69 protein-coding genes, 30 tRNA genes, 1 other RNA gene and 11 pseudogenes are annotated in these 95,439 nt (G+C 66.6%); 41 read left to right on the top strand and 70 right to left on the bottom strand.

Annotation, left to right across the window (positions count from 1 at the left end):
- Positions 1-195 precede the first annotated feature (195 nt).
- The 5 genes from AC0NH5_RS30960 to AC0NH5_RS30940 form a co-directional block, all read right to left on the bottom strand.
- A complete protein-coding gene (locus tag AC0NH5_RS30960; protein WP_474410327.1) occupies positions 196-624 on the bottom strand; it encodes a hypothetical protein in 429 nt (142 codons plus the stop codon).
- Between the two features lie 65 nt (positions 625-689).
- Positions 690-1,130, bottom strand: a complete 441-nt coding sequence (locus tag AC0NH5_RS30955) for a hypothetical protein (RefSeq protein ID WP_474410326.1) — start codon at positions 1,128-1,130, stop codon at positions 690-692.
- A 34-nt stretch (positions 1,131-1,164) separates the two neighbouring features.
- Positions 1,165-2,115, bottom strand: coding sequence for a hypothetical protein (locus AC0NH5_RS30950; protein WP_474410324.1), 951 nt, complete (start codon positions 2,113-2,115; stop codon positions 1,165-1,167).
- A gap of 157 nt (positions 2,116-2,272) precedes the next feature.
- Positions 2,273-2,626: a hypothetical protein gene (locus tag AC0NH5_RS30945; RefSeq protein ID WP_474410323.1), complete on the bottom strand. Its 354-nt coding sequence runs from the start codon at positions 2,624-2,626 to the stop codon at positions 2,273-2,275.
- Positions 2,627-3,087: 461 nt separating this feature from the next.
- Positions 3,088-4,161: an IS110 family RNA-guided transposase gene (locus AC0NH5_RS30940; protein ID WP_474410321.1), complete on the bottom strand. Its 1,074-nt coding sequence runs from the start codon at positions 4,159-4,161 to the stop codon at positions 3,088-3,090.
- Positions 4,162-5,908: 1,747 nt separating this feature from the next.
- Between AC0NH5_RS30940 and AC0NH5_RS30935 the strand changes: the two genes are divergently transcribed.
- From AC0NH5_RS30935 to AC0NH5_RS30925, 3 genes and pseudogenes are all read left to right on the top strand, one after another.
- Positions 5,909-6,409, top strand: a complete 501-nt coding sequence (locus AC0NH5_RS30935) for a transposase (RefSeq protein WP_474410320.1) — start codon at positions 5,909-5,911, stop codon at positions 6,407-6,409.
- 345 nt (positions 6,410-6,754) lie between these two features.
- Positions 6,755-7,536, top strand: a pseudogene (locus AC0NH5_RS30930) (transposase family protein).
- A gap of 288 nt (positions 7,537-7,824) precedes the next feature.
- Positions 7,825-8,886: pseudogene (locus tag AC0NH5_RS30925) on the top strand (IS110 family RNA-guided transposase).
- 397 nt (positions 8,887-9,283) lie between these two features.
- Here AC0NH5_RS30925 and AC0NH5_RS30920 read toward each other — a convergent pair.
- Both AC0NH5_RS30920 and AC0NH5_RS30915 read right to left on the bottom strand, forming a co-directional pair.
- Positions 9,284-9,721, bottom strand: a complete 438-nt coding sequence (locus AC0NH5_RS30920) for a hypothetical protein (protein ID WP_474410319.1) — start codon at positions 9,719-9,721, stop codon at positions 9,284-9,286.
- Positions 9,721-20,526, bottom strand: a complete 10,806-nt coding sequence (locus AC0NH5_RS30915; protein ID WP_474410318.1) for a LamG-like jellyroll fold domain-containing protein — start codon at positions 20,524-20,526, stop codon at positions 9,721-9,723. Before AC0NH5_RS30915 ends, AC0NH5_RS30920 begins: the two co-directional genes overlap by 1 nt.
- Positions 20,527-21,454: 928 nt before the next feature.
- On the opposite strand from AC0NH5_RS30915, the gene AC0NH5_RS30910 reads away from it, so the two are divergent.
- On the top strand, positions 21,455-21,997 hold the full coding sequence (locus tag AC0NH5_RS30910) for a hypothetical protein (RefSeq protein ID WP_474410317.1): 543 nt from the start codon (positions 21,455-21,457) through the stop codon (positions 21,995-21,997).
- A 528-nt stretch (positions 21,998-22,525) separates the two neighbouring features.
- Here the strand turns inward: AC0NH5_RS30910 and AC0NH5_RS30905 are convergent.
- Positions 22,526-23,176, bottom strand: a complete 651-nt coding sequence (locus AC0NH5_RS30905; protein WP_474410316.1) for a hypothetical protein — start codon at positions 23,174-23,176, stop codon at positions 22,526-22,528.
- A 365-nt stretch (positions 23,177-23,541) separates the two neighbouring features.
- Between AC0NH5_RS30905 and AC0NH5_RS30900 the strand changes: the two genes are divergently transcribed.
- Together AC0NH5_RS30900 and AC0NH5_RS30895 are read left to right on the top strand one after the other, a co-directional pair.
- Positions 23,542-24,093 (top strand): fasciclin domain-containing protein, encoded by a 552-nt coding sequence (locus AC0NH5_RS30900; protein ID WP_474410315.1) that lies wholly within the window; start codon positions 23,542-23,544, stop codon positions 24,091-24,093.
- 294 nt (positions 24,094-24,387) lie between these two features.
- Positions 24,388-24,825 (top strand): DUF7674 family protein, encoded by a 438-nt coding sequence (locus tag AC0NH5_RS30895; RefSeq protein WP_474410313.1) that lies wholly within the window; start codon positions 24,388-24,390, stop codon positions 24,823-24,825.
- A gap of 63 nt (positions 24,826-24,888) precedes the next feature.
- Here AC0NH5_RS30895 and AC0NH5_RS30890 read toward each other — a convergent pair whose 3' ends face one another.
- Positions 24,889-25,245, bottom strand: a complete 357-nt coding sequence (locus AC0NH5_RS30890; protein ID WP_474410312.1) for a hypothetical protein — start codon at positions 25,243-25,245, stop codon at positions 24,889-24,891.
- 119 nt (positions 25,246-25,364) lie between these two features.
- Between AC0NH5_RS30890 and AC0NH5_RS30885 the strand changes: the two genes are divergently transcribed.
- From AC0NH5_RS30885 to AC0NH5_RS30875, 3 genes are all read left to right on the top strand, one after another.
- Positions 25,365-25,640: a hypothetical protein gene (locus AC0NH5_RS30885; protein ID WP_474410310.1), complete on the top strand. Its 276-nt coding sequence runs from the start codon at positions 25,365-25,367 to the stop codon at positions 25,638-25,640.
- Positions 25,641-25,721: 81 nt separating this feature from the next.
- Positions 25,722-26,264, top strand: a complete 543-nt coding sequence (locus AC0NH5_RS30880) for a class I tRNA ligase family protein (protein ID WP_474410308.1) — start codon at positions 25,722-25,724, stop codon at positions 26,262-26,264.
- A 6-nt stretch (positions 26,265-26,270) separates the two neighbouring features.
- Positions 26,271-27,236 carry a methionine--tRNA ligase gene (locus tag AC0NH5_RS30875; RefSeq protein WP_474410335.1) on the top strand — a complete coding sequence of 322 codons (966 nt, stop codon included), beginning with the start codon at positions 26,271-26,273 and terminating at the stop codon, positions 27,234-27,236.
- A gap of 331 nt (positions 27,237-27,567) precedes the next feature.
- Here the strand turns inward: AC0NH5_RS30875 and AC0NH5_RS30870 are convergent.
- From AC0NH5_RS30870 to AC0NH5_RS30715, 32 genes are all read right to left on the bottom strand, one after another.
- Positions 27,568-27,646, bottom strand: a tRNA-Cys gene (locus AC0NH5_RS30870).
- Between the two features lie 81 nt (positions 27,647-27,727).
- Positions 27,728-27,814 (bottom strand) — tRNA-Tyr (locus tag AC0NH5_RS30865).
- Between the two features lies 1 nt (position 27,815).
- A tRNA-His gene (locus AC0NH5_RS30860) sits at positions 27,816-27,889 on the bottom strand.
- A gap of 2 nt (positions 27,890-27,891) precedes the next feature.
- Positions 27,892-27,963: transfer RNA gene (locus AC0NH5_RS30855), tRNA-Val, on the bottom strand.
- 1 nt (position 27,964) lies between these two features.
- Positions 27,965-28,041: transfer RNA gene (locus tag AC0NH5_RS30850), tRNA-Asn, on the bottom strand.
- A gap of 5 nt (positions 28,042-28,046) precedes the next feature.
- Positions 28,047-28,119 (bottom strand) — tRNA-Glu (locus AC0NH5_RS30845).
- A gap of 1 nt (position 28,120) precedes the next feature.
- A tRNA-Val gene (locus AC0NH5_RS30840) sits at positions 28,121-28,192 on the bottom strand.
- Position 28,193: 1 nt separating this feature from the next.
- A tRNA-Met gene (locus AC0NH5_RS30835) sits at positions 28,194-28,272 on the bottom strand.
- Between the two features lies 1 nt (position 28,273).
- Positions 28,274-28,346: transfer RNA gene (locus tag AC0NH5_RS30830), tRNA-Glu, on the bottom strand.
- A gap of 21 nt (positions 28,347-28,367) precedes the next feature.
- Positions 28,368-28,440 (bottom strand) — tRNA-Lys (locus tag AC0NH5_RS30825).
- Between the two features lie 5 nt (positions 28,441-28,445).
- Positions 28,446-28,533, bottom strand: a tRNA-Ser gene (locus AC0NH5_RS30820).
- 4 nt (positions 28,534-28,537) lie between these two features.
- Positions 28,538-28,611, bottom strand: a tRNA-Pro gene (locus AC0NH5_RS30815).
- Positions 28,612-28,659: 48 nt separating this feature from the next.
- A tRNA-Arg gene (locus tag AC0NH5_RS30810) sits at positions 28,660-28,732 on the bottom strand.
- Positions 28,733-28,738: 6 nt separating this feature from the next.
- An RNA gene (gene rnpB, locus AC0NH5_RS30805) (RNase P RNA component class A) lies at positions 28,739-29,105 on the bottom strand.
- A gap of 6 nt (positions 29,106-29,111) precedes the next feature.
- Positions 29,112-29,185 (bottom strand) — tRNA-Ile (locus AC0NH5_RS30800).
- Position 29,186: 1 nt separating this feature from the next.
- Positions 29,187-29,273 (bottom strand) — tRNA-Ser (locus AC0NH5_RS30795).
- 4 nt (positions 29,274-29,277) lie between these two features.
- Positions 29,278-29,349: transfer RNA gene (locus tag AC0NH5_RS30790), tRNA-Asp, on the bottom strand.
- Position 29,350: 1 nt separating this feature from the next.
- Positions 29,351-29,426, bottom strand: a tRNA-Ala gene (locus AC0NH5_RS30785).
- 5 nt (positions 29,427-29,431) lie between these two features.
- Positions 29,432-29,505: transfer RNA gene (locus tag AC0NH5_RS30780), tRNA-Leu, on the bottom strand.
- A 5-nt stretch (positions 29,506-29,510) separates the two neighbouring features.
- Positions 29,511-29,582: transfer RNA gene (locus tag AC0NH5_RS30775), tRNA-Thr, on the bottom strand.
- 6 nt (positions 29,583-29,588) lie between these two features.
- Positions 29,589-29,664: transfer RNA gene (locus AC0NH5_RS30770), tRNA-Thr, on the bottom strand.
- Positions 29,665-29,669: 5 nt separating this feature from the next.
- Positions 29,670-29,743: transfer RNA gene (locus AC0NH5_RS30765), tRNA-Leu, on the bottom strand.
- A gap of 185 nt (positions 29,744-29,928) precedes the next feature.
- Positions 29,929-30,372: an HNH endonuclease gene (locus AC0NH5_RS30760; protein WP_474410307.1), complete on the bottom strand. Its 444-nt coding sequence runs from the start codon at positions 30,370-30,372 to the stop codon at positions 29,929-29,931.
- A gap of 34 nt (positions 30,373-30,406) precedes the next feature.
- Positions 30,407-30,479: transfer RNA gene (locus AC0NH5_RS30755), tRNA-Gly, on the bottom strand.
- Positions 30,480-30,484: 5 nt separating this feature from the next.
- Positions 30,485-30,557, bottom strand: a tRNA-Thr gene (locus tag AC0NH5_RS30750).
- Between the two features lies 1 nt (position 30,558).
- Positions 30,559-30,633 (bottom strand) — tRNA-Leu (locus tag AC0NH5_RS30745).
- 141 nt (positions 30,634-30,774) lie between these two features.
- Positions 30,775-30,851, bottom strand: a tRNA-Gln gene (locus tag AC0NH5_RS30740).
- A 141-nt stretch (positions 30,852-30,992) separates the two neighbouring features.
- Positions 30,993-31,065 (bottom strand) — tRNA-Gly (locus AC0NH5_RS30735).
- A 139-nt stretch (positions 31,066-31,204) separates the two neighbouring features.
- Positions 31,205-31,279: transfer RNA gene (locus AC0NH5_RS30730), tRNA-Glu, on the bottom strand.
- A gap of 107 nt (positions 31,280-31,386) precedes the next feature.
- Positions 31,387-31,460, bottom strand: a tRNA-Phe gene (locus AC0NH5_RS30725).
- Positions 31,461-31,788: 328 nt separating this feature from the next.
- Positions 31,789-31,861, bottom strand: a tRNA-Ala gene (locus tag AC0NH5_RS30720).
- A gap of 186 nt (positions 31,862-32,047) precedes the next feature.
- Positions 32,048-32,120 (bottom strand) — tRNA-Trp (locus AC0NH5_RS30715).
- Between the two features lie 496 nt (positions 32,121-32,616).
- Between AC0NH5_RS30715 and AC0NH5_RS30710 the strand changes: the two genes are divergently transcribed.
- Positions 32,617-32,940 carry a tetratricopeptide repeat protein gene (locus tag AC0NH5_RS30710; RefSeq protein WP_474410305.1) on the top strand — a complete coding sequence of 108 codons (324 nt, stop codon included), beginning with the start codon at positions 32,617-32,619 and terminating at the stop codon, positions 32,938-32,940.
- A 235-nt stretch (positions 32,941-33,175) separates the two neighbouring features.
- Here AC0NH5_RS30710 and AC0NH5_RS30705 read toward each other — a convergent pair whose 3' ends face one another.
- On the bottom strand, positions 33,176-33,928 hold the full coding sequence (locus tag AC0NH5_RS30705) for a 2-phosphosulfolactate phosphatase (RefSeq protein WP_474410303.1): 753 nt from the start codon (positions 33,926-33,928) through the stop codon (positions 33,176-33,178).
- A gap of 260 nt (positions 33,929-34,188) precedes the next feature.
- On the opposite strand from AC0NH5_RS30705, the pseudogene AC0NH5_RS30700 reads away from it, so the two are divergent.
- Together AC0NH5_RS30700 and AC0NH5_RS30695 are read left to right on the top strand one after the other, a co-directional pair.
- A pseudogene (locus AC0NH5_RS30700) lies at positions 34,189-34,329 on the top strand (recombinase family protein); the annotation flags it as partial.
- An 88-nt stretch (positions 34,330-34,417) separates the two neighbouring features.
- Complete coding sequence (locus AC0NH5_RS30695) at positions 34,418-34,675, top strand: hypothetical protein (RefSeq protein WP_474410343.1); 258 nt, start codon at positions 34,418-34,420, stop codon at positions 34,673-34,675.
- 172 nt (positions 34,676-34,847) lie between these two features.
- On the opposite strand, the gene AC0NH5_RS30690 is transcribed toward AC0NH5_RS30695, so the two are convergent.
- Both AC0NH5_RS30690 and AC0NH5_RS30685 read right to left on the bottom strand, forming a co-directional pair.
- A complete protein-coding gene (locus tag AC0NH5_RS30690) occupies positions 34,848-35,405 on the bottom strand; it encodes a phosphoesterase PA-phosphatase (RefSeq protein WP_474410301.1) in 558 nt (185 codons plus the stop codon).
- Positions 35,406-36,389: 984 nt separating this feature from the next.
- Positions 36,390-37,148 (bottom strand): AraC family transcriptional regulator, encoded by a 759-nt coding sequence (locus tag AC0NH5_RS30685; protein WP_474410299.1) that lies wholly within the window; start codon positions 37,146-37,148, stop codon positions 36,390-36,392.
- Between the two features lie 53 nt (positions 37,149-37,201).
- Here AC0NH5_RS30685 and AC0NH5_RS30680 point away from each other — a divergent pair.
- Positions 37,202-38,167: pseudogene (locus AC0NH5_RS30680) on the top strand (MFS transporter); the annotation flags it as partial.
- A gap of 275 nt (positions 38,168-38,442) precedes the next feature.
- On the opposite strand, the gene AC0NH5_RS30675 reads toward AC0NH5_RS30680, so the two are convergent.
- From AC0NH5_RS30675 to AC0NH5_RS30655, 5 genes are all read right to left on the bottom strand, one after another.
- Positions 38,443-41,547, bottom strand: coding sequence for a tetratricopeptide repeat protein (locus tag AC0NH5_RS30675; protein ID WP_474410298.1), 3,105 nt, complete (start codon positions 41,545-41,547; stop codon positions 38,443-38,445).
- The gene (locus AC0NH5_RS30670) at positions 41,544-43,034 is read right to left on the bottom strand and encodes a hypothetical protein (protein ID WP_474410297.1); all 1,491 of its coding nucleotides are present in this window, start codon (positions 43,032-43,034) and stop codon (positions 41,544-41,546) included. Before AC0NH5_RS30670 ends, AC0NH5_RS30675 begins: the two co-directional genes overlap by 4 nt.
- Complete coding sequence (locus tag AC0NH5_RS30665; protein ID WP_474410295.1) at positions 43,034-44,197, bottom strand: hypothetical protein; 1,164 nt, start codon at positions 44,195-44,197, stop codon at positions 43,034-43,036. Before AC0NH5_RS30665 ends, AC0NH5_RS30670 begins: the two co-directional genes overlap by 1 nt.
- Positions 44,194-45,300 carry a hypothetical protein gene (locus AC0NH5_RS30660; RefSeq protein WP_474410293.1) on the bottom strand — a complete coding sequence of 369 codons (1,107 nt, stop codon included), beginning with the start codon at positions 45,298-45,300 and terminating at the stop codon, positions 44,194-44,196. Before AC0NH5_RS30660 ends, AC0NH5_RS30665 begins: the two co-directional genes overlap by 4 nt.
- A gap of 790 nt (positions 45,301-46,090) precedes the next feature.
- A complete protein-coding gene (locus tag AC0NH5_RS30655) occupies positions 46,091-46,294 on the bottom strand; it encodes a hypothetical protein (protein WP_474410341.1) in 204 nt (67 codons plus the stop codon).
- Here AC0NH5_RS30655 and AC0NH5_RS30650 point away from each other — a divergent pair.
- From AC0NH5_RS30650 to AC0NH5_RS30640, 3 genes are all read left to right on the top strand, one after another.
- A complete protein-coding gene (locus AC0NH5_RS30650; protein WP_474410333.1) occupies positions 46,242-46,781 on the top strand; it encodes a TraM recognition domain-containing protein in 540 nt (179 codons plus the stop codon). The two genes, AC0NH5_RS30655 and AC0NH5_RS30650, sit on opposite strands and share 53 nt — an antisense overlap.
- A 211-nt stretch (positions 46,782-46,992) precedes the next feature.
- On the top strand, positions 46,993-48,270 hold the full coding sequence (locus AC0NH5_RS30645) for a chymotrypsin family serine protease (RefSeq protein WP_474410291.1): 1,278 nt from the start codon (positions 46,993-46,995) through the stop codon (positions 48,268-48,270).
- Between the two features lie 55 nt (positions 48,271-48,325).
- Positions 48,326-48,541 (top strand): hypothetical protein, encoded by a 216-nt coding sequence (locus AC0NH5_RS30640; RefSeq protein ID WP_474410289.1) that lies wholly within the window; start codon positions 48,326-48,328, stop codon positions 48,539-48,541.
- Between the two features lie 198 nt (positions 48,542-48,739).
- On the opposite strand, the pseudogene AC0NH5_RS30635 reads toward AC0NH5_RS30640, so the two are convergent.
- Positions 48,740-49,017: pseudogene (locus AC0NH5_RS30635) on the bottom strand (IS110 family transposase); the annotation flags it as partial.
- Between the two features lie 332 nt (positions 49,018-49,349).
- Between AC0NH5_RS30635 and AC0NH5_RS30630 the strand changes: the two are divergent.
- Together AC0NH5_RS30630 and AC0NH5_RS30625 are read left to right on the top strand one after the other, a co-directional pair.
- Positions 49,350-49,757 (top strand): NADAR family protein, encoded by a 408-nt coding sequence (locus AC0NH5_RS30630; RefSeq protein WP_474410287.1) that lies wholly within the window; start codon positions 49,350-49,352, stop codon positions 49,755-49,757.
- A 203-nt stretch (positions 49,758-49,960) separates the two neighbouring features.
- The gene (locus AC0NH5_RS30625) at positions 49,961-50,389 is read left to right on the top strand and encodes a DUF6086 family protein (RefSeq protein WP_474410286.1); all 429 of its coding nucleotides are present in this window, start codon (positions 49,961-49,963) and stop codon (positions 50,387-50,389) included.
- A 53-nt stretch (positions 50,390-50,442) separates the two neighbouring features.
- On the opposite strand, the gene AC0NH5_RS30620 is transcribed toward AC0NH5_RS30625, so the two are convergent.
- Both AC0NH5_RS30620 and AC0NH5_RS30615 read right to left on the bottom strand, forming a co-directional pair.
- Entirely contained in the window at positions 50,443-50,910 is a 468-nt protein-coding gene (locus AC0NH5_RS30620) for a nuclear transport factor 2 family protein (RefSeq protein WP_474410284.1), read from the bottom strand.
- Positions 50,911-51,136: 226 nt separating this feature from the next.
- Positions 51,137-51,547 (bottom strand): YybH family protein, encoded by a 411-nt coding sequence (locus AC0NH5_RS30615; protein WP_474410282.1) that lies wholly within the window; start codon positions 51,545-51,547, stop codon positions 51,137-51,139.
- Between the two features lie 174 nt (positions 51,548-51,721).
- On the opposite strand from AC0NH5_RS30615, the pseudogene AC0NH5_RS30610 reads away from it, so the two are divergent.
- Positions 51,722-52,541 (top strand): annotated as a pseudogene (locus tag AC0NH5_RS30610) (transposase family protein).
- A 7-nt stretch (positions 52,542-52,548) separates the two neighbouring features.
- Here AC0NH5_RS30610 and AC0NH5_RS30605 read toward each other — a convergent pair.
- The 3 genes and pseudogenes from AC0NH5_RS30605 to AC0NH5_RS30595 all read right to left on the bottom strand — a co-directional run bounded on the left by AC0NH5_RS30605 (position 52,549) and on the right by AC0NH5_RS30595 (position 54,320).
- On the bottom strand, positions 52,549-53,100 hold the full coding sequence (locus tag AC0NH5_RS30605; protein WP_474410281.1) for a hypothetical protein: 552 nt from the start codon (positions 53,098-53,100) through the stop codon (positions 52,549-52,551).
- 165 nt (positions 53,101-53,265) lie between these two features.
- Positions 53,266-53,507 (bottom strand): annotated as a pseudogene (locus AC0NH5_RS30600) (transposase family protein); the annotation flags it as partial.
- Between the two features lie 480 nt (positions 53,508-53,987).
- Entirely contained in the window at positions 53,988-54,320 is a 333-nt protein-coding gene (locus AC0NH5_RS30595; RefSeq protein ID WP_474410339.1) for a hypothetical protein, read from the bottom strand.
- Between AC0NH5_RS30595 and AC0NH5_RS30590 the strand changes: the two are divergent.
- The 5 genes and pseudogenes from AC0NH5_RS30590 to AC0NH5_RS30570 form a co-directional block, all read left to right on the top strand.
- A pseudogene (locus AC0NH5_RS30590) lies at positions 54,207-54,626 on the top strand (replication-relaxation family protein); the annotation flags it as partial. The gene AC0NH5_RS30595 and the pseudogene AC0NH5_RS30590 overlap by 114 nt on opposite strands.
- A gap of 107 nt (positions 54,627-54,733) precedes the next feature.
- Positions 54,734-55,051, top strand: a complete 318-nt coding sequence (locus tag AC0NH5_RS30585; protein ID WP_474410338.1) for a hypothetical protein — start codon at positions 54,734-54,736, stop codon at positions 55,049-55,051.
- Between the two features lie 742 nt (positions 55,052-55,793).
- Positions 55,794-56,675, top strand: a complete 882-nt coding sequence (locus AC0NH5_RS30580; RefSeq protein WP_474410280.1) for a DNA-processing protein DprA — start codon at positions 55,794-55,796, stop codon at positions 56,673-56,675.
- A gap of 71 nt (positions 56,676-56,746) precedes the next feature.
- Positions 56,747-57,766 carry a M23 family metallopeptidase gene (locus tag AC0NH5_RS30575; RefSeq protein ID WP_474410279.1) on the top strand — a complete coding sequence of 340 codons (1,020 nt, stop codon included), beginning with the start codon at positions 56,747-56,749 and terminating at the stop codon, positions 57,764-57,766.
- Positions 57,767-57,980: 214 nt separating this feature from the next.
- Positions 57,981-58,202 carry a hypothetical protein gene (locus AC0NH5_RS30570; protein ID WP_474410278.1) on the top strand — a complete coding sequence of 74 codons (222 nt, stop codon included), beginning with the start codon at positions 57,981-57,983 and terminating at the stop codon, positions 58,200-58,202.
- 19 nt (positions 58,203-58,221) lie between these two features.
- Here the strand turns inward: AC0NH5_RS30570 and AC0NH5_RS30565 are convergent, their stop codons facing one another.
- On the bottom strand, positions 58,222-58,455 hold the full coding sequence (locus tag AC0NH5_RS30565) for a hypothetical protein (RefSeq protein ID WP_474410277.1): 234 nt from the start codon (positions 58,453-58,455) through the stop codon (positions 58,222-58,224).
- 257 nt (positions 58,456-58,712) lie between these two features.
- On the opposite strand from AC0NH5_RS30565, the gene AC0NH5_RS30560 reads away from it, so the two are divergent.
- Positions 58,713-61,637 carry an NACHT domain-containing protein gene (locus AC0NH5_RS30560; protein ID WP_474410275.1) on the top strand — a complete coding sequence of 975 codons (2,925 nt, stop codon included), beginning with the start codon at positions 58,713-58,715 and terminating at the stop codon, positions 61,635-61,637.
- 228 nt (positions 61,638-61,865) lie between these two features.
- Here the strand turns inward: AC0NH5_RS30560 and AC0NH5_RS30555 are convergent, their stop codons facing one another.
- The gene (locus AC0NH5_RS30555; protein WP_474410274.1) at positions 61,866-64,481 is read right to left on the bottom strand and encodes a tetratricopeptide repeat protein; all 2,616 of its coding nucleotides are present in this window, start codon (positions 64,479-64,481) and stop codon (positions 61,866-61,868) included.
- 228 nt (positions 64,482-64,709) lie between these two features.
- Here AC0NH5_RS30555 and AC0NH5_RS30550 point away from each other — a divergent pair, with 228 nt between their 5' ends.
- Entirely contained in the window at positions 64,710-65,213 is a 504-nt protein-coding gene (locus tag AC0NH5_RS30550; RefSeq protein ID WP_474410272.1) for an RICIN domain-containing protein, read from the top strand.
- Positions 65,214-65,866: 653 nt separating this feature from the next.
- Positions 65,867-66,337 (top strand): HD domain-containing protein, encoded by a 471-nt coding sequence (locus tag AC0NH5_RS30545; RefSeq protein WP_474410332.1) that lies wholly within the window; start codon positions 65,867-65,869, stop codon positions 66,335-66,337.
- On the opposite strand, the gene AC0NH5_RS30540 is transcribed toward AC0NH5_RS30545, so the two are convergent.
- Together AC0NH5_RS30540 and AC0NH5_RS30535 are read right to left on the bottom strand one after the other, a co-directional pair.
- Entirely contained in the window at positions 66,334-66,462 is a 129-nt protein-coding gene (locus AC0NH5_RS30540; RefSeq protein ID WP_474410270.1) for a hypothetical protein, read from the bottom strand. The two genes, AC0NH5_RS30545 and AC0NH5_RS30540, sit on opposite strands and share 4 nt — an antisense overlap.
- 96 nt (positions 66,463-66,558) lie before the next feature.
- Positions 66,559-67,302 (bottom strand): HD domain-containing protein, encoded by a 744-nt coding sequence (locus AC0NH5_RS30535; protein ID WP_474410268.1) that lies wholly within the window; start codon positions 67,300-67,302, stop codon positions 66,559-66,561.
- Between the two features lie 70 nt (positions 67,303-67,372).
- Between AC0NH5_RS30535 and AC0NH5_RS30530 the strand changes: the two genes are divergently transcribed.
- A complete protein-coding gene (locus AC0NH5_RS30530; RefSeq protein WP_474410267.1) occupies positions 67,373-68,302 on the top strand; it encodes a LysR family transcriptional regulator in 930 nt (309 codons plus the stop codon).
- 559 nt (positions 68,303-68,861) lie between these two features.
- Here the strand turns inward: AC0NH5_RS30530 and AC0NH5_RS30525 are convergent.
- Positions 68,862-69,503 carry a hypothetical protein gene (locus AC0NH5_RS30525; RefSeq protein ID WP_474410265.1) on the bottom strand — a complete coding sequence of 214 codons (642 nt, stop codon included), beginning with the start codon at positions 69,501-69,503 and terminating at the stop codon, positions 68,862-68,864.
- 238 nt (positions 69,504-69,741) lie between these two features.
- Between AC0NH5_RS30525 and fxsT the strand changes: the two genes are divergently transcribed.
- Positions 69,742-72,105 carry an FxSxx-COOH system tetratricopeptide repeat protein gene (fxsT, locus tag AC0NH5_RS30520; protein ID WP_474410263.1) on the top strand — a complete coding sequence of 788 codons (2,364 nt, stop codon included), beginning with the start codon at positions 69,742-69,744 and terminating at the stop codon, positions 72,103-72,105.
- A 400-nt stretch (positions 72,106-72,505) separates the two neighbouring features.
- Here the strand turns inward: fxsT and AC0NH5_RS30515 are convergent, their stop codons facing one another.
- The gene (locus tag AC0NH5_RS30515) at positions 72,506-74,263 is read right to left on the bottom strand and encodes a hypothetical protein (RefSeq protein WP_474410261.1); all 1,758 of its coding nucleotides are present in this window, start codon (positions 74,261-74,263) and stop codon (positions 72,506-72,508) included.
- 848 nt (positions 74,264-75,111) lie between these two features.
- Here AC0NH5_RS30515 and AC0NH5_RS30510 point away from each other — a divergent pair.
- Positions 75,112-75,432, top strand: coding sequence for a hypothetical protein (locus AC0NH5_RS30510; RefSeq protein WP_474410259.1), 321 nt, complete (start codon positions 75,112-75,114; stop codon positions 75,430-75,432).
- A gap of 53 nt (positions 75,433-75,485) precedes the next feature.
- Entirely contained in the window at positions 75,486-75,650 is a 165-nt protein-coding gene (locus AC0NH5_RS30505; RefSeq protein ID WP_474410257.1) for a hypothetical protein, read from the top strand.
- A 146-nt stretch (positions 75,651-75,796) separates the two neighbouring features.
- On the opposite strand, the gene AC0NH5_RS30500 is transcribed toward AC0NH5_RS30505, so the two are convergent.
- Positions 75,797-78,076, bottom strand: a complete 2,280-nt coding sequence (locus AC0NH5_RS30500) for a tetratricopeptide repeat protein (RefSeq protein WP_474410255.1) — start codon at positions 78,074-78,076, stop codon at positions 75,797-75,799.
- Positions 78,073-78,687 carry a DUF4407 domain-containing protein gene (locus tag AC0NH5_RS30495; RefSeq protein WP_474410254.1) on the bottom strand — a complete coding sequence of 205 codons (615 nt, stop codon included), beginning with the start codon at positions 78,685-78,687 and terminating at the stop codon, positions 78,073-78,075. Before AC0NH5_RS30495 ends, AC0NH5_RS30500 begins: the two co-directional genes overlap by 4 nt.
- Before the next feature lie 297 nt (positions 78,688-78,984).
- Here AC0NH5_RS30495 and AC0NH5_RS30490 point away from each other — a divergent pair, with 297 nt between their 5' ends.
- Together AC0NH5_RS30490 and AC0NH5_RS30485 are read left to right on the top strand one after the other, a co-directional pair.
- Positions 78,985-79,221 carry a hypothetical protein gene (locus AC0NH5_RS30490; protein WP_474410253.1) on the top strand — a complete coding sequence of 79 codons (237 nt, stop codon included), beginning with the start codon at positions 78,985-78,987 and terminating at the stop codon, positions 79,219-79,221.
- A 545-nt stretch (positions 79,222-79,766) separates the two neighbouring features.
- Positions 79,767-82,049 (top strand): NACHT domain-containing protein, encoded by a 2,283-nt coding sequence (locus AC0NH5_RS30485; RefSeq protein ID WP_474410252.1) that lies wholly within the window; start codon positions 79,767-79,769, stop codon positions 82,047-82,049.
- A gap of 160 nt (positions 82,050-82,209) precedes the next feature.
- Here AC0NH5_RS30485 and AC0NH5_RS30480 read toward each other — a convergent pair.
- From AC0NH5_RS30480 to AC0NH5_RS30470, 3 genes and pseudogenes are all read right to left on the bottom strand, one after another.
- Positions 82,210-82,668: pseudogene (locus AC0NH5_RS30480) on the bottom strand (IS701 family transposase); the annotation flags it as partial.
- A 61-nt stretch (positions 82,669-82,729) separates the two neighbouring features.
- Complete coding sequence (locus AC0NH5_RS30475) at positions 82,730-82,930, bottom strand: helix-turn-helix domain-containing protein (RefSeq protein ID WP_474410330.1); 201 nt, start codon at positions 82,928-82,930, stop codon at positions 82,730-82,732.
- A gap of 14 nt (positions 82,931-82,944) precedes the next feature.
- Positions 82,945-83,802 (bottom strand): hypothetical protein, encoded by an 858-nt coding sequence (locus AC0NH5_RS30470; protein ID WP_474410336.1) that lies wholly within the window; start codon positions 83,800-83,802, stop codon positions 82,945-82,947.
- 777 nt (positions 83,803-84,579) lie between these two features.
- On the opposite strand from AC0NH5_RS30470, the gene AC0NH5_RS30465 reads away from it, so the two are divergent.
- The 3 genes from AC0NH5_RS30465 (at position 84,580) to AC0NH5_RS30455 (ending at position 87,716) form a co-directional block, all read left to right on the top strand.
- Complete coding sequence (locus AC0NH5_RS30465) at positions 84,580-85,080, top strand: SigE family RNA polymerase sigma factor (RefSeq protein WP_474410251.1); 501 nt, start codon at positions 84,580-84,582, stop codon at positions 85,078-85,080.
- Between the two features lie 141 nt (positions 85,081-85,221).
- Positions 85,222-86,352: a hypothetical protein gene (locus AC0NH5_RS30460; RefSeq protein WP_474410248.1), complete on the top strand. Its 1,131-nt coding sequence runs from the start codon at positions 85,222-85,224 to the stop codon at positions 86,350-86,352.
- Between the two features lie 281 nt (positions 86,353-86,633).
- Positions 86,634-87,716 (top strand): acyltransferase family protein, encoded by a 1,083-nt coding sequence (locus AC0NH5_RS30455; RefSeq protein ID WP_474410246.1) that lies wholly within the window; start codon positions 86,634-86,636, stop codon positions 87,714-87,716.
- Between the two features lie 56 nt (positions 87,717-87,772).
- Here AC0NH5_RS30455 and AC0NH5_RS30450 read toward each other — a convergent pair.
- Positions 87,773-87,928: pseudogene (locus AC0NH5_RS30450) on the bottom strand (DUF4240 domain-containing protein); the annotation flags it as partial.
- A 13-nt stretch (positions 87,929-87,941) separates the two neighbouring features.
- Between AC0NH5_RS30450 and AC0NH5_RS30445 the strand changes: the two are divergent.
- From AC0NH5_RS30445 to AC0NH5_RS30430, 4 genes are all read left to right on the top strand, one after another.
- The gene (locus AC0NH5_RS30445; protein ID WP_474410243.1) at positions 87,942-88,202 is read left to right on the top strand and encodes a CHAT domain-containing protein; all 261 of its coding nucleotides are present in this window, start codon (positions 87,942-87,944) and stop codon (positions 88,200-88,202) included.
- 27 nt (positions 88,203-88,229) lie between these two features.
- Complete coding sequence (locus AC0NH5_RS30440; RefSeq protein ID WP_474410240.1) at positions 88,230-88,547, top strand: hypothetical protein; 318 nt, start codon at positions 88,230-88,232, stop codon at positions 88,545-88,547.
- Between the two features lie 669 nt (positions 88,548-89,216).
- A complete protein-coding gene (locus AC0NH5_RS30435) occupies positions 89,217-90,041 on the top strand; it encodes a hypothetical protein (RefSeq protein WP_474410239.1) in 825 nt (274 codons plus the stop codon).
- A complete protein-coding gene (locus AC0NH5_RS30430; protein ID WP_474410329.1) occupies positions 89,996-91,564 on the top strand; it encodes a P-loop NTPase fold protein in 1,569 nt (522 codons plus the stop codon). The genes AC0NH5_RS30435 and AC0NH5_RS30430 overlap by 46 nt, the downstream gene beginning before the upstream one ends.
- Here AC0NH5_RS30430 and AC0NH5_RS30425 read toward each other — a convergent pair.
- The 3 genes and pseudogenes from AC0NH5_RS30425 to AC0NH5_RS30415 all read right to left on the bottom strand — a co-directional run.
- Positions 91,533-92,089, bottom strand: a pseudogene (locus AC0NH5_RS30425) (IS5 family transposase); the annotation flags it as partial. The gene AC0NH5_RS30430 and the pseudogene AC0NH5_RS30425 sit on opposite strands and share 32 nt — an antisense overlap.
- 781 nt (positions 92,090-92,870) lie before the next feature.
- Positions 92,871-93,425, bottom strand: a complete 555-nt coding sequence (locus tag AC0NH5_RS30420; RefSeq protein WP_474410238.1) for a hypothetical protein — start codon at positions 93,423-93,425, stop codon at positions 92,871-92,873.
- Positions 93,426-93,611: 186 nt separating this feature from the next.
- Entirely contained in the window at positions 93,612-94,187 is a 576-nt protein-coding gene (locus AC0NH5_RS30415; RefSeq protein ID WP_474410236.1) for a hypothetical protein, read from the bottom strand.
- A 672-nt stretch (positions 94,188-94,859) separates the two neighbouring features.
- Here AC0NH5_RS30415 and AC0NH5_RS30410 point away from each other — a divergent pair.
- Positions 94,860-95,300 carry a hypothetical protein gene (locus AC0NH5_RS30410; protein WP_474410234.1) on the top strand — a complete coding sequence of 147 codons (441 nt, stop codon included), beginning with the start codon at positions 94,860-94,862 and terminating at the stop codon, positions 95,298-95,300.
- The last annotated feature ends 139 nt before the right edge of the window (positions 95,301-95,439 follow it).

Genomic DNA, 95,439 nt, shown 5'->3' with positions numbered 1-95,439 from the left:
CGTCAGCCTCGCCTGCGCCATGATCTGCTGGCGCCGCTTGATCAAATGGACCACGTAGAGATCGCGTTAGGAGCTCTAACGGCCGCGCCTCGGCCGGGTTGAGGTCTAACGCATAGGACGGCAGCCGAATCACGGTTAACCACGGCCAGGCGGCTACTAGTGGTCCGCCGCTTGTCGCCGAATCCTGCATATGCGTTACGGGCTGCGCAGGACCACCACACGCACCGAGTACGACGGGCTGTCAGCTGGCTCGACGTCGTACCTCACCCGGGCGATCTGCCGATCGTCGAGATAGAGCGCTACCTCCTGAAGCGCCCCAAGGTGGGAGAGATCAAGGTTGACGGGGCTGCTCTTGTCTTGCAGGACGTCGCCGGTGCCGCCCAGATAGTTGGTCGCGTCGCCGGCAGGGCGACCAAGCGGCGCTCGAACAGTTACGTCGAGACCGACGACGTCACGGGTTACCTTCCAGCCGACCGACCTCGAGGCAGTTGCTGCCGCCTCTAGCAACATTCGAACTCGATCATGCTGTTTGTGGTTAGCCGATAACAAGGACAACGCCTCATTCTTGATCGGTGGCCATCCCGGCACGTCAAACGCGATATCCACCACATCGTTCGAGCCCATCAGCACAGTCTCGATGAATCAGTGCCCTGCGGGAAGACGACTGTTCTGCCCCTGTCCGCGCCCGGCTATCCCGCGGAGGTACGCCACCAGGTAGTCAGTTGCTCCGCTACAAAGTTCGTCTCGACCCGATCGACTGACATGCCGAAGTGATCGGCAAGCTCGTCATCCAGGAACTGCTGGATGGCGTTGACGTCCTCGCCCGCAGCGAGGCGGCGGAGCAGAGGCGAGATCATGCAGTCGTACTCATCAGTGTTTATTTCAGGATCGAAGACACCGATGAAGTCCCACTCGTTCAACAGCTGACGGAGTTCATGCCACCGGCGCTCCACCCATCCATAGTCCCAGTATCGAGCACGCGAGCGCGCATTCCAGGCCGGGCCAGCAGGCATCCGCTTCTGCCGCGACCCGAGCGGGCACGGCATGCCGACATGGTTTTGACAAGGGGTGCCGTCTGCCGACTTGCGCCCCGTCAACCCAGTCACGAGGTCGGGCACGAGGTCGCCCATAGTCGACGCCGTGCTGACCCGGTGGCCCATCGCGCTATTGCATTCCCATTCTGCTGCGGTACTCCTCCTCGTCCTTGAAGTATGCAAGCCGGTGGGTGGTGAAGTCCCACCCGACAAAACCTTCACTGTCGTACAGAGACGGGCCGGACCACCGAACCGGCTTTTCGGTCGAGCCCTCAGTGATGATCTGGTCCGCCCCATTCACCGAAGCGTCGATGACGATCTGCCCCTCGTAGAGATATCCCGCCGGGGAGTCGGCCTGAATCATGGCCTGCGTGAATTCGCCACCGCTGAGAGCCGCTGATGCGGGCGGCATCAGGCTCGTCTCGTTCGAGTCGCCCCGCTGAACGGTGGTGGTCATGGTGGCGGTATCTACGATGATGATGAATCCCTCGTATACGTTGTCCCCGCCAGCGTGAGCGCATCGGACACTGGTCGTCGCACCCGCCGGCGTCCGTTTGAATACCTTGAGACGTACGTCCTTGATGGCAACGATGTCCTGCTGACCTGCGGACATCTCGACCTTGTACTGCAGCGGGGGGTAAAAGCGCGGATCTCCCAGCATCCACTGCTCCCAGTCGTCGCAGTGGTACCAAGGGCTCGCGGGCTGCGTCCCGGCCGGGACAGCCAGCTGGTCCGCCTCGCCGGCGAAGACGGCACCCTGGGCCCAACCCGGCTGGAATCGCACCGACAGGCTGGCTCGCGACAAGGGTTTCGGCGCACAGTTGATTTGAATGTTCGTGCCCTGGCCATTGCAGTCGCCGTTGATCGCTTGCCCGGGCGCGGCGCTCGACCTGCCATCTCGTGCTTGAGTGTCCGATGCGTCTGACTGGGTCAGCAGGACCGGGACGACAAGAGCGGCCACGCCAGCGATGGCGCCGATCCCCTGCCATACGGGATTGGCGAGTCGATTGCGCCAGGCCTTCGCAGCCGGTGTTCGGGAATGCGCGTCGGGCGATCGGCCGCCAGTCGTCTCTTCGGACACTCCTTCAGTGTGCGCGCGACCGTCACGCCTATCAAACGCGTCCACGGCATCACCGTTGAGCCGGGTACGACACGCGTCGAAGGTCCTCCCGTGCCCGTCCTGAGCCGTCTCGCGTCGGCGGTCATCTGCCGGTAGACGACGTCGGAGAGCCGGCGTTTCAGGGCGCGCATGGCTTCCATGGTGGTCTTGCCGGCGGCGAGTTTGCGCCGGTAGTAGCGGCGGCCTTCGTACTGCCGGTCGAGTCGACCAGCTCGGTGAGTTCCGCGTTCGCGACCTTGATCTTCTTGTCGATCGTGACGAGCTCGTGGATCAGTTCGAAGGCCAGCCAGCGGCGGGTCTTGCCGACGACGTCACGCGGGCGGACGGTGTTGAGCAGCGCCCGAGCCTGCTGAGCGGACAGGAACTTCTTCGCCCCACCCGGCACCAGCTCGAGCAGCAGGTGATGCAGCCGGGACACGACCTCGGTGCGGGCACGGCCAAGCTGATCGCGCCGGTCGACCAGCAGCCGCAATGCCACTGTCGTGTCGTCGACGACAACCTGCCGCACTTACCTGCATGCGGAGATCCCGTCGAGGGGTGGGTTTCGCGTTTGTTGAAGTGGTTTGGGCAGCGTGCTGCTGTCTCGCCGCTCTGGGGCGAGTTACGGATCTCGAGGCGAGGTTCTGGGTAGTCGCGGCTCCTCTGAGTCGGGTGTTGGTCGCTCGCATTCGGCCGGTGCGGGTGGTTGGCGGGGGTGGCAGCCAGACTTACCTATGGCCGTCGGACCAGGGTTCGTGTCCGCGACATGATGATTGATCGGGTGGCCCCCTCGCCGGGGTGCGGCCGCTCATTCTCACTGGGCCGTCCGCGGTCACCGCTTGCGCGCAGCGGTGGTGGTGCGGTCTGACAGTGCATTGAGGGAGCTGGCCGCGTTGGTGCCCGTCATCGTGAGGTCGGGCTGGCCGGTCCTCGCCGGATCCGCCCCGGGCTGGGTTAGCGGGCGATGGTGGTGGGTGCGGCAGGCTGAGCGAGGACGGTGAACGCGTCGTCACCGAGGTCGGTCAAGATGTGGGTGGCCTGCCGCACGATGCGGCGGGCCTGAGACAGACACGCGCGGTTCGCGTCGTAGCGGTCCTTGACCTGGGAGTAATAGCCGTAGCCGGGTGCGCAGGAACGGGCCGAGGTCTTCGCGGCCTCGAACAGAAGCCAACGCAGTACTTCCGGGCCTTGCCGGGACAGCCGGCCGGGGCTGCGTTTGCCGTCGGAGGAATGCACGGTGATGTCCAAGCCGACGAACCGGACCGCCTTACGCGACGAGGAGAACCGGTCCGCGCCACCGAGCCAGGCGCACAACGCGAGCGAACTGAGCGGACCGACCCCGTAGATCTCGTGCATCAATGCCCGCGCACCCTGCAGGCCGCGGGCGGTCGACAGCAGCCGCCGGCGCAGACGGTCCAGGTGATCGGCGAGGACGTCCATGAGCGCCAAGGCGGTGTTGACCTGTAGCCGGCCCGAGATCGAGAGCTGTTCGCCGATGATCGCTGTGAGCCGGGCCCGGTCGCCGCGGACGATTCCCGCCTGGCCCGGCGCGGTGGTGCCCTGGTGGAAACAGACCGCCTGAATGCGTTGTGCCCAGCCGGTGTGCTGGGTCCGCAGATCCTGGTAGAGCTCCAGCATCGCCCGCCACTCCAGGACTTCCGGCGGCGGGATGTAACACTGCCGCAGCCGGCCCGCGGCGAGCAGCTCGCGCAGCAGTTTCGCGTCGGCCTTGTCGGTCTTGGCCCGCCGTTTCGGGCCGCGCAGCACGGACGTGTCAGCCGGCTCGGCCAGATGCGCGACCACGCCCGCCTTGGCCATCTCCTCGGCGATGTACCGCCAGCCGGTGCACCCTTCCAGCGCGAACGCCACCGACCCGTGCACCGTCGGATCGAAGCGGGTCAGCCAGCCAGCCAGGTGCTCCCGGTCGGCCGGGGTGATCCGGCCGCGTTCCCACTTCCCGTTCTCGTCGTCGACCCAGTCGAATGTCAGCTGCTTCCGGTGGATGTCCAAGCCGCCTACGATCGACATTCGGGACCTCCTCAAGCTCCGTGACCCTCGATGTCCAACGCAGCGAAATCTGCGTCTGAGCTGAGGAGGCCCCCGATCCCGCCGACGGTCAAGGACCCGAACGGCGTACACCTCGACTCAACCCACCGACCGCAATCGGCCGATGCATGTCATCTCACATGCCGCGATAGCGCGTTCTGAGCGCTCGTTGCGCAAAGCGACGTGCCGGGCGGCCGTCATCGCTCGGGGAGAACCTCACGAAGTTGTACCGTCGCCCGGCACGCTTCAAGGGTAGGTACTTGTTGATCAGCCGCCGACGAGCCACTCTGTGAGGCGCGGCGAATTACTCAAGCCGCCCTTCGTTACTTTCCGTAGAGCGATGGCGTGTCGTGGCCGTCGTTTCACTTCCATGGCTGCGGAACGGCCCGGTGGGCGCGGCGGCGCCGACAGCAGGGCGCGGGCGGATGACCCGGGTCTTGGGGGAGCCGATGCTGTGGCCGGCGTGGCCTCTACCTGTACGCACGGGAGCCAGCGATACTCGGCCGCTGTGACGCGTTGTCACCGGCGCCCAACGTCCGGATCTGCCGAGAACAGTGCACCCAGCGCGTCGGTTTTGTTTGCCTATATCGGCTGTATATTCCAATAGTAGAGATTGCGGGTACAGTTTTCCGGCCTGCAGAATCATCTTCAGGGGACCTCCGACGTGATCGCCCGCAGGGATCCTGCAGGTGACTTGTTTGCGCGTCCGTGCGATTATGTAGAACGTGGCGTTCATTGTTGCGAGTCCGGACTGGGGCGATGTGCCGACTACCATCGGGGTAGTGGCCTCCTTGGGTGCCCTTGCGGCCGCCACCTTTGCGGCTCGAGCTGCGTTCGGTGTTCTTAAGGTTGAGCGCCGCCGAGATGCAGATCAGGACGCAGCGCAGAGCCGGCAGCAGGCCGAGCGGTTGGTCGCCTGGCCCACGCTGCTTCCCGAGGAACCCGAATACCGGGCGTCGGACCCGGTATGGGGTGTCACCGTCCGAAACGCCAGCGACCTACCCTTCTACCAAGTATGGGTTATCCTCGAGCCGTTAAATCATGGCGCAGGCGAGAACATCACTATTCACGAGCTAGTGCCACCGGGGACCTTCGTCCAGTTTGGTAGGGAGCTGAGGTCACCCAAAGATTTTGAGGACTCAGAGCTTCTTAGCGATCCTCCTCCTAGGCCATATGTCATTGCACTTGAGTTCGACGATGCCGCAGGACGAAGATGGCGACGAGATGCCAATGGCCTCTTGGTCCGCGTCGAGCGGCGCCCGACGCCTAATCCGGCTGCCTAGTAGTGCTTTGTCACTTTCGAGTGGCTGATGGTGACTTGTTCACGGACGGACAAAACCGCACTGTCACCGTAGCTCAAACGGATCTCCTGCTGGAGTACTAGCCAAAGGCTCACTCTGCGCGGATCCTGGCTACACGTAAATGTTGTCGACTGGAGAATCCGCTTTGCCTAGAGCATGCGTCTTCTGTGGGTCTGAAGGACGCCTCACTAACGAGCACGTGTTCCCTCAGTGGATGTCGCGTGCACTGAACCTTTCCGCAGACGACGAGTTGACACACACCATCGATATGCGCGAAGAGGGTATAGTAAGCCGTCGCGTTAAGCAGCTTGACATCAAAGTAAAGGTTGTTTGCACTACCTGCAATAACGGTTGGTCTGATCCCCGGCGGCGCGGCTCTCGACCTCACCGCGGACAAAGCCGCCACGCTGCTACGCACCGTCCGACCGATGACCGTCACCGATAAATGCCGCCGCGACCTCGCGCGAGACATGATCGCTGACCTACGCCACCTCGACCGGCGATTGCAGGACAATCACACCGAGATCCGGACGGTCCTCGCCGAGACGCACTCCACCATCACCGACATGCGCGGTGTCGGACACCTCATCGCCGCCAAAGTCCTCGGCCACGTCGCAGATGTGACCCGATTTCCGACCGCCGATCATTTCGCCAGCTACGCCGGCACCGCACCGCTGGAAGCTTCCAGCGGCGAACGTCGCCGCCACCGGCTCAACCCCACCGGCAATCGACAGCTCAACAGCGCCCTGCACACCATCGCGCTCGTCCAAGCCCGCGATCCCGGCCCCGGCCGCGTCTACTACCAGCGCAAACTCGACGAAGGAAAGACCCCCGCCGAGGCCCGGCGCGCTCTCAAACGACGCCTCACCAACGTCCTCTACCGCCACCTCATCAACGATCAAACACGGTTGGCAGCCGGCATGGGTTGACACACAGAGGCGCTCTTGAGCCACTCCGCGCCGCGGTGACCGGCGGGGCGCATGCCAGATGAGAGTCACACCAAGAACTTGCGGTGGACAGCCGCGTGCGAGCGATCCCACCGGTCACCTCGACCAAGCCTGGCCGGGCTGCGGTCGTACTTCAATGAAACAAGTAGCCGCGAACAAGGCGCTACCGCTTCTGCGCTCTGTATCGGCGGAGCAAGGCAGTGAGCCTTTTCCAACCTGATCTTGCAGGTCAGAGCCCGTCGTCAGGGGTCGGTGATCGATGAGGGCCAGGCTCCAGGTAGGACAGCAAGTCGACCAAAACCCGATGCCCCGACCGGGAGCCTCGCCATGCTGTCTTACCCGTCCACGATCTCGTTGTCCAGCCGGACCCTGAGCCACCTCGCCGACCGCATCCGCGGCCACCGTCGGCAGCGCAAATCCCGATGGAGGAGGCTGAGCCCCGGCCGCCAGGCCTTGCTCGCCCTGGCACATCTGCGCAACGGCGACACCTATACCCGCCTCGCCGCCGGCTTCGAGATCGGCATCGCGACCGCCTGGCGCTACGTTCAGGAAGCGATCACCCTGCTCAGCGCAGCGGCCGAGGACCTGGACACCGCCATGCGGCGCATCCGCCATCTGGCCTACGCGATCTTGGACGACACGCTGATCCCGATCGACCGGGTCGCCGACCAGAAGCCGTACTACTCCGGCAAGCACAAGCGTCACGGCGTAAACGTGCAGCTCATCGCCGACGCGCTCGGGCGCCTGGTGTGGGCGTCGGCCGCGTTGCCCGGTGCCACTCACGACCTGACGGCCGCCCGCACCCACGGCCTTACGACGCGCTGACCAGCGCAGACGTCACGACTTTCGCCGATAAGGGCTATCAAGGCGCCCGCGGCAGTGTGCGCACTCCGTTCAAGCGGCGCCGCTTCCGGCCGAACCTGTCACGCCGGCAGAAGGCGGTCAACCGAGCTCACGCCAAGATCCGCGCACGCGGTGAAAGGGCGATCGCCACGCTCAAGACCTGGAAGATCCTGACCAAGCTGCGTTGCTGCCCAAGCCAAGCGACCGCGATCGTGCAGGCCATCCTCGTTTTGCACCACGTCGAAGCCAACCGCTACGCAGGATGAAAAGGGCTGTGAAACTCGGTGTTGGCCGGCCTGAGGTTGGCTGGCGGGGTCGGCGTCATGATCGCGACCGGGTGTGGCTCATGAAAAAGGTTGCCCCGCAGGGTGCTCTCAGTGAGATCTGCCCATCCGGCCGGCGGTCGGGCGTCGGCCCTGCCCTCTCTCGGTGGCTTGATCAGAAGCTTGCCCGACCCGTTGCAGCGGGTCGTGGCTCATCACAGTCCTGCCTCGAGAGCACCTTTCCTGGGCCGACGCCGTCACGACGTCTCCCCGGGAAGGCAGTACGCCGCAATGGCCATCGTCGCAGACCAGTACGACTTCATCGTCGGCGTGGACACCCACGCCGCCTCCCACACCCTCGCGTTGGTCGTCGCCGGCACCGGCGCGATCAGTCAGCAGGCCCAGTTCCCGACCAGCCCGGCCGGGCTGCGCCGTGCCGTCGGCTGGATCCAACGCCACACCCGACACGCGGCGACGCTGATCGTCATCGACGGCGCCGGCTCCTACGGCGCCACCTTGACCGAGCAACTCGTCGCGGCTGGATTGACCGTCGCCGAGGCACCCGAGATCGCGTCCATGACCCGGCGCCGCCGAGGCAAGAGCGACGCCGTGGATGCCGTCGCGATGGCGCAGGCCGCTCGCAACCTCGACATCGACCAGCTGTGCTGGCCGCGGCAGGCCGGCGATCGCACCGCACTACGAGTCCTGGCAGCGGCTCGCGAGTAGATGAGCGGTGAGCGCACCCGGGCGGTCAATGCGCTGACCGCGCTGCTGCGCACGGTCGATCTGGCTGTTGACGCCCGCCGGGCCTTGACCGCCACGACGATTGCGACCGTCGCGGCCTGGCGCACCCGCAACGACGGCACCACGCCGGCCGTCTGCCGCGCCGAGGCCATCCGGCTGGCCCGGCGCATCCGCGTTCTCGACGCCGAACTCGCCGCCAACCACGCGGCACTTCAGCAAGCCGTCACCGCGCAAGCACCGCAGCTGCTTGCCCTGCCTGGCGTCGGCGCCGTCGTCGCCGCAACTGTCCTGCTGGCCTGGTCACACCCCGGACGCATCCGCTCCGAAGCGGCGTTCGCCGCCTTGGCCGGCGCGTCACCCCTACCGGCTTCGTCAGGAAATACCACCCGCTACCGGCTCAACCGTGGCGGTGACCGCCGCCTGAACCGAGCGCTCTACACCGTCGCGCTGGTCCGCATGGGACACGACCCTCGCACCCGCGACTATGTTGCCCGCCGCACCAGCGAGGGCCGCACCAAACGCGAGATCATGCGCAGCCTCAAGCGCTACATCAGCAGACAACTCTTCCGGACTCTGAACGGCGCCAACCCGGCCCCCAGCACCACTTGACAGCTATAGAAGCATCTCACTGCACCACGGTCGACAAACACCTACCTGGCACGGGGAACAAGATCAGGTATGCACTCGATCGGGAACCTACTCCGCTACAGGCCTACGGCCCCACGCGCAGGCCCGCCCACCCGAGCCACCACCGATTCTGCGCCGCGGCCATGCCGGTCGCACGACCACGGATCCCAGGGAATTATCTCGGGATTAGACAGTGCGTCACCGGCGCGCTCAACCTTTGCCACGGCACCGAGAATGTCATCGACTAAATCCGGTGAATTGCTACACCTGACGGCACCCGTGACGGCAACGTGGGCTGACTACCGCACCCCCGCACACCTCCCGAACAAGCAACAACCACTCTACGTATCCGCGACGATCGCCCGGCGCAGCTATCTGATCAATAAGTCACCTGCATGACCGGCCGCCCCTGAATCTTGGCAATGAAGCCGTCATCCTGCACCATGACCACAATCCCTGTCACGGGTGACACAATTATCACGTGTCCATCCATCATGTATGAGCCAACCCGACTTCCAAAATCCTTGACGAAATCTCTCAACTCAGAGGAGTCGACGAAATATGGCCCCCTCCGATAAGAATAAGAAGCATAGCTGGTGTCATTGACCACGACCAGGGGACCAACTAGGTCGGAACAGTATCCGAGAAGTTCATCCTCCACTTCGTCCATGTCGCGATGCTCCACGTCGAATGGTGACCAATCTTTCTCCGAATGACCACGAATACCGTCCGGCGAATATCCGGTCGACCCCGGAACGATCGACGCCAGTAGCTTTATTGCAAAATCCCAATTGGGATGCGGCGCCGGCTGACGCATCAAGAACCCCCATCCCATCTCTTCTTATACTGCTCATGCCCCTTGACGAAGAAATAAGCCAGCGTCCGCCATCTATTTCCCTTCCCCGCCGCTCCGGGCTTCTGAACGGGAGAGAACGCATTCTCCGGTTCCATGATCTTGACATGCGGACCCTCATTAGTATGCGCATGCCCGATCGGGTTGAGCTCGATCTTTTGAAAGCGACCGTCCGGGAGCTGCCCAGAATAGTAGTCATCCTTGTCGTGATCCAAATGCAAGAAGCCGAAGTGTTCAGCGACACTGTCTAGATCTTTGAGGTCGTCCACGAGGTAGCGCACTACCGTATCGCCAGCTGAATTTGTGTGCGATTTGTCCGTATAGTTTACCGGGCAGGAGGCAAGCCGATCGTCGAAGTCGTTGTTGTGTACGAGTACCGGGCTGTTGTCGGTGATCACATAGTACGTGTGGATGTCGGCGACGGTGAGGTCGCGCATGACCTTTGAGCCGGTGAAGTTACGGACGGCGGTGACGTACTGGATCTGTCCCTCCGGGCCAACCAGCGTCGACTCACCGGGAACGAGTTCGGCCGCGTCGACCCATGCCTTGGCGGTCGCGTCCCAGAAGGGGTGATGCGCCGTGGTCTCGAGAATCGACGAGTCGGTTGGGCCGCGGGTACTGCGTCCTTCGTTCCCCTCGCTCACCCGCTCGGTCCCGGCGTCGGGCCGCTGGTCAGACACCGTTACGTCGGTCAGTTCGACGTCGCGGTTGGTGTGCAACAGGGTGACCTGTCGTGCGCCTTCCGTGCCGTTGGCCGGGTCCTTGGCCATGACTTCGTCGCCGATGCCGATTTCGGAGATCGGCCGGGTGGACCCGTCAGCCATGAGTACGCGGGTTGCCGGGTCGAAGCTGTGATGTTGCTCCGATGTCGCGGGCTGCGCGTCGCCGTTACAGGCCTTTGGCTGGGGGTTCTGCTCGGCGGTGGGTTCCGGCCTCTCCGCACGTCCCTGCTCTCGTGGTGGTTTCGGCTGTGCCGCCTTGGTCTGCTTTGGCCTCTCCTGGCTCTTCGGCTCCGTCTTCGGCTTCGGCTTCTCGGCCTGCTTCGACGGTGCGGGCCTCTCCTTGGTCTCCGCCTTGGCCTTGGCCTTCTTCTTGACCGGTGGCTTGGCCTTTTTCTTCGGCGGTTTTGGCTTCTTCGGCTTTTTCTGCATCAGGTCGGTCATGTGCTTGCGCGCCTGGCTGATCAGGTTCTGCGCTTGGCGCATGGCCGTCTGGGCGCCGTCGATGATGCGTTTCCACATGCGGTAACCGCTGAGGGCGCGGTCGACGGCGTTGAAGATCGATTTGCCGATCTTGAAGGCTTTGACGGGTCCGACGGCACTCAGCGCTAGTTCGCCGCAGGCCCAGAGGCTGCCGTTGAGGCATCCGACGATGGCGTCATAACCGATGATGTCGAGCAGCATGCCGACGCCTACCTGGAGCAGGATATCGTAGAGCTGGGTCTGGCTTTCTCGTTCGGCGCGCTGGTACTCGGCTTCCTGGCGGGCGATCTCCGCGCCGGTGGCCTTCATGTCACGGTCGCGTTGTTCCATCGCGGCGGTGTACTGCGCGAGGGCCGCCTGGTACTTCTTCAGTTCGCAGGCGTAGTCGTACTGGCCGCACTTGCCATCGACGGAGTTGCCGGTGGTGTCGGTGTTGGTCAGCGGGCTGGCTTCGGCGTAGGCGAACCGGTTGGCCGCGCCGGAGCTCGGTGTGGGGCTCAGGGTCGCGGTGTCGCGGGTGTCGAAGGCGCCGGTCTCGGGGTCGTACCAGCGCGACCACATGTTGACCTTGCCGGTGCCCTGTTCGGTCCACTCCTGCTGGTAGCCGAGTCGGCCCACCATGCCGCCGCTGGCGAGGACCTTGCCCCACGGGTCGTAGGAGACCGATCCGGTGAGTGTGCTGCCGGTGGCGGTGAACTCGCCGACGACGTCGGTGTGGATGTCGGTCCAGGCGTAACGCTGGTTGGGGCCTGATGCGACACCGACAAGGCTGTTCGCGGTGTCACGGACGTAGGCGGTGCTGCCGTCGGCGGCGAGGTCGTTGCCGAGTCCGGTGTAGGTGAATCCGGACTGGACGAGTCGGCCCAGGCCGTCGTAGCTGTAGCTGGCAGTTGCGCCGGTCTTGGTGCCCTGGGAGATGATCTGGTTGAAGGCGTCGGTGACGGTGTCAGTTCGGACGCCATTGGCGGTGGTGGCGGCGAGGGTGCCGCGCGGTGTATAGCGGTAGGTGGTGCCGGTGGAGTCGGCGGTGAGTTGGTTGCGCTGGTCGTAGGTGAAGGTCTTGGTGCCGGCTTGGACGCGGTTGCCGGACTTGTCGTAGGCGTACAGGACCGGGGTGGTGCCGTTGTCCCAGCCGGTCAGCCGGTTCGCCAGGTCGTAGGTGTAGGTGTTGGTGGAGGCGCCGTTGAGTCCGGTGGTGGTCTTCTTGGTCAGGTTGTCGTTGGTGTCCCACTCGTAGGCGATCTTGCCGAGGCTCGCGCCGGCCGGGGTTTTCAGCTCGTCGCTGGTGGGGCGGTGCAGGTCGTCGTAGCCGAATGTCCGGACGTTGCCGCCGCCGTGGGAGATCCGGTTGACCTGGGACAGGTCGTTGTAGGCGTAGGACATGTTCACGCCGGCGGTGGCGTTGATCAGGGTGGAGAGGCGTCCGGTGCCGTCGTAGGTGTAGTCCGTTGTCCCGGCGCCGTCGACGCGACGAGTCAGCGCGCCGTCGCCGTTGTACTCGTATGACGACTCTCCGGAGACGCCGCTGATCTTGGTGATCAGGCCTCGGTCGTCGTAGTCCACGGAGTTCTGTCCCGCTGACCCGGTGAAGGATCTGATCCGGCCGGCCTTGTCGTAGGTGAAGGAGCGGTCGGTGGTTGCCGCCTCGGCACCGGAGCCGGAGCTCTTGTTCAACCGGCCCATGACGTCGTACTCGGAGGTGACGGTGACGCCGCCGGGCGAGTTCAGCCGGACCAGTCGGCCGCCGGCGTCGTAGGCCATGGTGAAGGTGCGGTCGGCGGCGCCCGGGGTGCTCGTGGTGGCGGGTTCGACCTGGGAGGCGACCAGGCCCCAGGGGTTGTACGTGGTGATGAAGTTGTTGCCACGGCCGTCGGTGAAGCGGGTCTGTTGCCCGGCCATGTCGTAGCCGAAGGTGGTGACGATCGCGTCCGATCCGTTGATCGGTTCGGTCTGCGAGATCAATTGGTTGAGGGCGTCGTAGGTGAATACCTTCCTGGTGTTGCGGGCGTCGGTGGACGACACCGTGTTGCCGGCGGCGTCGTACTCCTGCGAGGAGGCGCGCAGCCTGGTGCCGGCGGCGGAGTGGTCCGCGCTGCTCATGATTCGGCCGGCGAGGTCGTAGGTGATCGTCGAGTAGGTTCCGTCGGGCGCTGTCGTCTTGACCGGGCGGCCCACGCCGTCGTACTCCGTGGTGCTGGTCTTGTTGTTGGCGTCGGTGACGGCGGTCTGCTCGCCGGCCTTGTTGTAAGTGAAGGAGGTGGTGACGCCTTCGGCTGATTTGACGCTTGCCGGCCACGGGCTGGTGGCGTCGTACCGGTATTCGGTGGTGTGTACCGCCTGGGGTTGGCGGACCGTCTGGGTGGTGGTTTTGGTGCGGCCCAGGTAGTCGAAGGTGCTGGCGGCGACGGCTTCGTTCGGGTCGGTGTGCGTGAGCAGGTCGCCGTTGGCGTTGTACTCGTACGTGGTGACACCGGTGTCCGGGGCGATGACCTTGGTGGTGCGGCCGAAAAGGTCGTACTCGTACTCGGTTCTGGCACCGAGCGGGTCGATGGTGGCCGCGATCTGGCCGACGTTGTTGTACTCGACGGTGGACTTGGCCTTGATCGGCTCGCTGGCGCCCGGTGGGGTGTAGTCGGGCAGCTGCGTTTCGACGATCCGGCCGAGCCCGTCGTAGCGGACGACCGTCGTGTTGTTGTTCGGATCGCTTTGGTGGGTGACTTCGCCGAAGGTGTTGTAGCCGATGCGGGTGATGGCCTTCGCCGTGATCGGGTTGCCTTCCCCGACCACGGTGCTCACCTGCGGCGCGTGGGTCTGCACAGCGCGGCCGACTTCGTCGTTGACGATCGCCGTGGTGTTGCCGTTGGGGTCGGTCACGGAGGTGACTGACCCGTCCTGAGACAGGGTGTGGCTGGTGCGCAGTGCGCGGGCCTGGGCAGCGGGTGCGGTGCCGGCAACGATCTGGGCGAGCTCGGCGGCGCTGACCGCCTTCTGATATGCCTGGACGTCGTCGATGAGGCCGGTGAACTCGCCGGTGCCGAGGTTCGGCGCCAGTCGCAGACCGGTCGCCCGGTTGTTGAACACCTTGGTGCTGGTAGCCGAGGCCTTCTCCACCCCGCCGACGTACAGCTTGACCGTTTTGGTGTTCGGGTCGACGGTGACGGCGAGGTGCGTCCACGTACCGGTGGTCGCCGAGCCGTTGGGGGTGGTCACTGCGGTGGCCCAGGTGGTGGTGCCGTTGGTCTCGCGTACCGCGGTGGAGGCTTGCCAGGCGTCGGTGTCGGCGTCGTACTGCAGCCGCAGCGCCGATGTGCCGATGTCGCCCGGCATGTCGGCGATGGTCCGGTCGGCGCCCTTGGCGCCCAGTTTGACCCAGGTGGCGAGGGTGTAGGGGCGGCTGGTGTCGACCACGGGCTTGTCGGTGGCGATTCCCGCGGTTGTGCCGCTGAGTGCCGCCGAGCCGCCCTGCTGGCTGGAGCCGCCGCGCTCGGTGGACCAGGTGACGGCGCCGGTCACGGTGCCGCGGCTGTTGCCGGCCGAGTCGGTGACCGTGGTGCCGGAGGTCTCGTCCAGTTTCCAGCGGAGCACGGGGCTGAGGCCGGCGGAGGTGTAGGCCGTCTGGGCCAGCGCGCGGCCGAGGCGGTCGTACATCGTCTCGGAGGTGCCGAGGACGGTGCTGCCACGAGTCAGGGTGGTGGTCAGGACCTCGTCGTTGGCCGAGTAGCCGTAGGTCGTGGTGCGGTCGAGTTCCTCCTCGCCGCCGGCAACAAGCGGGTCCAGCGTCGCGGTGGTGTTGCGGCCTGCGGCGTCGTAGGTGCGCTTGGTGGTGGTCTTGCCGTTGTTGGTGACCTGTGTTTCCAGGTTGCCGGCGGCGTCGTAGGTGTTCTGCTCGACCGTGAACGACTCACCGGGTTGTGTGCCGTGGCGGGTCACGGTCGCCAGCAGGTTGTTGTCGGTGTAGGTGTACCTGGTCACCCACCTCATCGCGTCGGTGACTGATGCGAGCCGCCCGCCGTCGTCGTAGGTCATCGACCGGATCGGTTCCAGGCTGGGCTGGCCCGCCTTGTCGGCGTACACGGCGAGTTCGTTGCCGGCGGCGTCGAACTCGGTGCGGACCGCGGTTCCGTCAGCGTGAATCTCGCGGATGACCCGGCCGTATGCGTCGTACTCGAATTCGACCTTGTCACCGAGTTCGTCGATCTCCGCGGTACGTCGGCCGCGCTCGTACTGGTAGGTGACGGTTCGGGGTGCGTCGCCGCCGGTGGCGTCGGCGACGGTTTCGGAGGCGAGCAACCCGTCTACGGTGTAGGTCAGTGTCGTCACCGGGGTGTGGTTGGCGCCGGTGACGTGGTTGAGCACTGCCGGGTCGGTCACCGTGACGACCCGGTCGAGCCGGTCGTGGGTGAACGAAGTCGTGGCGTTGGCGACGCCGTTGACGACGGCGGTCTCCTTGGTGGTGCGGCCGAGCCGGTCGTACTCGTAGCGGGTGGTCATGCCGGCCGGGTCGGTCACCTCGGCGATGTCACCGGTGGCGTAGTACTTGATGGTCTGCACGCCGCCGTCGGGTTTGACGATGCGTGACGGTAGTCCGGCGGGGGCCTTTCCGCCGTCGTACGACGCCGTGGTGCCGTCGGTGTAGGCGATAATTGTGATCCGGCCCAAGGGGTCGGTCATCGCGGTGCGGTTGCCGTTGGTGTCGTACGTATAGGCGGTCCGGTACCGGTTGTCGGACGGCGAGGTGGATCCGGGGCCGCGCTGTTCGATGAGACGGTCGTTGCGCGCGTCCCGTGCCGGGTTCTGCGTGGTGGCGTCCGGGTAGTAGCTGTTGTAGGCGGTCGAGCACTTGTTCGCCGACCGGTCCTGGCAGGTTGTCACCGAGACCACGTTGCCGCGCACGTCGTGCTCGTTGACGGTCATGTTCTTGTTGGGGTCGGTCACCGTCCGCAGGTGACCCTTGCTGCTGTAGCCGTACCGAGTCACCATGCCGCGCGCGTCGATGTCGGCGACCTTGCGGCCGTAGAGCAGGTCGTTGACGACCTTGGTGGTGTCCGGTCCAGCCACGGAGTAAGTCACTTCACCGAACGCGGTCGCCCTGGCCGCGTCGCGGGCCTGGTACTGGTAGCGGATGTGGCCGGCGTCGAGTTCGGTGCCGTAGAAGGCGACCTCGGCGAGGCTGCCGTTGTACCAGCTCGAAGTCCTGACACCAGCAGGGTTCCACGGGGAGTCGACGCGGCCCATGCCGAGGGCGTAGCCGGGCTGGGGTGAGGGCGCGGCCAGGTAGGTGGAGCCGGTGCTCGAGTGCACCTTGGCGCCGTCCAGGTAGAGAGTCTGGGTGGTGCCGGACGTGGTCAGCACGGCGTGGTGCCAGTTGCCGTCGTTGACGGTCTTCGTGCTCGACAGGCCCTGCTTCCACTTCTCGCCGAAGGTGAGCACTCCGTCGCACTTTTCGATGGACACCGCAGGTGGGGGCGCGGGCCGTCCCGGGACGTGAAGCTGCGGGCTGCGGGCCAGGCACATGCCGGTGTGCGGGTTGCGCAGCAGGCTGCCGTTGTACGGCTGCCACAACTGTGAGGCGCCGCCGTGGCAATACCAGACGTGAACAGGCGAGCCTGCTGCCGGGGTCCCGGCGCCGACATCCAGACACTTGTTGAGTGCCCGCAGGGTGCTGGCGCCGTTGGCGCCGGGCACGACGCTCCAGTTCTGCCCGCCAACGCCGTTGCAGGCGTAATAGATGACCGGCGTGCCGTTCTCGGTGCCGCCGCCTTCGATGTCGAGGCACTCGTTGGCGAAGTCCAGTGACCGGAACGGGCCGGTGGCCGTGGCCGACGGGGACAGCGCGCTCAGTTTGCCGTCCGATATCCACAGCGTCGGTGTCATGGGGCGGCCGGCCTGGTACCGGTGCTCCCCCAGCAGGACGCCGTTGGCGCCCTTAGTGTTGAACCACATCGAGACGGAGTTCGTGTTCGCGGGGAACACCTCGTCCGGCAGATCGACGAGGGCATTGGATCCGTTGAACAGGGCCGCACTGTCGGGCGCCTTGCCGAACGGGCCGGCCTCATTTCCCAGCCCAACCGCGCTGTAGGTGGCGAGGTCGCCGTTCACCTCGTTCACCGCCTGGAGCATGCCGCCGCCATCGGCCAGCCGCCAATAGTTCGTCGGCGCACCGCCCAGCACCGCGCTCTCGTACACCTTCGTCGTGCCGGTGATCTGCGGGGCGCTCGGCTTCCACACAGTGCCGTTGCCGTCGGTGAGCTGGCTGACGCGGCCGGTGACACCGTCGTAGGCAACTACGGCGGTGGCCTCGGCGGTCGGCCGGACGACCTGGGTCAGCCGCTTGACGGTGACGTTGGCGGTGAACATGTCTTTCACCGTCTGCGCGGTCACCGAGACGTCAAACAGTGCGACCTCAGCGATCGAGCCTGGCAGGTTGTCCCGCATGCCGACGTTGCTGTTGGTATTGGCGTGTGACTGGTTCGGCCAGCCGCCGCCGAGGAAGCCGACACCGAGGTAGGAGTAGGCGGCCCGCATATCTTGGACGGTGACCCCGGACTCCTGCTTGACCAGCTCTCCGTCGAGGTACAGCTGCTGCGCGTTACCCGAGGAGGACAGCACGACATGATGCCATGCGTTGTCGGTCACCTTGGCGCCGGAGTCCATCGTCTGGTGAGCCTGCGCCACGAACGACTGGTCGGCGCGCCGGGTCTTCCCGCACGGCCAGATCTCCAGCAGCGAACCCTTCGCATCGGTCTCTGAGTCGACGCACTTGCCAGAATAGTCGTGGATGATCTGACCGTCGGCCTGGACGTCCCACTTCTGGCTCAGTGCACTGGTGCAGGGCGCATTGACAAGGCGGACGCCGGTCGCGAAATCGCCGTCCAGGGTGTCCAGGCATCGGGTTCCGGTGTTCAGGGGACCGCCGGTGCTGGTGAATTGCAGTTGACGGCTGGAGGTCCAGGTCCACTGTTGGCGATCACTGCCCTCGCACGCAGAAAGTCGCGCCGGCGCCAGACTGGAGTCGAGGATCACCGCTCCGGTGAGGCATTCTTGCTGTTCTGGGGCGAGCAGGCTGCCGAGCGCCGTGCCGGGTTTCGGCGCCTTCGGGAAGCTGCCCATCAGATTGCCGTTGGCGCCGACGTACAGCGTCGGGTTGTAAGGGCTGTGGGTGGTGTTCGCGGTAGCGGTGGCCTGGTCCCAGGACTGGCCGTACAGCACACCCTGCCCGCCGGCCTTGAACCACATGCTGATGGCCTGGTTGGTGGCATCACCGACGAGCGTCGCCGGCAGGGCGACGTGCGACGACGAGCCGTTGAACTCGGCGGCCGTCGCCGTGCCACCCGTCAGCGGGCCGGGTCTGCCGAGCGTCACACCGACATACGTGCCCTTGTCAGTGCCGGCGTTCTCCAGCATGGTGCTGGCCGCATGTTGCCCGGTGGTCTCGGTCAGGCGCCAGTACGAGTGCGGGCGGATGTTGGCCACCGTGGTCGGGAAAAGGGAGCCGGCGCCGTCGTAGGCGTAGCTGTGGCACTGCGCGGAACTCGTCGGAGGGCAGACCCGGGCAAGCGAGTTACCGGAGTACTCGTAGGACCAGACGTTGGCCGAGTCCGGGTCGCCCGGGGTGGTCGGGTCGGTGGCAACCTGGGCGACGTGCGCGGCGCTGTTCGCGGTTGCGGGCGCCCAGCCGAGATACAGCGATCGCCCGGATGCGGAGGTCAGCTTGCTGAGCAGACTCCCGGTGTATTCGAACTTGAGTGCCCGACCGGCGACGTCGCTGATGGAACTCAGCGTGTACTTGCCCACTCCTTGTGCCTGGCCGAACGTATAGGTGGTGCCGTCCTTCTCGATCAGCTTGTAACCGACGCTTTCGGCGGAGAACGTGGCGGCACGTCCCGCGGGCGAGGTCCACGAGCCGTCGTAGTTCTTCCCGAAGGCCAGTTCCCGGCCGTCGGGATAGGTGAGCACCGCACCGGTGACCGTTCTGGTGGCGTTCACCGTGGTGGCCCTCTCCACCACCTTGGCGTCGACCATGCTGGACCAGCCGGCGCCGAAGGCCTGCCCGGTCCGCGGGTCGATGCTGTTGTACGACCGGACGATCTCCAGTGCGGGCCCGACCGTGTTGATCATCGCGTCGCGGGCCGAGGTCGTGTAGTTGCCGATCACCGGATCGACGCCGTGCTGCCCGTTGCTCTGCGACAGCCCCGCGGTGATGACCGGCTGCGGCACCGGAGTCATCATCAGATGCTTGACCGCATATTTGGCGTTGTCGGTCAGGCCGTCACCGGCGTAGACGGTCCAGTAGTAGCTTTCGCCCCGGGTGAGCTTGTCCGCCGGGATTTTCCAGGACTTCTTCGCGATCCAGTTCGAGTTGGCGACCTCGGTCTTGCCGTCCTTGGCATAGACGATGAACTTGTAGTTCAACGTCTTCGGGAAGTTGTCCGGGTCGTGTGCGTCGGCCAGCAGCTCCGGCGTCAGCGTCTGCACGGCCTGCCCATAGGCCGGATACTGCTCGTTGACCTGCGGCATCTCGTTCTCGGCATAGGTGATCTCGAGATACGGCATGTAGGCGTTACTCGCGTAGTTGGCCGACGTGAACCGCTTGAACGCCGCGGAGTCCGACTCCGACGCGGTCAGCGCGAGCCCGTGGTTGGGTATCGCGCCGGAGGACCAGCCCTGGAACGTCGCGGGGTTCAGCGACGCATAACGCCAGGCCCCGACGGAGCGGTTGCTGGCCGTGTTGTTGCACGCGGGCTTGTTGTCGGTGATCGTCAGCGTTCCGATCGGCGCGCTGTACGCGGGGCCCGCGGCGAGGCTGCCGTTGTTCTCCAGGTTCGAGACGGCCCACGCTTCTTTGATGCGTCGCACCTCGACGGGCTCGAAGCTGGTGCAGTTGTACGACCAGGTGTGGTACACGCCGAGTCGGGCACCCTTGATGTTCAGGTCACCGAACTCGCCCTCGAAGTCGCTGAAGTGGATGAAGGACCGCGACACGGTGGTGCCGCCGTCCCACGTGCCGACCGGCAGGTTGTCGCCGTTGTGATTGGCGGTGGAGTTGCTGTTGTCGACGAAGACGTCCCCGGTGTCCTGCGACAGCCCGTCGGGCCCGGTCACCACCGACGGGTCGACGCGGATCGGATACTGCCGAGCCGGGTCGTTGAGCCAGGCCGTGTCCGCGGTGACCCTCAGCGCCGGACCACCGTCGACGGTGATCAGCTGGTAGGCCACGGCGGACGACTGCGCCGGAGCGCCGGAGCGCGGATCGATCTTGGAGTCCTCCATGTAGCCGGGCGGGATCCGCATCTCCACGTCGCCGTCCGCGCCCACCAGATCGATGGCCCCATCGCCCTTGGGCCGGGCGGTGACTCCCTCCAGCTTGAGCGGAAACACCCACTCGTTGGCGGCTGCCGGGGACTTCAGGATGATCGTTTCCTTCAGCCCGTCGTTTAGCGTCTGCAGTTCCAGGTCGGTGGCCGGAAGGATTTCCGGATACGTCGCCACGGACCCGTCGACCACCGCCGCCACATCAGCGGCGCCGGCCAGGTCGTAGGCAAGCGTGTGCCCCGACACCGTCGTCACCGTGGCCAGCGCATCGTCAATCGACTCGAGACGCAGATCGGAGACGGCAGCCGCCGTGGACGGCGACGCTTCAGCGGAGGGAGACGCTTCGGTAGAGGAAGAGATTGCAGCTGACGGGGAGGTTGCGGCTGACGGAGAGACTACGGCCGCTGGCGATGATGCAGAAGAAGGAGACATACCGGGGGACGGCGACGCTGCAGCCGACGGCGAAAGCTGAGAGGTGCGGGATTGCGTTGAACGAGAAGCCGGAGCCTCACCTCCCGCGCCGGAGATGCCCACGGTTACGTCGATGGAGTTGGCGTCCATCGTCAGTCGCTCGCCACGCCGGACAAGGTCCGTCTCGATAGGCTGGTAGGAGCCGTCCCCGGCCCGGTAGTTGATTCGTCCCTGGGAGAACCTGCGGGTGAACGAGCCGTCATCGTTCTGGAACTCGTCGTACTGGGCCGCCGACTTCTTCGGCAGACGCTTGCTGGTCTGCTCGTCGAAGCTGTCCTCGCCAACCTGCTGGGGTGCCGTCCACGCCGGCGGCGTCGGCGGCTCGGTGACGGCTGGGTCCACCGCGCCGACGCCGCGTCCCGGTGCCCGGCCGGCGCCACCGTCAGCCCGTGTCTCGCTGGTGGAAACGTAGTGGTCGTCGCCCGTACCGGGGCCCATCTCTTGCCTGGGCAGGCCGGTCACGGTCGCCAGCGCGGGAGCCTGGCGCAACACCGAGACCAATCCGGACAGCGGCCAACCACCGCTGTCCGGCACGACCTCGGGTGGGATGCCCAGAGACAACCCGACCGCCAACGCAGTGACGGCAGCCAAACGACGCCTCACGAGCCCCCCGCTCTCACAGCCAATTCAAAGGCGAGGCGAAGCATGGTTGAAGATCATTCATGTGCGCAAGATCTTGATTTAAGGTTCCGCTAACCCGTAGCCTGCGCCGATGTCCACATCGGTAGCCCGCCGTGCACGGCCTGTCACGAAGCGGCCGACTTCGCGACGAAACCGGCACATCGCTGTCGGCGCCGCCCTGACGGCCGCCCTCGCCGGCGTCGTCACGTGGGCACTGTGGCCGGAACCGCCCCGGCAGCGCGAGTACCTCAACGCCACCGCCTGCCTCCTCACCGACCAGGCAGGACTCCTCGCCGAGCCGGCCAGCTCGACATGGTCGGTCATGCAGCAGGCCTCGGTCACCTCACTCGTTCAAGTGCAATATCTGCAGGTCTACGGACCACAGACCACAGAGAACGCCGCCACCTATCTCGCCTCCCTGACCGCCGGCCAGTGCGGCGTGATCATCGCCACCGGCAAAGCACCCATCGACGCGGTCACCACACACGCCGCCACCTACACCGACGCCCGATTCATCACCGTCACAGGCGGCACCGCAGCACCCAACGTGCAAGTCATCGACGCCACATCGCCGGACGCGCTCCGCGCCGGCATCACCGAACAGCTCCGAGAGTTGGCCGACCAAGCGTCCTGAACCACGTGACCACAGCACTTGGGCGCGTCAGGTCGGGATCAGCCACGCCGCCAGGCGGTCCTGCTCGTCCTCGGACATGGGCCAGGTGGCGGGCTCGACCCAAGCGACGCGCCCGCGACCGCAGATTCGCGAACCTTCGTACATCCGGAGCACATCATCCGGCCCCACATCTCGCCAGTCCGGAGTGTGCTCGAAAAACAGCGCTACCACAATCGCCCGGACGCTTTCCCAGGACGGATGTAGGGACGCGAGAAGCCCAGCACGGGTCCTGCGGTCTGCTTTCCTCCAGGCCAGTCGGGTAGCCCCAATTCGGCCGATACGTGAACCGGCGTTCCGGAGCATAGCCGCCGAGCATGGGCCTTGCACGCCCACCGTCCTTCGCTGGCACAAGATCAAGGTCGATCCCGATCGCCAGCACGTTCACTGGTTCCATGAGCGGAGGATAGGAGTCTCTCGCGGCGAAGCCGCACGGATCCGCCGCGGCCAAAACGCCCCGACCAACACTCGTCACATTGCGTAGCAGGCGACTCAGTTGCCCAGCGGACCTCGGCCGGCGCCGGCCGGTGACGTCACAGCACTGCGCCTGCGGAACCTGCGTGCGACCAACGCGGTGGCGACTACGGCTGCGATCCAGACACTCCATTGCACCGGCTGCGCCATCACACTCGCCGCCGGTGGCGGCAGAACCGCCGTCTGCACGGCCGCGCCCACGGGAACGACAAGCGCGGCCACCACGCCGGCTCGACCGGGTCGCCCGATCGCAGCGCCGACGATACCCAGGGGCGGACCGAGCAACACGCTGGCGATCAACCAGAACCGAGACGCCACGCCCGACCAGGCGCTGCCGTCCAACAGCAGGTCCGCGCCGTAGTAGGAGGTGGTGGCGAACCCCAGCGCGAGACCACCCGCCAGAGCACCGCGCGCCATCCCTGCCGCCGGCCGTGCCTGCCGGCTCACCCACCAGCCCGCCAGCACGGCCGTCGCTGCCCACGCCCATCCGGCATCCAGGATCAGGCCGGCGAACTCCGCGGCCTGCGACCAGCCACCACGCTCAGCACTCGCGATGCCGCCCTCACCCAGCATCACCGGCACATGATTGACAACCGCGTCGCCGACGCCCAGCACCAACCCCACGACGGGGCCTACCATCCACCACAACCGCCCGCTGCACAGCATCACGCGATCATGGTGCCGGGCCCGCCCGGACGGCGTCGCCCCGCAGGTGGGCGACCGGGCCTGATTAAGATCAGATGAATTGAACTTGCTGCTCCGTGCGCGCTGACCTCGGCCGCGATCGTGGCTTACCGTAGCCAGGCCTCTGGGTGCTGGCGCCCCGCAAGTAGCCGAGTCAAGTGCGTTGGATACGCATGCGAAGCGCCAGCGTTGACCGCTAGCGTGACCCGGGATGCACGTCCAAGCGGGTGGCGGGCCGAATGGCAGCCGAAGACGAGCCATCCCATTCCGCTAATGATCCTAGTAGTGGGTGGGATTTCAACTTCGACTCGTTCGGCTCATGGCACGAGAGATAGTTGACCATGACTGGAATGCGTGCTCTCCTCGCGATGGTCTTGGCCACGCCCCTCTGCGGCTGCGGATTTGTCGGGCCCGGCGGCGTCGTGACGGGGCAGCCCATACCGTCGGGTTCAGCGGCTGCCGACGCGTGTGCCCCGCAGAACCTGGCTGCAATGGCGGGCAAGCCAGTGGTCGCCGCGATTGCCGCCAACCCGGGGCTGTCCGGACTCGCAGCCGGATTCAATCGGGCCAGCCTCCACACGTTCGACGACATGCCCGCACTTACCGTGTTCGCAACATCCGATGACTTCCTGATCAGCTTCCCGTTCCAAAACATCCCCATGCTGTGGGACAACCCCGATGCGCTGGCCCATCTGCTGAAGCAGTCCGCAGTCGCGGAACGCATCGAACCGCACAAGCTGCCCGGCAGCCACATCACAATGACCGGCACCCAAGCCGTCGTCACCAGCGACACGCACGGTCTGCACGTGAATGACGCGAAGGTGATCTGTCGGCAGTTGGATACCACCAATGCGGCGGTTTATATCGTCGACTCGCTGTTAGCCCAAAGAAGATCGGGGTAGACGCCGAGCACACCCGCCAGTCCCGCTCATGCGGTCGCCGACAACGTCGGCGCCGCATCGGCCATCCGACCGGCTACCTGCATCAAAGATCGAACGGTTCTCGACTGGCTTCCCTCACTACCTTCAGCGCTGTCCAACGCACTCTCGTGCCGCAGTCCGTGCGCGCTGGCCCGCCAACGAGCACATCACCGGGCGTAGCCGGGGTCGCGGACGCTGGACATCCGAATGCCGATGAGCGTGCGGGTCCGAATGCGTTCGCTCGGCATCGCCGCTTCCCTAGCTAGGCTGACGTGCGTGGGGCCTACCAGAGCACGTGTCACCGCCGAGCAGGTCCCTGCGCTGTTGCTCACTGCGCTTCCGTCACTGTCGGACGAATGGACCGAGATTGCTGATGACAACGCCGACCCGGGCTCTCCCGGTGGTCGTCTTGGCTACCTGGACGCGGCCTGGGTGGTTGGGCACCTCGCCGACCGCCTCGCAGCGAGCGATACGAGCGAGTTCGATGCCGCCTTCGACTACATCGAGCATCTGATCGTTAATGGCGACCCGTACGTCTCCGAACTGGGCGTGATCGGCTATCTCGAAGGTATGCAGATGCAGACCGTCGCCTCACGTGGCGTTGACCCAGAAACGTTCCGGCCCTGGCTCCGCCCGCTGTCTGCGAAGTACTGGGAAGCGATCAACAGGTTCTGGGAACTCGGTACTCCCGTCCCGAACATTGAGCCTGACTGACGGAAGGCGACGTCCGGTCACGCCGCGTCCGTCGCGTTGATCGCACCGGCATCTGGACGCCGATCACTCATCGGCAGGTATCAGCCACGCCCATCGCAGTTCGACGATCAAGAACGGCGGCCCGCCCGGCTGATGGTTCCAGACGTTGCCGGACCATCCCGTAGGCTCAAGCGCCTGCAAGCGATCGACGCACGCCGAGGTGCTGCCGACTGACGTGAGCTCGACGTTGAACTCCAGGTACTCCGCGATCTTCCAATAGACGCCGGACTTGCGCACATCAGGGATGCCGTAGCTGGTAAGCGAGTGGACAAGTGCCGCAGCCAGGTCAGCGCTTCGAACCACCGGAGCTTCGGCGAACAAGCGCATACGCACCCAGTCGGTAGTGCTCACCATCGCATCCTGTCGCGTCACATCGGCCATCGCACTCATTTGCCGCCTGTCGTACGCGGTGGCCGGGCGAAGTTCTCATTTTCGATACGGCTCGGTTTCGGTTGCCGACCGAGCGCGGGCTGCCCGAATCAGGCTGCCATCATGACGGGGTGACGTCGGTGCCGGAAAGCATGCCCTTTCGGTGGGATCTGATCACGCCGGACCAGTTGAGATCATTGCTCGACGGCACCACGACGCCCGACCTGTGGTTCCTCGACGATCTCTTGGTGTGTACCGGGAAGGTGCTGGCCCGCAGCCGGGCGCCTCGGCAAGATCTTGCTAAAATCCCTTTGCCTATATCCATACGAGATGCCATGATCCGTCGCATGCAGCCATGCCCGAGCCGAATGATGCGCCCCACTTCGGGGCTGTTCGGCGTGCGCTAGCACGATCTTCAACGACCAGGTCCCCGCCGTGCGAGGGCCTGGCTTTTTGTTTCTCGTTCGCGGCAGGGCGAAGGAGGAACTATGTCGACCACCGACCGTTTCTACATCACCACGGGTATCCCCTACGTCAACGCCGCCCCGCATCTGGGACACGCGCTGGAGCTGGTGCAGGCCGACGTGCTGGCCCGCCACCGCCGTTCACGCGGTCATCGAGTGCGGTTCCTGATCGGCACTGACGACAACGCTCTGAAGAACGTCACCGCGGCGCGCGCCGCAGGAGTAGACACCGCGACGTTCGTCGCCAGTAACGCCGCCCGCTTCGCCGCGCTACGCGACCCGCTGGCTTTGTCGTTCGATGACTTCATCGCCACCGGCACCGACACCCGCCGTGCCGCTGGGGTACGACGGTTGTGGCGCCAGTGCGCTGAGGCCGGCGACTTATACCGCCGCAGCTATACCGGGTTGTACTGCACTGGCTGCGAACAGTTCTACAGTCCTGCCGAACTATCCGACGGGCACTGCCTGGAGCACCTGCGAGAACCGGAAACCGTGCGGGAGCGCAACTGGTTCTTCCGGCTGTCGCGCTACCAGGACCGGCTGCTGCGGGTGCTGGAATCCGGATAGGTACGCATCGCGCCGGCAGCACGTCGTAACGAGGTACTCGCGTTCGTTCGTGCCGGCCTGGCCGACTTCAGCGTCTCCCGGCCGGCCGTACGCGCCGCCGGCTGGGGAATCGAGGTACCCGACGACCCCGACCAGGTCGTCTACGTGTGGTGGGACGCACTGACCAACTACGTCACGGCCCTGGGTTACGGCACCGATGACCCGGCGTACCAGCAATGGTGGACCGACGCCGCCGAACGGGTGCACGTCATCGGCAAGGGCATCGTGCGTTTCCACGCCGTCTACTGGCTAGCCCTGCTGCTGTCGGCACGGCAGCCCCTGCCGACGACCATCTTCGTGCACGACTACCTCACCGCTAACGGCGCCAAGGTGTCCAAGAGCCTGGGCAACACCGTTGACCCCATCGTCCTGGTCGAGCGCTACGGCACCGACGCACTGCGCTGGTGGCTGCTGCGTGAAGTCCCTCCGGTGGGCGACACCGACTTCACCATCGACCGGCTGGTGCACCGCGCCAATCGCGACCTCGCGCACGCGCTAGGCAACCTGGTCCACCGCACCCTGAGCTTGGCACACAAGTACCGCGGCGGGCAGGTGACCCGAACGGCTGGGTCAGCTCAGAGCGCACCGTTGGCCAGCGCTTATACCGAGTTACCCGTCCGCATAGATCACGCACTGGCCGGCTTCGACCTCCGCGCGGCGACCGACGCGATATGCGACGTCGTCGACCACGCCAACCGGCTGATCGACGCCGAGCAGCCCTGGCATCTGGCCCGCGCCGAACGCGCCGGGGACACCACAGCAGCCATCCGCCTCGACGGCGTTCTCGCCACACTCGTACACGCGTGCCGCGTGCTGGCTAACGAGTTACAACCCTTCATCCCCAACGGCGCCCGGCGACTGCATCAACAGCTCGGCGACGGTACGCACGTTGGTCGTGCCGTACCCGTCTTCCCGCGCTGGGAGGCACCGTGACGCGCAGATCGATGCAACGTCACCACTAGTCGCATGGACACAAGCCGTCAGCGCGTCGGCACACCGCATCTGGCGTGCCCTCTGCCAACTCACGCCGAACGGTGCCAACTCAACGCGGACAGGACACCGCTTCGCCGATCCTGAAGGTATTCGTGATCGTCGATCTTCTATCCAAGATACCTTGGTACTTCACTCGATCTCGACCTTGAGGCGGTCTTTCGCCACATGGTGGCTGCCCCCGGCCTCGAACCGGGCGGTCCGCCCTTATGAGGGGTGGTGGGCACCAACGCCCGACAGCCATGCACTCCACAGCGGAAACGGCACGAGGACGTGGAGGCCTCGGGGGGACTCGAACCCCACCTGAAACCCGCTTTGCAGGCGGGCAGCTCCACCCGGAACTCACCGAGGCCATGACGCACCCGCGAAGGGACTCGAAACCCCTGACCCCCGGTTCCGGAAACCGGTGTTCTTTCCACTGGGCTACGCGGGCATGGTGCGAGCGGGAGGACTCGAACCTCCTGAGCACGTATGCAACCGGGTTACAGCCGGCCCCGACTCACCGTCGTCGGCGCGCTCGCTTGGGGTGATCGGCCGGATTTGAACCGGCGTCTCCAGGACCACAACCTGGCGCTCTGCCATTGAGCTACGACCACAGTGCCCGATGACGGTGTTGAACCGCCGACCTCCCCCGTGTGAAGGGGGCGCTCTCCCGCTGAGCTAATCGGGCTTGGCTCCCTCGGTCAGACTCGAACTGACACCGATACGCATTAACAGTGCGCTGCCCTGCCGATTGGGCGACGAGGGATCGAGTAGAGCCGACGGGACTTGAACCCGCACACTCCGGGTTGAAGTCCCGGCTGACCTGGCATTAGTCGACGGCTCCGTGTCCGGCGCCGGGATCGAACCAGCGGCCTCCGCCGTGTCAGGGCGGCGCTCTCCCGCTGAGCTAGCCGGACGTGGTGGGGGAGGCCGGATTTGAACCGGCGATCTCCGGCTTATGAGGCCGGCGAGGACGACCGCGCTCCTCTACTCCCCAGTGCCGCAGGAGGGATGCGAGCCCCCACAGTCCGGATTGAAAGTCCGGTGCCCCTCCACTCGGGCGTCAGCGGCCTGCTGTTCGAGGGCAATGCGTACGCCGGGCGGGAGTCGAACCCGCGACCTTCGGATTAAGAGTCCGCAGCTCTGGCCTCTGAGCTACCGGCGCATGAGCGGAAGGGAGGAGGGTCGAACTCCTACGGGCGTTACCCCCAACGGTTTTCGAGACCGCGGCCGGCGCCATCTGTCGGCTGGCCCTTCCACAGTCTGGTCGACAGGATTTGAACCTGCGGCTTCTCGGCCCCGAGCCGAGCGCTCTACCAAGCTGAGCTACGTCCCGATTCCGGCGTTCACGACAGTCGACCGATCGCCGTTCGTGTGTGCCGAGTACCCCCGGACGGATTTGAACCGCCGACACCCGGATCCGTAATCCGGTGCTCTATCCGCTGAGCTACGGGGGCATATCCGAGCGAGGACGGCCGGTACGCCGGGTTCTGTCCCACGCCCCTGGGTGTGGTGGCGACCATCTATCTCGCCAGGTGCGTCGCCGGCCTGATCTAGCGTCCTACCCGCGCGCATGGGCCGGGTCGGCCGCGCCCTGTCTGGACTTGCTTCGGGCGAGGTTTACCTGGCTGGCCCGTCACCGGACCGCTGGTGCGCTCCTACCGCACCGTGTCGCCCTTACCGCCCAGGCCGGAGCTCGGGCGGCGGTCTGCTCTCTATTGCACTGGCTCGCGGCCTCCGCCGGGGTTGCCGTTAGCAACCGCCCTGCCCTGCGGAGCCCGAACGTTCCTCGGCACCCCGACGGGGCGACGCGGCCGCCTGGCCGTCCGTCTCGCGTCCTGGCGCACGGAATCGAACCGCGGACCTCCGCCTTATCAGGGCGGCGCTCTGACCGACTGAGCTACACCAGGGTGGCGGAGAGAGCGGGACTCGAACCCGCGAGGGGCGGACCCCAACCGCATTAGCAGTGCGGCGCCATAGCCACTAGGCGATCTCTCCATTGCGCCACCGACGGGACTCGAACCCGCGGCCCCCCAATGGACAGTCGGGTGCTCTCCCTCTGAGCTACGGCGGCATGGTGGAGCTGGCCGGACTCGAACCGGCTACCTCCCGCTTGCAAGGCGGGCGCTCTCCCAGGTGAGCTACAACCCCATGCGTACCCGGAGCGGGAGTCGAACCCGCAACCTCCGCACCCTGAATGCGGCGCCTCTGCCAGTTGGGCTATCCGGGCTTGAGAGCCAGCGGCCGGGCTCGAACCGGCTCCGCGCGATTACGAGTCGCGTGCACCACCCGTCGTGCTGCGCTGGCGTTGGGTGGAGCCGGCGGCCGGAGTCGAACCGGCCGGATCCCGATTACAAGTCGGGCGCTCCCCCGCGGGAGCCTCGCCGGCGTGCGTGTCCTCGGCGGGAGTCGAACCCGCACTGACCGCCTCCTCGGGACGGCGCCTCTGCCAGTGGGGCTACGAGGACATGGGTGAAGGGCCGGACGGGAACCGGCATCTCTCAGTGGCCTTCGGAGCGCTCAACCCTCTTGAGCTACTTCCCCCGCTCCCCAGTGAGGACTCGAACCTCGTACCTGCGCTCCAGATGCGGATGTCCTGCCGATGAGACGACCGGGGAATGTGGCTGGCCGTCGTGTGACGGCGGCCAGCCGGTCATGCGTGCACGGCTGACGCCCAGGTGGGCGTGCGCGGCTCGAACCGCAGCCGCATGCCCGCCTGCGCGGGCGAGCGGTCGGCCTTGCGCTGGTTGCAGGCGTAGCAGCACGCGACCGTGTTGAGCCATGTGTCCTGGCCATCCTGGCTGCGCGGGACGATGTGGTCGACCGTGGTGCCGGGCTGCCGACAGTAGCCGCAGCGGCGGTGGTCACGGGTGAGGACACCACGCCGGGACCACGCCGGGCCGTCGGTGCGGCGCCACGTCGTGTAGACCCAGCGCACGAGCCGGACGACGGTGGGCAGCGGCCAGATACCGAAAGCGCGGTCGGGAACGTGGTCGTGGACCTCGGCGACCTGGCGGACGAGCATCTTGACGGCGTGGCGGAGGCTGACCCGGGTCAGCGGCTCCATGTCTGCGTTCAGGACCAGGACGTCGGACACCCGGGTCACCTCCTTTCGTGATGTTGTTGTCGAGAGCGGACGACGGGACTCGAACCCGCGACCCTCACCTTGGCAAGGTGATGCGCTACCAGCTGCGCCACGTCCGCATGAGAGCCACCGGCCGGCCTCGAACCGGCCGCCTCGGTCGTACCAGGACCGCGCTCTACCAGGTGAGCTACGGCGGCGTGCCCTAGGCGGGACTCGAACCCGCACTGTGCGCCTTTTGAGGGCGCCGTCTCCTACCGATTGGACTACCAGGGCGATCGTTACGGGTCCGCCCGGCTGTGGCGCACGCGCCGCCCCGCCTGGGGGTAGGGCCGCGTACTGCGGCCCCTGTTGACCGTCTTCGCCATGGCGGAAGAGCTACCACCCGCCGGCCACGCCATCCTGACGCGCCCCTCGCTCCGGGTGCAGGAATCGAACCCGCGTCTGTGCCGGGGGCCAAAACCCCGTCGAGCCTGCCAGCAGCCCAACCCGGAAGGTGCTGGGGGTGCCGAGGCTCCCAGGGCGGCTACTTCCGCCCTCGCCCGGGGAGCAACTCCCGGGCCGCCGGGACAAGCGCGGTGCGCAACGCGGCCGCCGGCAGGCGGCGTCTGGCCGCCCCGTGCCTGCGCACCTTGAGCGGACGACCGGAATCGAACCGGCGACATCCAAGGTGGAAGCCTGGCGCTCTACCCGCTGAGCTACATCCGCATCGGCGAGAACGGGAGGGCCAGCACCGCCGGCGTGCCGGTCGGCGAGATCCCACGCTCGCTTGTTACCCGAACCCCGCGCGGGGCACGGCGTTGACCGTTACCTCTTGCGTTGCGGTCGGGAGTGCCACCGCGGTGCGTAGTCCTGGTCGGGCTCGAACCGACGATCTCCTGGCTGAGAACCAGGTGAGCTTTGCCGACAGCTCCACAGGACCATGTGCTGAGGTTGGGGACGGGGTACGTGGCCGGGCTCGGTGGTCCCGGGGGCTGGCCTGACGGCCGGGCCATCTCCACACGAACTCCTCCGCTCCCCACTACTGCGTGCCCGCCCCCGGGGTCGAACCGGGAACCTCTGGCTTTTCAGACCAGCGCTCTACCGAGCCGAGCTCGGCGGGCAAGTGAAGTGAGCTGCCGGGTACGGGCTCCTGCCCCGCCGGTGACGAGCCTGCGCGCCCGGTGGTGATCCTGGCGAATTGGCCCGGCTGCTCGCTTCGTCCCGGCAGCGCCTTCCGCGCCTCGCCCCGCGATCACGATCTGCGCCCGAGTCGTCACTCCGGAGTATTCGGCGCTGCCAGGTAAGTCTCAAGAGATGCCAACACTGGATGACGGTTACAGCCGCCAGAGCCAGTAGCCCGGTTCGCTCGGCCGTGGCGCTGTAACGCCGCCGCCGGCACCCCAGCCAGCGGGCAGGATCGTACGCCTCCCGCTGGTGCACCCCTTCCGGTGGAGCCTGCCGGAGTCGAACCGGCGACCTCGCGCCTGCCAGACGCGCGCTCTCCCTGCTGAGCTAAGGCCCCAACGTGCCGGCCGCCCCGTGCAGGCGGCGGCCGGCTTGATAGGTGTTGCCAGGGCCAGGCCGGCTGCGCGTGGTGGCGCCGGCGGGCCCTGTCTCTCATGCCATTTCCGCTGTGGAGTTCTCAAGTTCCGAGGCCCTGGCGGGTCTCGACGTGTCCATGCCCGCACGTCTTCTGCGGGGGACGAAGCAGGGGTGACAGGACTCGAACCTGCAACCTTCGGATTTGGAGGCCGCTGCGCTACCTGTTGCGCCACACCCCTATGCGGTTGTGCCTGGGAAAGCAGAGAAGCCGCCTTCCCCGGTTCGGGAGGCGGCTTCCGCGACGTGCGGTGAGCTCAGGCGCTCAGAGGCGCCTCCCTGATACGGGCTTGCTGAGCTGGTCTTCGGAAAACCCGGGGACCGTCATGACGGCGCAGCCGACCGAACCGCGCAGCATGGTGTACTGCGGGTTGTTCTCGGCGTGCCAGCGGCGCATGAGCGGGACTCCTGAGTGAGGTCGTCGGGGATGGGTCCGGGAATGAGAAAGCCGCCCGGTCCCGGATCGGGAGGGGCGGCGCTTTGGTCGCTAGCGAACTGCTAGCCGCGCCACCGCTGGTGTTCGTGGTTCATCGTGCTGCGGGTCAGGAAGCTGGATTTCCCGGCACAGGTCGTGACGGCCCCGCCGCGCGGCGCGGGCCGCTGCGCAGTGGTCGAGGCGTGCCACAACATCGGGTGCTCCCTCACATCGGGTCGTCGGTGGTGATTCCTACGGTAGGGATGTTCGGGGCGGAGAGGCAACGCGTTTATTCGCCTGACTCCCGGCCCGTCTCTTCACACCACGATACGCCGACGGGTATGCAGGTCCATAGGTTTTTTCTCGCGAGCGCCGGTCCTCGTCGGCTACGCCGCCTCGGCGACGACTACCCAAACACACTGACCGCCCGCGCCAACCTTGCCGCCTCCCACTCGCAGGCCGGCCGCACCCGAGAGGCGATCAGCCTGTTGGAGAAGGTGGCCGCCGACTCGGTGCGGGTGTTCGGTGACGAACACTCGAACACAGTCATAGCGACTGAGGTTTTACGCGCTTGGAGGCAGTCTTGATCATCACTGACTCTTTGCTGGCAATGCTCAGCTACTTGTGGTTTGGGGTACCCCCCAACACTGTCGGATTCCGTAGTCCACTGAACGGCTGACCACAGTCTCTGCACTACTTCGGGTTCTAGTCAGGGGACGGGTACGCGGGACACGTCGGGGCCGGCGCTGTTGCACCGACGGATCGTCCCCGGCAAGCCGGTTGTCGTGGCGGTGTCGACAACCGGAGCGCTGTCGAGATCGACTACTCGCTCGGGTTCGGGCGGAACCTGTCCCCGGACAGCATCGGCACGACGTCGCTCGTGCCAACCTCGGCCGCGATCTCCACGTCCTGTGGATAACCCTTTTCGACGAGCTCCCGGCCGCCGACGCAGTCGAGCAGCGCCGCGCGAACGTCCGCTGCAACGTGCCGGTACGCGGCCGCCGCGGCCCCGGCCTCCGGCGATACCCCGGTGACACCCTGATCGATCAGGCCCTGAACGTACGCTCCGGCACCCCACAGATCCTCCACCGCCGGCCGCAAGGAGCCGTCCGGCCAGCGTTCGCCGGCCGCGATCACTGCCACCGCCGCTGTGTTCGGCAGCTGCCGCGCTGTCCACCGAGCGGCCGCCGCTGCGTTGCGCAGCGACACGCCGATCACGGTAGAGCCGGCCTCCGCCAGGCGGCGCGCGATGGTGGAACCGTTCGGCGACGGCAGTACCAGCCGCTGAAGATCCTGCGCGGCACGGATCGTCGGTGGTGACAAGCTGACCTGGTGATCAGGGCCCACTTGAGAACGCCCGACCGCCAGCACCGCCTGGTGCCTCGCAGCGAACGCTGCGGCACGCTCGTCTCGCCATCGATACGGGAAGACCTCGACGCCTTCGTCGGCCGCGACGGTCAGGGCGGTGGTGAAGGACAGTACGTCGACCACGGCGACGATCGACGCTCCCGGCCCGACCGCGTCCGCGCCCGACGGACCCCAGTCACATCGCACCCGATGCGCGACCTGCGCCATGAAGTCAGCCATATCAATGATCACCTCAAGTGATGCTGCGGCGTGGCCGGGTGTCTATCTGAGGTACACCCCAACACCACCCGGAACCAACGCCAAATAGCGTCAGAATAGGGCCCTGAGTCGAGTTTCCTGACGCTTGTCCGATGCCTTCTTGGAGTTCAGCCTGACTGAACGAGGTCAGGAAGGCGAAAAATGCGCGCTGGCTACATCAGAGTCAGCGCCGTCGACCGGAACACGTCCGGCAGCTCGACGGGGTCGAGGTGGAGCGGGTCTTCACCGACAAGACGTCCGGCAAGGACACCGCCCGCCCTCAGCTCGACGAGCTGATCGCGTTTGTCCGCGACGGCGACGCAGTGATCGTGCACTTGATGGACCGACTCGCTCGCAACCTCGACGACCCACGTCGGCTGGTGCGAACCCTGACCGGCAAGGGCGTGGGGGTGGAGGTCGTCAAGGCGAGCCTCACGTTCACCGGCGAGGACTCCCCCGATGGCCACCCTGCTGCTGTCGGTGATGGGCGCCTTCGCCGAGTGCGCCCTGATCCTCCAACGCCAGTGCGAGGGCATTGCCGCGGCCAAGGAGCACGGCGTCTACACCGGCCGCAAACCCGCCCTCAACGCCAAGCAAGCTGCCGAGATCCGCCGTCGGGCCGCCGCCGGCAAGCGGAAGTACGCACCCGCCCCGGACTTCGGTATGAGCCGTGAGACGGTCTACAGCTTCCTCCGTCCGGCGGCCACCACCGGCTGACATCCCCCGTGGGTCCACTCGAGCGCAGCAGCTCCTCTGCGAGCCCTTTACCAGCGCATGCCGCCCCGCACCCGGCGGCTCGATAAAGAGCTTTCTAGTGCGGCAGTGAAACGGCCGCACTATCCGCGCGGCCGTCCTGAATTTGGTTTGGCGTGCTGCAGGTATCGCCGTACTACCAGGCCGCGAGAACGGGGAAGAGCAGGCCGGTGGCGCAGATACCGAGGGCGCCTCCGGCTAGGACCTGTCCAGTCGTGTGTTCACCCAGCCGTACACGTGCCCAGCCCACCGCGATCGCGACCGGCAGGCTCAGTGCCCAGGCTGCGCCGAAGGTGACGCAGAGCGCCGCCACGGTTCCCGCGGCGACCAGGGCGTGGATGGATATCCCCCAGTGCAGGAGCACCGTGACCGGCACCGCTACCAGCAGTGACGCCAGCATGGAGGCAATGAGAGCGACCAGCTGCTGGGGGGCGCCGGCCAGGGCGAGCGCGAGGGTGCCGCCGAGAGTGGACAGCAGGATTATCACCATCGGCCAGCGGCGTTGGGAGTGCACGATGACGTGCTTGTCCGTCCAGCGTCGTTGACGGACGCCGCGCAGGATGTAGTACATCGGCAGAATGCTTGCCGCCGAGACGGCGATCAAGCCCATGGTGATGGCCTGCGCCGGGGAGCTCGCGGAACTCCAGGCCACGGCCAGCAGCAGGCCGGCGACCAGGATGCCGGGTGACAGCACCTCGGTAAGCCCTCGCGCGAGGCGCGTGGCGGGACTCGGCGGGGCGCCTGCCGGGCTAGACGCGGGATTGCTGGTGGGTGCCGGATCCGCAGGCGGCCTGCGTGGCCGCGGAATAGAAGCGTGAGACTCGGCCAAGCCAGACGGCGTCGGTGTCGAGGTCTTCTCCGGCGTCTCGGGGGGCACTGTCTCCGCCTTCGCTGTGGAGTGGCACGGTTCTCAGGAGGTGTCGCGGTGAGGTATTGCAGCATGGTCGCGATGCCGGCCGCCATGCCAAGCGCTCGACGATCGCCTTCTGCCAGGTCCACAGGTGCCGTATCGGCGGCCGCACGGGCTATGACGGGATCGAGGTATAGGCCAGTCATGCGGCCCGTCACGGACCTCGGTCACCCAGCGCAGCAGGGCCACCGGCGACAACACGGCCGTTGTTGGCCACATCGACGGCATCCTCTAGCGGTGTATGCGCTCGGGCTTCAGGCGGCCCTGAATACAGGGCGACTAGAACTCGTCCAAGTCCTTCCACTCCCCGGTGTCCACCGTGCGCCACCCGGCTACGCGACGATCTCGCGTAGTTGATCGGATCAGGTTTACTCGCGGCGTCCAGCAGCAGGAACGGCACGACGATGTCGAAGGCCTCCCGCTGGGGGTGACCGTCAGGATGCCGCTGCCGCACAGCGTGCCTGCCACGATCGCGGGCAGGATCATAAGGATCCCTTGTCGTTGTCCGACCAGCTCGGGACGACTGCCGACCGCGCGCGCCGCGTGATCCGAGGCGAGCGAGAGCGGGAGGGTGATCAGCGATCCGCCGCCGGCGAATCGCCTTGACGGTTCCTGCCGTCAGCCCTGCGCCGAGCATCACAGCCGCGTCCCGAGCGCACTCGGTTGTCACGCCTTTCGGCCGGTCTCGGCAACGCAGAGGGCACCTCGATGGCGGCGCCGGATCGTTGCCCGCACAGACGGGTGACCGGCAGTGCCTGCCGCAGCTGGTTAACCGATGGGGTGAACGCCGGGGGTGTGCCCGAAGGCGCGGCGGAACACATCGATGAAGACGCTGGCCGACGACCAGCCACAGTGATGCGCCACGGCGGTCACTGGGGTGTTGCCGGCCAGGAGCACCAGGGCGTGGTGCAGGCGCAGCTGCGTACGCCATTGCGGGAAGGTCATCCCCAGGTCGCTGCGAAAGAGCCTGGACAGGGTGCGGGCGCTCGCGCCCACCGCGCGACCGAGTTCAGCCAGCGTGCGGTTGTCGCCCGGGTCGGCCTGCAACATGGCGCACAGGTCGCGTAGCGGCGGGCTGGTGGGAACCGGAATGTGGAGTCGCTGCTGTGGTGCGGCCTTCACCTGGTCGAGCAGCACGGCGCGCATGCGGGCTCGTTCGGGGGTGTCGACGGCGCTGTGCGTGTCGGCGGTGCTGCGGGTGTAGGCGACGATCAGTTCGCGCAGCAGGGGCCCTACGGACAGCACCGTCGGGGTGTCGAGGCCGAGCGGGTTAACGGTGGCAGGGAGTCCGATCAGGTGCAGGTCGAGCTCACCGTAGGCGCGGTGGGCGTGCACCGTTCCGGCCGGCACCCAGATCGCCCGGGTGGCCGGCGCGATCCACGATCCCGCATCGGTCGTCACGGCGAGCACGCCGCGGCCGGCGTAGACGATCTGATGCTCATCGTGCCGATGGGCATCGACCTCGCCTCCGGCCGCGAGTCGCTGGGTGCGGGTAGGCGCGCTTGATTGGTGGCGTACTTCCGTCATTAGTTGGCAGATTATCGGAAGTCAGCCACGGTCGGGATGGAGAGCATAGACGGGTGCGAAGAAGAAGAACCTTGATCGTGCTGCTGTCGATCAGCCATGCCTGCGTCGACATCTACCAAGGCGCCGTCGCAGCTCTGGTGCCGCTGTTCGTCGCCGAACGTGCCTACAGCTACGCGGCGGCATCCGGCATCGTGCTCGCCGCGGCCCTGCTGTCCTCGGTCGCGCAGCCGGCCTTCGGTGTACTGACCGACCGCTGGGCGATGCCCTGGTTGCTGCCGGTCAGCACCCTGCTGGGCGGGGTCGGCGTCGCGCTGAGCGGATTGAGCGGCAACTACGCCCTGACCCTGCTGTTCGCCGCGATCTCCGGCATCGGCGTGGCCGCCTATCACCCCGAGTCCGCGCGCATCGCCCGCGACGCCAGCGCCGGCAGCCACACCGCGATGGCCTACTTCTCCACCGGCGGCAACATCGGCTTCGCCCTGGCCCCACTCATGGTCGCCGGGATCACCGGAGCCGGCGGTTTGCGCTGGACCCCGCTGATGCTCGTTCCCGCTCTGGCCGGCACCGCGATGGTGTTGCCCGTCCTGCGTGCTCTTGCCAGGCGCCACAGCGCTGAGGGCGGAAAGCCGGCGCCGGTCGGCCGCGATGACAAACCCTCGTTCGCGCGACTGACCTTGGCCGTGGTGTTCCGGTCGATCGCCTTCGGCGGACTCAGCACCTTCATTGCCCTGTACGCCCAGCAGCGCATCAACGGCAGCGCGACCGCCGGCACGGCAGCCCTGTTCCTGCTCTTCCTCGGCGGTGTCGTCGGCTCGGTCCTCGGCGGTTCCGCCGCCAACCGGTGGGACCGGGTGACGGTGTCACGCTGGTCCTACGCTCTGAGCGCGGTCGCGATAACCTGCGTCGTTCTGATACCCGGGCCCGTCATCTTGCTGTTCGTGGCGTTGGCATCCGCCGGCCTCTACGTCCCCTTCTCCCTGCAGGTCACCCTCGCGCAGGACTACCTACCCACCAGGGTCGGCACCGCGAGCGGGATCACCCTGGGCCTGACCGTCAGCATCGGCGGCATCACCAGCCCACTGCTCGGGCGCCTGGCCGACACCACATCACTCCAGATTGGGCTGGCTCCCCTGATCGTCATGCCGGTACTGAGCTGGCTGATGTTCCGCACCCTTCGCGACCCGCGGCCGCCGGCCCACCACCCGCTATCAACTCCGAAGCAGAGCAACCCCGCTCTTAGCGATCCAAACCACAGACCGGAAATCGTCACTGGTCACTCAGAAGTGATACAGCTCTACCAGCCGGCCGGCCGAAGGGCGGCTTCGAGCATGTCTCGTGCCTCGTCGACGGCGAGTATGCGCGACAGCGATCGCTCCTCGAGAGCGAGGTCGAGGTCGGACAGCGCGTCGCGGACGATGCAGCGGCGGCGTGCGATATCGGTCAGCTCATCCGCCAGCAGCAGGCCGCGTCGGTACTCCGCGACGGCACGCTTCGGGCGCTCACTGTGCAGCATGACCAGGCCTAGGTCCAGTTGCATGACGGGATCCGGCTCCAGATCGAGGCCTCGGACGAGCGTCCGCGCCGCGCCGCCAATCTGGCGCGACTTAAACATGGCCCAGGCGATCGAGTGCAGAACCCATGCCTCCCGGGAGTCGATCGATTTTGCCAGCTTTACGGCACGTTGGAAGTCATCGTCCGCCGCCGCGTCCTGGTGCAGACGTCTGTGGGCGTCGCCGCGATGGGCGAGGGCACTGATGACGAGCGGATCGTCGTCGGGCGGCAGAATGTCCAGAAGAGCGACGGCGGCCTGAGGATCAGCCTTCTCGACGGCGAGGTAGGCGATGGCGAGTTGTAGGCGGGTCCAGGAGTCGTTCGCCGTGCCCGAATCGACCAGTGGCCGGAGGGTCTCGATCGCCTCCCGTCGGCAGCCCATGTTGATCAGCGCTGCGCCGCGAATCGATTGTGGCCACGCCTCGGTCGTCAGTGCGATGCTGCGGTCCAGCACGTCAACGGCCTCGGTGGGCCGGTCCGCAGCATTGAGCGCTACCCCGTAGACAGCCAAGGCGTACCAGTCGTCTGGTGTCTCCTCGACAAGCTCCTTGCCGAGATCGACCGACTCGGCGCGGCGCTGTCCCTGGACCAGCAGCAGTATCTGCTCTGCCCGGATCCACCGCACGCTGCCGTCAACCGCCAGCGCTCGCTCAACCATCGTAAGGGCCTCGGCGTTGCGGTTAAGGGCGCGCAGTACCGAGGCGTGTATGCCGAGTTCGAAGGATCCGTCCGGTCGCAGGCGGACGGCGCGCGCGGAGTGCTTGAGTGCGTCGGCCGGTCGACCGAGCCCGAGCAGCGTGTCGGCGAGTTCCGCCGCGACCTCGTCGCGTTCCGGCTCGCCGAGTGCTTCGAACCAGGGCAGCGCTTCGGCGTATCGGCCCTGTTCGCGCAGGACTTGCGCGAGAACCTTGTGTAGGTCCTCATCCCCGCCGCCCTCCATCGCCGCTCGCAGATCCTGTTCCGCCGCTGCGAGATCGCCCAGCTGCCGGTGCGCTTTGCCGCGGATGGACAGAGCGACGGCCTCATCCGGCTCGTCGAGCAGAGCACGGCCGGCGGTCTCCACGGCGGCCCGGCAATCGCCGCTGATCCGAAGGGCGTCCGCGACCACGAGCTGCGCTGGCCGCATCAGACCACTTTCGTCCCGGCCGAGTCTGGCGACCTCGGCGTAGTCGCCGGTCACGTACAGGGCCATCAGCAGGTAGGACAGCGCGGCGTGGGTTCCTCCCGGATCGGTGGCGGCCGCACGCAGGAACGGCAGTGCATCCGCGGCCCGATCCACCTGGTGGAGGAACCTGCCGGCGTAGAACTGCGCCTCAGCGCGGTCGGGGGCGGTGCTCACGTAGGCCTCGAGGGCCGGTAGCACCTCTATAGCGCGACCGAGTTCATGCAGCGCGGCCGCTCTCCCCCAGTGCAACCAGGAGTGAGTTGGGTCCAACTGAACGGCTCGATCTAAATCGGCGAGCGCCTCGGCAGCCCGTCCCTGCGCGAGCAACACCTGACCGCGGGTTCCCACCGCGAAGACGTGTGCGGGATCGAGGTTTATGGCTCTCTGGAGCGCATCGAGAGCTTCGGCCGGCTCATTGTTGAGCCGCAGCGCCTCGCCGAGCTCGAAGAGCAGGTCGGCACTCGCCTGGCTTCCTGCGGTCACCTGCCGCAGGAAGGGTAGAGCGTCGGCAGGACGTCCCTGTCGCAGCAGAAGAGCGCTGAGTATCGCAATGACGGCGCCCGCCTCGGGGTTGATCTCGAGTGCCCGGCGCAGGTCTCGTTCGGCCGCCTCCACATGACCGAGGTTGGTGGAGGTGATGGCGCGTAGCCGCAGGAACTCTACCGAGTCCGGCTCCAGCTCCACTGCCTGGTTCGCCAGATCGGACGCCTCCGTAAGCCGTCCCAGGTCGGTGAGCGCACCCGCCGCCACTTGAAGGCATGGCAGATCATCCGGCCGTCCGGCGAGCACCCGCATTGCGGCGTCCAGGGCCTCGTCTCGCCGGCCCAGGCTGTAGAGCGCCCGGACACGGGTGGCCTGTGCCCAGCCGCTGTCGTCCAGCGCGGCGCGTTCCGCCAGTGCCAGCGCCTCCTCGGGAAGCCCGAGCAGGAAGAGAAGCTCTGCGCGCACGCTCATGGCGGCGGGGTCGAGCGGGGCGATCCGGACGGCGTTGGCGGAGGCCTCATCGGCGTAGTCGAGTCGCTCCCGCGAGATGAAGCCGACCGCGGCGTTCGTCGCGTCGGCCGCCGCCATCGTGGGGAGCCCGAGCTCGGCCCGGCAGGCGGCGCGTTCGAAGAGCACGAACGGTTCGCCCGGCTTGTCGCGAAGGGCGAGGGTGAGCGCCGCCTCGGCGTCGGTGGGGCGGTCGAGCATGCGCAGCACACGTCCGTGTTCGAGGCGGACGCGCCAGGGCACCGTGGTGCGTCCCTCGATGGCCTGCTCGAGCGACGTCTGCGCCTCGGCGGGGCGGCCCAGCAGCCGCATCGCCGCGGCGATGTCCGCGGCGTCCTCGGGGTCGGTCCAGGCCGCGTCGGCTCGCGCCGCTGTCGCGATCGCGGTCGCCATCATGAGGAAGGTGCGTCCCGCGTCGTTGTCGTAGCGTTCGATCAGAGCACGGCCGTAGAGGGCGAGCGTGAGAGCGAACAGGTCGGCGTGGTGTTCGTATCGGTGGGGTCCCTCGTTGACATAGGGCTCCATCGCTTCAATCACCTCGTCGAAGTGACCGCGAAGCAGATCGATCCGGGCCTTCTCGATGGCGGCGCGAAGCCGCTCGTACGGGTGTCCGCCAGGAGGCGTGCTGAGCGTAGCGGGGGTCGAGATGCCGGAATCCCACCTGGTCTTCGCGTTGGCCCATGACTCGGTCATGCCACGCTCCTGCTCCGGCGTGCCGGCACCACCGGGCCGCCACCGGACTGATGTCCTGGGCGCTTCTGCGTCTCCTCGATGACCTGCCAGTACTGTCGTGCCAGGTCTCCCAAATCGTCCAGGGAGACCAACTCCTGTTCGCTCTCGGAGTCCTCGTGGCAGTCGCGTTCCATGTCCCGGCGGATCCGGGCCAGCCAGACGGCGTTCAGGACGTGACTGAGGCTGTCGTCGAGGCGGCTGCGGTCGGAGGCCAGTTCCGTGCCTTCCAGCATTTCCTGTGCCCACTTGTCAATCTTCGACCAGGCTTCCGGCGCGAGGCGCTTGCGCCACAGCACGTCGGCGACCTGATCGACCAGGACGTCGATGTTGATACCCGCCTCCGTGCCGTCGTGGTCTCCCCCCACCTGTTCCACCGCGGTCGCCCACTGATCGCTCAACCATTGGTGGATCGGGTCGTACGGACGCTCCTCGGCCTCTTCGCTCATGCGCTGCAACATTGCAAGCGCGATCTCGGCGCGCATGCAGGTGAGCCCTTTCTCGCTGGGCGCCTCGGGCGCCATCAAGTCGAGCCGCAGCAGAAGCAGCGCGCAGGCGTAAGCCGGGCCCATGGCGTTGGTGGCGATTGCGTCAACGAGCAGGATCCGGGCGCTCGCCTGGCGTTCCACGGGCACGTCGCCGATGAACCGCACAAGCGAATGCAGATTGCCGACCAGCGCGGACCCGAAGCCGTACGCGGCCAAGGGCAACGCCCACAGAGTCCATTCCGGGAACCCGATCCGGATGATGCGCGCCATGGTCACCTCGAGGGCGTCGTGGTGGGCCGGGATGGTCAGCGAGTTCCAGCTGAAGTCGCCGTGCGAACCGAAGGTGTGCACCAGTTCGTCGGCGATACGGCAGATGCCCCGGTCGTACCCGGCGTCGCGGAGCGCGAGACCACCGAGGAAGTCCACGTACTCGGCGAACACGGCCTGCGCCTGGGGCAGCTCGTTGCGGTACCGGTTCCAGGCGCGGTGCGCCGCTGCCGCGCGCCGAGCCTCGTCCGCACTGGCCGTGTCCGTGTCGAGACCGATCCGGATGCGGTTGATGGCCCGCAACCGGTCGTCCGCGTTGTCGACCAGGAAGTCCTGGATCGCGTTGCGTAGCAGGGTCTGTTGAAGGTCGATACGGTCGCGGATTTGCTCGACGGTCTCGATAAGACCCGTCGAGCACAGGGCTTCGAGCAGCTCGTCGATGCCGGTGATCGCCTCACCGAGCATCCGGTGTTCATTGCTGCCCGTGCGCGAACCGGATCGAGCTTTCGACACCTGCTCGCGGACGGCGGTCAGCTTGATGCTCAGGCTGCTGCCCTCGGGCCCGTCCTCCCAATTGCGCAGCAGTTGCTGGAGACCGGCGCGGATCTGCTGGACCCGCGCCACGACGTTCTGTACTTCGATGAGGTTGTGCTCCAACACCTGGAGGCGGCTACGCAGGATGATGTTGTCGGGCATCACATCGCCTTTCTCGGGCTCGGCAGCGGTCCGACGGCGAGCGCCTCACAGCGCCGGGCCAGCACGGGAGCACTCACGCCGGGCAGGGAACGGTTACGGACGCGCCAGGCGGCGGTGAGCAGATCGAGGATGCGGAACGAGCCTTGCGGCGCGGCTCGGCCTGGCACGGCCAAGGCTTCCTCCAGCATGTCGGTGGCCTCGGTGGTCTCGTGCCGGGTGCCGGGCAGGTGACGGTGCACAGCGTCTAGCAGCCGTGTGGTCAAGTCCCGCATCGCTGCGTCGACCGGAGGCTCGGCAGCAGCCTCGAGCAGGGCGAGCGGTCCACTGCCAGTGGCCGATGCCTGGACGTGGGCGGCCCATCGCTTCCGTAGCCGAGCGGTGACCGCCGCGTTGCGCGGGGCGAACGGCGAGCCGGCCGCGTCGATGCGGTCGAGCGTGCGCAGCACCGCCTCCACGCGGACTGTCGGCGCCGGATGCTGCGCTGTCGTGTGAGTCGGGTAGGTCCGGACTAGGCGTGCCGACATGAGAGCGCACGCGTACGCCGGACCCGTCGTCCACGTCGCAAATACATCGGCGAACAACTCCTGACGGTGCGACCAACCGCTGGAGTCGCCGTCTGTGAGCAGGTCCTCGATCGGCCGAACGGTGCGCCGGTACATGCCGCGCATGACGTCGCGCGACAGCGCGAACGCCACATGGTGGCCGAGCTCGTGCGCCACCAGCGGAACTGTCCAGATCGAGTCGGTTGGGTAGCGCAGCCGGGCGATACGGGAGAACGGGCTCAGCGAGTCGTCCGACCCTAGGATCACCGGAACGCCGGCCCAATCCGGCTCCGCCACAGCGATCTCATCCAACAACGTCTCGGCGAGGTCGCAGAGACCACGGTCCAGCCCGTCACGACGTACCAAGGCACCGGAATAGGCCTCCATGGCATCCCGGGCGAACTTCGCGACCAAATCGACCGGGTCCTCCTCACCTACGCGCGGCGCGTCCCGCAACATGCTGGCGAGCTCACCGGACCACTGGCGCAGACGCGGCACGCTGCGCTGAGCTATCGACGAGCTTGCTGATGCCAACCGGTCGAGCATCGCGTCGATCTGCGCGAGGTCGCGCTCCGCGGCACGCCGGCGTGCCACGGACAGCGGCGCGAGCGCGGGATTCATGGCGCGAAGGCGTCGAGCAGCGCGTCCACCTGGGCCTGCCGCGCCGCCGGGGCGGGTGCGACGGCGAGCCGGGCGACGTCGTCGCGTGCCAGAATCCGCCGCTCGAAACTCGATTCGAGGTGAGATGTGCCGTCGTGGACCCGCCGCGCCATCTCGACGTCCTGCTGGTACATCCGCTCGTAGTGGGTCCACAGATTGCCGCGCTGCTCGCGGGTCAGGTCGGCGCACTGCATGAGGGAGGCGGTGAACGCGGTGAACGCTGTGCGCGCGGCGTCGAGTTCGTACGCCCACAGGCGGTCCTGCACCCGGGCCCAGTGCAGCTGATGGAACTCGAATGTCTCGTAGTCGTCGCGGCTATCGAGCGCCCGTACGCTCACCAGCAGGAAGTCCTCGGCGTGATAGGGGGCGTCGGCGAGGTGGAGGCGGTTCTGCCGGACGCCGAGCCGGTCGGCATCCGACGGTCCGCCGTCCGCGCCGAACATCGCGAACCAGCCGGGCCGCAGGGCGCCGTCGCTGTCGTCGCCGTCGGTCAGGACGAGGTCGCGGTCGACGCCGAGCCGGAGTTCGACCTCCTGCATCCCCATCAGGCCCTCGATCCCGTTGACGATCCCCGGCGCGAGCGAGACGAACGACGACAGGCGTGTGACGTCGAGCAGTTTGGCAGTGTCCTCTAGGAACGACAGCGCCTGCTTCGCCCAGTTCTGATAGGCGGTGCGATAGAGCACGGCGAAGAGGCGGACGTGCCCGCCGACGTACGGCACAGGTCCGGCAGCCCGCTTGTTGAGCACTTCGACATAGGCGGGCTCGCCGCGTAGCTTGTCGGCGAGCATGGAGGCGCCGCCGACGAACGGCGCATCGGCTCGCTGACCGCCGGCCTGAAACTCGGTAAGCACGGAGGCCAGTGGCAGGAACTCGCGCCACCACTCACGCTGGTCGCGCAGATGCATCTGCGCGAGTCGGACCTCGAGATAACACCGGCCGGGCTCAAAGGCCTTCAAAGGGGAGATGGTCGATTCGGTCACCCTGTCGTCCGGGATGCGGATGTTGACATGGGGTTGCCCGGACTTGTGCCGGAGAGCTTCCACGAGATTGCCGATGCGCATGACTGCCGCCCCTCACCACGGCTGATAGTCGGACGCTGCCACCACGGCCAGTCCGGCAACAAGATGCGTGACATGTCCTGTTCGCGACAGATCGCGTCCGCGACGTCCGACACGGACTCCACGGCCCTGCATGTCCAGAGTGCTCGGGGTGAAGCCGTAGCCGACGGTCTCGCAGCGCAGCTGGCCGATCTGCGGGCTGCGGGCCAGCACGCACGCGGCGAGTTTCTGCCTTCGCCGAACTGGCCAATCTGCTGGGCGCTCTTGGAGGAGTAGACGAGGATGAGTCCTTCCGCGGGGATGCCGGGACCGTCGTCGGCGATGGTCAGGATCCCGTCGGCCCAGCTCACCTAGGCGTTCGGGTCTTCGTCGAGGGCGTTGGCGATCAGTTCGCACAGGGCGCGCACGGCTGTCCCTATCTTCATGATGATCAAGCTCCGAGGCACGTCAGGCACATGCGTGCGGAGCGAACTGATTCATCGTTATACAAGGGGTGTTCGGTATTTCAGGCATGTTCGTTACGTCGTTCCGTCCCGAGCGGGCAGCGCTCACGGACCGGATGGGGTGGGTGGTCGTGGTCGTGTGAGCCGACGACTACGTCTTGCACCATGAGGGCTCGCTGTTCATCGCCGGGCTACGGGAGGCCGGCCGGGCTTACAACACCGAGCGCACGTATGCGGGTCGTACGGCGCTTTTCCTCTCGTACTGCGCTCTCGAGCGGCTGGAGTGGGCACGGGTCACGGTGTGGCAGCTTGCCCGATTCCTGCATTGGCTGGTGGAGACGCCGCTGCCGTCACGCGTGCGCGGCGGTGGCGGGCCGGACCGCTTCCGCGACGCGAACACTGCGAGCGCGATCGTCGGGACGGTCTGCGAGTTCCTGCGATTCGGCGTCCGGATGGGCTGGGTCGAGCCCGAGTTGCTCGGGCAGCTCACCGAGCCGCGATATTTGCGATTCCTGCCGGCGGGCTTCGACCTGGCAGGCCGCCATCGCCCGCACCAACCAACCCGAACACCAGCGCCGCGACGCCACCCTCTACATCGACGAATGCCAAAACTTCCTCAACCTGCCCGGCTCCGTCGAGGACATGCTCGCCGAAGCCCGCAGCTTCCGGCTCGGCCTCGTCCTCGCCCACCAGAACCTGGCCCAACTACCCCGCGAAACCGCCGACGCGATCTCCGCGAACGCCCGCACCAAAATCATGTTCAACGTCGACCCCAACGACGCCCGCGAACTCGCCAAACCCACCAAACCCGAACTCGACGACCACGACCTGGCCCATCTCAACGTGTTCACCGCCGCCGGCCGCCTGCGGGTCGCCAACCGCGAAATGCCGACGTTCACGTTCACCACCAACCCGCCCGCCGAGCCCGCCGGCAACGCCGCCGCCATCCGTGAACGCGTCGCGCACGCTCACGAGCGCGGCCGCGGCGACACCCCCATGCAACAGGTCGCCCGCCGCGCCCTTCGCCGCCGCAACCCGTAGCAGGAGCGGGCTACCGGCCCGAGTGTCTTTCGGCTCTGCCCGGGGTGCCGTCGTGCTGTCGCCCGGCCATGAGTCGGCCAGGCGCGCGTTCCTAACCCACGCAACGTCGTCGTTGTCGTCCGTTAACCCATGGTTCGTTGACCTGCCGAGCCCGCAGCAGGCACCCTCAGTGAGGACTGACATCGATCATCATCATTGAGAGGAGAACTTGATGATCAGTCACACGGGGAGGCAGCGCTTGCTGGCCTTGGGATGCTGCCAACTGGTCACCGTAGCGCTCGTCATCGCAGGCACCGGATCGGCGCGTGCGGAATCCCAGCAGGACGACACGAAACCGGACCTGCTCAAGGCCGCCACCCACCTCACGAGTGCGCAACGTACGCTCATGGCGGCGCAGGAGCGCCTGGACGCGGCCGCCAACAAAGTCACGTCGGCGGTCGAGGCGCTGGGGACCGACTCCGGCTTCGCCGGCGTGCGTATCACACCACGAGACAACACGCTGACCGTCTACTGGCGGGGTGCGATACCGGCTTCGGTGGACCAGGTCCTTACCGGGCTTCGCAGCACCGTGCGCGTTCAGGTCACGGCAGCCGCGTACAGCCGCGAGCAGTTGCGCCAGGCACGGACGCGACTGTGGCGTGCAGCGGAATCGTCCAAGACCAGCATCACGTCCATCGCAGTGCCGGTCGACGGAAGCGCTCTACGGGTAGGGATGGCGGAGAACGAACAGTCCGCGGCCGCGAGGGCGGTCCTGTCCGCAACCGACGTGCCGGTGCGCATCGTGGAGCGTGGAGCCGTCAAACCCTTCATCGGCCGGCTGGACGACACCGCGCCGTTCTGGGGAGGCGCCATAATCCTGAACCAGGAGGACTACTACTGTTCGACCGGTTTCGGCATTCGGCAGGCCGACGGGCGCAACTTCACCCTGACCGCCAACCATTGCCGTCTCGGCGGCGCCACGCGATTCTGGACTCCGACGGGCACCGAGGTGGGCCTCACCTACGAGGCCATGCCGGGGCAGGACACCACTACCATTCACACCCAGCCCGAGGGTGGTTCGGGAGGGGCGGTCTACACCAAAGGCTCACCATCCGGCTACAGCGGCGCTGCCGTCAGCGGGTGGGCGGTCAACAACGTGGGCGCCTTCGTATGCACCAGCGGCGGGTTCTCCGGTGAGCTCTGCGATATCGAAATCACCGACACCGACGTCGAGGTCATGTCGCCACTGGGGCTGCTGACGTACATGGCGGAAGGCGAACAGGTTCAACTGCGTAGTGCCGCAGGCAACGGTGACAGTGGTGGTCCCGTATTCTCCTACAACGCCAACGGCAAGGTGACCGCCCGCGGCATCGTCTCCGGCGGCGACGGCGACACCGGCACGCCGTGCACCGGGATAGACCCGCAAAACCGCTTCTGCAGCTGGCGAATCTGGTTCGGCCAGATGCAACACGCCCTCAACAGCTACCGCGCTACCGTCATAACAGGTTGACCCATCAGGGGACCGCGCAACACCCCGGCCAACGCCTCGACCGAAGGGATGCGCCGTGGACGAGAAGCTGAACGCTGTGACTCGTGCCGGCTCCGAGCAGGAAGAGAAAGACGAAGACCTGGCCCGGCGGATAGCGGCACAGCATCCCTTCGCGGATGCGAGCATCACTCGGGCAGCAACGGAAAACAGCGCCCAGCGCCGCATGGTCTTCTTCGATCACTCTGCTGACGGTCAGGAACAAGCGGACCAGGCACCCGAGTCCGATGGCTGAGTCCCGTCGCGGCTGACGGCAGTCCCGGTTTCGAGTTCAGTCGCTGCACCGGGCGCCACCGGTCAAGGCTCAGAGCCTCCGCGTCACCAGGCGCGGAGGCTCTGAACCTTGCTACGCCCACGGCGCCGACTGTTCCAGTCGGCACGGAACGCGAGAACAAACGCTGAACCGCCCTTCTCACCAATGCACTCATCTCACGGCCGACGGGTTGATCGCGAACACCTGATAGCCGGCCACCAACAACGCCTGCACCCACGGGCCATGGTCCGTCTCGATACCACCCGTACCCGGGCCGCGGCCTGGACCGGATCAAGATCAGCCCACTCAGCGGGCATGTGTTCAGCGATCAACGCATGCAGCCGGGCGATGCCGTCGAGCGCTTCCGGCAACCGCTTACGAGCCAGCCGCTTGCCGTGCTCGTCGACCAGCTCGACATCGTGATGATCTTCGGCCCAGTCATCTCCTAGGAACAACACTCCGCGCCCTCCTCCCAGATGGACACATCCGTCGGGTCGGCAGCGCGGAAGAGACCCCAGCGATCTAATGGTCAAGTGCTCACCACGCCACGGCGGGGCACGTCATCCCATCAGTTGTCCAGTCTCCTCACGACCAGCAGGCGCACAGTCTGCCGCGAGACCTTTCCAGGCCCGATCCGAAGAGTGCTGACCTACCGGCCGCTACCGAGCCATCCTGCATCAGCAGGCTGACAGAACCCATTAGATCCGGATGGTCGGCAGCGAACTCGCTTGCCGCTCTGTCGATGCCTGTGACACGGTGCGGATCCCTGACCCCCGCTCCGAGGCCCAGAATGACCATCTACTTCTACGGTGCCGACGAGGTCCCGTACGGCCGCTTCTCCAACTTCTCCGGCCACGGCTTCGACCTCGACGGCCACTGGTGGGTGACCTGCGAGCACTATTTCCAGGCTCAGAGATTCCCCGGTACCCGCCACGCCGACCTCATTCGGCAGACGGCGACCCCGTTGCGGGCCGCCGAGCTGGGCCGCGACCGGTCCCGGCCGCTGCGCCGCGACTGGGATCGGGTCAAAGACGACGTGCTGCGCCGGGCCGTGACGGCCAAGTTCACCGCCCACGCCGACATCCGCGCCATCCTGTTGGACACCGGCGACGAGGAGATCGTCGAGGACACCAGCACCGACCACTACTGGGGACGCGGCCGCAGTGGCACCGGCAAGAACATGCTCGGACGATCTTGATGCGCACCCGCACCCAGCTACGCCCCGACCTCACCCAGAATGCCAGCACCCGGGGCCTCAGACAGCGGCGACAGCACTGAGCGCAACCACCGCGAACGCGCTGTCGGCGGCAAGAGAGGGCGTTCGTCGAGGTCCAAAGGTGGCGTGCCGGTACAGTTGGAATTCAATGGTCGCGCCATTCGCGCGACTGCGATCATGACGCGGTGAGTCAGTACTTCGATGATGCGATGACGGGCGAGACGCTGTGGAACCCGACTACGAGGGTGGCTCAGCTCTTCTTCCGGATGACCGAGGCGTTGGTGCCGGTTGCTGACCGGCCGTGCGGAATCGTCGATTTACACAACGACGAGTACGCGGTTGACCCGCCAGCGTTCGCCTCATTCGTCGACGCACTGGTGGCGCAGCATCTCGCGTCGAATCACACAATCTTCAAGGCGATGCTCGCTGGTTACCTGCCGCAGGCGGTGGTGATGGTTGAACGCAGCGGTCGGCAGCTGGCGGCGTTGACCGCTCCGATCGAACGATCCGCCAAGGCGGTCTCGCTCAACGTCGACGCCTTCGACCCGGCGCCTGATCAGCGCGACCTGATCCGGATGGCAGCCGCAGCCGAGCGCTCGATGCCGACGCACTAAGCCTGTCGGTGCGCTCTCGGCGGCAGATCAGTGCGCAGGATGCGAAATGCGCATCAGGGCCGGTTGGTACCTTCATCGGTGGTGCTTTCCAGCGAGCGAAGTGCGGTCAGCAGGCTGTCGAGTTGACCCCAGGCCCGCGCGCTGGCGATGTGGTCGATGTAGTCTCGCGACTCGATGATGAGCCCGTCACGGATACGCATCACAAAGACACACGGCACGGTAAATGCCTCGCCCGTCTCGTCGACCCGCCCCTGGTAAGCGAACTCAGCGACGATCACCTCCGGGTCGGCGGTTTCATGGATCGTGATGTCGACCGGCTTGCGGTTCAGCGTCCGGGCGACGGGACGCGGCGCGGTGAAGTGCTCGTGGAGCTCACCGCGGCTGCGCAACGGCGGCGGGTCGAGCGGGTGGAACGGATGCGTGACATGGGTCTGTTCGGCGTACAAGCCGGCCAGGTCCTCGTACGGACCGTCACAAACGCCGTTCACCAGTCGGAGGAAAGTCTCGCGAGGACTGCTCATACCGGGCTTCCTTCGAGTCGGTAAATGTCGTCCGGGCATGCCGAGAAAACCACATCGGAGAAGCCCGAAAACCATTGACGGCCACCCTACCGAGCCCGCCCCACTTCGACTGCCCCGCAGCGCTCACATCGGCACGACAGGACGGCCACGCCGCCGCCAGCTACCGAAGGTGACGGCAGGTTGGCCCGAGCGCGGACAGCGGCATGACAGCGAATCGGGATCTTCGTCAGTGCGCGACTGGAGTGTTCTGCCCCAGAACTATCCGCCACCCCGCCTCGGTCCGCCGCAACACAGCAAGGAATACGGCCTCCATGGGATCGTCCTGTCGATCCGGAGCCCTGCTGTCCGGACGCCGGGAGCGTTGACGTGAGTGTACGGCGGCAATGTTAGAGGCGAGATGGGTAACCCTCTCTACGGTATAACTGACATCGATGCCTGCCAGCGGGCCTCCCTCGGCAAAAACGGTCTGTTGGGCCCGCAGCAGAGCGCCCTTGTCCAGCACCATGTTCCCCGCGAAGTTCACGAACACTGGATCCGTAGCGAACAAGTCGTTCATCGCGTACGCGTCGTTCGAGTTGAACGCAGCCTCGTACTGCTGGATGACTTCGATCAACTCCTGGTATGCCTCAACGTGCACGAGGCCCCCTTCTCTTCGGTGATTGCCGGAAGTCTGCAATCTCCACCGGACTTCAAGTCAAGAACGGCGCGGCGATCAATGAGCCTTTTCCACCCTGACGGTGCTGGTCACGGCAGGGTGGGCGGCCGGTGTCGACCTAGGACGAGGCTCCCGGTAAGACAACAATCGACCACGATCAGATGCCCCAACCGGGAGCCTCGCTGTGCTGTCTTACCCCGCCCTTACCCCGCCAAGATTCCGCTGTCCAATCCGAGTCTGACCCACCTCGCCGACCGTATTCAGGCCCACCGCCGCGAACGCGGCTCCCGATGGCGACGCCTCAACCCCCGGTGAGCAGGCATTACTCGCTCTGGTCCACCTGAAACGGCGACACCTACACCCGCCTCGCAGCCGGGTTCGGCGTCGGCGTGGCCACAGCCAGGCGCTACATCCGGGAAGCCGTCGACCTACTCTCGGCCGACGCAGATGACCTGGCCCCACCAGGAACCGCATCCGCCGGCTGGCCTTCGCCATCCTCGACGGCACCCTGATCGCGATCGACCGGGTCGCCGACCAGCGCCCTTACTATTCCGGCAAGTACAAGCGGCACGGCGTCAACGTGCAGGTCATCGCCCGCGCGGCCGGCGGGCTGATCTGGGCCTCGGCAGCGTTGCCGGGCCGGACCCACGACCTGAGCGCCGCCCGCCAACTCGGCATCATCGACGCGCTGAACAGCGCAGACGTAACGACGTTTGTGGATAAGGGGTATCAAGGCGCCGGAGGCACTATCCGTGTCCCGTTCAAACGCCACCGGTCCCGGCCGAAACTCCAGCCCTGGCAGAAGCTCTATAACCGGCAACACGCCCGGATCCGGGCCGCGGAGAACGGGCCGTCGCCACCCTGAAGACCTGGAAGCTACTGACCAAAATGCGCTGCTGTCCTCGCCGGTCCACCGCAATCACGCAGGCCATCCTCGTTCTGCACCACGTCGAGACCAACCCGCTACGCAGGATGAAGAAGCCTCATTTCTTGTACAGCTCGTATTGCCCGCCGCCGGTGTTGATGATCGTCAGCTTTTTCTTTCCGGCATAGGTCGAGGAGCTGTATTGCCAGATGTATGAGCTGACCTGGCCGTGGAAGTTGATGAGTTGGTTGTCGGCCTCGAAGATGCCCGCGTCGTTGTTGGCGCGTCCGCCGAGGCTGAGACGGAACGTGGCGTCGGCTCCGAGTACCAGGTCCACGTCGTGGACGAAGTTGTCCCCCGCGTACTGGTTGCCGCGGCCGGACCACTGGCCGACCAGTACCTTCGGCACGGAGCCGGCGTCCGGTGCCGGCGTGGAAGTGTTCGGACTTGGGTCTGGCTCGGTAGTCGGCTCCGCTGTGTCCTCTGCTGGCGGAGTGGTCGTGGGCTTGGTCAAGGTGGGCGAGGTGGAGAAAGGCGGGGTGCTGGTAGGCGAAGTGGAGGTGGTCGGCGGCGAGGAGGTGGGCGGCTGCCGATGCAGGACGTTGAAGTAATCACGGCCCAGGGCGAGGGTGGCGACACCCAGTCCGGCCACCGTAACGACCAGGGCCACGATGGCGATCCATGCCGCCGCGACTTGCGGGTCCCTCGCCACCCAGGCTCGTAGACGCCTCACCGGAACTCCTCATGATTCCCGCTTCGTGACATAAACACAGCGGTGTGCCTGCCGAGCGACAAGGATGCCATCCGCGGCACGGGCTGACCACAGTGAGCCATTTCAACCTGTGTAGCGGTTGACTTCGGCGTGGTGCAGGGCGAGGACGGCCTGCACGATGGCGGTCGCCCGGTGCGGGCAGCAGCGCAGCTTGGCCAGGGTGTTCCAGATCTTGAGCGTGGCGATGGCTCGTTCGCCCCGGGCGCGGATCTTCGCGTGCGCCCGGTTGACCGCCTTCTGGCGGCGTGACAGCTTCGGCCGGAAGCGACGCCGTTGGAAGGCATGCGCACGCTGCCACCCCCACCCATGCGGTTACTCGGAGCAGTCAATAGGCCCGTCGCGTCTGACTCGCGCAGACGCGCCGACGTCGATGGTTGCTGTGTACTTGGCGTCATACGCGGCTGCAGTCCAAGGCGTACGCCGACCCTGGCCACGGACACCGCGACGCCCGCCAACTGGTCGCACCGCTGCGCACTAATGGCGGAACCCCATGCCGATCGCGCCTGCTGCCGCACATCCTGTGCCTATCCCGGCGGATCGCGCCGCCGGTGAACCACGGCGCCCCGCTGGTCTGCGCTCCACACCACCGGCCCCGCACCACCATCGGGTGCCTACCCACCTCGCCAGCGTGACCACCGCCGCCGGCCGGCGCACCTGAGCGGGTCCTGCCTCCCGGCCTACTGCCGTCTCCCACCTCGACAGGGGACTCGTCCAGGCACTCGTTCAGCCACTCGTTGTCCCCGCCTGCGCAACGAGCCCCCAGACCAGTTCCGCGCCGCCTCTGATCACCGCGCTGAGCTGCCCTTCTTCGCCCGAAAGCCTGCCGGCGTCAGCAGCGACTTCCCTGCCGGGATCTGTCCTCCATGAAAGGGGAACCGCCTATGCCCCGATCCACGTCCGCGTTGCACCTGCTCACCGTCTACGCGCACCTCACCGCCCGCGACCGCGACATCCTCGCGTTGCTCGACGAACACCGGATCGCCACCACCGGCCAGCTTCACCGCCTGTTCTTCACCGCCGTGCGCACCTGCCAAATCCGGCTGCGCGAGCTGCACCACCTCGGCCTGCTCGACCGGTTCCGGTATCCGCGGCCCGGAGGTGGCTACGACGACTGGCACTGGGTGCTCGGTTTGCACGGCGCCCGGTACATGGCCGGCACCCACGGCCGACCGTTTCCCACCGAACGCGGGCACCGTGATCAGGTGCTGCGGTGGAGTGGCTACCCGCAGCTGGCGCACCTGCGGACCACCAACGAGTTCGGTGTCCGGCTGGCCTGCACCGCCCGTACGGACCCGGCGGTGCGGCTCGACCGGTGGTGGTCGGAACGCACCGCCAACGCCCGGTTCCTGCGTGTCCGGCCTGATGCCCACGGGCTGTGGACGGCGGCGGGAACCGCGGTCGGCTGGTTCCTCGAATGCGACATGGGCACCGAAACACTGACCCGGGTCGTCGCCAAGCTGGACGCCTACGAGGAGCTCGCCAGCCCGGCCTGCGGGCGCTGCTCACTGTCCCGTTCGACCGGAGCCACGGCATGGTCATCCTCACCGAAGCCACCCCGACCGTTGCGCACGTCGTCGCCGACCAGGTCGCCGCCCACGCCTACCAACTTCCCCAAGCCGGAGTGCTGCTCGGCGACCTGCAACCCACCGCCGACGGCTGGCAGGCCACCGCCTACAGCAGCCACCACGACCCCTTCACCCGGCCCGCCGCCGTCGACCGGCTACCCGTCGCCGACAGCGAAGCCGCCGCCAGCCGATCCCTGCTGCGCTGGTGGGCGCTGCGCCACCACAACCACGCCCTCACCCCGGACGAGCTCACCGCCGACCAGCAGGCCGACCTCATCGCCTGAGCAGCTCGGCCACTCACCCACCGACCCGCCCGCAGCCCACACCGGGCCGGGCAGCACGAGAAGGAAGGACACCGCACCACCATGAAACAGCTCAGCCCGTCAGCACGACTCGCCCACGAGGCCCTCACCGCAGGGCCGGCGACCGCCGACGAACTCAGTGCCCGCATCGGCCGCAGCCGGGCCACCACCGACAAGGCCATCACCGCCCTCGCCGACGCCCACCTCATCACCGCCGTCGGCGACGAGTCTACCGATGACGGCACGCCGGTCCGCTGGCAGCAGACCGCCACCGACCCGCAGCCCACCCCCGACGACACCAACCCGGTCGTGCTCGACGAACCGGACGCCGCTGCCAACGGCGCCTCCGACGAGGACAACCCCACGCCGGAACCCGAGGAACCGGCGGCGGACACCGACGACGGTGACACCCCGGAGACAGCCGCCGACACCGGTGACACCCCGGAGACAGCCGCCGAAACCGGTGAGGGTGAGGCGCCGCCGAAACGATGCCGCGGCTGCCAGAACACCCTGCCTGCGGTGTGTGACACCTGCTGGCAGAAAACCCCGTCCTACTGCGGCACCTGCCGGCGCACCATGCCGCAAGCAGGACGCGGCGAACCCGTCATCCTCTCCAACGGGCTGCCCAAACTGCGGCGCGGCGAACTCGAAGCCCTCGTCGCCTACGTGCTGAAAACCCAGCCGCTGCCCACGTTCGCCGGCATCACCGGGTGGACCGGCGGCCGTGTCGCCGTCCCCCCGCGCCGCCCTCACCTTCCTCACCCTGCCCGGCGACAGCCACACCCACAACCTGATCACCGGCTGCGGGGCCGTCGACGCCTACCAGCAGATCAGCGCAGCACACCACCGCGAACCCGGGGACTGGCGCACCACCCTGCACGCCCGGCTCGCCGCCGACGCCCTAGGCAACGGCCGCACCCGGCTGATCATCCCCGGCGACCCGGACTGGCCCGACACCCTCGACGTGCTCGCCCACCCGAACAGCGCCGCCGCCCTCGGCCCCGGCCACGCCCCGCCACCCGCCCTGTGGGTCCGCGGCCACGCCGACCTGGGACAGGCGCTCCAGCAGGCCATCACCATCACCGGTGCCCGCGCCGCCACCAGCTACGGCGTCCACGTCGCCACCGACATCGCCGCCGGCTGCACCGAGCACGGCCACACCATCGTCGCCGGCGGCGGCTACGGCACCGAAGCAGCCGCCCACCGCGCCGCCCTCGCCGCCGGCGGCACCACCACCGCCGTCCTCGCCGGCGGCCACGACCGGCTTTACTCAGCCGGCAACAACGCCCTGTTCCACCTCATCGCCGACCGCGGGCCGCTGATCAGCGAACTGCCGCCCCACATGGAAGCCACCCGGCGTCGCTACGGCACGCGCATCCGGCTACTCGCCGCCCTCACCCACGGCACCGTTCTCGTCGAAGCCGGCCTACGCGGAACAGCCACCGCCATCCTCGACACCGCCGTCAGCATCGGCAGACCCGCCATGGCCGTACCGGGACCCGTCACCTCCGCAGCGTCCGCCGGCTGCCACCTCATGCTGCGCAACCCGCACGTCCACCTCGTCACCGGCGCCCACGACGTCCTGTCCACCATCACCGCGCCATAGCCACAACCCTGGTGGCCGCCCTTCGGCGGCCACCAGGGCCCTTTTCGTGTTTACGGCGACAGGAGACCGCCATGCGAAAAATCATCATCCGGGTACTCGCCTGCTTCGGCGTGTTCATGGCGGTACCCCTGATCGGCGCAGGACCTGCGCTCCGTAACGCGGCGTGCGCGCCGACCGTCCCGGCCAGCAGTACCGCGGACGTTGCCGTCGGCACGTGGACGGCCGAGCAGACTTCCCATGCCACCACCATCGTCACCGTCGGGCACGCCCGATCCGTGCCCGCTCGCGGATGGGTCATTGCTGTGGCCACCGCAATCCAAGAATCTGGGCTACGCAACCTTCCCGGCGGTGATCGCGACTCCATCGGCCTATTCCAGCAGCGACCCAGCCAAGGGTGGGGTACCCCCGACCAATTGCGCGACCCCGGGTATCAGGCCACCAAGTTCTACATCAAACCCACCACCATCAACGGCTGGCAGCACATGTCCGTCACCGACGCTGCGCAAGCCGTCCAAGTTTCCGCCTACCCCGACGCCTACGCGAAATGGGAAGACGACGCGACCAAACTCGTCACCCACATCACCGACACACACGATCTGCCCGCCACCGGTTTGGCCGCCTGCCACGGTGAACCGTCAGCGCACGGCTGGGCCCGACCCGTCGACGCGCCCATCGTTTCCACCTTCCGCAGCCCACGCAGACCCGACCACGACGGCGTCGACCTCGGCGCCGCCCGGCACACCACCATCGTCGCCGCAGCCGCCGGCACCGTCACCCGTGTGCGCTGCAACGCCATCGACACGGACACCGGCGCCGACTGGGGCTGCCACCGCGACGGCGACCCCGACCGCGTCAGCGGCTGCGGCTGGTACGTCGACATCACCCACCCCGACGGCGTCACCACCCGTTACTGCCACATGAGCCGCCAACCCCTCGTCACCGTTGGGGAACCTGTGCTTGCGGGGCGGCCGTTCGGGGAGGTCGGCTCCACCGGACGCTCCAGCGGACCCCACCTTCACTTTGAAGTTCACCTCAACGGCGCCGCCATCGACCCCGTGCCGTGGATGACGGTACGTGGTGCGCCGCTATAGAAGGGGTGCCGGCACGGTCACACCTGATGATCTCACAGCAGATCTCACCCAAACTTTCTTGCGATGGCCAGCAGTGAGGACGGCCGATTGGGGCACTTCGAGTTTGATCTGCAGACATCAGTTTCATTAGGCGGCGACTCCCCCACTACGAGTTCGCATGTGGGGTGCCGTCTTCCCAGACGCAGGGTGAGGTGCTGCCGATCGACATGTCGAAATGGTCGCCGCGGTTCCAGCTGTTGACGATGACGATGCGATCAGCATCCGGGCAAGCACCGGCAACGGCACGGCCTTCATGGTGGAGGTCATCGCGCCGTCGTGTCCCTTCCCGGTTGCGGTGCCGGCCTGGCACCGGATCTCTGAATGCCGCGGCTTGGTGAGTGGGGACATGACGGTGGAGAATCGGCTGTCCGGCCCGGCCATGGGGAAAGATCCGTAGCGGCCGGCCGGGGTGATGATCAGCCAGCCGGGTGCCGGGCGGCTGGGGTCAGCAGACCCGCGACGACGGCGGCACCGGCCGCGGCGAGCGCCGCCACGAGGAACCCGTCGCGGAAGCCGTCGAGACTGTCGCCCACGAGGCCGGCGGCGGCGACGCTGGAGACGACGGCGGCTCCGATCAAGGCGCCGAAGTTGGGGATAGTGCTCACGATGCCCGAGGCGATGCCGGCCTCGTGCGGGGCGACCTGTCCCAAGGTGGCCCTCCTAACCCCATGCTGGGGCCAACCAAGCCGTCACACCTGTGTGATCTCCGAGTCCCTGGGGCCAAGTCGAGCCGCTGGCCCTACCACGGGTGCTGCTCTCGATCGCCTTCTGCATTGCGTCGCCGAGACTCGGCTCGATCACTCCTTCGCCTGGACCACGGTTCAATACCGCTCTGTCCTCATGCCGACAACTAGTCGATGCCGTGGAGCGGCTGTGCATCGGCGTTGCTTTGCTAGCGTCCGTTGGTGTGACCCGCGGCATCGGCAAATCTTGGAAGTCGCTGGTCGCTGCAGTAGTTCTGACGGCTTCAACCACTGCCGCCTTGGTCTGGATGGCGTCGTTCTTCGAAGACGAGGGACGGGTGAAGTCGGACCAGTGGGCGAGCATTTTCGCCCTCCCGGTTGCCGTTCTGACTCTGGTCGCGCCGCTGATCGCGTATCTGATCCGGCGGGACCGCCCCTCGGATGAACCCCCTGAGTCGGTCTCCGCGGATCGGTTACGCTCTGCCGTCGAGCGTTTGTGGCGACGGGAGATTTCGGCCCGGCAGCTGTTTCTGCCCCATCCGTTGGTGCTGCGATGGACGACCTACCACGACCTGCAACTCGGAGCTCGCAGCAACCGTCATCCAGCGCGAAGTATGGCCGGGTCGCTGATGCCTGACAAACCCGGCCAGCTTCCCGCCGCAGCCATGGCCGATGCTTTTCAGGATCAGCAGATACGCCAGTTGGTCATCCTGGGATCGGCTGGTGCCGGGAAGACTACGGTGGCGATCCTGTTCACGCTTGCCATGATCGATTCCGGTAAGGCCGACGGCGCAGTTCCGGTGATACTCAGCGTCTCCGGCTGGGACCCGGCGACCGGGGAAACCATCGAAGAATGGATCGTGCGTGCGGTGGCCAGTGTCCATCCGCAGGTTTCCGAGCAGGAGTGCCGTCATCTGTTGCATAGTCACCGCTTGGTGATCGTGCTCGACGGTCTCGATGAGGTGGCGGCGGGAACGCGCTGCACGGCACTGGCGCAGCTAGAGCAGTGCGCCGCGGTCGGCCTGCGTACGGTGATCACCACCCGGTTGGAGGAATTCCAAGACTCCGTGCTAGAACACGGGCCTCTCCCCCAGGCCGAGCTGGTCTGCATCGGACCCGTTTACACGGCCGACGCGATCAGCTATCTTACCGCGCGGGAGTTCACCGACAGCGTGCGCTGGACCCGCGTCGCCGACGCCATCCGAGCAGACCCGGCCGGCCCTCTCGCCACAGCCCTGTCCACGCCCTTGATGATTTCGCTGACCCGGCAGGTGTATCAGGACTCCCGCAGCGATCCCAGCGAACTGCTCGACCTGCCTTCCTGGGACGACCCCGCTGCTGCGGAATCCGACGACACCGTCCAAGGCAGGCTGCTGACCCGCTTCCTGCCATCGGTCTACGAATCTCCGGTACGAGCACGACTAGCGGAGAACTGGCTCGCGGCATCGATCCGTTACTTGTCGTCGGGCACCGACGGCGATCCGAACCTGCAGTGGTGGCGTCTTCCGGCGGCGGTCCCCCGAAGGGTGATCGCGCTTCTGCTCATCCTGGCGACAGCCGCCACCGGGGCAGGTATCGGCTTCACCGCAGGTGTGATCTCGAGTGTCACCAACGCCGACGGTCAGTTCCGGTGGTCCAAGCTGTTCGCCTGGGCATTCATCGCGGGCACCGTGGGACTGATGGTCGGGTTACTGACCGGCCTACCGGCAGCCAGGGCCGCACATGCACCGTTATACCCGGAACAGCGGGTCTCCGGTCCGCGAGCGATCGGGACAGGCCTCGCTGAGCTTGTCGTCATCGGGGGAACGCTCTCACTGCTCAGTGGCCTGGTGCTGCTCGCGCTGCTGCCGATCTTCCCCGTACCGGCCGCCCGCACCGCGCAAGCGGTTGTCGGCTGGCTCCAGCAGATCAGCGCCGGCACGACCGACGTGATCGGTCCAAGCCTCCTGGTCTTCTTCGGCCCGCTGATCCTGGTGGTGATCACCAGCGGATTACGTGCCGGGCGAGCCGGTGTGCCGCGGCAAAGCATCCCGAATCTACGGCGATTGCCGGGTCGCTTGGGAGCCGCAGCCGGTGTCGGTCTGCTGCTCGGATCGCCGTGGGCATTGATCGGACTGCTTGGATTCGTGAATCTGAACGTCGGCAAGGGGCTACTACTCACCGCAGTCTGCGCTGGACTGGTTGCGGTCCCTCTCGGGATCGGGCGGTGGCTGAGTTCTCCTGTCGAGGACGTCGACGAGCACACCTCACCGATGTCGGCGTTGGGCAACGATCGTCGTGCGCTGCTGCTGTCGGCGGGCGCCGTCGGTGTCGCTGCCGCCCTGATCATTCTGGTCGTCATGTGGCTGGTGGGCGGTGCGACACCACAGCAATACCTACTGGGCATGTTCATCACGGCAACAGCAGCAGCTGCGACCGTCTTCTTCAGCTCCGGTTCACTGTGGTTGTCCTACACACTCACTGGTGCCTGGCTCGCGCTGCACAGGCAGTTGCCGTGGCGGCTGACGACGTTCCTGAAGGACGCCCACCGACGAGGTGTGCTCCGGCAGATCGGCCCTTCCTATCAGCTCCGGCACGGATTGATCAAGGAGTCTCTGCAGCGTGACCAGGCCGCCGACCAGCCGCTACCGACAGCGCCCCGCCAAGTATGGGGGCGCCGCCGAAGCGCCGTTGTGGCGTCGGCAGCGGCCGTAGCGTTACTTGCCTTTCCGGCGGCCGCGTATGCAATTGTGACCCTTGGACCGGTGGGGGCCAAGTGCCTCATCGGCCATTGGCGGGAAACGTCCAATCGTCAGTACGACTTGAGACTTCGCGCTCTTGTGGTGACAACCGGGCGAAGTATCCGATTCACCGAAGATGGCAGCGGAATTCTATATCTCGACAACGCCGTATCAGAAACGTTCGACCGCAGTCGGGTGTACAGGAGCAGCTATGCAGGAGCCTTCCGATTCCGTTATGAAACGCGAGGTGAGCAGATCATTTACCATGCCGGCACGTCCTCGGCAGTGAGGATTTCCGGCTCCGGCGCACGGCAGCCCGTAATGCTAGTTCTGTCGGACGACGAGTTCCGGTGCGCCGGGGACCAGTTGACGCTGAAGCCAGTTCCGCCGGGGCCGGTCGTTGAACTCGAACTTGAACGCATCGAATAGCCTTCGCGCGCAGGACACGCCTGGTCCTGTAGATGCAGCCTGATCATCCGGCCTTCGACAGTGACGGTGACCGGGCCGACACCTCCCTCGAAAATGAATGTCTGCCGGTCCGGCCCGGAGCTGGCCAGAACGGCAGCCGTGCCGACGGTTGGAAGTTTCAGAGACAGCCACTAAGCGCCGGCTGAGTCCGCGGCAGGCACCTTCCTTCAGGCATCTGGCAAGGGATCACTATTGCTGTCCCGGGCCGGCTGGGGTGACGTCCACAGCGGCGAGATGGGCGCGGATCCGCTCGGTTTCGGGCAGGCCGAGGTCGGTATAGAGGGCGAGGGCGTCCCGGTAGTGCTTGCGTGCGAGGTGAACGTTGCCGAGAGCGTCGTGAGCGTGGCCGAGGCCGGCGTGGGCGCGGGCCTGTTGCTCGCGGTCGCCGATGTCGGCGGCGATGGCGTGGGCTGCGGCATGGTGCATACGGGAGGTGGTCGGCTCGCCTGCGGTTCGGGCGGCTTCGGCGAGGCCGTTCAGTGCCCACGCCTCGCCGTACCCGGAGCCGGTTGCGCGGTAAGTCTTGAGGGCCTGCTGGTGGCATTCGGTGGCCCGGTCCGGTTGTCCGAGGCGGGTGTGGAGGGTGCCGATGCTGTCCAGCACGCGGGATTCACCGGTGTGGTGGCCGAGTTGCCGGAACAGGGTCAGGGCCTGGCGAAGATGGTCGCCGGCCGGCCCTGCCTGACCCGACCGCATTTCAACATCGCCGAGGCTGCCCAGTGTGTTGGCCTCGCCGGTACGGTCGCCGGACTGACGGAACAGGGCCAGGGCCAGCGCATAGTGATCGGCAGCTGCCCGGTAACGACCCAACCGCCCTTCGACGTCGCCGAGGAAGATCAGCGTGTTCGCCTCGCCGATCCGGTTCCCCACCCGCCGGTGCAGCACCAGCGCTGGCCGGTAATAGTCGACGGCCTTCGGGAAACGGCCCAACTGTGCCTCGATGCCGCCGAGGGTGGTCAGGGCGCGGGCTTGTCCGCCTGGATCGTCGGCGCGCCGGAAGAGTTCCAAGGCGCGCTGCGGGTACTCGATGGCAGGTGCGGGACCCCTGAGCCGCCAATGGCTGAGACCAAGGTCGATCAAGGCGTGGGCTTCCCCGGTCAGGTCGCCGTTGTGGCGGGCGGCGTGTTCGGCCTGGCCGTGCACAGTGACGGCGTCGGTGTCGTGGCCGCTGGAAAGGTAGCGGTACAGGGTGCGAGCGAGCCGGATGGTGTGCGCTGGCCATCCTTGGGTGGCGGTGTGCTCGGCGACGGCGACCAGGGTGGGCCGTTCGGCCTCCAGCCAGGCGAGGGCGGTACCCGGACGGGTCAGGCCTAGGGTGCCAGTGCTGGTGTGAGGGATCCGGGGGCGAAGGGATGCTTCCGCGGGGTGCAGGGTGTCCATCGCGGTGGCGGCAGCGGCGAGGTAGTGGTCGAACAGCCGCGTCAGGGCGGCACGGCGTTCGGGTGGCGAGTCTTCATCGTGGGCCCGGGTGGTGGCGTAGGCGTGGACGAGGTCGTGAAAGGTGTAACGGCCGGGTGCTGTCTGCTGCAGTAGGTGGTTCTGGTTCAGGTGGTGCAAGATCGCCGCAGTGGTGGTCGGGTCGGTGTCGGCGAGAGCCGCGGCGGTGTAGAGGTCGAAGTCCTGTCCGGGGTGCAGGGCGAGCAGGCGCAGCAGCCGTTGCTGGGCTGCGGGCAGGTGTTGGTAGGACAGGGCGAGGGCGAGTTCGACGCCGGTGTCCAGGCGCCGGTGATGGTGGCGTTCGTCCAGCCGGTCGGCGTGGTCGGTCAGCGTCCACCCGGGTGTGTTGCGGATGTGCTCGATGATCAGGCTCAGCGCCAGGGGTAGGTAGCCGCAGCGCCGGGCGATCCTGGCCGCGGCGCGCGGATCCGCGCCGACGGGAACCCCGGGTACGGCCTGCGTGAGGAACGCCAAGGCCTCATCGGGGGTGAACACGTCCACGAACAGGTGCGTCGCGGGGTGCAGGCCGGTCAGGCGGCGCCGGCTGGTGACCATGGTGAGACAGCCCGGTATGGCCGGTAGCAACGGGCGGACCTGCTCGACGGCGGCGGCGTTGTCCAGCACCACCAGGGCGCGGGTGCCGGCGAGGCGATCGCGGTAGGCGGCAACCCGCGCGGCGAGCCTGTGGGGGATCTGCTGACCGGGCATCCCGAGCAGGCGCAGAAACCCGTCCAGGACGGCTGCGGGGTCGGCCGGCGGCTGGGCCGGGTCGGGATCGAAGCCGCGCAGGTTGACGAACAACACCCGCTCGAACGGCTGCTGCTGGTGCAACAGGTGTCCGGCATGCACGGCCAGCTGGGTCTTCCCGACCCCGGCCATCCCCTCGATCGCGGAGATCACCACCGCGTTCCCGGCCTGTGCCGCGTGGCGGAGCCGGTCGAGTTCGGCGGTGCGGCCGGTGAACCGAGCCAGATCGGGCGGCAGGCTGTCCTGCACCCGCACCTGGGACACCGCCTCGATCTCCCCGCCCACGACACGCAACGCGTTGCGCCACTGCATCACATACCCGGTGTCGGGGTGCAGCGCCTCGACCACAGCGAGCACCAGGTCGGTGTCCAGGCGACGCCGGCCGGGACGGAAGCAATACGCGACGGTGGACTTGCCCGTCAGTTCGCCGGCTGGCCTTCCGGCTGCAGTCCAGGCCGTGTTGACCCGGTCTTTGATCGTCTCGTAGGAAGGGTCACCGGCCCAGATCTTCAGCCGGCGCAGGCGCTCGACAAGATCTCCGAGGCTACCGGCCTGCGCTGGATCAGGCAGCGCCGCAAACGCATCTCTCGGCGCGGTCACCGGATCCCCTGGCAGCGGCATCGTCTACTCCGTGATCGATAGACGTCTTTGTGTTCGCAGGCTAGCGACCTCTCCACCCAACGGTCGTCGCCTAACAGACAGTCCACGCCATCCGCTCCGTAGTGGACCCGTCAGTGCAGCCAGGACCCGGCGTCCGAATTCGTCCGAACTCCACCCTCGCCAGGAATCGGCTCCGGACACTCAAGAGCCAGCGCACAACCGCACGTCACTCCACAGTAAGGAGAAACGATGAAGAGGCTCAGAGTGATCAAAGTAGTGGCGGCTGCCCTGCTGATGACGGCTGCGACTCTACTGGGACCGACCGCGCCGACGGCAGCCGCTGCGGCATCGGTGACCATCCGCAATGCCAGCAGTGCGGACTGTCTGGACCAGCACTTCAACGCCGGTAACCAGCCAACTACCACCATCTACTCCTGGCCGGACCCGTGCCACTACATCGGCAATCAGCAGTGGACATGGGTGCATGTCGGCGGCAATTCCTACCGGGCGATCAATTACCGCAGCGGCTGGTGCTTGTCCGCACCGAACGGAAGCGGCAGTAGGGTGTACGCAGAGTACTGCGTCAACCCGCTGCCGAATAAGCAGAAGTGGACACCGTTTGCCACCCCTTACGGCACGAACGTGCTGGTCAACGCAGCCTCGGGCCAGTGCATGCGGCAGGGTCCCGGTGCCGACGTGTACGTAGCGCCGTGTAACCAGGACGTGTCATCCCAACGCTGGTGGTGGAGCTGAGAAGCGGCTCCAGCCCACTGCGCGGCGGTGACGTCGTCTGTTAGCCACGTGGAGAGGTCTCTCGTCAGCCCGAGAGGCCTTCTCCGCACAGTTGCACCTAATGCTTGACCTACCCGCGCGAGTCTCCGCTGCGGTCTCGTTCGTTACACGATGCTCAGTCCGTCCCGTCCCGTCCGGACCGGGTTGAGCGCCTCTGGGTGCCGTGCAAGGCGTAGCCCGGGGACCGGTCGAGGACCATGACTCGCCAGGCCGAGGACGAGGAGGGTGTGCACGCGCTGAGCAGCAACACCAGAGGCACGAGGCCGCTCAATGCGGTACCGACAGCGCGGCGCACCGAAATCGACGGAGCAAGGGGTGAATCGTCCATGCGGTCAGGCACCACCCTTCACTCGCTGATTGCCTCCAGGCCAGCCCTGCTCAGGGGTGACCCCGGTGTTCGCACGTCGCTGGCGGGACTGCTCGATAGGCTCGCCTCCACGACGGACCTGAGCCGATCCGAGCGCACTCAACTCGCCGGGCTTCAGTACGCGCTACGCATCGCCGGCCGATAGAAGGGAGCTCAGGTGCCAGAAGACGTCGAAGCAGTCGCCGCATTCGCGTACGTGCTCGGATTGTTGAAACGTCTCCGCCGCACCGGCTGATGGCATGTCGGAATCCGCGACCCCGAGTCCGTCGCCGAGCACACCATGCGAACCGCCCAGGTGGCGGCTCTGATCGCGGCGGAGGAAGGCGCCGATCCGGCCCGCGCGGCGTCCCTCGCGCTATGGCACGACACGCAGGAAACCCGCACTGGGGATCTACCCCACACTGCGTCTGCCTACCTGACAAAGCCCAATCCTCGCCAGATAACCGCTGACCAGACCGCGCATCTGCCCGACCGCTCCCGCGAGATGGTCCGCACCGCCGTCGACGAGTACGAATCCCGCCAGACCCTCGAAGCTCAATGTGCCAAGGACGCCGACAAGCTGGAGATGCTGCTCCAAGCCATCGAATACCGCGACATCGGCGTGCGCCGAGTCGACGGCTGGATCAACTCCGCGCGCAAGGAACTCAAAACAGAGACGGCGCAGCGGATCGCTGAAGCCGCAATAGCTCTGTCCCCGCTTGCATGGCGTGATCGTTAGACGCTCCCTGTAGCCAGCGCATGCTGCGCGGCGGTGGCCGGCTCAAGGAAGGCGTACGCGGATAATTCGTCGGCAGGAAGCTGCAGCGGGGTGGCGGCCGTGATTTCGCCTGCATCGAAGGTCATGCTCATGAGTGCGCGTGGCCCGGGCCCCGGCGGGCGGCGCCAGTGGCGCGGTAACTGGCGTAGACCGCCTGTTGATTTGTTCGGACCGACTTTTCGTCAGGCGGCGAGGATGGCGGTGAACCGTTGCTGGGCGAGGTCGAACTGGTCGTGGATGTGGGTTTTGACGTCGGCGGCCAGAGGTGTGTCGGAGCGGTCCAGGAAGCCGCGGAGGATGGGGACGGCCGCGTTGTATTTGCGGGCGGAGCGGGCTACCAGCGGGCCGGCGGAGTGGATGATGCCGACGCCGTTGTCGGTGAAATCGGACAGCTTGATCACCCGCGCCCAGGGGTCGGTGTGCAGTGACCGGATCAGGTGGTCGGTGTAGTGGCGGATGCGGTCGGCGCCGGGCGGGCACGGCGAGGTGGTGACCGCGGCGACCAGGGCGGCGACCCGCGGGTTGTACCGTGCCGCGATGGCCTGGATCGCGGGTGCGGTCGGTGGTGGACCGTGCCGGGGTGAGCCGATGATGGCCCACGGCTGGTCCTCGACCGTGTCGTGCAGCAGGGCGGCGATCAGGACGTCCGGGTCGGCGATCCGGTATCGGCAGAGGATGCGCAGGGTCACCCGGAGCGGGTGGTTGATGTACGGCTCGCGGCTGCGGCGTTGCCCGCTGTGCAGGTGGCCGGCCCAGGCGCAGGCGTCGGCGACGGCGGCTTGGTGGGTCGTCGGGAGCCGGTCGAGTTCGAGCAGGAGCCGGCGTTGCAGGCCGGGCTCGCCGTAGACCTCGGTGACGGCGTGCAAGGGCATCACTCGGAGCTGAGCTGCGGATATCTGGCTGACGTGCGTGTGGCCGGTGGTCATGCATCGATGATTGCCGCTCGACGATCATCAGCGGAACTATGTTGTTGCGTACCGGCTATAGGGTTGTTCTATGAATGGTCTGCGGGTGTCGTCCGACGCGCTGGCCGCGTTCGCGGTCTTCGCCGACCACCTGAACATGACCCGCGCGGCGCGACAGCTGCACATCAGCCAGCCGTCGCTGCACTCGAAGCTGGGGACTCTGGCCCGGGAGCTGGGCCGGCCGCTCTACCAGCGGGCCGGGCGGCGCCTGGAACTCACCCCGGACGGCGAACGCGTCGCCCGGTTCGCCCGCGAGCATCAGGACCGGCTGGAGCTGTTCGTCAACGAGCTGCGCGGTGTGCCGGCCGACCGGCCGCTGGTGATCGCGTCCGCGCACACGGCGTTCCTCTACCTGCTGGGGGACACGATCCGCGGCATGCTCAGCGAGCGGCCGAGCAGCATCAGACCGCTGCACACCAACCGGGAGCAGACGCAGCAGGCGGTCCGGACCGGCCGGGCCCATCTCGGCGTGTTCAGCTTCCACGTGCTGCCGGCGGACCTGGTCACGGCGCCGATCGCCACCTATCCGCAGGCGCTGCTCATGCCGGCGGACCATCCGCTGGCCGCCCGGCGCAGCCTGCGCCTGCGGGACCTGGCCGGAACGGAACTGATCGTGCCGCCGCCGACCCGGCCGCACCGCGTCAACCTGGAACGGGCACTCACCGACGCCGGTGTCGGCTGGACCGTTGCGGTCGAAGCCGAAGGCCTGCCGATGACGTTGCGGTTCGCCGAGCTCGGCGTCGGGCTGGCAGTGGTCGCCGGCTGCGTCGAACCGGCCGCCGGGCTCACCGCGCGCCCGATCACCGACTTGCCGAAAGTCACCTTCTACGCCGTCCACCGTCCCGGCGCCCTCGACGACCCCCGCGTCGCCGAACTGCTCACCCGGATCCGTGCCGACGTTCCCGGCGCGGCTACCACCCCTGTCCGTGACACCAGATCAACGGGCAAGCGACGACCATGAGTTCAAGCCGCCCTCATCGATGCCGCGACGAAGCCGCCCCGGGTTCGTTCACCGACTTCGACCTGCCCTACTGCTTGACCGGCCTCAGTTCGTATCTGCTCCACCACCTGCCCGGCAGCAAAGAGCTGACCGTGTGCTCGAGCAGTCGTCGCGCTCACCCCCGACCGGCGGCACGCAACAACCGTCCCCGGCTGGTAGGTCGACACAGACCCGGACACCGCCGTGCCGGGCACCGGGCGGCCACGCAAGCAACGCGTAAGGCACACGGGGCCGCCGGCATGCTCGCCCTACCCGCGCGGGCAATCCTGCGCAGGCGCCAGGTCGACGGTCGCATCGACGCGATCCACCGACTGCTCGACTGGTTCGACCGGTGGCAGTACGACACCGGAGCCGGCCCGGCCTGGCCACCATGGATCACCCTGCAGGACAGTTGGTCAGTCCGCGTCAGGGAACGGACCGATGTGCCCATCGGCAATGCCGGCCAACGCGGCGATCATCCGTTCGAGGTCCCATCGAAGATCGAGGATGGGCCGCAGACCCCACTGTTTGTAAATCTCGCTCAGGCGTCGAGGAAGAGGCGCATGGTCCTGGCCGGGGCGGGGACTGCCACAATTCTGCTGGGTGAGGCGATCGTGAAGTCGCCGATGTGCCGGCACTCCTGCTCCGACCAGAACTCCTTACGAGCCTTCGTCGTCGGGCCCATTTGCTCGAAGAACGGGGTGACTCGGAAGAGCGGCCAGACCGGATCCGTGCGCAGCGCCTCCAGATCGACCTTGCCGCCGGCGGCATACTGAATAAACCCTTTGATCATCTTGTTAATCGCTGTGATCGGCCAATCGTCCCCGCGGCGGGTGATGTCGGAGTACCAGACTGGATTGAAGCCGTTCTTACGGGCCGCGGTCTTGGTGATCGCCAGCCCGTACGGCTCGAAACGAACCTGCCGCCTCTCGATGTCTTCCAGCATCATCCAGGTGTGCTCCAGCAGGGCCTCGGTGAAGCACACGGCCTTTGGGGTCGCGATGTCCTTCAGGATGTGTTCGTAGGCGGCGGCGGGACCGAACGCGGTACGAGCTTGGACGACCTGCTGCTCCGCGATAGTGAGAAGGTTCTCGCGCGCGGTCACCTTTCCGTTGTTCCTGGTCAGGTGCACCAGAAAAGTCGACAGATCGGTCCGACGATGTAGAAGTTCTTCGATCGCCATCTGTACACAGTGCACCACGGATCGTGATCGACCTGCTACTGCGTTGCCGGACGCAGAATCCCGACAGTGCTCTCGCCCTAGGCGCTTCGAGATGCTCGGCCCACTCCGTGTTGTTCGTGAGTATCAAAAGTCGCCAGACTAGCCACAACACCCATAACGGGCACGGCGCTCACCGATGCCATGCGCACAGCAGATGTGGTTTCGTGTAAATGAACCGCGATGGTGAGGCGGAGGGTTGATGCACGCGATTCGCTGGTGGTTCGCCGTGAGCATGTCCGCGCTCGGCTTCGCCGTGACATGGCTGCTCGCTGACCTGGCCCAGTTGGACACTCAATCCGCAGTCGGTGTTGCAACGGTGGCGGCCACCCTTATCCTCGCACCGCTCGCAGGGTTCGCGTCCACAAGTAAGCAGCCCTCGCAGGCACTTGGAACCGCTCAGCTGACGCAGCCAGATGAAGCCCCTTCGCGGCCTGAGGAAGGGGGCCACTACCCGCCGATAGTGCAAGCGCAGTTGGTGGTGGGGGACATTCCGATGGAGGCCGTCGCTTGGCAGGAACGCATCCAGTTGCTGGACCGCCTTGCGATGCTCGCAGCAAGCGGACGGCCGGCGGTGGTATGCGCTGTAACCGGTCAGCGCGGCATCGGCAAGACACAACTCGCAGCGGCCTACGCCCGGCAGCGGGCCACGGACGGCTGGCCGGTCGTGGCATGGGTACCGGCTGACAACGAGCTTTCGATATTGACCGGACTCGACCAGCTGGCTGCGGTAGTCGGGGTGCGCCAGCCAGCGTCCGACGCGGCCAACGGGGCGGCCAAAGCATTGGCTTGGCTGCGGGTGCACCCGGGGCCGTGCCTGCTGATCTATGACAATGCAGTCGACCCCGAACTGATCCGGCGGTTCATCCCTACAGTCGGTGCCGTTCAGACTGTCATCACTACCACAGAGCTGCAGTTCGCGAATATGGGCGTCACCATCGACGTGGGCGTTTTCACCGCAGCTGAAGCAATGGCGTACCTGCGAGAGCGAACCGGAATCGTCGACGACGCTGGCACGCGAGCCGTTGCTGAACACCTGGGCTACCTGCCCGTGGCGTTGTCCCAAGCCGGCGCCGTAATCGGCTACGGCCGTCGATTTGCCAACTGTCGGTCCTACCTTCTCCGTCTGGATCAGGTACCCATCAGTGAGATGCTGCATCGGCCAGCCGGTGATCCCTATCCACGCGGCGCCGCCGAAGCAATCGTCGTTGGCCTCGACGATCTGGCTACGGACGATGCAGCCGGTAGCGCCCGCTCTTTGCTTGACCAGCTCGCTGTCCTGGCGCCCAGCGGCGTGGGGGCGGCTCTACTCAACCGCCTGGCCAGCCCATCGGGCGGCTGCAGTAATGACGCGGTGGAGGTAGTCGCCGTACTCGCGCAACGCTCCCTAACAATGCCGACACTTGATCAACAGCGGACCATCGTGCATCGCCTGATCCAACGCGTGGTCCGCGACCGAGCGCGTCAGATCGGTAGCCTCGACGCAGCCGTTATCAGGGCGGCGGAAGCCATCGACGCCGCGGCTCGGCACGCCTCCCGACGCTGGCAGGACCGAGGCGATCTCAGTGAATGCGCCGAACACGCCATGGCGTTGAGGCAACACGCTTCCACAAGAAGCGCTCAGACCGTGGTCGCACGATCCCTTGGCATTCTGCTGTCCATGAACAACAACGCACACAACTGGACCACCAGTGTTGCAATCGGGCCCACGGTGATCACCGACTGCCAGCGATTGCTAGGCCCATCTCATTTGCACACCCTGGACTCGCGTAACAGCCTCGCCGCCGCCTACCACGCGGTGGGGCAGCTAGATGAGGCAATCGCGCTGCACAGCCAGACGCTGGCCGAACGAGAGCAGATACTCGGACCACGTCATCCGGAAACGTTGACCTCTCGCAACAATCTCGCTGTGGCCTACCGTGCCAAGGGCCGGCTGAATGAGGCAATCGCGCTGCACAGCCAGACGCTGGCCGACCGAGAACAGGTGCTCGGCCGAGATCACCCCGACACCCTCACCTCCCGCAACAACCTTGCGTACGCCTACCGCGCCGTTGGGCGGCTGGAGGAAGCAATCGCGGTGTACAGCCACACCCTGGCCGACCGAGAGCGGGTCCTCGGCCGAGACCACCCTGACACGCTCTTCTCGCGCAACGGCCTCGCCGGCGCCTATCGGGGAGTAGGCCGGGTAGACGAAGCAATTGCGTTACTCACCCAGACGATGGCGGACAGAAGGCGAGTGCTCGGCTCTGACCACCCCGACACACTCCTTACACAGAACAACCTCGCGTTCTCATACCAGGCCGCGGGCCGGCTGAACGAGGCAATCGCGCTCTACAGCCTTACTCTGGCTGACCGTGAGCGAGTGCTCGGTCAGGACCACCCCGACACACTTCTCACTCGCAACAACCTCGCTGGCGCCTACCAAGCGGTGGGGCGACAGCACGAGGCCATCGAGCTCCACACCCGCACCGTAGCCGACTACGACCGGGTGCTTGGCCCTGACCATCCAGACACCGTACGTGCGAGGAATGACCTTGCTGACGCCCAACGCGAGACACGGCAATAAGCGCGGCCAGGCCGCCACGGGACATACGAGCTCGCGCTCCGGTTGAGCTGTCGTTAGTCAATCACCACCCTCATCACCGGCGACCTACCCCCGGCGCAGGCAACGCGCGTTGCGCAGCTCTGGACGATCGACCGCGCTCGCAACCTGGAGCTGCTGCCCGGCGTTGCACGGGCAGCTGACCCGCACCGATCCGACCGATGTCATAGCCTGGGCCAGTTCGCCCACTGGGGCGGTTAACCGAAGGGTGCAGCGCCTTTTGCCGACGTGCTTTCGGCGAGGTCAGGATTGCCATACACCAACAACGGAGCCGACCGAACCCATCCGGCCATGGTTGCGCCGACCATCCCACTAGCCGAAACACCGTACATCTAGATCAGAAGTCTGAGGCGCCGATGGCGTCTCAACCGGACGGCATAGTCTGTCGAGGTTTGGCGTAGCGGCCTTCAACGTGGATGCGAACACGTTCCCGCATGAGGTAGACGACGAAGGTCGCAAGGATGCCGAGGAGATACGGAAACGCCGGCCACTGGCCCGCTCGGTACAGTAGGTGGCCAGGTGCACTGCGCAGGACCCAGGAAAGTGTGCGAACGCGGATCTCACCGGCGTTGTCGCTCACCGGGATGTCCACCACGAACTGTTCCTGCTTACCCGCCAGCGTCGGACCGATGCCGGACGCAGCAGGGTAGGTCTCCACGATCATCCCCTTGGGCGCCCGGATCGTGGCGCGGGACTCGCCGGCCCGAGGCGTTAAGCGAAGAAAGGCCGAATTGAACTCGCTCAGCGTGATGCCCCCGATAGAGAAGCTGTTGATCCGTCCACCGAAGACAGGAACGTCGCTCGCGTAGTACGTGGAACGACTGAACCTGGGGTCACCGTCGAGCACGTCCTGCAGTTCCCAACCTTCGACTTTGAGGGCTTTCCGGACCTGATCGGTGACCAGGGCGTCGACAATCCTGCTGATGCCAGGACACAGTGCAACGAGGCAGCGGGCAGTAGCGTCGTCGACGCTCATCACCTCTTGCACTTCGTTGACGGCGCTCACGCTGTCTTCCTTGCGCAATGCTGCCAGTGTCTCCTCAAGTGTGAGGTTCCGGGCCATGTATGGCTCGTCGTTCGACCAGGGTGAAAGATCGCCTACCCACCCCTGCTCCACGAACGATCGCAGTTTCGCCCGGGCCGCCTCGTCAAGCCGCCAACGCTCCGCCGTGCGCCAGTAGCCGTCGCTGTAGTACGCCTCCATCTCAAACGGCACGCTGACCATGACGGGTTCCCCTTCCGCTGGAGTAGCACCGCTGTCGACTACCACATGCGTATACGCGAGTACGGAAAGCAGAAGGGTTCCTGCCAAGCACAAGCAGGCCGTCTGAGCAGCGACGCGAAGGCGCCGGCGCCCGGTTCCTGGTGAGACCGTCGCGCAGAAGCCGACGAGGCACATGGCCGCGAGGGCAAGCACGACGGATATCACGACCAGGTACAGCGTCGTCGCGATTCCGGTGCCGGGCAGTGTGCCGAACACAGCCGCAAGGACGGCGTATGACGTCATGGGTGCCAAGGTCAGCAAGACCGGCCCGGTCCGCCCCCGTGTCACCGTCAATGCGTGCCCGCCGGCCAGCGAGCCCAGATGCCCTGCGGCCGCAACCAGCACGAGGAGCAGTGGATGCATTCCCACCTGGCCAGCGGCCGGCTCGGAGAATGCAGCCGTATAGGCGATGATGGCCACCATGTAGACCGCGGTCGTGAGAGTGGAGACCGCTGCAGTCCACACCCACATCGAGCCCGCGAGCGATCGGTATGAGCGGGTCGCTAGGCCTGGGATAACGACGACGCCGACGATGCAGTAGACGAGTAGGACCATGTGCTGACGGGCGAATGACGGGTCCTGGGGGTCCAGGTCCCTCCAGCGAAGCCAGGCCTGGCCGACGAAGATCACCGTCACCCATAGGCTCCAGCCGATCCAATAGGGCGCCATCCGCCGCTGCCGCCAGATGGGAGTGACTGCCAGACCAGCCAGGCAGCCACTGATGAGGGCATAGGAAGCGTGTTGGCCCCCTGCGAACAGCCCGATCGTGAGGAGCAGGATGCCGCCCGCGATAGACCAGCGCGCGAGACGAGTCCTCGCCCACGGGTTTGCACCGTGCATCATGACTGCATTCGACACATCGACAAGGTTCGCTCACGGGAGCTGGTCCGTCGATACGGCTACTGGAGGACATGTGGCAACAATTGGACTTCAGCGTCGCTACGACGTACTGCCTTCATGACCGGCTAGGGGATTGCCGTTCGCAGTAGTCGACACGAGTTCGCCGCCACAGCTACCGGCCGCTGTCGACAGCGCCATGAGTTCGTTCGTGCCAGTGATCGGACCACCTGCCGGGAGGTGATCCCCGGCTCGGCGAGCCACACACGGTGAGGCAACGGCAGAGTGCCAGGCGTGAACCACCAGATAGACAGGCACAGACGCAGAAGGGCTGCCGGGCCATGCTGGCGAACGTGGTTGGCGCCGGACGGGACGAGGCATGCCCGCACTGTGGTGAGGTGCTGCTGCTCGTGGGATTCATGCTCTGCCTTCGTGCCAGTGACCAGAGACGGGTCTGTCGAACACCAACGCTGCGCAGGCAGGGCCGGCCCATCGCAGCGTTGGAAGTCTGCGAAGCAGCCTCGCCGCCGATCCGCATCAAGCTCACGTGCACATCGAGCATGCAGAGACGTTGCTGGCTCTGTTGCGCAACGACAATGCGCTCGCCGCCGCGGAGCAAGCCGTCCGTCTGGCGCCGAACCGGTCGTCCAGTTACCAGATCCTGGCGCAAGCCCTCGTCATGGAGCAGCGCTACCCCGAAGCCCGAGTCGCTGCTGACCACGCTGTGGCGCTGGAACTTCGATCAGTACCCGCGTTGGTGATGGCAGCGAACGTGGACCGGCTCTGGTCAGTACGACGACGCCAGCCGGACGGTACGCGCTGCGCTCGCCATCGACCCGCAGGACTACGACGCCCGCTGGCTCCTTGCCATGATCGACGCTGAACATCTCCGGACCCGCCGCTCCCTACGCTTGCTGGGCGGCCTTGCCCGTGAACGCCCCGCCGAGCCGAACGCGATGGCGATGACCTGGCCCATCCGGCACCTGATGGCCACCCTGAAACGGTGGTTGGCCAGGGCGGTGACTCTCACGCTGGCGGCAGCGCTCATCGCGAACTGGTGGACGCCGGCGATGCTGCCCAGCCGGGTGCTCGCCGGGTTGTGTGCGGTTGCGGTCACCGGTTACATGCCGCTGGTCCTGATGCCAGCAGGGCGGACTCCGTGGCGATGTCTGCAGTCATGCCGCCGCTGATGGGACGAGCCGCCTACGCAGGCGCGGTCACCGTGGCCGTCCAGGTGAGCCTCATGACCGCGTATGCCGCGACGGGCGCCTGGTGGCTTGCCCTGCTGGCCGTCGCAGCGGCACCGGTGCTATGGCTCCTGGATGCGGCAATGACCATCGGCGCCGGAATAAGCGACCCCGGTGGCCGGCAGGCGCTGCAGGAGGTCTTCGACGACCTGCGGCAGTAGTGGGCCGACACCCGTAAAGAATTGGGCGACAGCTGGCGTGACGACGGACACCCGGGACGTTGACCACGACTCGGCCCGGTACCCGGGCCCCTGAGTTCCCGCCTCGAGGCGAGGAGACAGGAACGGGCACATAGCGGATCGCTGGTTCAGGGCTCCGCTACCGCGGCGGCACGTCGCAGGTTTGCGGCGATCTGCCGGGTACGGCCGTGTTGCCCGCCCAGCCCTCGCTCGTACTGCGTCAAGGCGACCGCCAGCAGCTCGCGGGCCTCCGCGAGATGCCCCTGCGCCTGCAGTGTGACGGCCAGGTTGTTCATCGACAGAGCGGTCGCCGGATGCTCGGCGCCCAACACCCGGCGCCGGTCATCGAGAACCCGCCGATGCAGCTCCCGCGCCTGGTCCAGGTCGCCTGCGACCCGCGCCACCTCGGCCAGATTGTTCAGGGTCACCAGCGTCTGCGGGTGCTCGTCGCCCAGCTCGTCGGCCTGAATCCGGTGCGCGGCGCGATACCGGCTTACCGCACTCGCGACGTCGCCCTCCTCCAGATCAAGCTCCGCCAGGTTCAGCATCGGCGGCAGCCCTTCGACCGTCGCCGACCGGCCGGCCGCCATCAGAATTGCCGCTGCGTCTTCGTAGTACTTACGGGCGACCCCGAAGCGTCCCTGGTCCCGGCAGACTACGCCGAGGTCATTGATCGCCGTGGCCACGTTCGGGTGCCCGGCGCCGAAAATCTTCTGCGCCTGTTCCGCCACCCGAACCAGCAGCTTCTCGGCCTCAGCGTGCACGCCGACCTCGCGCAGCGCGCCGGCCAGGTCCTGCCGGAACGCGAGCGTGTACGGGCTGAGCGGCCCGAAGACCACCTCCGCCTCGGCATGGGCGGCGCGCATCATGTCCAGACCGGCCGAGTACTCGCCGCTGCGCAGCAAGTGCCGGGCCACGGCATTACGCAGAGTCGCCGAGGCCGGTACGGTCACGCCGTATTGGTCCGCGTGCGCAAGGACCGCTGCGGCATGCGGGACGATCCCCGCCATCACCGGCCAGGCGGCCGGGTCCTCAACATTCGGGGGAAGTGCCGCCGCGACGACGCCGAGCGCCGCGTGGACCCAGTCGGCGGGCTGCCAGGCCAGGGACCTGTCCGGGGTACGCGGATCGCCGAAGATCCGGGCGTTCCGGATGATCCGCCGCAGCCACCAACCGGTGCCAAGGTGGTCGCGGATGGTGTCGCCGGTCAGCGCGTGCATCCAGAGCTGGTCATGCTCGGCGTCGGTGGTCACCAGCGCCGTCTGCCGGAGTACGCCGATCGTGGCGTCCAGCTTGATCGGGTCACCGACGGCCACCGCCAAGGCCCGCGGCAGCTGATCGGCCGCGGCCGCGATCCAGCCGCGGGGCACGCCGGCGCTCGGCGCCAGGAACGCCAGCAGGCGTACCAGTTGCACCGACGCCGGGTTGCGACCGGCCACCTGCCGGACGGCCAGCCGGAGCGTTCCCTCGACCGGCAGGCGATCCGGGGGACCCCCCTCGCGCAACATGCGAGCCCGGTCGCTGCGAAGTCGGCGGACGTACTCGGCCAGCCCGACCCCGGTCAGATGGCAGTAAGACGCCGCCTGTTCCAGGGCCAGCGGGAGGTCGCCCAGCATCTCGGCGATCTCCTCGGCCGCGACCACGTCCCGGGAACCGGTTCGTTCGACCAGGAACCGCGCGGAACGGTTGCGAGGGAACGGGGTAACCGGCACCGGCACCGCGATCCGCTCAAAAGCGGGATTGCGGGAGGTGATGATGACGCGCCCGGTAGCGGACGAGGGGATCAGCCCGACAAGGTCCTTTTCCGACACAGCGTTGTCATAGATCAGCAGCCAGCCGTCGCGCTGGCCGAGGAGATCCACGGTCTCGGCCGCGGCCCGCTCCTGATCTGTGGCGCGAATTTGCAGCCGACGGCCGAGCAGGGCCAGCCCGGCCACCACCGCGAGCCGATCGTCAGCCGCGATCCACCAGCCGATCTCGGTGCCCGCCCGAGCGTCGTGCGCGTACGCCCGGGCAAGCTGGGTCTTGCCGATACCAGGTATGCCGTGCAACACCACCGCGGGCCGCGCCATCCCGGCGAGCTTGCGCCGTACGGTCCGCAGCTCGTCCGCCCTCCCGAGGAACTGCCGGCTGGGCGGTGAGATGTTCCAGGTCGGTCCCGGGCCGTCCCGGTCGGCGTCCGGATCCAGGGCTACGCCGGGCGGCTCGGCGCCGGGTCGCTGCCGCAGGCTGAGCCAGGTGACCAACACACCGAGACAGATGGCGCCGATCAGGATCACCGGCTTCGCCGCCCGGATGCGCTCGGGCAGGGCATCGGTGGCCATGTTGGTGACCACCGGCAGCACCACGACGGTGAGCATCGAGATGGCCCACGGGGTGAACCGCGGCTCCCGTCGCGGAGCGGTCACGTGTGCTCCGCCGGCGCGTTGGTGGCAAGCCGCTCGGCTACCAGGGCGGGAGACCGGTTGAGTGCGGTGGTGCGCGCCAGCCGGATGGCGGCCAGCATCCCGTCGTACGGCGTGGGCCCGGACAACAGGCGAACCAGCACCGGCATCAGCGAGATCGCAATGAGCAGCAGTCGCAGCAGCCAAATCGTCAGGGCGGCATACGCGCTCTGGTCGGCCAGTTGGTCGAGGGCCGCGAGGCGGTTCAGCAGTGAGGGCTCCGCGCCCTGCAGGCGCAGCTGCTCGTCGATCGGGATTTCGAATATCCGCAACACCAGGGGCTCGGCCAACAGAACGCTGGTCATGACCGCGATCGCAACCCGAGGAAGTTGTTTTCTCAGCCGTGGCCACAGTCGCTCTTCGCCCGGCGCCAGCAGAACTAACCGGTCGAGGGACAGGATGAAGAGCGCCCAGACCGCCACCATGAGGGCTGCCGCCCACCAGGAGGACACCACCATCGAGACCACAGCCGCCATCGAGAAGGCGCCGAACAGCGCCGATCCGACCAGCAAAAAGCCCTGGGCAGTCAGGCGCACCCGCTCGTGGGGCACTTCGTCCAGGACTCGCTCGTCCACACCGATCAGCCGGCGGACCCCTCGTCCCACAAAGTCGTCAACGCGGCCGATGACGTCCCTCCTCTGCCGACGGTGCGCCGAGCATCGTAGCGCCCGTGCTCGTCCAGCAGTCGATCTTCGGCCTCGGCCATACGACGATTTCGCGCTGCCCGGCCAATGCTGCGTGCTGTGCCAACGCCACCAGAGTGCGTTCGCGGGTGGTGAGGGGTGCCGGGCGAGTCGGTGGGGCGCCGGCGAATCTGAAGGGATACCCGAGCCGCACTCGGGATCGACGGTCTCGCGCACAGGAACCAGGGCGTGCAGGCCGCATCGTTCGAGGAGCCGGCCGTGCTCTTCCGCCCAGCCGGTCGGCGAAGGATTGCTGAGGCGGTCAAGGCGGCGGCCTGGCGCGCCTCCCCGCGTGACGATTGGCGGCAGGCTTACTGCGACGTCCAGCGCAGGTCCACGCCGACCGCGGGAACGGCGCTGACCACCGCGACGGTGGCGGCGAGCTGGTGGCGGTCCGTGGCGGCGGCCGGCGCTGATCAGCGATGAGGACGACACAGCCGGCTGATACCCGGTCCGGTCGTACGCCACTGCACGCAAGCCCTTTCGCTGATGTCGGATCATCCCCGCGTGCCGCACAATCAGTCACACTCTGGGCGTTTGGCGTCTATATCTGTTGGCGGATCCAGGTGGCGCAGGTCTTGTCGACCTGCGTGAACGTTCGGCCGAACGCTTTTCAGGCGGTGTCTTTGAGGTCGGCGTCCTCGCGTAGCACCATCCGCATGAAGGAGAGCATCTTGGTTTCGCCGTGCTGGGCCGACATGCATGCCACTGCGAGTGGCTCAGCCCGTATTAGGCGTCGGTAGCGCGCGGTGATGCCGGCAGGTTCGGACCCAGCGCTCCACGATCGCGTTCATCCGAGGCATCGGGCCGCCGGTGTGCACAACGGCTCGTCGGCTCGCTGCAGCGCTTCGTCACGTCCTTCGCGGTCACGGTGCCGCTCCCTGTCCGCGGTCGAACCGGAGGCATGACCGCCTCTCGCCGTCGTGACGGCTACCAGCAGAAGGTCCGAGGATTGGCCGCAAACCACGCGGGTGTACATCGACGGCGACCCGGTCTTAAATCGGATGGTGTCGACTCGGGGCAAGCTGCGGCTGTTCGTGTTCATCTTCTTCACCGTGTTCGCTGGCGTACTGGTGGGCCTGTCGCAGAATGTGGTCACCGAAGACGCCGCGCCCGCGGTGCCGGGCATGAGTATCGTGCGTGAACATCCCTGGGAGGTGCTTTTCGCCGGGGTCGTTCTCGGCGCGCTGGCGGCCTGGTGGGTTGCGGTCAGCCCAGTCGACGCATCCTCCGTTCCACCACGGGAACTACATGCGAGCCTTCGCGTCCCGATCCAGCGCAACCTGGAACTGCTGAAGCGTCGGGCAAGCGTCCGCGCGTACGTCGACCTGCATCTGACCGACGGGAACGCGGCCGTGGCGACCCTGTTGCGCCGAACGCGCCTACTCAAGGGCGAGCGGATTCTGCTGCTCACGGGCGCTGCTGGCGCCGGCAAGACAGCGGTCCTGGCGCAGACCGCGACCGAATGCCTGCCGGGCCGCCGACGTTGGGGCCGGCAGCGACGACCCGTGACGCCGGTGTACGTCGACCTGGCGGCCTACGTGGCGCAGCCGGTTCGGCGGCTCCGCGAGTATCTCGCGCAAACGATGACCACGGACGAAGAACTTCGCGTACGGCTGCTGGACGCGTGGCGTCCGGGCGGCAGGATGGCCTGGTTGTTCCTCTGCGACGACTTCGACCGCGCCGCCACCGTCATCGACCCCGATCGGCTCCTCGGCGAGGTGCAGGACTTCCTTGCCGCCGGCCGCAAACGCGCCAAGGTGGTGCTGACATCCCGCTCGTATTCACCCGGTGAGGGTGTCGCCGTCCTCGAACTCGCGCCGCTCAGCTATGGGATGCAAAGGCGATTCCTGGCCTCTGACCCCGAACTCGCCGAGGCGTTGCCGAGATGGAGCACGGACAAGAGCTTCCGGCCGTACCTGACCAGTCCAGGCTGGCTCGACCTCCTCCTGAGCACGCCGCCACGGCCGGGAGCGGAACCATCCCGGGAGCTTTATCCGCTGATGACCGAGCTCGTCGATCGCCGGCTCCGGGCGATCGGCTCGGCCTTGGGCGGTGAGGACGACGCCATGCTTGAGCGCCTTGCCCTGCTTCTCGCCGAGACGCCGTCGATGGCGGCCGACCTCGCGACCGTTCACCGCGAGGTGAGCGGAATCCCCGACGGGTTCTCGTCCCGGTTGCGCCGGGCTCAGCTCATCGACGGTGACGAGACGGAACCGATCCAGTTTCGACATTACTCGATCATCATCTATCTATTGGCGCGACGTCTGTTGCGGGACCCCGACGCGATCCGGTTGCCGGACCCGCTCACGTTCGCTTCGGCCGCCTCCCTGGTGCTGGTGTTGCGAGTCGCCGACTCCCCGACGGTCACCCGCCTCGTCGACGAGGCCCGAGCCCTCGTCGCCACCATCAATGCCAAACTCACCTCGACGGACGGTTTCGTTAACTCGGAGGCCATGAACCGTGCCGTCGGCAACGCCATCCAGACGTTGCGCCACATCGATGCCGGGCTGCAGCACCGGCCGGAACTCGTGTCGGCGGAGTTACGGCACGAGACCGGTGAACTGCTCCAGAAGATCGGAATCCGCGAGGCCTGGAGTGATCTGTCCGACGCGTTGTCGGCGCAGGCCGCCGCGACGAACTTCACCGAGGAACTGGTTTCCGGCACCGGCTTCGCCGTGGAGCGCGCGGCCGGGCGGCTGGCGACGACCCCGGGCGCCATCGAACTGATTCCGGTCGAGGACCGGCTCAAGCTGATGGTCATTGTGGCGCTCGGCGGTGCCGACCGATTCGACGCCGGACCGTTCGAGGATCGGCGGCTACGCTGGGCAGCCTCGGTCGGCGTCGTGGCTGCCGTCGTGTTCGCGATCATCTACGGCGTGGGTGGCCTTTTACAGCTCCAGCGGTATCCGGCGGCTGTCCTGCAGATGCCTGTATTCCTGCTGGTCACCGGCAGCGTCACCGCCGCACGTCGCTACCGGGCCGTCCGTCGCTGGTTCTTCGCCCGCACCGAGGGCAGCGCCACGGCGTGCGCATGTGTCGGGGCGGTCGGTTCTATTGCGACTTTCGTCTATCTGGCCTTCGCTCTGGCGACGTTTTCCCTCGGGCTGCTGCCGCTGGTGGTGGTGCTCCTGCCCACCTGGCCGGCCTGCGCATTGTTCTACCTGGCGCACGAACCGAACCCGATCGCCGGCCGGGTGGCCTTTCCCTACCCCTGGATCGCGATGCCGCTCTGGCATTTCCTCCGGAGCTGAGGCCGGTCCCAGCTTTTGACGGCGACGCCGCCGTACATATGAACGTGCTCCTCGGCCACCGAGCGGGCCGCCGCGTCCAGGCGTCAGTGGTCGGCCAGCACCCCGCCGGAGTCGATCAGGTCCAGGCTGCAGAAGAGGTACTGGCACTCGGCCAGAGTGTGAGCCAGCCGAGTTGGTGGCCTCGCAGCGCGGCGGGCAGATGTGGGTCGCCGCCGTAGGCTTCGTCGCCAGCGACCCACCGGCACGGCCGTCCGCCGGTGATCGCGGTTTCGATCAGGCGGCGTGCCAGCTGCGGTTTCGTAGCGAAGGTGACGGTGTCGGGCACTCCTGCTTCTGTTGGTCGCAGGGGGCCGTCGGTCCAGGATTTCGGCAAGTAGAGAGCGACATCGACCAGGGTGTGCCCGAGCGGCGAACATAGGACAGGTGCGCCGCGAGCTGGCAGTTCTCGATCTTCCTGGCCCCGGAGTATTGCCGTTGCACGCCGACGGTCTGGGTGCCCTTCTTCAGATCGCCGGTCTCGTCGACCAACAGGACCCCGTCCGGATGTCCGAGCCGGCCGTCACGAAATCCCGCACGTCAGCACGAACCCGGTGTCGTCCCAACTGGCCCGGCCGATCAGAAGCCGTAGTCGAGGACTCGGGCAACTACTCCGATGGCTTCTACCGCAGCTTAACCAGCGACTACGGTGGCACCGTCTGCCGCTGATCTGGCTCACCGGGCCGGTGCCGGAAGACAAGATCGATGCCGAGCGCGGCGGCGTATTCGTGCACGTTGCGGAGGGTCGGCACCCGCCGGCCCTCCTCGATGGCGCGTAGGGTGGCTGGCGTCATTCCCATTACCTGCGCTATTCGCGCCGGGTCGATCCCGCGCTCGACGCGGATAGCACTGAGGTGGATCAGAACGGTGCCGGGATCAAGGATGACCAGTTCGGATCCGTTCTCGCTCGCCTCGTTGCCGCCGCGCCGCTTGCGCCACCACGCTCGGCCGCGGAGGAAAGCGAAGACGCCGGCGATGCCCGCCACGAATGAAGTGATGGACGCGGTGACGGTGCCGACCCATTCCGCCACCACTTGATGCTGTCCTTGACCGGGACCGTGACCTTGACAGTGGCGGTGTACGACGCAGTGGCGCCTCGCGCATCGAAGACGTTGACGTCGGACTTATTCATGATTCGTACCGCTGGCTGCAGGTCCATGGTGAGCTGCTTGATGCCGCCAAGTTTGGGCGTGACCTGCCACGACCACCGTGCGGTCCCGTTGTCGAGCAGCAGCTGAGTTTCCCAGCCCCGTTTATCGATGGCGAAATCAGACTCGGCTCCGCGCAGTTGAGCTCGCACCTCGCAGGTCACCATCACCGGCTCGGCTGTGGCGCCCTCATGCCCGGGCAGAGCTGATGCTGGAGCCAGGCTCTCGTTGAATGTGACCAGAGCTTCCACTGTCTCCGATGTACCTTGCACCATGTCGAGCCTCGGGTCGAAGATCACCCGTGCGGCCGCTAATTGACCAGCCGATTCCCGGCACCTGGCTTCGTAGATTTCGAGGTCTATGCTTGCGGACGGTCCCGATTGAGTGCCCGTGGTTGTCGGCTGCGCACCGGCCACGGTGGGTGCGGGCTGGCCTGTGTCGTCCGGAGGACCGGCGCACTGGGTCAGCAGGACGGCCAATAGGATGCAGCCCAGCAGGATTCCCAGCGCGAGCGCGGCAACGTGATTGCGGCGTCCGGGCTGAGCATGCGGTGAATGGTTGTATGACATCGACACCCGCTCCTCAGCCTCACCGTAGACGTCGGCATGCGCGCGCCTGGACCTCTGACGGGAAGCTGTCAGTCGCCGGTGCGGATGGGGGTCCAGGCCGCGATCGGGGAGGTCTGCGCTCCGAATTCGGTCGGATCGCTGACCTGAAATTCCTCGTTCGGGAGGACCTGCAACGGTGCTGAACAGGAGTAACCACTCAGGCGCAGGACTCGGCGCTGGCCGCGGGGATCGCAGGCGGATTATTGTCTGGCCAAGGCTGGCAAGAGATTGCTGCGGCGCCACCCTGGGTCTTTCTGGCGGCAGCAATTGAGGGAGAAGTCGCACCCGGCTTCCTCGCAGCGAAGCTGATCCAAGTCATCCTCCCGCTCGCGATCGTTGCCTGGCTGGCGCATGTTCAGCGCCTTTGGCGAGCCTCGCTCACACTGCTCATCGCAATGATCTCGACCGCGACGCTGAGCGCGTGCTCTGGCAGCTTCTCCGGGACACCGCGAACCGGCTCGGCTGAACACGCGCCCGTTCGGCCATGGAACGTCACTGCGGGTAGGCCGGCGCGGCATGCTCGATTTTCGCGCGGTGTGTCGCGCGGGCCGCCGTGTCGGTCTCCTCCACATACTCAGCTGGTCTCTCGAGTGCGTCGTTCGCGACGATGCTGCCGTGTCGGCCGGCGGCGGCCGTTGAATGCGCGGCCCTCCCCTGGTGCGTGCCGATAGAACTTGCCTGTCGAAGTCGTGCAACAGTTCGTGCCCGTCGAGCGTGTTGGTACGACAGGAGGTGGGAGTGGTCGAGGACTTCGGGTCGTTCGCCCGTGACCGGACGCCCGCGCTGCTGCGCTATGGCTTCGTCCTGTCGGGCAATCCCCATGATGCCGCTGACCTGGCGCAGGAGGCGCTGGTCCGGTTGGGCGTGCGATGGGCGAGGGTCAGCGCGCAGGGTGATCCGGAGGGCTACGTTCGCACGACGATGGCGCGGTTGCACATCAGTTGGTGGCGTCGGCGTCGGCGAGAGCATCCGGTGCAGGTCTTGCCGGAGCAGAGTTACCTCGACGCTGGCATCGCCGAGGCCGATGGTGATCTTGGTCTGTGGGGTGCGGTGACCGCCCTGCCGCCCCGGCAGCGGACGGTGCTCATGCTGCGCTACCACGAGCAGCTCAGCGACGAGGAGATCGCCCGAATGCTGGGGGTTTCCCGGGGGACCGTGCGCAGTCAGGCCGCTCGTGGCCTGGACAAGCTGCGCCACGTCGCCGAGTCGCAGGTTGAAGTACGAGTCAACGGGAGGTAGCCGCGCATGCGTAGGAACTTGGAGGACGATTTGGCCCGTACGTTCCGGGCTGCCCGCATGGCCGCTCCGGACTCTGGGTCGGGTTTTTCGGCGGCGCTGGCCGCCCGCCGGCGCCGACGCGCCCGGACCAGGATGGCCGGAATGGCTGGCGCGTTCGCGGCGGTGGTCGCGGTTGGGGCCGGGGTAACCGTCTTCAGCCCACCCGTCACCCGGCAGGTGGAGCCGGCGCAGCCACTCGATGCGGCGCCGCTGCCGACCGGATCATTGCCCACCGTCGACTTGTCCGCGGCCAAGCCGTACCGCGACCTGTGGCCGGACGCGCACGTCGAGCTGCCACTACGGTTGCCGGACGGGCGGCGGTACTCGGTCAAGGGGGCATTGGGTGGCGACGCGTACCTCGTAGTGCCGTGGGACGAGCAGAGGAATTTCCTGCCGGTGGTGCTCAACGCCCGGACCGGTGCCGCGCGGGAGCTGGGAACGGTTCCGACGTCCGGCTATACCGCGTACGACCAGGTCGGAACATACCTGACCGAGCACTACATCGTGTGGGTGGTGGCGGCGCAGGAAGAGGACGGTGCCAAGTATCAGGAGGTGTGGAGCGCGCCCAGGGATGGCGGCGCGGCCGTGCGCCGGGCGAGGTTCGGCCCGGGCGACATGACGGTGTCGGTCGCCGAGGTCGGCAGGGTCTTCTACGCCAGTACCGAGCTCTCTGCGGGGGTCGGGGCTGTCTACCGGATCCCGGATGGCGGCGAACCGCAGCAGGTGGCCGGCAGTGACGGGTACGTCCTGCGGGACGGGCCGTGGGCAGTGCGCAGGCCGGTGAGGTCGACGGAAGTGAAGCCATCGGATTCGGCAGCGGCTCCGGTGGAGGCTCTCCAGTTCTGGAACGTGGCCACCGGTGAGCGCCGCACACCGCGCACCCTGAACGGGGTCACCATGATCGACTGCAATCCGCGCGTTTGCGTCGGGCGGGCCGCAGGGAGCCTGGTCAGCTATGGCATCGACGGCAGTCGACCGCTGCGGACGACCGGCGACGCAGTGGACCCAGCCGACATGGACACGTGCAACTCGTGCCCGCGAGGAATCACCGTGTTCTACGACAGCTTCGGCCGATTCATCCAGCTCCAGCTCAAGTCCGGCGCTTACCTGTGGGACCGGAAGACCAACACAGTCGGTACACAGCAGGACGGGTCCTCCGGCGACGGGGATGTGATCGACGCGGGTCAGCCCGGCGGCAAGCAGCACCTACTCCTCCTCGGTCGGATCCGCTGAGCCCAGCACGCAGAGCGTGAGTACCGGATAGATCCCGCAACGCCGCCACGGCACCCGCCTGGGACGGACTCATCGATGTACCGGGTGCTGCGTCTTGTGCTGCATTCCCGCGAGTTCTGAGAAGTTCAACCGTCGTATTCCTCGTATGCGGCGAGATCTAAACAGCAAATTGACCCGGCGAGGAATGCATGTCCATTAATAGAAGTTCGTCGATTGATTTAATGATGGCGCGGCCCGTTTCCGCATCCGACGGTGACAGCGTGCGCCGCAGGTTAGCGGGGTTGGACGCGATTCGCGGCCTTGCCGCCCTGTACGTGGTGGTGAGCCATTGCCGGTTGCTGACATTTCCTGGGTATCCGGCCAACACCGGACCGGGATGGCACCACTGGCTGCTGCACGGCCGTCTCGCGGTGGTCCTATTCATCACGCTGTCAGGGTTCTCCCTGGCCATCGCACCGGCCCGTGACGGATGGCATTTGCGCGGCGCGTTGCGGTTCTTCCGGCGCCGCGCGTGGCGAATTCTTCCCCCATACTGGGCGGCCCTGGTCTTCAGCCTCGCGATCGCCGCGACGGTGACACCCTTGCCGCTCTCCAACCCGCCAACCGCCCGCTCGGTCGTCGTCTATGGCCTGCTGATGCAGGACTTCCTCGTCGCTCCGGTGCCCAACGGCGCCTTCTGGTCAATCGCGGTAGAGGCAGGACTGTACTTCGCATTCCCACTCCTGCTACTGATGCGGCGCCGAGCGGGAGCAACGGTGACGCTCGCCGCCGTCACCGTCCCGGTGATCGCAGCCGGCCTGCTACACCCCAGCCTGTCCGCAGCGCACAAATCGACGGGTTTCACCCTGGAACTCGCACCGCTGTTCACCCTCGGCCTGATCACCGCCGGGATCCTCACCGCCAACGACCGCATCCGCTGTTGGCCGTGGCATTGGCTCGCCGCGCTCGCCGCCACACCCGTAATAATGCTGATAAACGTCAAAGGCTCCGTCTGGACGGTAAACCACTACTACTGGATCGACCTCGCGATCGGCCCCGCGATAGCCATGCTGCTAGCCGTGGTGGCCACCCAACGATCGTCTGGGCTGATGCGGCTCCTGGACAACCGTCCCATGCGAAGTCTCGGCAAAATCTCCTTCAGCCTCTACCTGATCCACCTTCCCATCGTCTCGATAATCAGCCGCAGGCTTGTGGCGCCACACGTCCCACCCGGCATGCCGGCCTTCTGGACCACACTGATACTCGCGGTGCCAGCGGCCGTAGTGACAGCCTGGTGCTTCGCGGCCATCTTCGAAGGACCGTTCCAGCAGCACCGCACCGTGGCCTCGCTGAACCGCTCTTGGTGCAGATGCGCGAAGAAGTAGCACATCTGTTCGCACTCGGCATCCTCGGCCGCTCTGCGTGGGTCCGCCTCGACCGCCTCGTAGAACTCGCGGCCGAGCGCGACGACGAATCCGCGGGCATAGAGGAAGCCGCCGTCGGATCCGTCGGTTACCGCTTGAATGTCCGCCCGATCGATGTCATAGAGGCTTCGCTCCAGTACCCGGTCAAGGTTCACCAGCTCCGGACTCGACATCTCAGCGCTGCGCATGCGCAGCCGGTCGAAGAACGGTTCGAACCTCCACGGACTGACCGGCAGCCTATTCCGAATCGGCGCTAGAGCGATCATCGGCAGCCGATGGCCGGTCAGCGACCGGCCAGCGCGTCACTTGATGACGCGGCTGCACCAGGAGCTGGAAAGCACCGGAGACTCCGCCGACCTGTGCCTACGACGCGCCGGCGAGCAGATGCGCAACGACGGAGCACCCGTCGAGGAGTGGGCGGCCTTCGCACACTTCGGAGTCTCCTGAAAAGACCGAAAAACGAAAGGATCAGTCGTGGAGAACATGGTTGAGGTGTCGATCGGAACGGTGGACGAGGACGATATTTCCGAGATAGAGGCCGCGCTTGCGGAGGTACACCCGCAACGATGGCCGGCGAGCCGCGACATCGACACTGTACTCACCGTCACCGCAACGAGCCTGCAACTGATCACCGCCTTCCTCGCTCTGAAGGATCAACTGGCTCGCAAAGGCGAGACCGCACCGATAGTTGTGATCAAGAACCTCCAGCGAGACGAATTGCCCCTCGACGCGGCGACCACCGAGACGCTGGAAACACTGCTGGCCAACGAGAGCGATCATCGGCAGCCATGAAGGCGGCGAGCTGTCAAAATCCCGTTCCAAATCTTGGCACGACCCGTGCCAATTCTAGGTCAGCTTCGGTTCAACGCGCGGCCGGCTGCGGCAGCGATTGTGGTGGCCAGAACCCAGCCGCTGATCATGAGGAGCACTGTGACACTCTTGTCGACACCGGTGGGGGCAGAAGCCGGGCAGGAACCAGGCGAGCCAGACGCTCAGGCTTTCGAACGATTCGCCATGGGTCTTTACCGAGGTCGTTGCTTTGGCGCGCGAAGGACCGTCGCTGATTATGAGCGCGTAATCGTTAAGGAACGCAACTGTAGAGGTCCAGCGGTGTGGCGGTGCATGCTTGTCAGCCGTATCGGACGGTTGTGGTCCGGCGAGGAAGCGGTCCTGGCGGGGTTGCCGACGCTGTAGGAGATTGCCGATGTGTACGGGACGCGGCGGTGTCAGGAGTTCTCGATCTACTCGGATGGCCGGGGTGGCTGCGGCGGTGAAGGCGCTCCTGGCCTCGCAGCGGACGACGAACCAGTCGGCCGGTACGGGAAACGCAGGTGACCGTACTCCTGCGCACCGGCACGCGCGTCCCCGCCGTAAGCCCGTCCGGGGTCAACAGCTGCTTGGGTGATTGCCCGCCATCGATCAGTGCGAGACACTGCGGGCGGACAACCGAGAGGGTCGGTCTTGGGTTCGGGTCGGTTCAGCTGGCTGCTCGGCGCCGGTCCGCTATTCTTCGCTGCACTCTTCGCGTGGGCGTTCGCGGGCGCCTACTCGACCCTGGCCGCTATCTCTCTCGGTGTGCTGCTGGGCGCCGCGACCATCCTGGCGGCGGTGGCGATCGCCGTGAAAGCGACGGCCGACAGCGTGGACCGGTTCCTGGAGCGTATCCGGCTCCGGCTGGAGCGCAGCGTCTCCGGCTTCCTCCGCTCGCGCTATTCGGACACGGCGGAGCTCGAAGGCGGCAAACCCGAGTTTCAGCGGCTGCGGGCGTCGTACCCCACTTTCTGGCCACAGGCCGTGCGTGCTGCGGCAGAGCCGCCCATCGACGTCTTCAACGCGCTCAGCGATCGTCGCCGCGCCGGGGTTCGGGGCCTGTTCCGGTCGGCCCTGGCGGCGAGTGTCCTGCTGGTCCTGCTCTGCGCCGTCGTTATCTCGCTGGCAGAACCCGTGGTCCGGCTCTGCCGAGCCCTCTACCGGGGCACCGTGATGCCCTCCGACGTGACGCGGCGTTGGACTGCTGCGGTGCGCGCGACGGAGCTGCCGCAGTTCGACTTTTATCTGCTGCTCGGGTGCCTTGTGATCGCGGTGGTTGCGCTTGTGCGGGCGCACCGCGCCGGCTCTTGTCCTAGATCATGCCCGCGGTGCAGTGGAGCACCGCAAGCGACACGATCATCCAGGACCGGCTGCGCGCCGCCTTCGAGAAGCATGCCGACAATCCTGGGCGGACGCCCGTGCTGCCGCGTATGCCGATCTCACCGACGCTGGCCGATGTCAGCGCTGACCGCCTAGTCGACCGCTCCGAGATCGAGCAGATCCGAGCTCTGGTCTTCTTCCTAGGCGCCCACGCGGTTGCAATCAGCGGATCACGGGGCGTCGGCAAGACCACGACGCTGCGCTCGCTGACCGAGGAGTCGCCGTACCGGGACACGTTCGGCTTAATGATCTCGGCGCCGGTGCGCTACGAGCCACGGGACTTCATGCTGCACCTCTACGCCCAGCTGTGTGAGGCGGTGGTGCGCAGGCTCGGCCGGCAGAAACCGCCAACGCTGTGGCGGCGCGGATTGCGTACGCTTCGCCGGCTATCCGTCATCCTGCTCAGCCTCGCGGTCATGACCTGCTTCCTAGCGGTGGCCTTCCCGGGGACGCGGCGGCTGGTAGTCGACGAGCGCCCGCTGCCCCAGTTGGCCGGGACCTACCTGGTGCTCGGTGTCGCATGCTTCCTGATGGCCCGTCGTCTCTCGGACAGCGGCCAGACCGGAGGGGTACGCCTGTCCGCCGAAGCCACCCGGCGGCTGCGGCAGATCCGCTTCCTGCAAACACTCTCGGTCGAGCACTCCGGCCAGGCGGCGCCGCTGTCGGTGCAGCTCGGCTGGAAGTGGGGCCGGCAGTGGGCTGAGCAGCCGCTGAGTCTGCCCGATGTAGTGGCCGCCTATCGCGAGTTCACCACGGAGGTGGCAGCCTGGTGGCGTGACGAGACGGACGGCCGCGGGAAGCTCGTTATCGCAATCGATGAGCTGGACCGGATCGCCGAACCAGAGCTAGCAGAGCGGTTCCTCAATGAGATCAAGGCCATCTTCGGGGTGGAGCACTGCGCCTATCTGGTGTCGGTCTCGGAGGAGGCGCTGGTCAACTTCGAGCGGCGGGTGGTACGCACCCGAACAGTCTTTGACAGCGCCTTCGACCAGGTCGTTCACTTGCGCCCGATGCTGATGTCCGACTCGGTTGCTCTCCTGCGGCACCGGTTGTCCGGCGTACCGTCGTGTTTCTGGATGCTCTGCCATTGCATGGCCGGCGGCATGCCGCGGGACGTGCTGCGGGTGGCTCGAATGATGTTCGAGCTGCACCGCAGGTCGAACGTCGGCAAGGAGCTCGACGCGGTGACCGCCCAGCTGGTGGCCCTCGAGGTCCAGGCTGTGAAGCGGGGCTTCCAGCAGCGGGTAGCGCGCGACGTCGCCGAGGGCGGGGACCCGAAGCTGGTGAAGCTGATGTCGGACCCGCAATGGCCGAAAATTACGATCCGCGGGCTGCGGGCGACGGCGGACGAGCTGCTCGCCGACCCGGAGCCGACAGAATCATCCACCGCGTTGGCTGCCGCCCTGCTCTACTACTCGGTCGTGCTGGAGGTTTTTCGCCGCGACTCGCAAATCGTGGCCGATTGGCGGCATTCGGACCTCAGCGCGGTTCGCGACAAGCCGCTCGACGAGGATCCGCTCGCCGTCGACCTGGCCCGCGCCCACCAGCAGCTCGCAGTCGACCCGCCGACGGCGCTGCAGCAACTACGCCAGGTCCTGGGACATCTAGGGTCGGGATGACGTGCGGACTACGCCGATACTGCTTACGGCAACGACCAGCGCGATCGCCCCTAACTCGTCCCGGCGTGATCAACGAAACCAGCGACCGGCCCCGACCGTCGGCCAAGGTATGGATCTTCGTGGTCAGCCCGCCGCGGGAGCGTCCGATGCCTTCGCGTGCCTGTGTCTCAGCGATGCCGAGCCCCTTTTTGCCGCCCCGGCAGCGTGCTGATGGGTGCGCACGATCGTGGCGTCGATCTGCGCGTCCCAGTCGATGTCGTCGTCGAGCTCGGCAAGGGCGACGACCTGGGCTTTCAACCGCGCCCAGGTGCCATCCGCAGCCTACCTGCGAAACCACTGGTACGGCGTCTTCCACGGCCCATACCGTTCGGGCAGATCCCGCCACGGCGAACCGGTGCGCTTGACCCAGCAGATTGCGTTGATCATCTGCCGGTGATCACGCCACCGCCGGCCCTGAACCGGCTTAGCCGGCAGCAACGGCGCCAGCACAGCCCATTCCTCATTCGTCAGATCACCACGCGCCACACCCGGTCCAACGATCGACGCGCATGATCGCCACGATGATCTAAGAGACAGAACCTAGCCGGTTCGCGTGCTCCCGAGGCGCTCCGCGGGCCTGGCATGCGGCGTGACGCCGCTGGTGACGGCGTGTGGGCACGCGTGGGTACCGGTGGTCACCCGTGGTCAGCGGTGGGCATGCTATCCCGAGCCTCGCGCCCTCGTAGCTCAGGGGATAGAGCAACGGTTTCCTAATTAGCGGTACCGACCAGATCGCAAGGTCACTACCTGCGCATGTAGGCGCACGAAGTTGACGGCGTGGCCGGTTCGCTCGACATGTGGTCGCCGGGTCGGCGCTAGCGACAATGCATGACCCCGACCAGACGGCGGAGTCCAACCCAACCGGGTCAAGTCCGCGAAGCTAAGTCCGAGACCGTCTCTCTCCGCGGGTCAGCCATCGACGATCACGCCGTCGTGGGCAGCGGCGTAGTCGATGTCCATCGGTACGAATCGTTCGTGGAGGGCGATGCCGAAACCGCGAGTGATCTCGTGGGCTGGAGGTCCATGTTGAGCTCGTCGATCTCTTCCCTCCATTCCGGCAGATCCGCCTCGACCCACGCGGAGAGCCCGTACTCGGGGCTGAGCGGCGGAAGGCCGTCGTGATACGTCCAGTCCTGGTCGGGTGGCAATGGCGCCACCTTCGTGTCCGCGCCTGCCGGGACGTACAGAATTCGCGCGAACTCCGGCTTCTCCCCCCGTCCTGCTCCTTCATCGGAGCGGGGCGGGGCCTTCGTCGTATCCGGGCCTCTTACCACTCCCATCGGGCATGAGTCAGGCCGTCAACGCTGTACTCGGCGCCGTCTGGCGCGCCAGTCGCGCGGACGTAGTTGATCCATCCCTTCCGGCAACCCCCGGGCGTCAGCTCGCTCTCAACGAAGGCCGGCGCGAGCAGGCCGCCACCGAAGATCATGTCCTGCGACAGCTCTTCGCCGCCGCCGTACGACAGCGCCCATGGCCGGGTGGAGGCATTGAACGGCTCGTCGCCCCCGTTGCACGTGCGCACCTGGATCCCGTAGTTCTCGCCGTCCGCCTTGTGTGCCAGTACGGTTACGGACACCTTCACCCCATCCGGGTCGACGAACCGGTGTACCTGCCCCACCTCGAGTACGGCTCGGGTCGGAGCGCTGGAAGGTAGCGTCGACGCCGGCCGGGTCGGCGCTTCGCTCGTGGGAGGTTGCGCCTGGGATTCGTCGGATCCGCCCCTGGCTGCGACGGCCGTTACCCCGGCGGCGCCGGCGAGGACTGCGCCAGCGGCGACCAGGCCGATGGTGCGTGACGAGGTGCGTTGTTGCGGGAGGGTCACTGCGGGCTCCTGGGTAGGCATCGTCTGTCCCAGGGTCATACCGCAGAGCACGGCCGCGCAGGGCGTCCGGTGGCCGATCGTCGCTCGCCTATGGCCGATCGGGCGATCTCAAGCCACGCCGTCCGGTCGGGTTGTAGCCGAAATTCTCTCGGAGCTGCGGTGGCTCATGGTGGGTCCGGTTGACGATCACACCAGTCGTGGTTTGATGGCGAGCCAAGCGCGGAGCCGGTGGCTCAAGGCTGGATCGTTGAGGTCGGCGAGGTGTGGTTCGGCAGCGTTGATCAGATTCTTGGCGCGCCGCGAATCAAGCAAAGCCTGACGTTCCAGGGCGCGGATGGTCTTCCGATCCGTGAGCAGAGCGATCTGGTCGATGGAGACGGCTATGGCGTCCAGGCATGCCTGAACCACGGTGTCCGCCGACGGCAGGGCCGACTCTGCCATTCCGGCATCGCGCATACGCGAAACGAAATAGGCCATTCGCTCCGCGACCTCGCCCTGGCCGAGTGCGGGACGGGCCTGGGCCAGCACCCAAATCTTCAGCTGAGTCCATGCGACGCGCTCCGCCGCCCGGTTCTCCCGTCGCTCATCTATCAGCAGTAGCAGGTGCAACCACCAGTTCGGCTCCTCGCCCGCGGCCTGACGCCGATCCAGCCATCGCCTGCGAGCAACCTCGTCCGACTGCAACAGCCGGTCGAGCTCCGCGCCGGAGACCGTCTCATCTCGCACCCCGCCAAGAGTGACGACCTTGGCGACGAGAATCAAGAACGCCACCACGGAGCCGTTTCAGCGTGCGGTGCGACATCCGGATCTGCCGCAGTCCGTGCGCCGATATTCTCGACGACGGGTTGCCGATGGTGCCGGCGGCAGGGTGGCCCGGCACTCGGACAGCGGAGAGGCTCTCGCCTTGGCAGGTCATTCGCTTTCCGGTACAGGCTCCATCACGTCTCCCCATACGCGGTCCACCCACGGGTTTCCCATGGTGCCCAAGCGTCCGGCCACGACCTCATCGACGAAGTCCGGCCGTGCGGCCCCGACGGACTGCTCGGACCACCACAGCGAGTCGCACTCCGTACAGAGGCAGAACCGTGAGTTGTCGTCCTTGAACCGGTAAGGACGAACCCAATCCTGGCCGCACTGGGGGCACGGCGTTCGAGAAGTCACGATGGCCAAAGTATCTTGGGCCTTGCCCCATCGGCACGGGATACGACCGTCCGGCGACGCCCTCTCCTGCCGCAATCCGAGTGTTCAACTGCGCCACCTCTCGGACAGTTAAGCGGCATTCCACGCTCGCAGTAGCCGTATAAGACAGCGCGGCAGAGCACGTTCCGTTGCCCCACTGATTACTCGGGTTGCAGTGGCGGCCATGACGTGATCGAGTAGAGCGTGGCGTCAACCCATCTGCCGGACATTGAGGCGTTGCCCTACTGTCGAAGCATGATCGAAACTTTCGGGAACCTCGGTGACGGAATCGGTGGTTTTGCCACGGTATTCCTCTTGGTGTTCGCAGTCATGGGAGGCAAGTCGGCACTACACGACTGGCGGGAGCGGCAAAGAGCCGAGAGGTTGAAAGCCGAGGAAGAAACCCTCCAGATCCGCCTCGACCGGGAACGCCATCAGTATGGCTGGAAGAGGGGAATGCATGCAGTCTACGGCGTATCTAACGTGATCGATCCCGAAGAGATGGCTCGGGCGGTTAAGGAATTGACAGAGGGTGGACCGTGCGAATATGCGATTATCCGCGTCGAGCGTTCCGCTAGTCGCGCAGACAACCTACGTAGATGGATTGATAATGACGGGCATCTCACGTATCCGCCGACCGATGCTGAGTACGAGATGCTTGCCGCTGCTCGTACGTCAGCAAGCCTCAATGATTAAGCACTTTCTGAAGGGTTACAGACCTCTCGAAACCGCGGCTCCTCGGCTTGACAACTTCAACCGGGGTGACATCCTGCGGTGCCCACCGGCTACCCATCTGGGATCCGCTGATCGCGTGGAATCTAGCCTCGCCTGCCGC

The sequence above is a fragment of the Actinoplanes sp. 13 genome (assembly GCF_056134165.1).
Note: the sequence above shows the minus strand (reverse complement) of the source record. Positions and strands in the feature narration are given on the sequence as shown.

Bases quoted from the DNA above. Each gene is read 5' to 3' on its own strand.
- AC0NH5_RS30960 (WP_474410327.1), bottom strand. From the start codon at position 624: ATGGGCTCGAACGATGTGGTGGATATCGCGTTTGACGTGCCGGGATGG.
- AC0NH5_RS30955 (WP_474410326.1), bottom strand. From the start codon at position 1,130: ATGGGCGACCTCGTGCCCGACCTCGTGACTGGGTTGACGGGGCGCAAG.
- AC0NH5_RS30940 (WP_474410321.1), bottom strand. From the start codon at position 4,161: ATGTCGATCGTAGGCGGCTTGGACATCCACCGGAAGCAGCTGACATTC.
- AC0NH5_RS30935 (WP_474410320.1), top strand. From the start codon at position 5,909: ATGACCGTCACCGATAAATGCCGCCGCGACCTCGCGCGAGACATGATC.
- AC0NH5_RS30920 (WP_474410319.1), bottom strand. From the start codon at position 9,721: ATGCGTCAGCCGGCGCCGCATCCCAATTGGGATTTTGCAATAAAGCTA.
- AC0NH5_RS30910 (WP_474410317.1), top strand. From the start codon at position 21,455: ATGTCCACATCGGTAGCCCGCCGTGCACGGCCTGTCACGAAGCGGCCG.
- AC0NH5_RS30900 (WP_474410315.1), top strand. From the start codon at position 23,542: ATGCGTGCTCTCCTCGCGATGGTCTTGGCCACGCCCCTCTGCGGCTGC.
- AC0NH5_RS30890 (WP_474410312.1), bottom strand. From the start codon at position 25,245: ATGGCCGATGTGACGCGACAGGATGCGATGGTGAGCACTACCGACTGG.
- AC0NH5_RS30880 (WP_474410308.1), top strand. From the start codon at position 25,722: ATGTCGACCACCGACCGTTTCTACATCACCACGGGTATCCCCTACGTC.
- AC0NH5_RS30710 (WP_474410305.1), top strand. From the start codon at position 32,617: ATGTTCGGGGCGGAGAGGCAACGCGTTTATTCGCCTGACTCCCGGCCC.
- AC0NH5_RS30705 (WP_474410303.1), bottom strand. From the start codon at position 33,928: ATGGCGCAGGTCGCGCATCGGGTGCGATGTGACTGGGGTCCGTCGGGC.
- AC0NH5_RS30695 (WP_474410343.1), top strand. From the start codon at position 34,418: ATGGCCACCCTGCTGCTGTCGGTGATGGGCGCCTTCGCCGAGTGCGCC.
- AC0NH5_RS30685 (WP_474410299.1), bottom strand. From the start codon at position 37,148: ATGACGGAAGTACGCCACCAATCAAGCGCGCCTACCCGCACCCAGCGA.
- AC0NH5_RS30675 (WP_474410298.1), bottom strand. From the start codon at position 41,547: ATGACCGAGTCATGGGCCAACGCGAAGACCAGGTGGGATTCCGGCATC.
- AC0NH5_RS30670 (WP_474410297.1), bottom strand. From the start codon at position 43,034: ATGCCCGACAACATCATCCTGCGTAGCCGCCTCCAGGTGTTGGAGCAC.
- AC0NH5_RS30665 (WP_474410295.1), bottom strand. From the start codon at position 44,197: ATGAATCCCGCGCTCGCGCCGCTGTCCGTGGCACGCCGGCGTGCCGCG.
- AC0NH5_RS30660 (WP_474410293.1), bottom strand. From the start codon at position 45,300: ATGCGCATCGGCAATCTCGTGGAAGCTCTCCGGCACAAGTCCGGGCAA.
- AC0NH5_RS30645 (WP_474410291.1), top strand. From the start codon at position 46,993: ATGATCAGTCACACGGGGAGGCAGCGCTTGCTGGCCTTGGGATGCTGC.
- AC0NH5_RS30630 (WP_474410287.1), top strand. From the start codon at position 49,350: ATGACCATCTACTTCTACGGTGCCGACGAGGTCCCGTACGGCCGCTTC.
- AC0NH5_RS30620 (WP_474410284.1), bottom strand. From the start codon at position 50,910: ATGAGCAGTCCTCGCGAGACTTTCCTCCGACTGGTGAACGGCGTTTGT.
- AC0NH5_RS30585 (WP_474410338.1), top strand. From the start codon at position 54,734: ATGGTCATCCTCACCGAAGCCACCCCGACCGTTGCGCACGTCGTCGCC.
- AC0NH5_RS30575 (WP_474410279.1), top strand. From the start codon at position 56,747: ATGCGAAAAATCATCATCCGGGTACTCGCCTGCTTCGGCGTGTTCATG.
- AC0NH5_RS30570 (WP_474410278.1), top strand. From the start codon at position 57,981: ATGGTCGCCGCGGTTCCAGCTGTTGACGATGACGATGCGATCAGCATC.
- AC0NH5_RS30555 (WP_474410274.1), bottom strand. From the start codon at position 64,481: ATGCCGCTGCCAGGGGATCCGGTGACCGCGCCGAGAGATGCGTTTGCG.
- AC0NH5_RS30550 (WP_474410272.1), top strand. From the start codon at position 64,710: ATGAAGAGGCTCAGAGTGATCAAAGTAGTGGCGGCTGCCCTGCTGATG.
- AC0NH5_RS30540 (WP_474410270.1), bottom strand. From the start codon at position 66,462: ATGACCTTCGATGCAGGCGAAATCACGGCCGCCACCCCGCTGCAGCTT.
- AC0NH5_RS30535 (WP_474410268.1), bottom strand. From the start codon at position 67,302: ATGACCACCGGCCACACGCACGTCAGCCAGATATCCGCAGCTCAGCTC.
- AC0NH5_RS30530 (WP_474410267.1), top strand. From the start codon at position 67,373: ATGAATGGTCTGCGGGTGTCGTCCGACGCGCTGGCCGCGTTCGCGGTC.
- AC0NH5_RS30525 (WP_474410265.1), bottom strand. From the start codon at position 69,503: ATGGCGATCGAAGAACTTCTACATCGTCGGACCGATCTGTCGACTTTT.
- fxsT (WP_474410263.1), top strand. From the start codon at position 69,742: ATGCACGCGATTCGCTGGTGGTTCGCCGTGAGCATGTCCGCGCTCGGC.
- AC0NH5_RS30510 (WP_474410259.1), top strand. From the start codon at position 75,112: ATGATCGACGCTGAACATCTCCGGACCCGCCGCTCCCTACGCTTGCTG.
- AC0NH5_RS30505 (WP_474410257.1), top strand. From the start codon at position 75,486: ATGACCGCGTATGCCGCGACGGGCGCCTGGTGGCTTGCCCTGCTGGCC.
- AC0NH5_RS30470 (WP_474410336.1), bottom strand. From the start codon at position 83,802: ATGTCATACAACCATTCACCGCATGCTCAGCCCGGACGCCGCAATCAC.
- AC0NH5_RS30460 (WP_474410248.1), top strand. From the start codon at position 85,222: ATGGCTGGCGCGTTCGCGGCGGTGGTCGCGGTTGGGGCCGGGGTAACC.
- AC0NH5_RS30445 (WP_474410243.1), top strand. From the start codon at position 87,942: ATGCGCAGCCGGTCGAAGAACGGTTCGAACCTCCACGGACTGACCGGC.
- AC0NH5_RS30430 (WP_474410329.1), top strand. From the start codon at position 89,996: ATGCCGATCTCACCGACGCTGGCCGATGTCAGCGCTGACCGCCTAGTC.
- AC0NH5_RS30410 (WP_474410234.1), top strand. From the start codon at position 94,860: ATGATCGAAACTTTCGGGAACCTCGGTGACGGAATCGGTGGTTTTGCC.